The sequence below is a fragment of the Muricoccus vinaceus genome, assembly GCF_042433125.1.
GTDB classification, from domain to species: Bacteria; Pseudomonadota; Alphaproteobacteria; order Acetobacterales; family Acetobacteraceae; genus Roseomonas; species Roseomonas vinacea.
Genome location: NZ_JBHLVZ010000083.1, coordinates 1 through 108,337, shown reverse-complemented (window position 1 = coordinate 108,337; position 108,337 = coordinate 1). Strand labels below are relative to the sequence as shown.

The 108,337-nt window shown below is 72.2% G+C and carries 111 protein-coding genes (1 of these 111 cut by a window edge); 49 read left to right on the top strand and 62 right to left on the bottom strand.

The window, feature by feature from the left end:
* From ACFFIC_RS22680 to ACFFIC_RS22650, 7 genes are all read left to right on the top strand, one after another.
* On the top strand, positions 1-445 hold the 3' portion of the coding sequence (locus tag ACFFIC_RS22680) for a curli assembly protein CsgF (protein WP_377054610.1). 14 nt of this gene lie to the left of the window's left edge; 445 of the gene's 459 nt are visible here — the last part of the coding sequence; the start codon falls outside the window, past its left edge; its stop codon occupies positions 443-445.
* Between the two features lie 3 nt (positions 446-448).
* Complete coding sequence (locus ACFFIC_RS22675) at positions 449-1,366, top strand: CsgG/HfaB family protein (RefSeq protein WP_377054608.1); 918 nt, start codon at positions 449-451, stop codon at positions 1,364-1,366.
* 46 nt (positions 1,367-1,412) lie between these two features.
* Complete coding sequence (locus ACFFIC_RS22670) at positions 1,413-2,525, top strand: hypothetical protein (RefSeq protein WP_377054606.1); 1,113 nt, start codon at positions 1,413-1,415, stop codon at positions 2,523-2,525.
* Positions 2,526-2,587: 62 nt separating this feature from the next.
* Entirely contained in the window at positions 2,588-2,989 is a 402-nt protein-coding gene (locus ACFFIC_RS22665) for a hypothetical protein (RefSeq protein WP_377054604.1), read from the top strand.
* A gap of 121 nt (positions 2,990-3,110) precedes the next feature.
* Positions 3,111-3,545, top strand: a complete 435-nt coding sequence (locus ACFFIC_RS22660) for a hypothetical protein (RefSeq protein WP_377054602.1) — start codon at positions 3,111-3,113, stop codon at positions 3,543-3,545.
* Between the two features lie 100 nt (positions 3,546-3,645).
* On the top strand, positions 3,646-4,869 hold the full coding sequence (locus ACFFIC_RS22655) for a cupin domain-containing protein (protein WP_377054600.1): 1,224 nt from the start codon (positions 3,646-3,648) through the stop codon (positions 4,867-4,869).
* Complete coding sequence (locus ACFFIC_RS22650) at positions 4,866-5,627, top strand: OmpA family protein (RefSeq protein ID WP_377054598.1); 762 nt, start codon at positions 4,866-4,868, stop codon at positions 5,625-5,627. Before ACFFIC_RS22655 ends, ACFFIC_RS22650 begins: the two co-directional genes overlap by 4 nt.
* A gap of 16 nt (positions 5,628-5,643) precedes the next feature.
* On the opposite strand, the gene ACFFIC_RS22645 is transcribed toward ACFFIC_RS22650, so the two are convergent.
* Positions 5,644-7,002, bottom strand: a complete 1,359-nt coding sequence (locus ACFFIC_RS22645; protein ID WP_377054596.1) for a bifunctional folylpolyglutamate synthase/dihydrofolate synthase — start codon at positions 7,000-7,002, stop codon at positions 5,644-5,646.
* Positions 7,003-7,085: 83 nt separating this feature from the next.
* Entirely contained in the window at positions 7,086-8,015 is a 930-nt protein-coding gene (accD, locus tag ACFFIC_RS22640; RefSeq protein ID WP_377054594.1) for an acetyl-CoA carboxylase, carboxyltransferase subunit beta, read from the bottom strand.
* Between the two features lie 194 nt (positions 8,016-8,209).
* Between accD and ACFFIC_RS22635 the strand changes: the two genes are divergently transcribed.
* From ACFFIC_RS22635 to ACFFIC_RS22625, 3 genes are read left to right on the top strand one after another with little or no spacing between them, the layout of a single operon-like run.
* The gene (locus tag ACFFIC_RS22635; RefSeq protein ID WP_377054592.1) at positions 8,210-9,154 is read left to right on the top strand and encodes a DnaJ C-terminal domain-containing protein; all 945 of its coding nucleotides are present in this window, start codon (positions 8,210-8,212) and stop codon (positions 9,152-9,154) included.
* A complete protein-coding gene (locus ACFFIC_RS22630; protein WP_377054590.1) occupies positions 9,151-9,447 on the top strand; it encodes a chaperone modulator CbpM in 297 nt (98 codons plus the stop codon). Before ACFFIC_RS22635 ends, ACFFIC_RS22630 begins: the two co-directional genes overlap by 4 nt.
* Complete coding sequence (locus tag ACFFIC_RS22625) at positions 9,437-10,381, top strand: PAS domain-containing protein (RefSeq protein WP_377054588.1); 945 nt, start codon at positions 9,437-9,439, stop codon at positions 10,379-10,381. The genes ACFFIC_RS22630 and ACFFIC_RS22625 overlap by 11 nt, the downstream gene beginning before the upstream one ends.
* Positions 10,382-10,388: 7 nt before the next feature.
* Here the strand turns inward: ACFFIC_RS22625 and ACFFIC_RS22620 are convergent, their stop codons facing one another.
* The 11 genes from ACFFIC_RS22620 to ACFFIC_RS22570 form a co-directional block, all read right to left on the bottom strand.
* On the bottom strand, positions 10,389-10,715 hold the full coding sequence (locus ACFFIC_RS22620) for a hypothetical protein (RefSeq protein ID WP_377054586.1): 327 nt from the start codon (positions 10,713-10,715) through the stop codon (positions 10,389-10,391).
* A 6-nt stretch (positions 10,716-10,721) separates the two neighbouring features.
* Complete coding sequence (locus tag ACFFIC_RS22615; RefSeq protein ID WP_377054584.1) at positions 10,722-11,579, bottom strand: hypothetical protein; 858 nt, start codon at positions 11,577-11,579, stop codon at positions 10,722-10,724.
* 99 nt (positions 11,580-11,678) lie between these two features.
* A complete protein-coding gene (locus ACFFIC_RS22610; RefSeq protein WP_377054582.1) occupies positions 11,679-12,719 on the bottom strand; it encodes a TAXI family TRAP transporter solute-binding subunit in 1,041 nt (346 codons plus the stop codon).
* Complete coding sequence (locus ACFFIC_RS22605) at positions 12,716-14,548, bottom strand: hypothetical protein (protein ID WP_377054580.1); 1,833 nt, start codon at positions 14,546-14,548, stop codon at positions 12,716-12,718. The genes ACFFIC_RS22610 and ACFFIC_RS22605 overlap by 4 nt, the downstream gene beginning before the upstream one ends.
* Positions 14,549-14,753: 205 nt before the next feature.
* A complete protein-coding gene (trpA, locus tag ACFFIC_RS22600) occupies positions 14,754-15,614 on the bottom strand; it encodes a tryptophan synthase subunit alpha (protein ID WP_377054578.1) in 861 nt (286 codons plus the stop codon).
* Positions 15,611-16,843, bottom strand: coding sequence for a tryptophan synthase subunit beta (trpB, locus tag ACFFIC_RS22595; protein WP_377054576.1), 1,233 nt, complete (start codon positions 16,841-16,843; stop codon positions 15,611-15,613). Before trpB ends, trpA begins: the two co-directional genes overlap by 4 nt.
* A 50-nt stretch (positions 16,844-16,893) precedes the next feature.
* Positions 16,894-17,796: an EamA family transporter gene (locus ACFFIC_RS22590; protein ID WP_377054574.1), complete on the bottom strand. Its 903-nt coding sequence runs from the start codon at positions 17,794-17,796 to the stop codon at positions 16,894-16,896.
* A gap of 10 nt (positions 17,797-17,806) precedes the next feature.
* The gene (locus ACFFIC_RS22585; RefSeq protein ID WP_377054572.1) at positions 17,807-18,457 is read right to left on the bottom strand and encodes a phosphoribosylanthranilate isomerase; all 651 of its coding nucleotides are present in this window, start codon (positions 18,455-18,457) and stop codon (positions 17,807-17,809) included.
* On the bottom strand, positions 18,454-19,161 hold the full coding sequence (pyrF, locus tag ACFFIC_RS22580; RefSeq protein WP_377054570.1) for an orotidine-5'-phosphate decarboxylase: 708 nt from the start codon (positions 19,159-19,161) through the stop codon (positions 18,454-18,456). Before pyrF ends, ACFFIC_RS22585 begins: the two co-directional genes overlap by 4 nt.
* A gap of 100 nt (positions 19,162-19,261) precedes the next feature.
* On the bottom strand, positions 19,262-20,497 hold the full coding sequence (locus ACFFIC_RS22575) for an argininosuccinate synthase (protein ID WP_377054568.1): 1,236 nt from the start codon (positions 20,495-20,497) through the stop codon (positions 19,262-19,264).
* A gap of 357 nt (positions 20,498-20,854) precedes the next feature.
* On the bottom strand, positions 20,855-21,445 hold the full coding sequence (locus tag ACFFIC_RS22570) for a transposase (protein ID WP_377054566.1): 591 nt from the start codon (positions 21,443-21,445) through the stop codon (positions 20,855-20,857).
* Positions 21,446-21,985: 540 nt separating this feature from the next.
* On the opposite strand from ACFFIC_RS22570, the gene ACFFIC_RS22565 reads away from it, so the two are divergent.
* Both ACFFIC_RS22565 and ACFFIC_RS22560 read left to right on the top strand, forming a co-directional pair.
* The gene (locus ACFFIC_RS22565; RefSeq protein WP_377054564.1) at positions 21,986-23,257 is read left to right on the top strand and encodes an AAA family ATPase; all 1,272 of its coding nucleotides are present in this window, start codon (positions 21,986-21,988) and stop codon (positions 23,255-23,257) included.
* On the top strand, positions 23,254-23,922 hold the full coding sequence (locus ACFFIC_RS22560) for an HNH endonuclease (RefSeq protein WP_377054562.1): 669 nt from the start codon (positions 23,254-23,256) through the stop codon (positions 23,920-23,922). The genes ACFFIC_RS22565 and ACFFIC_RS22560 overlap by 4 nt, the downstream gene beginning before the upstream one ends.
* Positions 23,923-24,018: 96 nt before the next feature.
* On the opposite strand, the gene ACFFIC_RS22555 is transcribed toward ACFFIC_RS22560, so the two are convergent.
* The 6 genes from ACFFIC_RS22555 to ACFFIC_RS22530 all read right to left on the bottom strand — a co-directional run bounded on the left by ACFFIC_RS22555 (position 24,019) and on the right by ACFFIC_RS22530 (position 32,090).
* Positions 24,019-25,287, bottom strand: a complete 1,269-nt coding sequence (locus tag ACFFIC_RS22555) for a cation:proton antiporter domain-containing protein (protein ID WP_377054560.1) — start codon at positions 25,285-25,287, stop codon at positions 24,019-24,021.
* Between the two features lie 104 nt (positions 25,288-25,391).
* Positions 25,392-26,687, bottom strand: coding sequence for a PepSY-associated TM helix domain-containing protein (locus ACFFIC_RS22550; RefSeq protein ID WP_377054558.1), 1,296 nt, complete (start codon positions 26,685-26,687; stop codon positions 25,392-25,394).
* Between the two features lie 35 nt (positions 26,688-26,722).
* Complete coding sequence (locus tag ACFFIC_RS22545) at positions 26,723-28,873, bottom strand: TonB-dependent siderophore receptor (RefSeq protein ID WP_377054556.1); 2,151 nt, start codon at positions 28,871-28,873, stop codon at positions 26,723-26,725.
* Between the two features lie 248 nt (positions 28,874-29,121).
* A complete protein-coding gene (rlmN, locus tag ACFFIC_RS22540; protein ID WP_377054554.1) occupies positions 29,122-30,318 on the bottom strand; it encodes a 23S rRNA (adenine(2503)-C(2))-methyltransferase RlmN in 1,197 nt (398 codons plus the stop codon).
* On the bottom strand, positions 30,315-30,881 hold the full coding sequence (locus ACFFIC_RS22535) for an invasion associated locus B family protein (protein ID WP_377054552.1): 567 nt from the start codon (positions 30,879-30,881) through the stop codon (positions 30,315-30,317). Before ACFFIC_RS22535 ends, rlmN begins: the two co-directional genes overlap by 4 nt.
* 93 nt (positions 30,882-30,974) lie before the next feature.
* Complete coding sequence (locus ACFFIC_RS22530; RefSeq protein WP_377054550.1) at positions 30,975-32,090, bottom strand: catalase family protein; 1,116 nt, start codon at positions 32,088-32,090, stop codon at positions 30,975-30,977.
* A 122-nt stretch (positions 32,091-32,212) separates the two neighbouring features.
* Here ACFFIC_RS22530 and ACFFIC_RS22525 point away from each other — a divergent pair, with 122 nt between their 5' ends.
* The 3 genes from ACFFIC_RS22525 (at position 32,213) to ACFFIC_RS22515 (ending at position 34,957) form a co-directional block, all read left to right on the top strand.
* On the top strand, positions 32,213-33,466 hold the full coding sequence (locus ACFFIC_RS22525) for a class I SAM-dependent methyltransferase (RefSeq protein ID WP_377054548.1): 1,254 nt from the start codon (positions 32,213-32,215) through the stop codon (positions 33,464-33,466).
* Between the two features lie 76 nt (positions 33,467-33,542).
* Positions 33,543-34,355 carry an alpha/beta fold hydrolase gene (locus ACFFIC_RS22520; protein ID WP_377054546.1) on the top strand — a complete coding sequence of 271 codons (813 nt, stop codon included), beginning with the start codon at positions 33,543-33,545 and terminating at the stop codon, positions 34,353-34,355.
* Between the two features lie 104 nt (positions 34,356-34,459).
* The gene (locus ACFFIC_RS22515) at positions 34,460-34,957 is read left to right on the top strand and encodes a YdcF family protein (RefSeq protein ID WP_377054544.1); all 498 of its coding nucleotides are present in this window, start codon (positions 34,460-34,462) and stop codon (positions 34,955-34,957) included.
* Between the two features lie 69 nt (positions 34,958-35,026).
* Here ACFFIC_RS22515 and ACFFIC_RS22510 read toward each other — a convergent pair whose 3' ends face one another.
* Entirely contained in the window at positions 35,027-35,347 is a 321-nt protein-coding gene (locus tag ACFFIC_RS22510) for a TIGR02300 family protein (RefSeq protein WP_377054542.1), read from the bottom strand.
* Between the two features lie 199 nt (positions 35,348-35,546).
* Between ACFFIC_RS22510 and aroA the strand changes: the two genes are divergently transcribed.
* From aroA to ACFFIC_RS22495, 3 genes are read left to right on the top strand one after another with little or no spacing between them, the layout of a single operon-like run.
* On the top strand, positions 35,547-36,917 hold the full coding sequence (gene aroA, locus ACFFIC_RS22505; RefSeq protein WP_377054812.1) for a 3-phosphoshikimate 1-carboxyvinyltransferase: 1,371 nt from the start codon (positions 35,547-35,549) through the stop codon (positions 36,915-36,917).
* A gap of 23 nt (positions 36,918-36,940) precedes the next feature.
* On the top strand, positions 36,941-37,576 hold the full coding sequence (gene cmk, locus ACFFIC_RS22500; protein ID WP_377054810.1) for a (d)CMP kinase: 636 nt from the start codon (positions 36,941-36,943) through the stop codon (positions 37,574-37,576).
* A 46-nt stretch (positions 37,577-37,622) separates the two neighbouring features.
* Positions 37,623-37,850 (top strand): hypothetical protein, encoded by a 228-nt coding sequence (locus tag ACFFIC_RS22495; RefSeq protein ID WP_377054540.1) that lies wholly within the window; start codon positions 37,623-37,625, stop codon positions 37,848-37,850.
* 63 nt (positions 37,851-37,913) lie between these two features.
* Here ACFFIC_RS22495 and ACFFIC_RS22490 read toward each other — a convergent pair whose 3' ends face one another.
* From ACFFIC_RS22490 to ACFFIC_RS22480, 3 genes are all read right to left on the bottom strand, one after another.
* Positions 37,914-39,488: an ABC transporter substrate-binding protein gene (locus ACFFIC_RS22490; protein ID WP_377054538.1), complete on the bottom strand. Its 1,575-nt coding sequence runs from the start codon at positions 39,486-39,488 to the stop codon at positions 37,914-37,916.
* A gap of 127 nt (positions 39,489-39,615) precedes the next feature.
* Complete coding sequence (locus ACFFIC_RS22485; RefSeq protein ID WP_377054536.1) at positions 39,616-40,974, bottom strand: ammonium transporter; 1,359 nt, start codon at positions 40,972-40,974, stop codon at positions 39,616-39,618.
* A 41-nt stretch (positions 40,975-41,015) separates the two neighbouring features.
* A complete protein-coding gene (locus ACFFIC_RS22480) occupies positions 41,016-41,354 on the bottom strand; it encodes a P-II family nitrogen regulator (protein ID WP_140883641.1) in 339 nt (112 codons plus the stop codon).
* 143 nt (positions 41,355-41,497) lie between these two features.
* On the opposite strand from ACFFIC_RS22480, the gene ACFFIC_RS22475 reads away from it, so the two are divergent.
* Positions 41,498-42,826, top strand: coding sequence for an FAD-dependent monooxygenase (locus ACFFIC_RS22475; RefSeq protein ID WP_377054533.1), 1,329 nt, complete (start codon positions 41,498-41,500; stop codon positions 42,824-42,826).
* 72 nt (positions 42,827-42,898) lie between these two features.
* On the top strand, positions 42,899-44,230 hold the full coding sequence (locus tag ACFFIC_RS22470; protein ID WP_377054531.1) for an APC family permease: 1,332 nt from the start codon (positions 42,899-42,901) through the stop codon (positions 44,228-44,230).
* Between the two features lie 28 nt (positions 44,231-44,258).
* On the opposite strand, the gene ACFFIC_RS22465 is transcribed toward ACFFIC_RS22470, so the two are convergent.
* Positions 44,259-45,239 (bottom strand): patatin-like phospholipase family protein, encoded by a 981-nt coding sequence (locus tag ACFFIC_RS22465; RefSeq protein ID WP_377054529.1) that lies wholly within the window; start codon positions 45,237-45,239, stop codon positions 44,259-44,261.
* A gap of 98 nt (positions 45,240-45,337) precedes the next feature.
* On the opposite strand from ACFFIC_RS22465, the gene ACFFIC_RS22460 reads away from it, so the two are divergent.
* Positions 45,338-46,618 carry an FAD-dependent oxidoreductase gene (locus tag ACFFIC_RS22460; protein WP_377054527.1) on the top strand — a complete coding sequence of 427 codons (1,281 nt, stop codon included), beginning with the start codon at positions 45,338-45,340 and terminating at the stop codon, positions 46,616-46,618.
* A 145-nt stretch (positions 46,619-46,763) separates the two neighbouring features.
* Here ACFFIC_RS22460 and ACFFIC_RS22455 read toward each other — a convergent pair whose 3' ends face one another.
* The 3 genes from ACFFIC_RS22455 to ACFFIC_RS22445 all read right to left on the bottom strand — a co-directional run bounded on the left by ACFFIC_RS22455 (position 46,764) and on the right by ACFFIC_RS22445 (position 50,579).
* A complete protein-coding gene (locus tag ACFFIC_RS22455; RefSeq protein ID WP_377054525.1) occupies positions 46,764-48,020 on the bottom strand; it encodes a sensor histidine kinase in 1,257 nt (418 codons plus the stop codon).
* Between the two features lie 169 nt (positions 48,021-48,189).
* A complete protein-coding gene (locus tag ACFFIC_RS22450; RefSeq protein ID WP_377054523.1) occupies positions 48,190-49,056 on the bottom strand; it encodes a hypothetical protein in 867 nt (288 codons plus the stop codon).
* Entirely contained in the window at positions 49,053-50,579 is a 1,527-nt protein-coding gene (locus tag ACFFIC_RS22445; protein ID WP_377054521.1) for a hypothetical protein, read from the bottom strand. The genes ACFFIC_RS22450 and ACFFIC_RS22445 overlap by 4 nt, the downstream gene beginning before the upstream one ends.
* 227 nt (positions 50,580-50,806) lie before the next feature.
* Between ACFFIC_RS22445 and ACFFIC_RS22440 the strand changes: the two genes are divergently transcribed.
* The 3 genes from ACFFIC_RS22440 (at position 50,807) to ACFFIC_RS22430 (ending at position 53,920) form a co-directional block, all read left to right on the top strand.
* Positions 50,807-51,793: a Bug family tripartite tricarboxylate transporter substrate binding protein gene (locus tag ACFFIC_RS22440; RefSeq protein ID WP_377054519.1), complete on the top strand. Its 987-nt coding sequence runs from the start codon at positions 50,807-50,809 to the stop codon at positions 51,791-51,793.
* Between the two features lie 130 nt (positions 51,794-51,923).
* Positions 51,924-52,421, top strand: coding sequence for a tripartite tricarboxylate transporter TctB family protein (locus tag ACFFIC_RS22435; protein WP_377054517.1), 498 nt, complete (start codon positions 51,924-51,926; stop codon positions 52,419-52,421).
* The gene (locus ACFFIC_RS22430) at positions 52,421-53,920 is read left to right on the top strand and encodes a tripartite tricarboxylate transporter permease (protein ID WP_377054515.1); all 1,500 of its coding nucleotides are present in this window, start codon (positions 52,421-52,423) and stop codon (positions 53,918-53,920) included. Before ACFFIC_RS22435 ends, ACFFIC_RS22430 begins: the two co-directional genes overlap by 1 nt.
* A 4-nt stretch (positions 53,921-53,924) precedes the next feature.
* Here ACFFIC_RS22430 and ACFFIC_RS22425 read toward each other — a convergent pair whose 3' ends face one another.
* Positions 53,925-54,692 (bottom strand): DUF3891 family protein, encoded by a 768-nt coding sequence (locus tag ACFFIC_RS22425; protein ID WP_377054513.1) that lies wholly within the window; start codon positions 54,690-54,692, stop codon positions 53,925-53,927.
* 123 nt (positions 54,693-54,815) lie between these two features.
* Entirely contained in the window at positions 54,816-55,655 is an 840-nt protein-coding gene (locus tag ACFFIC_RS22420; protein ID WP_377054511.1) for an alpha/beta fold hydrolase, read from the bottom strand.
* Between the two features lie 97 nt (positions 55,656-55,752).
* Between ACFFIC_RS22420 and rfaE1 the strand changes: the two genes are divergently transcribed.
* On the top strand, positions 55,753-57,216 hold the full coding sequence (gene rfaE1 / locus ACFFIC_RS22415; RefSeq protein ID WP_456306964.1) for a D-glycero-beta-D-manno-heptose-7-phosphate kinase: 1,464 nt from the start codon (positions 55,753-55,755) through the stop codon (positions 57,214-57,216).
* A 256-nt stretch (positions 57,217-57,472) separates the two neighbouring features.
* On the opposite strand, the gene purH is transcribed toward rfaE1, so the two are convergent.
* Positions 57,473-59,047 (bottom strand): bifunctional phosphoribosylaminoimidazolecarboxamide formyltransferase/IMP cyclohydrolase, encoded by a 1,575-nt coding sequence (gene purH / locus ACFFIC_RS22410; RefSeq protein WP_377054507.1) that lies wholly within the window; start codon positions 59,045-59,047, stop codon positions 57,473-57,475.
* A 359-nt stretch (positions 59,048-59,406) separates the two neighbouring features.
* Here purH and ACFFIC_RS22405 point away from each other — a divergent pair, with 359 nt between their 5' ends.
* Positions 59,407-60,234 (top strand): SDR family oxidoreductase, encoded by an 828-nt coding sequence (locus ACFFIC_RS22405; protein ID WP_377054505.1) that lies wholly within the window; start codon positions 59,407-59,409, stop codon positions 60,232-60,234.
* Positions 60,234-62,024: a glycoside hydrolase family 15 protein gene (locus tag ACFFIC_RS22400; RefSeq protein ID WP_377054503.1), complete on the top strand. Its 1,791-nt coding sequence runs from the start codon at positions 60,234-60,236 to the stop codon at positions 62,022-62,024. The genes ACFFIC_RS22405 and ACFFIC_RS22400 overlap by 1 nt, the downstream gene beginning before the upstream one ends.
* On the opposite strand, the gene ACFFIC_RS22395 is transcribed toward ACFFIC_RS22400, so the two are convergent.
* Positions 61,979-62,458, bottom strand: coding sequence for a MerR family transcriptional regulator (locus ACFFIC_RS22395; RefSeq protein WP_377054501.1), 480 nt, complete (start codon positions 62,456-62,458; stop codon positions 61,979-61,981). The two genes, ACFFIC_RS22400 and ACFFIC_RS22395, sit on opposite strands and share 46 nt — an antisense overlap.
* 93 nt (positions 62,459-62,551) lie before the next feature.
* Here ACFFIC_RS22395 and ACFFIC_RS22390 point away from each other — a divergent pair, with 93 nt between their 5' ends.
* A complete protein-coding gene (locus tag ACFFIC_RS22390; protein WP_377054499.1) occupies positions 62,552-64,732 on the top strand; it encodes a heavy metal translocating P-type ATPase in 2,181 nt (726 codons plus the stop codon).
* A 13-nt stretch (positions 64,733-64,745) separates the two neighbouring features.
* Here the strand turns inward: ACFFIC_RS22390 and ACFFIC_RS22385 are convergent, their stop codons facing one another.
* Complete coding sequence (locus ACFFIC_RS22385; protein ID WP_377054497.1) at positions 64,746-66,443, bottom strand: UdgX family uracil-DNA binding protein; 1,698 nt, start codon at positions 66,441-66,443, stop codon at positions 64,746-64,748.
* Positions 66,436-67,758 carry a putative DNA modification/repair radical SAM protein gene (locus ACFFIC_RS22380; RefSeq protein WP_377054495.1) on the bottom strand — a complete coding sequence of 441 codons (1,323 nt, stop codon included), beginning with the start codon at positions 67,756-67,758 and terminating at the stop codon, positions 66,436-66,438. The genes ACFFIC_RS22385 and ACFFIC_RS22380 overlap by 8 nt, the downstream gene beginning before the upstream one ends.
* A 203-nt stretch (positions 67,759-67,961) precedes the next feature.
* On the opposite strand from ACFFIC_RS22380, the gene ACFFIC_RS22375 reads away from it, so the two are divergent.
* Entirely contained in the window at positions 67,962-68,195 is a 234-nt protein-coding gene (locus tag ACFFIC_RS22375) for a DUF4170 domain-containing protein (protein ID WP_377054493.1), read from the top strand.
* A gap of 7 nt (positions 68,196-68,202) precedes the next feature.
* Here ACFFIC_RS22375 and ACFFIC_RS22370 read toward each other — a convergent pair whose 3' ends face one another.
* From ACFFIC_RS22370 to trxA, 3 genes are read right to left on the bottom strand one after another with little or no spacing between them, the layout of a single operon-like run.
* A complete protein-coding gene (locus ACFFIC_RS22370) occupies positions 68,203-68,694 on the bottom strand; it encodes a glutathione peroxidase (protein ID WP_377054491.1) in 492 nt (163 codons plus the stop codon).
* Positions 68,691-69,848 carry a PQQ-dependent sugar dehydrogenase gene (locus ACFFIC_RS22365; protein ID WP_377054489.1) on the bottom strand — a complete coding sequence of 386 codons (1,158 nt, stop codon included), beginning with the start codon at positions 69,846-69,848 and terminating at the stop codon, positions 68,691-68,693. Before ACFFIC_RS22365 ends, ACFFIC_RS22370 begins: the two co-directional genes overlap by 4 nt.
* A gap of 17 nt (positions 69,849-69,865) precedes the next feature.
* Complete coding sequence (trxA, locus tag ACFFIC_RS22360; RefSeq protein ID WP_377054487.1) at positions 69,866-70,204, bottom strand: thioredoxin TrxA; 339 nt, start codon at positions 70,202-70,204, stop codon at positions 69,866-69,868.
* A gap of 228 nt (positions 70,205-70,432) precedes the next feature.
* On the opposite strand from trxA, the gene ACFFIC_RS22355 reads away from it, so the two are divergent.
* From ACFFIC_RS22355 to ACFFIC_RS22335, 5 genes are all read left to right on the top strand, one after another.
* A complete protein-coding gene (locus ACFFIC_RS22355; protein WP_377054485.1) occupies positions 70,433-70,849 on the top strand; it encodes a hypothetical protein in 417 nt (138 codons plus the stop codon).
* A gap of 97 nt (positions 70,850-70,946) precedes the next feature.
* A complete protein-coding gene (locus tag ACFFIC_RS22350) occupies positions 70,947-71,141 on the top strand; it encodes a twin transmembrane helix small protein (RefSeq protein ID WP_377054483.1) in 195 nt (64 codons plus the stop codon).
* 219 nt (positions 71,142-71,360) lie between these two features.
* Entirely contained in the window at positions 71,361-72,113 is a 753-nt protein-coding gene (locus ACFFIC_RS22345; protein ID WP_377054481.1) for an electron transfer flavoprotein subunit beta/FixA family protein, read from the top strand.
* A complete protein-coding gene (locus ACFFIC_RS22340; RefSeq protein ID WP_377054479.1) occupies positions 72,110-73,027 on the top strand; it encodes an electron transfer flavoprotein subunit alpha/FixB family protein in 918 nt (305 codons plus the stop codon). Before ACFFIC_RS22345 ends, ACFFIC_RS22340 begins: the two co-directional genes overlap by 4 nt.
* The gene (locus tag ACFFIC_RS22335) at positions 73,024-73,914 is read left to right on the top strand and encodes a 3-hydroxybutyryl-CoA dehydrogenase (RefSeq protein WP_377054477.1); all 891 of its coding nucleotides are present in this window, start codon (positions 73,024-73,026) and stop codon (positions 73,912-73,914) included. Before ACFFIC_RS22340 ends, ACFFIC_RS22335 begins: the two co-directional genes overlap by 4 nt.
* Positions 73,915-74,085: 171 nt before the next feature.
* On the opposite strand, the gene ACFFIC_RS22330 is transcribed toward ACFFIC_RS22335, so the two are convergent.
* Positions 74,086-74,898 (bottom strand): class I SAM-dependent methyltransferase, encoded by an 813-nt coding sequence (locus ACFFIC_RS22330; protein WP_377054475.1) that lies wholly within the window; start codon positions 74,896-74,898, stop codon positions 74,086-74,088.
* A 39-nt stretch (positions 74,899-74,937) separates the two neighbouring features.
* On the opposite strand from ACFFIC_RS22330, the gene gloB reads away from it, so the two are divergent.
* The 5 genes from gloB to ACFFIC_RS22305 all read left to right on the top strand — a co-directional run bounded on the left by gloB (position 74,938) and on the right by ACFFIC_RS22305 (position 77,785).
* Complete coding sequence (gene gloB / locus ACFFIC_RS22325; protein WP_377054473.1) at positions 74,938-75,687, top strand: hydroxyacylglutathione hydrolase; 750 nt, start codon at positions 74,938-74,940, stop codon at positions 75,685-75,687.
* A 7-nt stretch (positions 75,688-75,694) separates the two neighbouring features.
* Positions 75,695-76,318 (top strand): flavin reductase family protein, encoded by a 624-nt coding sequence (locus ACFFIC_RS22320; protein WP_377054471.1) that lies wholly within the window; start codon positions 75,695-75,697, stop codon positions 76,316-76,318.
* Positions 76,319-76,379: 61 nt separating this feature from the next.
* Positions 76,380-76,973 (top strand): glutathione S-transferase N-terminal domain-containing protein, encoded by a 594-nt coding sequence (locus ACFFIC_RS22315; RefSeq protein ID WP_377054469.1) that lies wholly within the window; start codon positions 76,380-76,382, stop codon positions 76,971-76,973.
* Positions 76,970-77,431, top strand: coding sequence for a cupin domain-containing protein (locus tag ACFFIC_RS22310; protein WP_377054467.1), 462 nt, complete (start codon positions 76,970-76,972; stop codon positions 77,429-77,431). Before ACFFIC_RS22315 ends, ACFFIC_RS22310 begins: the two co-directional genes overlap by 4 nt.
* A 24-nt stretch (positions 77,432-77,455) precedes the next feature.
* A complete protein-coding gene (locus ACFFIC_RS22305) occupies positions 77,456-77,785 on the top strand; it encodes a hypothetical protein (RefSeq protein WP_377054465.1) in 330 nt (109 codons plus the stop codon).
* 9 nt (positions 77,786-77,794) lie between these two features.
* Here the strand turns inward: ACFFIC_RS22305 and ACFFIC_RS22300 are convergent, their stop codons facing one another.
* Positions 77,795-78,106, bottom strand: coding sequence for a hypothetical protein (locus tag ACFFIC_RS22300; RefSeq protein ID WP_377054463.1), 312 nt, complete (start codon positions 78,104-78,106; stop codon positions 77,795-77,797).
* Positions 78,106-78,780: an AzlC family ABC transporter permease gene (locus tag ACFFIC_RS22295; RefSeq protein WP_377054461.1), complete on the bottom strand. Its 675-nt coding sequence runs from the start codon at positions 78,778-78,780 to the stop codon at positions 78,106-78,108. Before ACFFIC_RS22295 ends, ACFFIC_RS22300 begins: the two co-directional genes overlap by 1 nt.
* Before the next feature lie 98 nt (positions 78,781-78,878).
* On the opposite strand from ACFFIC_RS22295, the gene ACFFIC_RS22290 reads away from it, so the two are divergent.
* Positions 78,879-80,186, top strand: coding sequence for an NAD(P)/FAD-dependent oxidoreductase (locus ACFFIC_RS22290; protein WP_377054460.1), 1,308 nt, complete (start codon positions 78,879-78,881; stop codon positions 80,184-80,186).
* Positions 80,187-80,193: 7 nt separating this feature from the next.
* Here ACFFIC_RS22290 and ACFFIC_RS22285 read toward each other — a convergent pair whose 3' ends face one another.
* The 6 genes from ACFFIC_RS22285 to ACFFIC_RS22260 all read right to left on the bottom strand — a co-directional run bounded on the left by ACFFIC_RS22285 (position 80,194) and on the right by ACFFIC_RS22260 (position 84,428).
* On the bottom strand, positions 80,194-81,183 hold the full coding sequence (locus tag ACFFIC_RS22285) for a magnesium transporter CorA family protein (RefSeq protein ID WP_377054458.1): 990 nt from the start codon (positions 81,181-81,183) through the stop codon (positions 80,194-80,196).
* A 123-nt stretch (positions 81,184-81,306) separates the two neighbouring features.
* Complete coding sequence (gene mtnC / locus ACFFIC_RS22280; RefSeq protein ID WP_377054456.1) at positions 81,307-82,035, bottom strand: acireductone synthase; 729 nt, start codon at positions 82,033-82,035, stop codon at positions 81,307-81,309.
* On the bottom strand, positions 82,032-82,571 hold the full coding sequence (locus ACFFIC_RS22275) for a 1,2-dihydroxy-3-keto-5-methylthiopentene dioxygenase (protein WP_377054454.1): 540 nt from the start codon (positions 82,569-82,571) through the stop codon (positions 82,032-82,034). Before ACFFIC_RS22275 ends, mtnC begins: the two co-directional genes overlap by 4 nt.
* The gene (locus tag ACFFIC_RS22270) at positions 82,568-83,200 is read right to left on the bottom strand and encodes a methylthioribulose 1-phosphate dehydratase (protein ID WP_377054452.1); all 633 of its coding nucleotides are present in this window, start codon (positions 83,198-83,200) and stop codon (positions 82,568-82,570) included. Before ACFFIC_RS22270 ends, ACFFIC_RS22275 begins: the two co-directional genes overlap by 4 nt.
* A 181-nt stretch (positions 83,201-83,381) precedes the next feature.
* Positions 83,382-83,660, bottom strand: coding sequence for a twin-arginine translocase TatA/TatE family subunit (locus tag ACFFIC_RS22265; protein WP_377054450.1), 279 nt, complete (start codon positions 83,658-83,660; stop codon positions 83,382-83,384).
* 186 nt (positions 83,661-83,846) lie between these two features.
* Positions 83,847-84,428 (bottom strand): CHAP domain-containing protein, encoded by a 582-nt coding sequence (locus tag ACFFIC_RS22260; RefSeq protein WP_377054448.1) that lies wholly within the window; start codon positions 84,426-84,428, stop codon positions 83,847-83,849.
* Positions 84,429-84,672: 244 nt separating this feature from the next.
* Between ACFFIC_RS22260 and ACFFIC_RS22255 the strand changes: the two genes are divergently transcribed.
* The gene (locus tag ACFFIC_RS22255; RefSeq protein ID WP_377054446.1) at positions 84,673-85,542 is read left to right on the top strand and encodes a DMT family transporter; all 870 of its coding nucleotides are present in this window, start codon (positions 84,673-84,675) and stop codon (positions 85,540-85,542) included.
* Positions 85,543-85,651: 109 nt separating this feature from the next.
* Here the strand turns inward: ACFFIC_RS22255 and ACFFIC_RS22250 are convergent, their stop codons facing one another.
* The 4 genes from ACFFIC_RS22250 to metX all read right to left on the bottom strand — a co-directional run bounded on the left by ACFFIC_RS22250 (position 85,652) and on the right by metX (position 88,233).
* Complete coding sequence (locus ACFFIC_RS22250) at positions 85,652-86,044, bottom strand: hypothetical protein (RefSeq protein ID WP_377054444.1); 393 nt, start codon at positions 86,042-86,044, stop codon at positions 85,652-85,654.
* A 41-nt stretch (positions 86,045-86,085) separates the two neighbouring features.
* Complete coding sequence (locus ACFFIC_RS22245) at positions 86,086-86,403, bottom strand: hypothetical protein (RefSeq protein ID WP_377054442.1); 318 nt, start codon at positions 86,401-86,403, stop codon at positions 86,086-86,088.
* Position 86,404: 1 nt separating this feature from the next.
* Positions 86,405-87,007, bottom strand: a complete 603-nt coding sequence (gene metW, locus ACFFIC_RS22240; protein ID WP_377054808.1) for a methionine biosynthesis protein MetW — start codon at positions 87,005-87,007, stop codon at positions 86,405-86,407.
* A gap of 71 nt (positions 87,008-87,078) precedes the next feature.
* Positions 87,079-88,233 (bottom strand): homoserine O-acetyltransferase MetX, encoded by a 1,155-nt coding sequence (gene metX / locus ACFFIC_RS22235; protein ID WP_377054440.1) that lies wholly within the window; start codon positions 88,231-88,233, stop codon positions 87,079-87,081.
* Positions 88,234-88,361: 128 nt separating this feature from the next.
* Between metX and ACFFIC_RS22230 the strand changes: the two genes are divergently transcribed.
* The 3 genes from ACFFIC_RS22230 to ACFFIC_RS22220 are packed head-to-tail and all read left to right on the top strand — an operon-like array spanning position 88,362 to position 91,250.
* Positions 88,362-89,210, top strand: coding sequence for a chorismate mutase (locus tag ACFFIC_RS22230; protein ID WP_377054438.1), 849 nt, complete (start codon positions 88,362-88,364; stop codon positions 89,208-89,210).
* A gap of 50 nt (positions 89,211-89,260) precedes the next feature.
* Positions 89,261-90,367, top strand: a complete 1,107-nt coding sequence (gene hisC, locus ACFFIC_RS22225; protein WP_377054436.1) for a histidinol-phosphate transaminase — start codon at positions 89,261-89,263, stop codon at positions 90,365-90,367.
* On the top strand, positions 90,360-91,250 hold the full coding sequence (locus ACFFIC_RS22220; RefSeq protein ID WP_377054434.1) for a prephenate dehydrogenase/arogenate dehydrogenase family protein: 891 nt from the start codon (positions 90,360-90,362) through the stop codon (positions 91,248-91,250). The genes hisC and ACFFIC_RS22220 overlap by 8 nt, the downstream gene beginning before the upstream one ends.
* On the opposite strand, the gene ACFFIC_RS22215 is transcribed toward ACFFIC_RS22220, so the two are convergent.
* Both ACFFIC_RS22215 and ACFFIC_RS22210 read right to left on the bottom strand, forming a co-directional pair.
* On the bottom strand, positions 91,241-91,534 hold the full coding sequence (locus ACFFIC_RS22215) for a hypothetical protein (protein ID WP_377054432.1): 294 nt from the start codon (positions 91,532-91,534) through the stop codon (positions 91,241-91,243). The genes ACFFIC_RS22220 and ACFFIC_RS22215 overlap by 10 nt on opposite strands.
* A gap of 202 nt (positions 91,535-91,736) precedes the next feature.
* Entirely contained in the window at positions 91,737-92,246 is a 510-nt protein-coding gene (locus tag ACFFIC_RS22210) for a pyridoxamine 5'-phosphate oxidase family protein (RefSeq protein ID WP_377054430.1), read from the bottom strand.
* A gap of 117 nt (positions 92,247-92,363) precedes the next feature.
* On the opposite strand from ACFFIC_RS22210, the gene ACFFIC_RS22205 reads away from it, so the two are divergent.
* Positions 92,364-93,146 carry an enoyl-CoA hydratase/isomerase family protein gene (locus tag ACFFIC_RS22205; RefSeq protein WP_377054428.1) on the top strand — a complete coding sequence of 261 codons (783 nt, stop codon included), beginning with the start codon at positions 92,364-92,366 and terminating at the stop codon, positions 93,144-93,146.
* A gap of 21 nt (positions 93,147-93,167) precedes the next feature.
* On the opposite strand, the gene ACFFIC_RS22200 is transcribed toward ACFFIC_RS22205, so the two are convergent.
* Both ACFFIC_RS22200 and ACFFIC_RS22195 read right to left on the bottom strand, forming a co-directional pair.
* On the bottom strand, positions 93,168-93,776 hold the full coding sequence (locus tag ACFFIC_RS22200; RefSeq protein ID WP_377054426.1) for a DedA family protein: 609 nt from the start codon (positions 93,774-93,776) through the stop codon (positions 93,168-93,170).
* Positions 93,777-93,780: 4 nt separating this feature from the next.
* Positions 93,781-95,460 carry a glycosyltransferase family 39 protein gene (locus ACFFIC_RS22195; protein WP_377054424.1) on the bottom strand — a complete coding sequence of 560 codons (1,680 nt, stop codon included), beginning with the start codon at positions 95,458-95,460 and terminating at the stop codon, positions 93,781-93,783.
* A gap of 124 nt (positions 95,461-95,584) precedes the next feature.
* Between ACFFIC_RS22195 and ACFFIC_RS22190 the strand changes: the two genes are divergently transcribed.
* From ACFFIC_RS22190 to ACFFIC_RS22180, 3 genes are all read left to right on the top strand, one after another.
* Entirely contained in the window at positions 95,585-95,806 is a 222-nt protein-coding gene (locus ACFFIC_RS22190) for a hypothetical protein (protein WP_377054422.1), read from the top strand.
* A 138-nt stretch (positions 95,807-95,944) separates the two neighbouring features.
* Positions 95,945-96,910 (top strand): acetamidase/formamidase family protein, encoded by a 966-nt coding sequence (locus ACFFIC_RS22185; RefSeq protein WP_377054420.1) that lies wholly within the window; start codon positions 95,945-95,947, stop codon positions 96,908-96,910.
* A gap of 166 nt (positions 96,911-97,076) precedes the next feature.
* Complete coding sequence (locus ACFFIC_RS22180) at positions 97,077-97,541, top strand: GcrA family cell cycle regulator (RefSeq protein WP_377054418.1); 465 nt, start codon at positions 97,077-97,079, stop codon at positions 97,539-97,541.
* A gap of 76 nt (positions 97,542-97,617) precedes the next feature.
* Here the strand turns inward: ACFFIC_RS22180 and phnE (ACFFIC_RS22175) are convergent, their stop codons facing one another.
* The 8 genes from phnE (ACFFIC_RS22175) to ACFFIC_RS22140 form a co-directional block, all read right to left on the bottom strand.
* On the bottom strand, positions 97,618-98,538 hold the full coding sequence (phnE, locus tag ACFFIC_RS22175) for a phosphonate ABC transporter, permease protein PhnE (RefSeq protein ID WP_377054416.1): 921 nt from the start codon (positions 98,536-98,538) through the stop codon (positions 97,618-97,620).
* Positions 98,535-99,422 carry a phosphonate ABC transporter, permease protein PhnE gene (gene phnE, locus ACFFIC_RS22170; protein ID WP_377054806.1) on the bottom strand — a complete coding sequence of 296 codons (888 nt, stop codon included), beginning with the start codon at positions 99,420-99,422 and terminating at the stop codon, positions 98,535-98,537. The genes phnE (ACFFIC_RS22175) and phnE (ACFFIC_RS22170) overlap by 4 nt, the downstream gene beginning before the upstream one ends.
* A gap of 22 nt (positions 99,423-99,444) precedes the next feature.
* A complete protein-coding gene (gene phnD / locus ACFFIC_RS22165) occupies positions 99,445-100,419 on the bottom strand; it encodes a phosphate/phosphite/phosphonate ABC transporter substrate-binding protein (RefSeq protein WP_377054414.1) in 975 nt (324 codons plus the stop codon).
* A gap of 1 nt (position 100,420) precedes the next feature.
* Positions 100,421-101,404 carry a phosphate/phosphite/phosphonate ABC transporter substrate-binding protein gene (gene phnD / locus ACFFIC_RS22160; protein WP_377054412.1) on the bottom strand — a complete coding sequence of 328 codons (984 nt, stop codon included), beginning with the start codon at positions 101,402-101,404 and terminating at the stop codon, positions 100,421-100,423.
* A complete protein-coding gene (phnC, locus tag ACFFIC_RS22155; protein ID WP_377054410.1) occupies positions 101,401-102,201 on the bottom strand; it encodes a phosphonate ABC transporter ATP-binding protein in 801 nt (266 codons plus the stop codon). The genes phnD (ACFFIC_RS22160) and phnC overlap by 4 nt, the downstream gene beginning before the upstream one ends.
* A gap of 72 nt (positions 102,202-102,273) precedes the next feature.
* A complete protein-coding gene (locus tag ACFFIC_RS22150; protein WP_377054408.1) occupies positions 102,274-103,431 on the bottom strand; it encodes a DegT/DnrJ/EryC1/StrS family aminotransferase in 1,158 nt (385 codons plus the stop codon).
* Between the two features lie 77 nt (positions 103,432-103,508).
* Positions 103,509-104,714: an MFS transporter gene (locus ACFFIC_RS22145; protein WP_377054406.1), complete on the bottom strand. Its 1,206-nt coding sequence runs from the start codon at positions 104,712-104,714 to the stop codon at positions 103,509-103,511.
* A 67-nt stretch (positions 104,715-104,781) separates the two neighbouring features.
* Positions 104,782-106,641 (bottom strand): putative bifunctional diguanylate cyclase/phosphodiesterase, encoded by a 1,860-nt coding sequence (locus ACFFIC_RS22140; RefSeq protein ID WP_377054404.1) that lies wholly within the window; start codon positions 106,639-106,641, stop codon positions 104,782-104,784.
* Here ACFFIC_RS22140 and ACFFIC_RS22135 point away from each other — a divergent pair.
* Complete coding sequence (locus ACFFIC_RS22135; RefSeq protein WP_377054402.1) at positions 106,640-107,347, top strand: hypothetical protein; 708 nt, start codon at positions 106,640-106,642, stop codon at positions 107,345-107,347. The two genes, ACFFIC_RS22140 and ACFFIC_RS22135, sit on opposite strands and share 2 nt — an antisense overlap.
* Positions 107,348-107,517: 170 nt before the next feature.
* Here ACFFIC_RS22135 and ACFFIC_RS22130 read toward each other — a convergent pair whose 3' ends face one another.
* Complete coding sequence (locus tag ACFFIC_RS22130) at positions 107,518-108,234, bottom strand: isochorismatase family protein (RefSeq protein WP_377054400.1); 717 nt, start codon at positions 108,232-108,234, stop codon at positions 107,518-107,520.
* Between the last annotated feature and the right edge of the window lie 103 nt (positions 108,235-108,337).

The following is a 108,337-nucleotide window of genomic DNA, read 5'->3' as shown; positions in this document are numbered from 1 at the left end:
GGCTTTATCTCGTGCCGCATTCGCTGCGGCGGCGATCTTCCCCTTCTGTGCGTCGGCGCGAGATCTGGTTTATCAGCCGGTGAACCCCGCCTTCGGCGGAAGCCCGCTCAATGGTCCGTTCATCCTGGGCCAGGCTCAGGCAAACAACTTTCGCTATCTGGAAAGCCCCGACGCCAAGCGGCAGCGCCGGCAACAGGATGCGACCAATCTCACGAATGATCCAGCCGCGCAGTTCCAGCGCCAGATCACGTCGAGCCTGCTGAGCCAGATCGCTTCAACGATCGGCCAGCAAATCCTTGGCGAGAACGCGCGCGACAGCGGCCGTTTCTCGGTGGGCGGAACCACGGTCGATTTCCTCCGCGTCGGCGGCCAGATCGTGGTCGACATCAACGAGGGCGCGAGCGGCGGCCGGACGCAGATCACCCTCCCGGTACCGAACTTCTGACCCATGCGAAAGCTCCGATCCACGGTGGCAGCGGGCTGCCTGCTCGCGCTCGCCGCCTGCGGCTCCACGCCGGCCACCATGCTCGCGGAAAGCCCGACGCTCGGTGCCCGCACCGCCGCGGGTGACAGCCTCCGCGACCTGCCGGCGCCCCGGAACAGGCTGGACGTCGCGGTCTTCACCTTTCTCGACCAGACCGGCCAGCACAGGCCGAACAACAACTTCGCCGAATACAGCTTCGCGGTGACGCAGGGCGGCGCCTCGATCCTGATCAACTCGCTGATGGAGGCCGGGCGCAACACCACGCCGTGGTTCCGCGTCGTCGAGCGCAACCGCGTGGCCGACCTTTTCCAGGAACGGCAGATCATCCGCGCCAACCGCTCGGAGAACGTCGGGCCGGACGGCCGCCCGCTGCCGCCCATCGGCCCGCTGCGCAATGCCGGCATTATCGTGACGGGCGGCATCATCGCCTATGACAGCAACGTCCTGACGGGCGGGCTTGGCGCGAACTTCCTCGGTATCGGCGGCAACACCGAATACCGCCGCGACACCGTCTCGGTGTTCCTGCGTGCGGTCAGCGTCCTGACCGGCGAGGTGCTGGTCAGCGTCACCACCGACAAGACCATCTACAGCATGGGCGTGCAGGGCGGCGCCAACCGCTACGTCGGCTTCAACAAGCTGCTGCAGATCGAGGGCGGCATCACGACCAACGAGCCACGCCAGCTTGCCGTGCGCCAGGCGATCGAGAAGGCGGTGCACGCCATGATTGCCGAAGGCGCCGACAAGAACTTCTGGGGCTTCGCCGACGAAACCCAAGGTCGTGCGGTGATCAGGGAATACCTGACGACCCGCGACGGACAGATTCCATCACAGGTGACTGCCGGAAGCTCCCCCGGCGGACAGACCACCCGTGGCGGTGCGTGACAGGGGGTCCAGAAACATCATGTCCATCGTGAAAGACACTCACACCATGAAGAAGCTTCTCCTCGCCACCGTTGCCGTCGTTGGCCTGTCGTTCGGCGCCATGGCAGCCGACAACGTCGCCACCATCGAGCAGGTCGGCAACCAGAACGAGAACTATCAGCAGCAGAACGTGCAGTCGGCCGGCGGCAACAACACCGCTACCGCGCGCCAGTTTACCAACTCCAACGAGAACCGCCAGACGCAGAACGGTTCCTTCGGCTCCGTTTCGGCGCGTCAGCAGGGTGGCAACGGCAACCAGAGCCGCCAGCGCCAGATGGTCAACAGCAGCTACAGCACCGGCACGGTTGAGCAGAACGGCACGAGCAACCAAGCTTACCAAGATCAGAACGCTGGATCCAACAACACCGCGACGATCTCGCAGAACGGCGGTCGTAACCGCGGTACCCAGTCGCAGACCGGTTCCTTCAACCGTGCCACTCTGACGCAGACCGCTACGGGCGTGGTGCAGGGCTCCAGCGTCTACAACGACGCCACCCAGACCCAAGACGGTAACAGCAATACCGCCACCGGCACCCAGTTCGGCACACGCCACACGCTGACGCAGACCCAGACCGGCAACAACAACACCGCCGACTCAACGCAGGGCGACACAGGCCATACCGTGACGATCACGCAGGTCGGCAACAACAACAACGCGACGTCGCAGCAGTTCGGCACCACCAACACGGCGACGCTGAACCAGACCGGCGACCGCAACGAGAGCAGCCAGACTCAGAACGGCACCAGCAACATGGCGTCCGGAAAGCAGACCGGTAGCGACCAGCGCCTCGTCCAGAGCCAGTCTGGCTCACGCAACGACGCTCAGTCCGAGCAGATCAGCAGCACGGGCAGCATCGTTCGGCAGGATCAGCGCGGCATCAGCGGCATTGCGATTGCCTATCAGGGCACCGCGACCAATAGCACCATCGAGCAGACCCAGTTCTACGGCACCGGCAATAAGGCGGAGAGCCGCCAGACCGCCGGCAACCTGCTGCGCGCCTACGTTCAGCAGAGCGGCGACGGCAACTCCGCCGTTACCACCCAGTCCGGCCTCGGTCACATCGCGAACGTGACCCAGACCGGCAACAGCAATATCTCGCAGCAGACCCAGAGCCGGTAATCACTGGCAAGCGGCGAGGGAAGGCTGCAACCTTCCCTCGCCGCTCCCATAAGGAAGCCGTCGTGAAAAAGTTTCTCCTCGCGCTGGCAGCCGTCGTGGCAGGGCCAGCCATTGCCGCGGATACCCAGACCATGACCGATCAAGCCACCCAGCGGGTGATCAGCCGCAGCGGCGGCGGTCAGGTCTCCGACGTCACCCAGTCCGGCAATGGCAACTGGGGTGAAACCAACCAGTCCGGCACCAACAACACCGCCCGCATTCTCCAGCAGGGCACGGGCAACTCCTCCATCGTTACCCAGAACGGCAGCAACCTTTCCGCCGAAAGCCTCCAAACGGGTGGCGCGGGCGTGCGCATTGACCAGTCTGGGCAGACCGGCGGCATCCGCGTGCAGCAGAGCGGGCCAGGAGCTGGCGGCGCGTCGATCTTCTCCTCGGGAGCACCGGCCACTGTCACCGTTCGCTAGGATCGCCCTGGGTTTGACGTTGGCGCTCCTGCCGGCATTGGCGTGCGCTCAGCCTACGCCGCAGGCTGAGGCGGCCGATCGGCCACCTCAAGCCCGCCGCGCTGCGCCTGCCGCCTCTCGCGTGATCGACCTCAATGAGCCGCGCGGCGCCCGGGGCGACATTCCCGCCCAGCGCATCATCCCACCCTCGATCCGCGCCTTCCTGAACGACCGCCGCATCGACCCGGTCACGCGCGCCTTCCTGCTCGGCATCGCCGGCAAGAAGCGGGAGGACTGGACCTTCCTCGACCTCCAGCAGGTCACGGCCGTGGTCCCGAGCCTGACCGAGATCTACATCGGCACGGCGGTGCTCAGCGAGTTTTACGAGTTCATGAACCTCGACCCCGCCTCGCTCTTCGAGCCGCAGCTCGGCGCTTCCTGGCAGGCCACCTCCACGGCCTTCGACCCCCGCAACGCCCGCAACCGGCGCTGCTTCAACCTCCGCAACCAGGCCGTGCAGGACCCGGGTGGCGTCAGGCTGGACGAGTTGCTGAACTGCGGCGGGCAGCTCGACTGAGACCAGCCCCTTCCGCCACCCGGGGGAAGCGGCACCCACCGCGGAACGCCGCTCGCATCCCCTGGCCGCCCCGCCCCAATCCGCCTACCCTGCCCCCGCCATGGCCCTGACCCTCGCCGACCTCCTCTCCCCCATGGAGCCCGCCCGCTTCCTGGCGGAATTCCACGACAAGCAGCCCGCCCATATCCGGGGCGGCGCGGCCAAGTTCGCCAGCGTCCTTTCCTGGCCCACCATCGACCGGCTGCTGAACCAGACCCACATCTGGACCAGCCAGTCCCTCAAGCTGCAGATGGACGCCCAGCCCGTCCCGCCCGAGGCCTACTGCCTCCGCGCCACCAGCCGCGACAACGTCCCGGTGATGCAGCCCGACGCCCGCAAGCTCCGCGAATGGGCGTCCAAGGGCGCCTCCTTCGTGCTCAACGACGTGGACAGCCTCACCCCCGGCCTCGCCTCCGTGAGCGAGGCCCTGGAAGACGCCGGCTTCGGCCGCGCCCAGGCCAACGTCTACGTCTCCTTCCAGGCCCACAAGGCCTTCCCCGCCCATTTCGACACCCACGACGTCTGGGCCGTCCAGGTCGAGGGCGAGAAGACCTGGAACATCTGGTCCGGCCGCGCCGACTACCCCATCCCCCACCCCGCCTTCCGCAACCTCGGCCAGGCGCACCATGACCGCGCCAAGGGCGTGCTGCGCGAGAAGATCCTGCTCAAGGCCGGGGACCTGCTCTACCTGCCCCGCGGCTGGTACCACGACGCCCTGGCGGAAGGCCCGGCCTCCGTCCACATCGCCTACGGCGTCCACGCCCCCATCGGCGTGGACTTTGCCAACCTCCTGGCCGAACGCGCCCTGCAGGACCCCGTCTTCCGCCAGCCCCTGCCCCGGCAGGACGGCACGCCCGCCGCGCAGTTCGCCCTCACCAGCCGCGCCGCCCAGCTCGGCCAGCGCATGGCCGAGCTCGCGCGCGACCCGCAGGTGCTCCAGGTCCTCGCGCGCCACGTCTCCGAAGCCCGCTACCATCGCGGCGGCGTCAACCTCCTCGCCGCCCGCGGCATGGAAGCCCCGGCCGAGGCCGCCGCGGCGGAAAGCGGCGCCCCGGGCTTCCGCGTCCTCGCCCCCGGCGTGAAGCCCGTCCGCCGCGGCACGGACTGGGTGCTGAAAACCCCGGCCGCCACCCTTCCCCTCACCCCGCCCGAGGCCGAGGCCGCGGGCTGGCTCCTGGCCCGGCGCGAGGTGGACGCGCAAAGCCTCCGCGCCGCCCACCCCGCCATCGACGCGGACGCCCTCCTCACCCGCCTCGCAGACGCCGGAGCGCTTGCCGCAGCATGAGCCCCCTCCTCGCCGTCGCGCTGCTTCTCACCTTCGCCCGCCCCATCCTCCCGGGCCCCGCCAACGCCCAGCCCAGCCGCCCCCAGCCCCCCTTCGCCTGCGTCGGCGCCGAGGAGCTGGAGGACGACGTCTTCGAGATTCCCTTCGCCGCCGGGCGCGACGGCCTGACCGACGCCGCCCGCGCCAACCTCGAGGCCGCCACCGCCCTCCTCAAGGCACAGCCCGGCCGCAACGCCTGCATCCTCGGCCATGCCCGTCGCGAGGGCGGCCAGCAGACCAGCGTCCAGCTCGCCGCCAGCCGCGCCCGCGCGGTGCGCGAAGCCCTCCGTGCCGCCGGCATCCCCGAAGCCCGCCTCCGCTCCGAGGCTCGCGTCGCCGGCTTCAGCCGCACCACCGGCAACACGATCGCCCGCAGCGTCTCCATCGTGGTGATGCCCGTCTCCGCCCCCCGGCCCGAGCCGGTGCCGCGCGCGCCCGCACCACCCGAGGCAGCTCCGCCGCGCGAGGTGCCCCGGGCGCCGCCAGCACCGCCCGCCGAAGCCCCGCCGCGCGAAACCACGCCGCCTCCCCCGACGCCCCCGGCCGCCCCGTCCCCGCCCGAGGCCCCGCTGCGCGAGGCGCCGCCCGCACCGCCCGCCGAGGCCCCGGCGCGCGAAACCACGCCCCCGCCGCCGGCACCGCCCGCGGCGCCCCCGGCCCGGGAAACCACGCCCCCGCCGCCCGCGCCCCCGGCCGCCGGCGAACGCCGGCCGGACTGACGCGGCGCCGCCGGCTCTAGTCCGGCAGCGTCCCGTCCGCCTTCAGCACCTCGCCGGCCAGGTAGAGGCTGCCGCAGACCAGAACCCGGGCCGGCCCGCCGGCACCCGGCGCGTCCCGCAGCGCCGCCAGCGCATCCGCCACCAGCGGCCCCACCCGGGCCACCCCGCCCGAGGCCGCGACGATCTCCTCCGGCGCCACCGCCAGGTGCTGCCCCGGCTCCGCCACCGCCCAGGCGGAGGCCGCGTGCGGCAGCAGCGGCGCCAGGAAATCCGCCACCGCCTTCGACTTCTTCATGCCGACCACGAGGTGCAGCGGCCGGTCGCCCCAAGCCCGCGCCTGCTCCGCCAGCGCCACCCCGGCGCCGGCATTGTGCCCCCCGTCGAGCCACAGCTCCCAGCCCTCCGGCAGGGTGGCCGCCAGCCGCCCTTCCAGGCGCTGCAGCCGCGCGGGCCAAGTGGCGGAAGCCACCCCGGCCGCGACCGCGCCGTCGCCCAGCCAAGCCGGGTTCCAGGCCCTGAGCGCCGCCACCGCGATGCCCGCGTTATCCGCCTGATGCGGCCCCGGCAGCCCCGGCGCGGGCAGGCGCAGCCCGCCCGCGCCATCGCGGAAGAACAGCCCGCCCTCCGCCCAGGACACGTCCCAGTCCCGCCCGCGCGTCAGCAGCGGCGCGCCGCGCGACAGGGCCTCCGCCTCCAGCACCGCCAGGGCGGCGGGCTCCTGCCGGCCGGTGGCCACGGGCACGCCGGGCTTGATGATCCCCGCCTTCTCCCCCGCGATCGCCGCCAACGTGTCGCCCAGGAAGTCCGTGTGATCCATCGAGATCGAGGCAATGGCGCAGGCCACCGGCCGGTCCACCACGTTGGTCGCGTCGAAGCGCCCGCCCAGCCCGACCTCCAGCACCAGCAGGTCGGCCGGCACCCGGCTGAACAGCAGCAGCGCGGCGGCCGTGGTGATCTCGAACACGGTGATGGGCTCGCCGCCATTGGCCGTCTCCACCTCCTCCAGCGCGGCGGCCAGCACCTCCTCCTCCACCAGCGCCCCGGCCAGGCGGATCCGCTCGTGGAAGCGCACCAGGTGCGGCGAGGTATAGGCGTGCACCCGCTGTCCCGCGGCCTCCGCGATCGCGCGCAGAAAGGAGCAGGTGCTGCCCTTGCCGTTGGTTCCGGCCACGTGCACCACCGGCGGCAGCCGGCGCTCCGGGTGCCCCAGCGCCGCCAGGCAACGCTCCAGCCGCCCCAGGCTGAGGTCGATCAGCTTCGGGTGCAGCCCGTGCAGCCGGTCGATGATCCGCTCCGACCGCCCCGCGCCCGGCAAGGCCCGCAGGCCGGCGGGCGCGCCCCAGGGCGTCGCGGGAAGAACTGGGTTATCGGCCATGGCCGGGTGCTCCGCTCAGGAGAGAACCGGCCCGGCGCAGCCCCCGGAAGGGCCGCCCCGCCGCCGGGCAGGGCGGGAAACGCCTATTCCGCCGCAGGCGTGGGCGCGGGCGCGGGCAGGGGCCCGGGCACCGGCGGCGCCACCTGCACGGGCTCCGGCAACGGCTCCGGCGGCCGCAGGAAGCCGATCAGCCGGGCCAGCGTGGCCCGCATCTCGCCCCGCGGCACCACCATGTCGAGAATGCCGTGCTCCAGCAGGTATTCGGCCCGCTGGAAGCCCTCGGGCAGCTTCTCGCGCACCGTCTGCTCGATCACCCGCGCGCCCGCGAAGCCGATCAGCGCCCCGGGCTCGGCGATCTGGATGTCGCCCAGCATGGCGAAGCTCGCGGTCACGCCCCCCGTGGTCGGGTCGCAGAGCACCACGATGAAGGGCAGCCCCGCCTCCTTCACCATGCGCGTCGCGATCACCGTGCGCGGCATCTGCATGAGGGAAACCGCCCCCTCCTGCATCCGCGCCCCGCCCGAGGCCGTGAAGACGATCAGCGGCGCGTCCTGCAGCACCGCCAGCCGGGCCGCCGTGACGATGCCCTCGCCCACGCCGGCCCCCATGGAGCCGCCCATGAAGGAGAACTCGAAGGCCGCCGCCACCGCCGGCCGCCCGTCGATCGCCCCGTGCGCCACCGCGATCGCGTCGTCCATCCCGGCCTTCTGCTGGGCTTCCCGCAGCCGGTCGCCGTAGCGCCGCTGGTCGCGGAAGCGCAGCGGGTCCGCCGGCGCCCGCGGCAGCTCGATCCGCGCCCAGCCGGGATCCAGCGTGTAGTCCAGCCGGCGCGCGGCTGCGATGCGCATGTGGTGCCCGCATTTCGGGCACACGTGCAGGCTCCGCTCCAAGTCCTGGTGGAAGATCATCTCCCCGCAATGCGGGCACTTGATCCAGAGGTTCTCCGGCACGTCGCGCTTGGCGCCGAACAGCGTCTGTATCTTGGGCAGCGCCCAGTCGGAGATCCAGTTCATCCCTGCCCCATAACACGGTCCGGGCCATGCCCCGCCCCCCGGTGCCGCGGGGCAAGGGGGCGCCCGGCCGGGCGGGAGGTAGGCGCGTCCGGCCCCCCCGCGCAAGGGGCGGCGGAGCACCATCGAAACCCTTGCATCAAACCCACGGGCCGGGGCCTGGACCGAATGGGGCTTCCGGGCGTTATCTCCCGGATATGGCGTCCAACGATCCCTACCAAATCCTGGGCGTGAGCCGCACGGCCGATGCCGAGGCGATCCGCCGCGCCTTCCGCAAGATCGCCAAGGCGGACCACCCCGACCTCAACCCCGGCGACAAGGCCGCGGAGGAGCGGTTCAAGGCCGCCAACGCCGCCCACGACCTCCTCTCCGATCCCGAGCGCCGCGCCCGCTTCGACCGCGGCGAGATCGACGCCGCCGGCCAGGATGTTCCGCCCCGCGGCTTCTACCGCGACCAGGCCGAGGGCGCGGCGGGCGCCCGCTACCGCCCGCGCGACCCCTTCGCGGGCATGGGCGGCGGCACCGCGGGCGCCGCCAGCTTCGATCCCGACGATCTCGAGGACATCCTCGGCATGTTCCGGAGCCGCGAGAGCGGCCCCCGCCCCGGCCGCGACGCGCGATACCGCTTGGCCGTGGACTTCCTGGACGCCGTGAACGGCGCCACCCGCCGCCTGACCCTGCCCGATGGACGCGACCTCGATGTCCGCATCCCGCCGGGCCTGGAGGACGGACAGGTTCTCCGCCTGCGCGGACGCGGCTCCCCGGGCAGCCAGGGTGCCCCGGACGGCGACGCCCTGATCGAGGTGTCCGTCCGCCCCCACCCCTTCTTCGAGCGCGCCGGACGCGACCTCCGCATGGAGCTTCCGGTCACGCTGCGCGAGGCCGTGCTGGGCGCCCGCATCCCCGTTCCCACCCCGCGCGGCGAGGTGATGCTGACGGTCCTGCCACGCTCGGAGGCCGGCACCCAGATGCGCCTGCGCGGCCGGGGCGTGGCCGAATCGGGTGGCACCCCGGCCGGCGATCTTCTCGTCACGCTCTGCCTCGTCCTCGGCCCGGTGGACAACAAGCTGGAGGAATTCCTGCACGGCTGGTCCCCCGCCGAAGCCGGGGATCCCCGCGCCGCCATGCGGAGGAAGGCGTGACCGGATTCGATGCCGTTCTCAGCCAGCTCCGGGGCCTGCACGAGGCGGAGCTCCAGGCCTGGATCGCGGAGGGTTGGGTCCGCCCCGAGCATCAGGCCGGGCGGCTGGTGTTCCAGGAGATCGACATCGCCCGCTGCCGCCTGATCCTGGAGCTGCGCGAGGAGCTGGAGGTGAACGAGGCCGCCATGCCCGTGGTGCTCCGCCTGCTCGACCAGCTCCACGCCACCCGCCGCCAGCTTCGCCGCCTGGCCGAGGCGCTGGACGCATCGAGGAGCACGCCCGTTGAACGCTGACCCGCCCGGGCCAGCCGGCGCCCCCGACCTGTCCGGCAGCGTCGGCGCCCTCAGCGCCGCCATCCTGGGCGCGGCGCTCGATGTCGCGGGCCTGGCCACCGTCATCACGGATGCCCCGCTCGACCCTCCCGGCCCCCGCATCCGCTACGCCAACGCGCATTTCGAGGCGATCACCGGCTACACCGCCGCCGAGCTGATCGGCCGCTCCCCCCGCCTCCTTCAGGGCCCCGAAACCGACCGCGCGGAACTGGACCGCCTGCGTGATGGGCTGACCACCACCGGCCAGTTCACCGGCGCCACGGTCAACTACCGCAAGGACGGCAGCCCCTACCGCAACGAGTGGATCGTCGGCCCCATCCTCGGCCGAAACGGCGAGGTGACGCACTGGCTCTCCATCCAGCGCGACGCCACCCAGGCCCCCGATCCGCACCCCCAGGCCGCGATGCTGCGGGACCGCACCCGCGCCATGCTGAAAACGGTGCGCGCCATCGCCACCCGCACCCTCGTCTCCCCCGATGACGGCCGCGTCTTCGGCGACCGCCTGGCGGCCCTGGGCCGCGCCCAGGCCGCCGCCGGCCGGACCGGCACCGACCTCGAAACCCTGCTCCGCGGCGAACTCGCCGCCCGCTCCGTCGGTGCCCGGCTGGAGGGGCCCCCCGTCGCCCTCCGCCCGGGCATCGCGGAACCCCTGGCCCTGGCGCTGCACGAACTCGCCGCCGTCGCGAGGGGCGCCGTGTCCGTCACCTGGGCGGTCGAGGACAGCATCGACCGCCGCCTCCACATCGCCTGGACCGAGCGCGGCGGCAGCCCCGCCCCTTCCTCCGGCTGGACCGTCATCGAGGAGGCGCTCCGCTTCGCCCTGGGCGGGGAGGTGCAGCGGCGCCGGGAGGGCAGCGCCCTGTTCTGCACCATCGCCCTGCCGCTGGCAGGCTGAGCGCGCCCTACCGCACGCAGATCCGCGCGTGCGTTTCGTCGCTTTCCCAGCAGGCCGGATCCGCCGCGATCCGCACATAGGTGCCGGGCAGGCTGACGTTGCGCGAACCGAAATTGGCGAAGGCGGAGCCCCGCCCGGGCTCGTCCACGTTCAGGATAAAGGCAGGCTTCCCCGGCGCGGTGACGCGGAAGCTGCCGGCCCGGTCCGTCGCGCGGAAGTCGCAGGCATAGGCGCCGTCATCCGTTGTTTCGCAGCGGGCCGCCCGCGCCTCCGCCCCGCCAGGCAGCGATGCCGCCAGCAGGACGAGGGCGGCGGCCCCGATGCTCCCGCGCACCCGTGCTCAGTTCCCCGCGCGCCGCGTGCCCAGGTAGTCGCGCACCGTCTGCCAGGCCACCGTCTGGAGGAAGCGCGCGGTGTCGGCGTCCAGCCCGGCCGTATAGGGATTGCCCTCGGTTGAACCGCCGAAGATCGCCCCATAGGTGGTCGCCGCCGCCAGATAGGTGCCCGCCAGGCTCGGATGCCGCTTGTCCGCGACATACAGGTTCAGCGAGGGGCGCTCGCGGATGCTGCGGGCGAAGGCCAGCCCCGCCGGGATCACCAGCGCGTCGTTGTCGTTGCCCGCGCGCGTGTAGGCCTCGGCGAGCTGTTCCGTCATCTCGGGCTTGTCGGCATAGGCCCAGGACATGAACAGCACGGGCTTCCCGCCGTGCCGCCGCACCGTGTCGCTGTGGCGCCTGGCAAAGTCGGTGAACACGGCGGACAGCCGCGGATGGATCGGGCACTGGCTGCAATCCATCATCACCGCGATGTCGAACAGCCGGGCGTTGTTGTTGAAGACGATGTTGTTGTTGGCATCGAAGGAATAGGAGCCCACGGCGTTCGGCCGGAAGTACGACTCCACGTCGTGCCAGTCGAAGCCCGAGCCGCTGATGGTGACGGAGGTGCTGCGGAAGGGCCGCGTTTCCCCGGCCCCGCGCAGCAGGTTCGTCACGTGCCCGTGCAGGGAATTGTTGTAGTAGAAGAAGCTGTTGCCGATGAAGATCGCCGAGGCCGGCCGCTCCTCCAGCGCCTGCACCGCCGGCCGTGCCGGGCTTTGCGCCTCGGCCGCCGCGGCAAGCCCGAGCGCGAGCCCCGCCCCCAGCGCGAGGCGCCGGAACAGGGTGAACAGGGTGAATGGGGTGGACCCGAATCCGGACATCAGACAGCTTCCTTCCCGAGAGCCCGGCCGTTCACCCGGCCGTGGCGCCCGATGATGCGCCACGCCCCCGCACCCCGCCAACCCCGGCGCGGTGCCCCGTCAGTATCGCCGCCGCGGCGGCGGAGCCTCCTGCGCCGGGTTGAAGCGCACCCAGCCCGGCACCTGCGCCTCCAGGTTCACCTCGCGCCACTTGGGGTGGCGCGGCGCCACCAGGAAGCGCTCGAACTTGCCGGTGAAGGCCTGCACGAAGGCGGCGACCTTGCGGTGCCGCTCCGTTCCCGCCGACCAGCCGTACACCGCCATCACCGCGCCCACCGCCAGCGTGTCCACGGGCGCCTCCGCCGGCACCAGGCCCGGATACTGCTCGTGCCCGAGCCGTGCCGGCAGGTAGGTTTCGATCAGCGACGGCGTCATCGGCAGCGCCAGGAAGTGCAGCCCGGAATCCGCCCCGAGCCCCGTGAACAGCCGCGCCGGCTTGCCCGTGACATAGACCAGCGCCGCGATCTCGCCCCGCCGCAGCTTGCCCAGCGCCACGTCCTGCGGGTCGTTCGCCAGCGTCGCGTCGATCTCCATCGCCTCGAAGATCAGGGAGGCCGTCATCGCCGTGCCGCTGCCCGCCACGTCCACGTTCACCCGCTGCCCCGCCAGGTCCTGCACCCGCGTGATCTCGGGCCGCGCCAGAACGTGCACCTCCTCGTCATAGAGCTTGGCGATGTACTGGATGGTCTGCCCCATGCCCGGGAACAGCCGCCGGCTGCGGACAAAGGCCAGCGCGTCGGACTGCACGATCCCGACATCCACGCCCCGGACGAACATGATGTCGGAGATGTTCTGCACCGAGCCGCGCCCGATGATCGGCAGCACCCGCAGCCGGTCCCCGTCGTCCAGCACCGCCGCCAGGTCGGCCGCGATGCGCACATAGGTGCCGTCCACCCCGCCCGAGATCACCCCGATCGTGCCCGCGTTCGCCCGCGCGCCAAGGGTCGCCAGCGTGTCGCGCGGGGAGGCCTCCCGGAAGCCCGGTGCTTCCCTCTGGGCCTGCGCGCTCCGCAGGGCCGGCAGCGCCAGCGCGCCCGCCAGCAGAAGCCCGCGGCGGGAGGCGACGCCTCCCCTCCGGGGCGGCATCGGGTCGGAGCTCACGGCGTGCGCCCTCCTTCATGGGACGCGGCAGCCAGGCGCCCCGCCAGGGAACGGGCGTCCGCATCGCCCATGGCGGCGCCGCGCCGGTACCAGGCCGCCGCCGCCTCGGGATCGCCGCGCAGGCCGCGCGCGCCCAGCGTCGCCAGCACCTGCGGATCGAAACTCCGCCCCATGGCCGTCGCCGCCGCCGCGCTGCCGGCCGCCGCCGCCCGCTCGTAGAGCAGCCGCGCCGCCGACACGTCGCCGATCGCCAGCATGGCATCCCCACGCCGCACCAGCGCCGTGAGCAGCGCCGGGGCCAGGGCGGGCGCCTGCGGGCGCGGCGCGGCCACCGCCGAAGCCAGGACCGGCGCCGCCGGCGGCGGCACCGCCACCGGCTCGGGCGGCAAGGCCACTCCCTGCGCGACCGGCAGCGCCCAGCCACCGGTGCGGTCCGCCATGCCCTCCACGGACACGGGCGGCCTCGGCCCGCGCGGCACCGCCCCGGTGGGCGGTGCGGGCAGCGCGCCCGCCGGCGGCGGAACCGGATCGGCCTGAACCGGGAAGGGCACCGGCATCGCCTCCGCCAGCACCGGCAGCGACAACGCCGCGGCCCGGATGGAAGGCGCCGGCACGCCGTTCACGGCGGGCAACGGCCCCGGCGCCGGGCCATCTGCTGCGGGCACGCCACCGGGCGAAGCCGGCCCGGCCGGAAGCGCCGGCGGGGCCTCGGCCGCGGCCAGGCGCAGGCCCGAGGGCGGCGCGGCCGGCACGGGAACCGCATCCGGGGCCTCGGCCGGCCGGGCCTCCTCCCGCAGGGTCGCCGCAACGGCATCGGCGACGGCTGGAAGCGCCGCCGCGGCCGGCGCATCCTCCGCCACCCCGGCCGGGGCCTTGGCCGCCCGCGGAACGGGCTCGGCCTCCACCGCCGGAACCGGCGCGGCATCCGCCACGGGGATCGGCACGACCTCCGAGGCACGGGCCAGCACGGTATCCTCGGCCAGCACCGGCGCGGAGCGTGCGGACGGCCCGGCCACGGGTTCCCCGGCCGCAACCTTGTCCAGGCCGCGCGACGGCCCCGGCGAGGCAAGGCCCTCCATGCCCCCGGACTCCGTTCCCCCGCGGGAAAGCCAGCCTTCCGGGAGCGGCAGATAGCCCGTCCAGGCCCCGGCTCCCGCCACGGCCAGCAGCAGCACGGCCAGCGGCAAGGCCTGCCGCGCCATGCCCGGCCGCGCCATGGCCGCCGGCGCCACCACCCGCATTGCGCCCGGCGGCCGCTCGGGCAGGTTGATCGGTGCCGCCTCCGCATCGGCCGTGGGCAAGGCCGCGGAAACGGCCGGCGCCACGGGCGCGGAGGGAAGCCGGATCTCCTGCGCCATCGCGCGGGCGGGCGGCGGCACGGGCTTCGCCTCCACCTCGGGCGCCCGCACCGGCTCCGCCAGCGTCACCCGCCCCGCCACCGGTGCCCGCACCAGCAGGGCCCTCGCCCGCCCGGTCCAGCCCTCGTCGGCCGGATCCGGCGCGGGCTCGGCCGCGAAGGCGTTGTCCAGCAGAACCGTCAGCCGCCAGAGATCCGCCTTGGAAAAGGACCGGTACACCACCGGCGGCACCCGCTGCCCCGGGTACCGCGCGCGATGGGCCTGCAGGAAGCGCGGCACCGCCTCCGGCACGCTCTCCGGCGCCAGGTCGATCAGCGCGACGCCATGGGCCCGGTGCAGCAGCGCGAAGCGGATGGCGGCCGCGGGCCAGCGCGCGTCGCCCGGCAGCCAGGCACCAGGCAGCACCTCCCCGCCCCAGGCCCCCAGGAGGGTGTCCGGCCCATCGTCCGGCAGGGGAGCAGCCGCTCTCATGGCGTCAGGCATGAGCAACGCGGGGGGTAACCCGCCCGCGGCGGACCCGGGCGGCAAGCCGTTGATCTGAAAACGAAACATCCGGGCAAGCCGGGCCGTGGCGAAAAGCGCACTTCATGCCTCAACGAAGCACGCGGGCGCGGTGGAAGCCATACCTTAGGTTTATCGGCCCGGCCGCGCGTCCTCAAATCGCCGGGTGCGCTCCTCAGCTGCGGGCGCCGCGCACCCCTTCCGCCAGCGCCCGCACACCGTCCAGCACCGCCCGCACGGTGCCCGAGGTCGCGCGCCCCTTCTCGTCCAGCGTCCCCGCCAGGATTTCGATCAGCGAGGAAGCGACCACCGCCCCATCGGCCACCCGCACCGCATCCGCCGCCTGCCCGGGCGTGCGCACCCCGAAGCCGATGGCGATGGGCAGGTCGGTCGCGGCCCGCACGATCGGGATCGCCGCCTGAAGGTCCTGCACCTCGGCCGAGCGCGTGCCGGTGATGCCGGTGATGGCCACGTAGTAGATGAACCCCCCGGCGCCATCGAGCACGATCGGCAACCGCCCCTGCAAGGAGGTCGGCGCCACCAGCCGGATCATGTCCAGCCCGTGCGCGAAGGGCCGGAGCTCCTCCGCCTCCTCGGGCGGCATGTCCACCACGATCAGCCCGTCCACGCCGCTTTCCCTGGCATCGCAGCAGAAGCGCTCGGCGCCATAGGCCAGGATGGGGTTGAGGTAGCCCATCAGCACCAGCGGCGTTTCGTCGTCGTCGCGCCGGAAGTCGCGCACCATGGCGAGCGCGCCCGCCAGCGAGCCCCCCGCCTTCAGCGCGCGCTGCCCCGCCTTCTGCACCGTCGGCCCGTCGGCCGCCGGATCGGTGAAGGGCACGCCGATCTCGATCAGGTCCGCCCCCGCGCCGGGCATCCCCCGCAGGATCGCCATGCTGGTCGCGGGATCGGGGTCATAGGCCTCGAGGAAGGGCATCAAGGCCCCGCGCCCCTCCGCCCGCAGCTGCGCGAAGCGCGCCGCGATCCGCCCCGTCCTGATCCGCGCCGGGGCTGCCTCGGCGGCCGGCGCGCTCACAGCTTCTCCCCCAGGTGATGCGCCACCGTGAAGATATCCTTGTCGCCGCGCCCGGACAGGTTGAGCACGATGATCTCGTCCTTCCGCATCGTGGGCGCCCGCTTGATGATCTCGGCGATCCCGTGCGCGCATTCCAGCGCGGGGATGATCCCCTCCAGCTTGGAGCACAGCATGAAGGCCGAGAGCGCCTCGTCGTCCGTCGCCGCCACGTATTCCGCCCGCCCGATCTCGTGCAGCCAGGAATGCTCCGGCCCGATGCCAGGGTAGTCCAGCCCGGCGGAGATCGAGTGCGCCTCCGTGATCTGGCCGTGCCGGTCCTGCAGCAGGTAGGTCTTGTTTCCGTGCAGGACGCCGGGCGAACCGCCGTTGATGGCGGCGGCATGCGCGCCGCTCTCCAGGCCCCGCCCCGCCGCCTCCACGCCCACCAGCCTCACCTCGGCGTCGTCCAGGAAGGGGTGGAACATCCCCATCGCGGAGGACCCGCCGCCCACCGCGCAGACCACCACGTCCGGCAGCCGCCCCTCGGCCGCCAGGCACTGCTCGCGCGTCTCGTCGCCGATCACGCACTGGAAGTCGCGCACCATCTGCGGGTAGGGAGCGGGCCCGGCCACCGTGCCGATGCAGTAGTAGGTGTCGTGAACGTTCGCGACCCAGTAGCGCAGCGCCTCGTTCATCGCGTCCTTCAGCGTCGCGGCGCCGGAGGTCACCGCGTTCACCTCGGCGCCCAGCAGCTTCATGCGGAACACGTTGGGCTTCTGCCGCTCCACGTCGGTCGCGCCCATGAACACCAGGCAGGGCAGGTCGAACAGCGCGCAGGCGGTGGCCGTCGCGACCCCGTGCTGCCCCGCGCCGGTCTCGGCGATGATGCGCGTCTTGCCCATGCGCCTGGCGAGCATGATCTGCGCGATCACCGCGTTGATCTTGTGCGCGCCGGTGTGGTTCAGCTCCTCGCGCTTGAAGTAGATCTTGGCGCCGCCGAGATGGTTCGTCAGCCGCTCCGCGAACCAGAGCGGCGAGGGCCGGCCCACATAGTCCTTCAGCAGCCGCCGCCATTCCTTGTCGAACTCGGGATCCTTGCGCGCGGCGTCATAGGCCTCCTGCACCTCCACCACGTTGGGCATCAGCGTCTCGGCCACGAAGCGGCCGCCGAAGTCGCCGAAGCGGCCGCGGGGGTCGGGCCCGTTGCGCAGGCTGTTGGGCCGGTCAGGCGTGGGAAGCGGCTTGTTCACGGCGGGTTCTTTCCCGGTGCGGGTTGGCCCGAAGAATGGGGCGAAGGCTCTTAGCGCGAGGTGGGGGCGCGGTCACGCCCGCGCCAGCGGGCGGGCAGGGTTAAAGCGCCCACCCCCAGCCCCGCCACCACCAGCGCCATGCCGGCCAGCCGCGCCGCCCCGAAGCTCTCTCCCGTCACCAACGCCGCGGAAGCCGCCCCCGAGATCGGCACCAGCAGCGCGAAGGGGGCCACGGTGGTCGCCGGGTAGCGCGCCATCAGGAAGCCCCAGATGCCGTAGCCCACCAGGGTCGAGGGCACGGCGAGGTACAGCACCGCGGCGACGCCGGAGAGGTTGATCCCCGCCAGCGCCGCGCCCACGGCCGCCGGCCCCTCGATCGCCAGCGAGAGCCCGAGCAGCGGCAGGATCGGCACCAGCCCCAGCCAGGCCATCAGCGCGACGGGCCCCCCCGGCGAGGAGCCGGCGCCTCGCAGCAGCACGTTCCCCCCCGCCCAGCTCGCCGCCCCCAGGAGGCACAGCCCGAGCCCGAGCGCGGTCATCCCCCCCGATCCCGCCGTGGTGCCGATCAGCGCCAGGCCCGAGAAGGCCACCGCCATTCCGGCCACCGCCCGCGCGGAGGGCCTCTCTCGCAGCACCGCCGCCGCGATCAGCGCGGTGAGGAAGGCCTGGGACTGCTGCACCACCGAGGCCAGGCCGGGCGGCATCCCGGCCGCCATGCCCGTGAACAGCAGCGCGAACTGCCCCAGGAAGAGAAACAGGCCGATCGCCACCAGCCGCCGCCAGGGGATCTTTGGCCGGGGCAGCCACAGCACCGGGATGGCCGCCACCATGAAGCGCAGCGCCGCCATCAGCAGCGGCGGCAGCCCGCTCTGGAGGCCCACCTGAATCATCACGAAGTTGAAGCCCCAGAGCACCGTGGTCAGCACCGCCAGCGCCAGGTGGGCAGGCGTCACGCGCCGCCCCTCATGCCCGGCGCGCCGCGTCGATGAAGGCGCGCACCCGCGCCGGGTCCTTCACACCGCGCGCTTTCTCGACCCCCGAGGAAACATCCACCCCCGGCGCAGCCGTGGCGCGCACCGCCTCCGCCACGTTGTCCGGCGTCAGGCCGCCCGCCAGAAGCCAGGGCCGCGGCACCGCCCGCCCCGCCAGCAGCGACCAGTCGAAGGACGCCGCGTTCCCGCCGGGCAGGGCGGCGCCCGGCGCGGGCTTGGCGTCCAGCAGGAAGCGGTCCACGGCGGGGGCATAATCCTCCAGCAGGGCGAGATCGGCCGCCGTGGCGATCCCGAGCGCCTTCATCACGGGCCGCCCGAAGCGCGCCCGCACCGCCGCGCAGCGCGCGGGGTCCTCCTCCCCGTGCAGCTGAAGGATGTCGAGGGGCAGGGCCCCGAGCACGGCCGCGATCGCCTCGTCCGCCGCATCCACGAACAGCCCGACCCGCAGCGGCCCGCCTTCCGCCGGGGTGGGCGCATGGGCGGAGAGCGCCGCCGCCTCGTCCGCCGTGACCGCGCGCGGGGAGGGCGGGAAGAAGACCAGGCCGATCATGTCGGCCCCGCCCGCCACCGCGGCGTCCAGCCCGGCGCGGTCGTTCAGGCCGCAGATCTTGACCAGCGTCACCGCGCGAGCGCGGCGGCGATGGACGCCGCCGCCGCCGCCGGATCGTCCGCGCCCGTGATGGGGCGCCCGATCACCAGCCAGTCCGCGCCGGCCGCCGCCGCTTCTTCCGGGGTCGCGATGCGGGACTGGTCGCCGGCCGCGCTGCCGGCGGGGCGGATGCCCGGCACCACCAGGAGCGGCCCGGCCCCGTGCGCCTCGCGGATCGGCGCGACCTCCTGCGGGGAGCAGACCAGGCCGTCCGCTCCGTTCTCCAGCGCCATCCGTGCCAGGCGCAGCACCTGCTGCGCCGTGCCGCCGGACACGCCGGTGGCGGAGAGCGCCGCCGTGTCCATGCTGGTCAGCACCGTCACCGCGAGGATGGCGGGGCGTGCCGTTCCGAATTCCTCCGCCGCTTTCCGGGCCGCCGCCACCATGGCCGGGCCGCCCGCCGCGTGGATGGTCAGCATGGCCGGGGAGAGGCGGCAGGCGGAGCGCACCGCGCCCGCGACGGTGTTGGGGATGTCGTGGAACTTGAGGTCCAGGAAGACGGGGCGGTGCCGGGCGATGCGCGAGACCGCGGCCGGCCCGTTGGCGACGAAGAATTCCAGGCCGAGCTTGAGGCAGCCCAGATGGGGGGCGAGGGCCGCCGCCCAGGCTTCCGCCCGCGCGGGGTCCTGCGTGTCCAGCGCCGCGATGATGCCGGCGCGGTGGGGGCGCGGGATCACGGGCGGACCATGGCCGCGGCCCGGCCCCGCGCAGGCCCGCCGGCGGCGAGGCCTTGTTCCGCCGCGGGCGGTGCGGGGATGCGCGGGGCGGGCGGCACGGTCAGAGGGCGCCGCCGCGGCGGCCGGCCATGGCGCCGAGGCGGAGGCGCAGCGCGTTGAGCTTGATGAAGCCCTGGGCATCGAACTGGTCGTAGGCGCCCTGGTCGTCCTCGAAGGTGACGTGCTTCATGCTGTAGAGGCTGTTGGGGCTGCGGCGGCCGGTGACGATGGTGTTGCCCTTGTAGAGCTTGAGGCGGACCTCACCCGTGACGCTGGCCTGGGAGGCATCGGCCATGGCCTGGAGCATGCGGCGTTCGGGGGAGAACCAGAAGCCGTTGTAGATCAGCTCCGCGTAGCGGGGCATGAGGCTGTCCTTGAGGTGGGCGGCCTCGCGGTCCAGCGTGATGCTCTCGATCGCGCGGTGGGCGGTGTGGAGGATGGTGCCGCCGGGGGTTTCGTAGGCGCCGCGGGACTTCATGCCGACGAAGCGGTTCTCGACGAGGTCGAGGCGGCCGATGCCGTTCTCCTTGCCGAGGGCGTTGAGGCGGGTGAGGAGGGTGGCGGGGGACATGCGCTCGCCGTTGATGGCGACGGCGTCGCCGCGCTCGAACTCCACCGTGATTTCGGTGACGCGGTCGGGGGCGTCCATGGGGGAGGTGGTGCGCTGCCAGACGATCTCGGGGGGCTCGTCCCAGGGCTCCTCGAGGATTTTGCCCTCGGAGCTTGAGTGCAGGAGGTTGGCGTCGACGCTGAAGGGGGCCTCGCCGCGCTTGTCCTTGGCGATGGGGATCTGGTGGGCCTCGGCGAATTCGAGGAGGCGGGTGCGGGAGGTGAGGTCCCATTCGCGCCAGGGGGCGATGACCTTCACGTCGGGCTTGAGGGCGTAGTAGGCGATCTCGAAGCGGACCTGGTCGTTGCCCTTGCCGGTGGCGCCGTGGGAGACGGCATCCGCGCCCACCTGCTCGGCGATCTCGATCTGGCGCTTGGAGATGAGGGGGCGGGCGATGGAGGTGCCGAGGAGGTAGCAGCCCTCGTACTGGGCGTTCATGCGGAACATGGGGAAGACGAAGTCGCGGGTGAATTCCTCGCGCAGGTCCTCCATGAAGATGTTCTCTTCCTTGATGCCGAGGAGCTTGGCCTTCTCGCGGGCGGGGCCGAGTTCCTCGCCCTGGCCGAGGTCGGCGGTGAAGGTGACGACCTCCGCCGCGTAGGTGGTTTGCAGCCATTTGAGGATGACGGAGGTGTCGAGGCCGCCGGAATAGGCGAGGACGACCTTCTTCACGTCTTTCACGCTCATTGGACCTGGGACCTTCCGGGTTCGGGCGGGCGGGGTGGCCGCGCCGCGGGCTTGGACGCGGGCGGCGGGTGCGCGGGTGCGCGCCGTGGCCGCGGGCGTTCGTTGGTGGGCCGGATGTGCCGCAGGGCGAGGGCGGGGGCAAGGTGGGGGGAAGCGCGGGCGGCGCGGGAGGATGCTTCGCATCCCCCTGGGGTTGGCGGCAGCCGTGAGGGAGCGACGATGCTTCGCATCGCGCTGGGGCGACGGCGCCTTGCGCCGCGCTGGCGACAATGCTGCGCATTGCGCTGGGGCGACGGCGCTTTGCGCCGCGCTGGCGACAATGCTGCGCATTGCGCCGGAGAAGATGCTCCGCATCGCTCAGGGCCATGCGAGGCGCACGCTGCGGGGGATGTGGCGGCGGCCGAGGGCGGTTCGGGTGAGGGCTTTGAGCGTTTTCAGGTGTCGCCGGAGGGTGGCGAGGCCGGCGCGGGTGGCGACGAGGGGCGGGTGAGGGGCCCTGGCGAGCATTTCGGACAAAAGGGGATCGGGGAGGAGCCAGGGGGGGCCGTTGAGGGCGGAGCGGAGGCCGAGCTTACGGATGAGGAGGAGGAGCGGCATGCCGCCGATGCGGGCGGCGCGGCGGGTGGCGCGGCAGATGAGGTGCTCGATGCCGCGGAGGGGGTGGTTGAGGGCGGATTGGGCGAGGACGGCCAGGAGGCGGTGCCAGAGGCCGTTGTGGGTGAGGCGGCGGAAGAAGCGGGCGACGGTTTCGGGGCGGCCGTATTGGGGTGGGAGGTTCTTCCAGGGATCGCCGTGGGTGGAGGCGAGATGGAAGATGGCGTTCATGCGGTGGCGGAGATCGGCGATGCGGCGGCCCTGGGGGGCGCGGGGGAGGACGTAGGGGGCGAGGGCGAGCCAGGCGTCGTCGGAGAGGGGGGACCAGGGGCGGGGTGGGGTGAGGCGGGACATGGGGGGTGCCTCTCTGCAGATGAATGCTGTTCTTGGAAGAATATATTCCTTTTGTCAAGCTCTAACCCAGGCAAGTTCCTCTCCTGTGTGCGGTGTGCCCGCACCTTGTGACTCGCGCAATTCTGATGATTGTAAGTAGTACTATGGAGCCTTCTTAAATGTCGCCCCAGTCCCAATGGGTTGCCGAAGAGCTTCCAGTTACTTAAGGTTCAACTGAAATGGTAGTTGATTTTCTCAGCCGGTTAACTCGAAATTACCTAGCTGTTGAATGCGGAGTGCAATCTAGTGAGTGGTTTCAAACTCATCCATGCCGAGACTGTCGGCACGGTATCAAAGCCTCGCTGGCAGCCAGATCGACAAATGGAACCAATCCGGTCAGTGGGTGTGTCATTTCCAACGAGCGATTCACCTTCCTCCAAAAGCGAAGCGTTCAATGGCCAAATATCTGTCGTTCTCGGGAAAAACGGTCAGGGAAAAAGCCGGCTACTTTCGTCCATAGCAACATCGTTTCAGCTTGTGCAACGCTACGGACGAAGGCCGATGACGCGCTTCCCGTTAGGAAGCTTGATTTATTCAGTAAACGGGCAACATCATGAAATTACCGCACGTCATAGCGAAGCTCCAAAACTAAAGGTAAATGGGGTTGATTGGCCGCTTTCCGACGCGATGCTGCCATCAAAGGTAATAGCTTTGTCTATGACCCCGTTTGACAAATTCCCGGTCCGAAGTCTTGAACGTAGATTTCCTTATCTGGAGGAAGATGATTTAGAGTTTGAGCCTGACGACGTCTATTCATACGTCGGGATGCGCGACCGGATGGGACGGGCGTCAGTTTCATCGCTGCTACTCAGAACAGTGGCAAGACTGTTTTCTCGTCAAGGGCTTAGAAGTCGTGGCCGCATTGCAAAAGTTTTCGACTTAGTCGGGTACCTCCCAACCTTGAACGTTGTGTTTCGTCTAGACTCTTCAACCGCTCTGAAAGATTTGGCTGAGCATCAAGGCGAGGCTTTCCTGAAACGTGTTAACGAACCGGGAACTTATCCTCGGCGCGGGCTGGAAAATGCCGCGCGCCAAAACAAAGAGATAGTCAAAGATTTTAGCCAAGCCGCCAAAACGGCGTTAGCGAATAGCAACCGCGGCTTTGTTGTTGTTCCATTAAATGTATATGACCCGCTGCCTGCAGCAACCGCAGCCTTTGATGGGATGGAGTTGTTAAGACGGCTTGGCTTGGCACGCCTCTTCGGTGTTGGAGCCCAAAAACTAGACGGCAAATTCGTTGATTTTAAGGAAGCCAGCTCTGGAGAGCTAAGTATAGCGATTACTTTTATGTCGCTCGCCTCTCACCTTCAAGATAACTCACTCGTCTTGATTGACGAGCCGGAAACGAATCTACATCCAGAATGGCAATCCAAATATGTGGATCTTCTTACATCAACCTTCGCAGAATATGATGATTGTCACTATATTTTGGCTACTCACTCTCCACTTGTCCTGTCGGATGCTCCACCTTCAGCAACACTGTATTCATTAAGTGACGATATCCCTCAGAATGGGCACGAAGTGTCTGGGCGTCCAATCGATTATTTGCTTGTGAAAGCGTTCAAAGTTGCAAGCGGAAATAATTATTATGTACAAGAAGAATTAGTGAAAGCATTACGCTTGGCTGCAGATGGATTGATCGCAGGATCTGAATTCCACACTACAGTTAGGGGACTAGTTGAAATAAGACCACTCATAACAGATAATCCAGGAGTGATCGAATTAATCTCTAACTTGGAAAAGATCATGGTGCGAGGGAGTGTTAAAGGGTGATAGAGCAAGCTATCATTTACTCCATGTCAGAAAAAGACCAGATCAACGAAATTCTGAAATCCAGCGATTTTTCGTCGAAAACTTGGGAAAAAGACGATGTAGCTCCAATTCGACAAACGATAAAGCAGCATTATATTGCAAAACAAGAGTACCGTTGCTGCTACTGCCAGCAGCAAATTCTCTCCGCGCATGGAAAGGTATGGGATGTTGAACATGTAATTCCGCGCAGTGAGACAGCACGCTTTATGTTCGAACCTCAGAATCTTGCTGTTGCGTGCCTAGAATGTAATGGCCAAAAAGGCTCAACCCGAGTAACTAAGCGAGCCTATCTGCGCTTGCCTAAGTCTTCGCAGGCGTACGAGATTGTTCATCCGCATTTCGATAATTATGATGACCACATTCAGGTTGAAGGCAGAAGTACCTACCGCGGGTTAACAGCAAAAGGGGCATTTACAATTTACCACTGCGACCTTTTCCGTTTTTGGGTTAAAGAAGCGCAAATTCGCAAGCCGATCCGAGACAAGAGATTTGAGCAGGATGTAACAGATCTTCGCTTTTCTCACACTGTCGACGAGGCAAAACCAATCTTAGCATCGATTCTCGCGCGACTCGAAATCGAGGAGATGCGCTCGCGGGCCGCCTCGGCTAGCCATAACGACGAATAAAACGCAAAATTTTTAGCCAGATTTATACGCGCATTCCAAACTCGCTAATCCTGAAGATCAACATTGTTTGTTATGAGAAATAGCCCGAGAGACGTGTCAAGGTTGGTTATGGGGAACAGGCCGCACCCAGCGCACCAGCCCCGGCACTCCCACCCATTGCAGCCCCGCCGAGGCCACGACCATCAGCGCGACCACCGCCACCACTGCGTCCCGCGGGAGGTAGGGCTCGCCGCCCGGGAGGGTGGCGGGGAGGGCGAGGGCGACCGCGAGGGCGACGACGTTGCGGCCGGCGCCGCCGGCCATGAGGGCGGCGCCTTGCCAGGGGGGGACGCGGCCGCCGTCCTCCCGCGGGATGGGGGGTGAGTTGGGGTGGGCGAGGGCGGCCCAGGAAAGGGTGAACTGGACGGCCCAGCAGAGGGCCATGAGGCTGATCGCGGCGGTGGCGAGGGTGGTCCAGGGGAGGGCGCGGGTGCCGGCGAGGGCTTCGGGGAGGGCGCGGCCCATGAGGAAGAAGAGGGCGCCGGTGAGGATGGCGCCGAGGGCCTGCCAGAGGTCTTCGGTGAGTTGGTGGGATTCGGGGGAGGCGATGCTTTCGCCCGTGGTTTTGTTGGTGTGGATGTAGGCCATGGTGACGCCGGCGCCGATGAGGGGGGCGACGGGGGAGGCGGCGATGGCTTCGCCGAGGGCGCCGGCGGCGAAGGGGGTGGCGAGGGAGAGGGCGGTTTCGGTGCGGGGGTTGTCCAGGCGGCGGCGGAGGGCGGCCATGGCGAAGCCGAGGGCGATGCCGGCGGCGCCGCCGATGATTGCGTCGTAGGCGAGGGTTTGGGCGATGGCGGTGAAGCCCGGGAAGGGGCCGCCGACCTGCTTGGCCGTGAAGATGGAGAGGGAGACGCCGAGGAGGGGGGCGGAGACGAGCTGGGCGGACATGGCCTCGCTGATGGCGGGGGGCATGCGCTTGTTGAGGCCGGTTTCGAGGAGGACGCGGGGTTCGGCGATGGCGGCGGCGACGCCGATGGCCATGCAGGCGACGGGGTCGAGGCCGGGGAGGAGGAGGGTGGCCGCGAAGCCGCAGGCGGTGGTGAGGCCGAGGGTCCAGAGGGCGCCGCCGAGGACGCCGCGCCAGGCGGCGCGGTGGAGGAGTTCGGCGGGGATGTTGGTGATGCCGGCGTAGAGGAGCGGGGGGAGGATGAGGCCGAGGACGATGAGGGGGTCCACGCGGAGGGCGGGGAGGGGGCCGGGGAGGAGGATGGAGGCGAGGCCGCCCGTGAAGAGGGCGATGGAGGGGGGGATTTTCGTCAGGCGGGAGAGGGCGAGGAGGAGGGCGACCGCGACGATGGTGAGGGCGACGAAGCGGGTTTCGGCCATTGGGGCTCCGGGGGTGCGCGGGGCCTGAACGGGGGAGGGCGGGCGCGGGTTGGCCGGTGGTTGGTGCGGCCGGGGGCGCCGGGGGTTTGTGGGGCGTGGTTTTCCTAGGTGGTGGCGTGGCGGGCGGGCTTGGGGGCGGGGGTGGTGGCGCGCTTGTGGCGGGTGGAGAGGCGGGCGGCGCGCTTTCGCCACCAGATGACGACGCCGGTGACGGAGAGGGCGGCGACGACGAGGCCCATGGCGGAGATGAGGATGCGGCCGGGGAGGCCGAGGATGCGGCCGGAGTGGAGGGGGAACTGGGCCTGGACGAAGATGTCCGCCACGGTGCCTTTCCAGGGCTGGCGGTGGCCGAGGAGGCGGCCGTCGTTGCCGTCGAGGTAGAGTTCGGCGGGGCCGACGCCGGCGGCGCCGTGGTCGTCGCCGGGCTGGAAGAAGCGGATGTTGTAGATGCCGTAGCGGGCTGCGTAGAAGATCGCGCCCGCGGGTTCGGCCCAGCCGCGGCGGGCGGCTTCGGCCTGCCCGAGGGCGAGGGCCTGGGCCATGGGGATGCCCGGGGCGATGGGGGCGTCCAGTGGGGCGAGGGGGCGTTCGTCGAAGGGGGTGGGGGTGACGCGGGAGACCGTGGACATCACGGGGTAGAAGATCTCGCGGTAGAGGTTGAGCGAGACGGCGGTGAAGGCGAGGACCAGGAGCAGGGCCCAGGTCCAGAGGCCGAAGGCGCGGTGGATGTCAAAGTTGATGCGCCAGGCGCTGCCGGTGGTTTTGATTTTCCAAGCGGGGGCCCAGCGGGTGGCGAAGCCGCGGGCGAGCTGGCGCTGGACGGCGGGCGGCTGGTCCGCGCGGGGGGCGCGGCGCGGGGGGAGGGTCAGGTAGAGGCCGACGAAGCAGTCGATCGTCCAGAGGAGGGCGACGGCGCCCATGAGCCAGTAGCCCAGGCGGTCCGTGCCCCAGAGGGTGGGGATGTGGAGGGAGTAGTGCAGTTTGTAGAGGAAGGAGACGGCGGTTTCGGCCGTGATGGGCCAGGCCTGGCCCCATTCGCGGCGGCCGAGTTCGGTGCCGGTGGCGGGGTCGAGGAAGACCTGGTTGTAGCCGAGGTCGTGGAGGCGGCCGGTGGCGGGGTTGAGGCGGGGTTCGACGAAGAGGGTGAGGGCTTCGCCGGGTTCGGGGGAGAGGGGGACGTAGGTGACGGCGGCGCGGGGGTCGCGGGCCTCGGCCTCGGCGGCGAGTTCGAGGGAGGGGCGGGCGGGGCCGGGGGTGGTGGCGTGGGTGAGGTGGGGGTTGAGCCAGTCGTCCAGCTCGTGGTCCCAGGAGATGACCGCGCCGGTGGCGCCCGCGATGAAGAGGAAGGCGGCGGTGGCCAGCCCGATCCAGCGGTGCAGGAGCGTGAGGATCGGGCGCATGCGGGTTCTCCCGGGGGTTGGCGCGGGGGCGGCTTTCACCAGCGGTAGGAGATGCTGCCGAGGACGTTCAGGCGGTTGCCGTAGAAGCAGGCGGTGTCGCTGGTGCAGCGGCTGACGTAGCGGGTGTCGGCGAGGTTGCTGGCGTTCACGGCGAGGGTGAGGCCCTTCAGCTGCTCGGACATGGCGGTGAGGTCGTAGCGCATGGTTGCGTCGAAGAGGACGGTGGAGGGGACCACGTTGTAGCTGGCGTTGGCGGTGGTGGTGTTGCCGAGGTAGCGGGTGCCGAAGCCGAGGGTGAGGCCGGAGAGGGGCTTGGAGGCGGCCACGAAGGTGTATTCGCCGTAGAGGCCGGCGGTGTTGCGGGGCACGCCGGCGGGGCGGTTGCCGATCTCGGCGGTGGTGGTGCTGCGGGTGATCTCGGGGTCGAGGTAGGTGTAGGAGCCGACCAGGGTGACGCCGGCGCCGAGCTCGGCCACCGCTTCCAGTTCGAGGCCGCGGACGCGGATCTGGCCGGTGGCGATGTTGTTGATGCTGCTGGTGGGGTCGGGCGTGAGGCTGTTGCGCTGGGTGAGGTGGAAGGCGCTGGCCTGGACGAAGCTGCGCATGCCCGTGGGCTGGTACTTCAGCCCGGCCTCGTACTGCTCGCCGCGCAGCGGGTCGAAGGTGTTGCCGCGGATGTTGGTGCCGATCTGCGGCTGGAAGGAGCGGGCGTAGGAGGCGTAGGGGGCGAGGCCGTTGTCGAAGAGGTAGACGGCGCCGGCGCGCCAGGTGAAGGCGTCGTCGTCCTGGTAGGTGTTGCCGCCGGTCAGGCGGTTGCGCGTGTCGGCGCGTGCGAAATCCTGGCGGATGCCGGCGAGGAGGATCAGGCGGTCGAGGCGGATCTGGTCCTGCAGGTAGAGGCCGTACTGGGTGGTGTTCTGGCGCGTGAAGTTGAAGGGCAGAAGAGCGGGGATGGCGGCGCCGTAGGAGGGCGAGAAGACGTCGAGGCCGGAGGCTTCGACGAAGGACGAGTTGTTGCGGTAGGCGATCTGGCTGTAGTCGAAGCCGGCCAGCACGGTGTGCGAGACGGGGCCGGTGGTGAAGTCGGCGCGGAGCTGGTTGTCCACCTGGAAGGTGTTGACGTCGATGTCGGCGGCGTAGGCGAAGCGCTTCAGCGTGCGGCGGTCGATATCCAGGCCGCCGCCATAGACCTGCTGCCAGTCGATGCCGGTGTGGGCGTAGCGCAGGTTCTGCTGGAACGAGAAGACGTTGTTGAAGCGGTGGCTGAACTCGTAGCCGAGGCCGTATTGCGTGCGGTCGAACTGGTTGAGGTCGGGCTCGCCGGTGAAGCGGTTGCGGCTGATGCGTCCGAAGGGCGTGGGGCGCACCGTGCCGTCATAGGGAAGGAACTGGTTTCCCGAGGTTTCGTCGTGCTGGTAGTAGCCGAGCACGGTGAGCGAGGTGTTGGGGTCGGGCCGCCAGGTGAGGGCGGGGGCGACGAAGACGCGGTCGTCGCGCACCTGGTCCACCGCCGTGTGGCTGGCGCGGCCGAGGGCGGTGAGGCTGTAGGACCAGGTGCCGTCCGCGGTGAGGGGGCCGCTGGTGGTGCCCTGGGCCTGGGTGCGGCCGTAGCTGCCGGCGGTCAGGCGCACCTCGCCCTGCGGGGTGTCGGTGGGGCGGCGGCTGACCTGGTTCACCAGGCCGCCCGGCGCGATCTGGCCGTAGAGGACGGAGGTGGGGCCGCGCAGGATCTCGTAGCGCTCCAGGCCATAGGTCTCGTAGGCGCTGCCGGCATAGCCGGCGTTGTAGCGGAGGCCGTTGAGGAAGATGCCGACGTCCTGGGCGTTGAAGCCGCGGAGCTGGAACCAGTCGGTGCGGCTGTCGGTGCCGAAGTTCTCCACGCGCACGCCGGCGGAGTAACGCAGCGCCTCCCCCAGCGTCTGGGCCTGGCGGGCGTCGATCTGGTCGCGCGGGACGACGGAGATGGATTGCGGGCTCTCGATCAGGGGCGTGTCGGTCTTGGTGCCGGTGATCTCCTGGCGCGCGACGAAGCCGCGGACGGGGTCGAGCGCGCGCTCGGCATTGCCGGTGACGCCGACTTCCGGCACGGCGAGGGCACCTTCCTGGGCATGGGGTGCGCCGGGCAGGGCCGCGCCCGCGAGGCAGGCCAGCAGGCCGATGGCGCGCGGGGGAGGAAGGCGGCGCATGTGGTGTCTCCAGGGGTGGCGGCCGGCAGGGCCGGCGCTTCGCTGGGGCTGCTTATAGTGAGAGTGATTCTCATTTGCCAAGAGGCCGGGCTGGTGGGATCTGCGGAGCTGGCGGCTTCCGGGGAGGGCCCGCCGTTCCGGGAGACGCAGGGGATGCCCGGGTGTCTTCGGCGGACGGAAGAAGACCATGGAGAAAGGGAGGGGAGGAATTCCTTCCTCCCCTCACCAGAGCCGCGAGCGGCGGCCGTTCAGGCCGCGGCGGGGCTCCGGCGGGCACGCTCGCTCTCGGTCTTGAGCTGGCCGCAGGCGGCGGCGATGTCGCGGCCGCGGGGGCGGCGGACGGGGGAGGCGTAGCCGGCCTCGTTCAGGATGTTGGCGAAGCGCTCGATCTGGGCGCGCCTGGACGTGGCGTAGGGGGAGTTGGGCCAGGGGTTGAAGGGAATGAGGTTGACCTTGGCGGGCAGGCCTTCGAGGAGGCGGACGAGCTCGCGGGCCTCGGCCTCGCTGTCGTTGATGCCGTCGAGCATGACGTATTCGAAGGTGATGCGGCGGGCGTTGGAGGCGCCGGGGTAGCGGTGGCAGGCGGCCATCAATTCCTTGATGGGGTATTTGCGGTTGAGGGGGACGATCTCGTCGCGGAGTTCGTCGGTGACCGCGTGGAGGGAAACGGCGAGGTTGACGCCGAGCTCGGCGCCGGCGCGGTCCATCATGGGGACGACGCCGGAGGTGCTCAGGGTGATGCGGCGGCGGGAGAGGGCGATGCCCTCGTTGTCCATGGCGATCTTCAGCGCCTTGGCCGTGGCCTCGTAGTTGTAGAGGGGTTCGCCCATGCCCATGACGACGATGTTGGAGAGCAGGCGCGGGGCTTCGGACTGGGGGGTGGGCCATTCCCCGTAGCTGTCGCGGGCGGCCATGAACTGGCCGATGATCTCGCCGGCGGAGAGGTTGCGGACGAGCTTCTGGGTGCCGGTGTGGCAGAAGCGGCAGGAGAGGGTGCAGCCCACTTGCGTCGAGATGCAGACGGCGCCGCGGTCCTCGTCGGGGATGTAGACGGTTTCCACCTGCTGGTTGTCGCGCATGCGGAAGAGCCACTTGCGCGTGCTGTCCGTGCTGGTCTGCTCGGTGGTGATCTCGGGGCGGCCGACGGTGAAGCGCTCGGCGAGCTTCGCCTGCATGGGCCTGGCGATGGAGGACATCTGCGCGAAGTCGCGGGTGCCCTGGTGGTAGATCCAGTGCCAGAGCTGCTTGGCGCGGAAGGGCTTCTCGCCGATCGCGAGCATCTCGGCCGCGAGTTCGTCCCGCGTCAGGCCGAGGAGGTCGCGGCGGCCCTGGGCGTCGGTCTGCGCGGGGGGCGCGAAGATCGCGGACTTGGCGAGGATGCGGGCGCGCTCGGCCTCGGTCAGGTCATCGGGGCCGGGGCGCGCGACGGGGGCGAGGGTGTTCAACGGCGGCGCCTTGCGGGGGCCTCGCCGGGCGGGCACTCGCGCGAGATGGCGTCGTAGGCGGCGGAGAAGCCCTGGAGGGAGAAGGTTTCGGTGGTGCTGCGGTTGTTGGCGGCGGGGCTCTTGGCCTCGGCCTCGCGGCCGCTGCGGAAGGCGGCGACGGTTGCGCCGCCGTTGCGGGCGAAGGCGTTGTCGCCGGCGGTGTAGAAGTTCAGGTCCTTGCCGCCGACATCCACCGTCACCTCGGCGTTGCGCGGGAAGGCGCGGCCGATGCGGAGCGCGACCTGGTCGCGGCCCTGGGCGCGGTGGGTGACGGTGAGGAGGGCGTTCGCGTTGCCCTCCGGCCGGGTGAAGGCGTAGCAGACCTTGCCGCCGTTCTCCGTGTGGGTGGCGGCGGTCCATTCCCCGAAGGTGCCGAGGCGCTGGGGGCCGGTGGCGGGCTGGGCGGGGGCCGCCGCGCGGGATTCGCCGCGTGGTTCGTTGCGGGCCTGGGCCAGGGCCGGGGCGGCCAGGAAGGCCGGCGCTGCGAGGATCAGGGCCGCGAGAGCGAGGAAGGGACGGATCATGGCCCCGGAGATAGTCCTCCCGAGGGCTGCTGTTCAACCGTCGCCGTTGCATGTTTGGCCATCATCTTCGCGGGGAGGCCATCGGTGTGGCCGTCAGCCCGGCACTTCCGCGACCGAGCGCGGCTCCGCCAGGGGACGGCCGTTCGCTTCCCGCCGCAGGCGCGACATGGCGGGATAAGCGCGCAGGCGGGCGCGCATGATGGAGCCGAGGGGGCGGTGGGCCACCAGGCTGTGCGACACGCAGAAGGACAGGTCCTCGTCCACGTAGCGGCGGCGGGCCTCGGTGAAGGCGTCCTGGCGGGGGAAGGCGAGGCGGGCGACGGTGCGGTAGGGGCTTTCCTGCTCGGGCCATTCCTTGCTCGCATCCTCCACCGGCATGGTTTCGAGGCTGGTGCAGAGCTGGACGCGGATGTCGAAGGCGGCCTCCTGTTCGCGGAGGAAGCCCACGGTGGCGGTGCGCAGCGCGTTCTCCTCCGCGCCCGTGCCGGGGCCCGCGCCGGGTGCGGCACCGGCCAGGGCCTGTTGCCCGGGCGTGGCGGGCACCGCGGCCAGCTTGGCGACGTAATCGCCGTAGCGGATGGGGGCCTGGGTGAAATAGGCCTCGGCCAGGGGGTGGATGCGGGGGTGGCCCAGGAAGTCCAGGGTGGCGCTGTCCCCGCCCAGCCTGTGCAGGAGGCTGTTGGTGGCGCGCGAGGCCCTGGAGGCGAGCTGCTTGGCGGCCTCCGGCACCCGGGGGGCGTGCTCGAGCGCGCGGTGGGTCAGGAGGAAGGCGGCGGCGTCGGCGGCGGCGAAGCGGCTGCCGGTGTCCAGCACGAAGTCCTGCGTGACCTGGCCGGCATGGCCGGGCAGCATCTCCCCCCGGACGCCCAGCACCTTGAAGGAAAGGCCGGTCTGGGTGGAAACGGCGTCGCCCATGATCTCGCCCGGGACGTTGGCGAGGCGGGCGATGACGGGGTAGCGGCCGGGGGACGAGAACAATCCCTGGGCCAGGGGTTCGGGGAGGCCTTCCGGCACCACCAGCTCGCCGACCGCCGCGCCGTGCATCTTCGCGTGGGAGACGCGCACGGCCCGCCCGTGCTGCGCCTGGGTGCGCCCGGCCAGGCGGTGCATGGATTCCAGGATCTTCGCGATCGTCTCGCCCTCTCCGGGCTGCACGACCTCCAGGTCGCGGGCGTAGCGGACCAGGGAGGCGGGCAGGGGCTGGGACATGCTGGGGTTCCGCGCGGTTCCTGTGAGAGGAACCTCCGGGGCGCGGCGGGGTTTGCCGGGCGCGCCGGGGAAGGGCGGGGCGCCATTTGGCAGGCGCGGCGGGGCGCCTTATTGCCTTGCCCATGCCCGACGCGACCGATGCCCAGCTCGCCGCCCAGTACGAGGCGCTTCCCTATCCCGCGCGCGACCCGCGGGACGAGGCGCGCCGGCTGGTGGTGGGGAGCCCTTCCAACCTGGCGGAGGTGGACCACTGGGTGTTCGGGGCGCGGCGGCCGGCGGGGCTGCCGATGCGGGCGCTGGTGGCCGGCGGCGGGACCGGGGACGGGGCGATCATGCTGGCGCAGCAGATGGCCTGGGCGGGGCGGCCGGGGGAGGTGGTGTGGCTGGACCGGTCCGGCGCGGCCCGGCGCGTGGCGGAGGCGCGGGCGGCGGTGCGCGGGCTGGCCAACCTGCGCTTCGTGGAGGGGTCGATCCTGGACCTGCCCCCGGGGCTGGGGGTGTTCGACTACGTCGATTGCTGCGGGGTGCTGCACCACCTGCCGGACCCGGCGGCGGGGCTGCGGGCGCTGGCGGGGGTGCTGGCGCCGGGGGGCGGCATGGGGATCATGGTTTACGCGCCGCACGGGCGGACCGGGGTCTACATGCTGCAGGAGGCGCTGCGGCTGATCGCCCCCGTGGAGGAGGCGCCGGCGGCGCGGGTGGAGGTGGCCCGGCGGGTGATGCGGCACCTGCCGGAAACGGCCTGGCTGAGGAAGAACCCCTGGATCACGGACCACCTGCCGCTGCCCCAGGGGGGCGGGGATCCCGGCCTGTACGACCTGCTGCTGAATCCCAGGGACGTGGCCTTCACGGTGCCGCAGCTGGCGGCGCTGGTGGAGGGCGCGGGGCTCCGACTTTCCACCCTGGTGGAGCCGGTGCGCTACGACCCGGACCACCTGCTGCCGGACCCGAGGCTCAGGGCGCGGATGGCGGGGATGGGGATGGTGGAGCGGGCGGCGCTGGCGGAGGCGCTGGCGGGGAACATGGGGATCCACATCGCCTATCTGGCGCGGGCCGGGGACGCGGTGGCGCGGGCGGACTGGGAGGACCCTTCCGCCGTGCCGGTGCTGCGCGGGGGGGATGGGGCAGGCTGGGCGAAGGCCGCGCGCGGGGGGAGCTTGGCGATCACCTTCGACGGGTTGCGGGTGGTGCTTCCGGTGCCGCCCCTGGCCCCGGCGATCCTGTCGCGGGTGGATGGCCGGGCGAGCCTCGCGGAGATCGCGCGGGCGGTGGAGGCCGGCGGTGCGCCGGCGGCGCAGGTGGCGCGGGACATGGCGGCGCTGTGGCGGGCGATGGAGCCGACGAACCGCGTGACGCTGGCGGCGCCGGCGGGGTGAGGGCGCCGCTGCCGCGACCGGGGCTCGCGGCGGCGCCGCCGTGCGGGCCCGGGGCGGCCCGGGTGGGAGGGCCGGCGTGGTGACGCCGGCCGACCACTGGATCGCCACCCCGCGGGGGAGGCTCTTCGCGCGGTCGTGGAGCCCTTCCGGCGGCTTGCCCGGGAATGGGCCGGCCGTCGTGCTGCTGCATGATTCGCTCGGCAGCGTGGCGCTGTGGCGCGACTTTCCGGAGCGGCTCGCGCGCGCCCTCGGGCTTTCCGTGGTGGCCTATGACCGCCTGGGCTTCGGGCGGTCGGACCCTTATCCGGGGCGCCTGCAACCGGGTTTCATGCGGGACGAGACGGCCTCGGGCATCCTGCCGCTGTGCGGGCAGCTGGGGCTCGGGAGCCTGGTTCCCTTCGGCCACAGCGTCGGCGGGGCCATGGCGGTGGGAGTGGCCGCCCAGCTTCCGGAGCGGTGCGTGGCGGTGGTGACCGAGGCGGCGCAGGCCTTTGTCGAGGAGCGGACGCTGGATGGCATCCGCGAGGCGGAGGCGGGCTTCGCGGGGCCGGGGCAGATGGAGCGCCTGGCGAGGTACCACGGGGACAAGGCGCGGTGGGTCCTGGATGCCTGGACCGGAACCTGGCTCGCGCCGGCCTTCGCGGGCTGGAGCCTGGATGAGGACCTGGCGGGGGTGGCGTGCCCCGTCCTCGCGCTGCATGGCGAGCGGGACGAGTACGGCACGGCCCGGCATCCGCAGCGGATCGCGGCCCTTGCCCGGGGGCCGTCGCGGACGGTTCTTCTGGAGGGTTGCGGGCATGTGCCCCATCGGGAGCGGCCCGGCGATGTGCTGCGGGCGGTGGCCGGGTTCCTGCTGCCCTTTCCCGCGGCGGCCGCGGGACGGCCGTGAGGGCGCCTCCCCCCGGCATCGCCGGCCCGGGTGCTTCCGGGAAGGGGCGGCGAAAAATAATGGGGGGCGGGACACTTCCCCGGGGCTTTCCTGTTGAGCAGGGCATGACCGACCAGCCCGCCATCGTGATCTTCGGTGCCGCCGTTCGCCCGGATTCACGCCCCAGCCAGACGATGCAGCGGCGCGTGGCGGCCGCGGTGGCGCTGGGGGAGGAGCTGGGCGGGGAGCCGGTCTTCGTGCCGACGGGCGGCCAGGGGCGGCACGGGCCGGCGGAGTCCCAGGTGATGGCGAAGCTGCTGCGGGACTGGGGGATCGACCCCGCGCGCATCCTGGAGGAGCCGACGGGGACGGACACGCTGTCCTCGGCGCGGGCGGTGGCGGCGATGCTCAAGGACTTCGGGGGGGCGGTGCACCCGGTTTCGTCCGGGTATCACCTGCGCCGCTGCGCGCTGCTGCTGCGGCTGCTCGGGCTGCGCGTGGCGCAGGGGCGGGGGGCGGTGCCGGGGCCTGGGTTCAGCGACTGGTCCTGGCGGCTGCGGGAGGTGCCGGCGCTGCCCTATGACGCCGCGCTGGCGGCCTGGCACCGGCTGCGCGGGGGATAGGGACCGGCCGGGGGGCAGAAGGCCCCCGCGGGCATCGGCCGGGGGGCCGGGAGGCCCCCCGGGGCCAGGTCAGGTTTCCTCGTCGTTGTCGCTCTCGACGCCGATCTCCTCGGCGATGTCCTCGTCCTCGTCGATGTCCTCGGCATCGGCCACGTCATCGGCGTCGGTGTCCTCCACCTCCACGTCATCGGTGTCGGCGCCCTCCACGGCCGCGGCGCGCTTGCGGGGCTTCTCCTCGGGCAGGGGGGCGGCGACGCGCTTGGCGCGGGGCTGCTCGGCCGGCTGTTCGGTGCCGCATTTGGGGCAAACGGCGGGGCTGCGGCCCAGGTCGTAGAAGCGGGCACCGCAGGCGACGCAGGTTCGCTTGAGGCCGAGTTCGGCATTGGCCATCAGGGAAGCCTCGGATGGGCCCGCCACGGGGGGCGGACGGGGGGGTTCGTAAAGGGCGGCGCGCATTGCCACGCGGCCCCTGGCGTGTCAAACGCGGCGGCCCTTCCCCAGCCGCAAGTGTTGTTTCATGCCCGATCACCTGCCCTCCTCCGCGGCCGGTCATGCCGGCGTTCATGCCATTGCTGCGGGGCCCCTTCCGATGCGGGCCTCGGCCGCCGGGGCGGGGTCTCCGGGGCGAGGACTTTCCGGGCGGATCGGGGTGCCCGGCGACAAGTCCATCTCCCACCGCGCGCTGATGTTCGGGGCGCTGGCGGTGGGCACCACCGAGATCACGGGGCTGCTGGAGGGGGAGGACGTGCTGCGCACGGCCGCCGCCATGCGGGCGCTGGGCGCCGAGGTGGAGCGGGTGGCGCCCGGGCACTGGCGGGTGGCGGGGCGCGGGGTCGGCGGGCTGGTGGAGCCGGCGGACGTGCTGGACATGGGCAATTCGGGCACGGCGGCGCGGCTGATCTGCGGGCTGCTGGCGGGGCATCCGGTGTTCGCGGTGCTGACCGGCGATGCCTCGCTGCGCGGGCGGCCGATGCGGCGGGTGACGGAGCCGCTTTCCGCCTGCGGGGCGCGGTTCACGGGGCGCGCGGGGGGGCGCCTGCCGCTGGCGGTGGAGGGGGCGGCGGACCCGCTGCCGCTGGACTACGTGCTGCCCGTGCCCTCGGCCCAGGTGAAGTCGGCGGTGCTGCTGGCGGGGCTCTGCGCGCGGGGGATCACCCGCGTGGAGGAGCCGGAGGCGACGCGGGACCACACCGAGAACATGCTGCGCCACTTCGGGGCGGTGCTTCGCGTGGAGGCGGAGGGGCACCGGCGGGTGATCGAGCTGGAGGGGCAGCCGGAGTTGCGGGCGGCGCCGGTGGTGGTGCCGGCGGACCCGTCCTCGGCGGCGTTTCCGCTGGTGGCCGCGCTGCTGGTGCCGGGTTCCCGCGTGACGGTGGCGGGGGTGGGGCTCAACCCGCTGCGGACGGGGCTTTTCGCGACGCTGCGCGAGATGGGGGCCGATCTGGTTGTTTCCGGCGCGCGGGTCGAGGGCGGGGAGAGCGTGGGGGATGTGACCGCCTCCTTCTCGGAGCTGCGGGGGGTGGACGTGCCGGGGAGCCGGGCGCCCTCCATGATCGACGAATATCCCGTGCTGGCGGTGGCGGCGGCCTTTGCGCGGGGGACGACGCGGCTGCGGGGGCTGGGGGAGCTTCGGGTGAAGGAGAGCGACCGGCTGGCGGCCACGGTGGCGCTGCTGGCGGCCTGCGGCGTCGCGGCCTCGGTGGAGGGGGACGACCTGGTGATCGCGCGGGACGGGGCGCGGGCGCCGGGGGGCGGGACGGTGGTGACGCATATGGACCACCGGATCGCGATGTCGGCGCTGGTGATGGGGCTGGCCTCCGAGCGGCCGGTGGCGGTGGACGACACGGGGTTCATCGACACCTCCTTTCCCGGCTTCGTCGGCATGATGAACGGGCTGGCGGGCGGGGCTGTGATCGCGCCGGTGGATGGAGCGGCTTCGCCGCCCGGGGGCGTGCCTTGAGCGAGGCGGCGGCGCCGGAGGGGTTGGTGGACCCCGTGGTGGTGGCGGTGGACGGGCCGGCGGCCGCGGGCAAGGGGACGCTGGCGCGGCGCCTGGCGCGCGAGCTGGGGCTGCCCTACCTCGACACGGGGCTGCTCTACCGGGCGGTGGCGCGGCGGGTGCTGCTGGCGGGCGGGTTGCCGACCGACCCGGCGGCGGCGGAGGCGGCGGCGCGGGGGCTGGACGCGGCGGACCTGGAGCGCGGCGACCTGCGCGGGCCGGAGGTGGACCAGGGGGCGAGCCAGGTGGCGGCGCAGCCGGAGGTGCGGGCGGCGCTGCTGGACTTCCAGCGGGATTTCGCGGCGCGCCAGGGCGGCGTGATGGATGGGCGGGACATCGGAACGGTGGTCTGCCCCGACGCGCGGGTGAAGCTCTTCGTCACGGCCTCGCCCGAGGCGCGGGCGCGGCGGCGCTGGCTGGAGCGCGCCGGGCGGGGCGAGATGGTGGTGCTGGAGGAGGTGGCGGCGGAGATGGCGCTGCGGGACGCGCGCGACGCCGCCCGCGACGTGGCGCCGATGCGGCCGGCCGGGGATGCGCTGCTGCTGGACACCACGGAACTCGACGCGGAGGCGGCGTTCCGGGAGGCCTGGACGCTGGTGCAGGCGCGGCTTTCGGTTTGAGGGGCCATGGCGTGCGGCGGTTGCGCCGGGATGATCCGGGCGAGCCGTGAGGGCCCGCGCGGCGGGGCGGGCCACGACGCCGCGGCGGGCGCTGGCCTGGGCTGGATGGGTGCTTCTTGAGGTGGTGGAGGGGGCGGCGATCACCGTGGCGCTCGCCGGGGGCTATACGCTGAAGCGGAGGCTCGGCATCGACGTGTTTCCCGGCCGGGACATGCTGCCGGACGGGACCATCGAGGCGGTGATCGGGGCTGTCTGGCGGTGGATGGCGGGCTAGCGCGCACCGCGGCGCCTGCCGCGGTGCCGTGATGGAGCGCCCCGGGGGAGGCGGCCTCCGGTGCTAGTTCTTGGTCACGCCCCAGAACACCGGCACCGTGGTGGGGCGGATGCCCGCGACGTTGCTGCGCCAGGCGGCGTTGGCGCGGAACTGGCCGGCGTTGATGTAGGGCAGCACCTCGTAGGCGCGGGCATGGACCTGGTCGAGGAGGGCGCGGCGCTTCGCGGGGTCGCTTTCCCCGGACCAGGCGAGGCGCAGGCGCTCCAGCTCCTCGTCGCAGGGCCAGCCGGCGGGGGCGGCGTCGCAGGTGCTGGCGAGGTAGAGGTTGGAGAGCGGGTTCTCCGCGTCCAGCACGTTGGCGATGGTGACGAAGAGGTTCCAGCCGCCCTGGGCCTGCGGCTCGCGCCGGTTGCGGCGGGCGGTCAGCGTGCCCCAGTCCATCGACTGCACGTCCATGTTGAGGCCGGCGCGCCTGAAGGCTTCCGTCATCACGAGGGTGGAGGCGTTGTTGAGGCCGTTGTCGGTGGCGTTGAGGAAGACCACGGGGCGGCCGTCATAGCCGGCCTCGCGCAGGAGTTCGCGGGCGCGGGCGTAATCGGGCTCGCGCAGGCCGCGGGCGCCGGCGGCGGTTTCCAGCGGGGTGCCGCACATGAAGTAGGCGGGGCAGTAGGGAGCCTGTTCGGCCGCGCGGATGCCCATGCCCTCCAGCACGTCGCGCTGGTTGACGAGATACAGCAGGGCCTGGCGGGCGCGGGGGTCGTTGAAGGGCGGCTGGGTGTGGTTGATGCGCAGCCAGGCCATGGAGCCGACGGGGTTGACGGGGGAGACGCGGACGGCGCGGTTGCGCTCCAGCGTCGGGACCAGGTCGGGCGGGGGTTGTTCGAGGAAGTCGATCTCGCCGTTGTTCAGCGCGTTCACGGCGACCGCGGCGTCGGGCATGGCGAGCCATTCGACGCGCTCCACCCGCACGACCTTGCCGCCCGCGAGCCCGTCGGGCGCTTCCTCGCGCGGGCGGTAGGCGGGGTTGCGGGCATAGACGGCGCGGTCGCCCGCGCGCCATTCGGCGGCGCGGAAGACGAAGGGGCCGGAGCCGGTGGTGTCGGTGATGGCGGTGGAGGCGGGGGTGCTGGCCACGCGCTCGGGCATGATGAACAGCGCGCTGCCGGTGGGGCGGGCCAGGGCTTCGGGCACCAGGGCGAAGGGCTTGGAGAGGCGGATCTCGAAGGTCTTGTCGTCCACCACCTCCATCGCGCCGGTGGCGGCGGCCAGCGCACGGCCGACCACGTCGCGCTGGGCCCAGCGGCGGATGGAGGCGACGGCGTCGGCGGCGCGCACGGGGGCGCCGTCGTGGAAGGCGAGGCCGTCGCGCAGCGTGAAGCGCCAGGTCATGCGGTCGTCGGAGACGGTGTGGGCGCCCACCATCTGCGGGCGCGGCACGCCCTGGCTGTCGAGGGCGAAGAGCTGGTCGTAGATGAAGAAGCCGTGGTTGCGGACGGTGGCGGCGGTGGACTGCACGGGGTCGAGGGTGGCGACGGGCAGGGAGAGGGCGATGCGCAGCGTGGCCGGGGCCTGGGCGGCGGCTGGGGCGGCGGCGAGGGCGAGGAGCGCGGAAAGGAGGACCGGGAGGCGCGTCGGCATGGCGGTGTTCCTGCGGGGGGACGGGCGGCAGCCTTGCACGGCGCGTGCCCGGGGCGTGACGTGAAAAGAAAAGGCCCCGGCGGAGCGATCCGCCGGGGCCTTTCCGTTCACGCCGGCCGGGGAGGGATCAGCCCAGGCGCTCGCCGTGGAGGGAGACGTCGAGGCCCTCGCGCTCCTCTTCCTCGGAAACGCGGAGGCCGACGATGACGTCCACGATCTTGAGCAGGATCCAGGTGGCGACGGCCGTGTAGATGAACACGGCGGCCACCGCGTAGGCCTGGATCAGCAGCTGGTCGATGCTGCCCGAGGTGCCTTCGGGCAGGGCGGTGGTGGCCGAGAGCGGGCCGTAGGCGAAGATGCCCGTCAGCAGCGCGCCGACGATGCCGCAGAGGCCGTGCACGCCGAAGGCGTCCAGGCTGTCGTCGTAGCCGCACCAGTGCTTGAGGGCGGTGGCGCCCCAGAAGCCCGTGAGGCCCGCGATCACGCCGATGATCAGCGCCGGCACCGGCAGCACGAAGCCGGCGGCGGGGGTGATGGCGACGAGGCCGGCGACGGCGCCCGAGATGGCGCCGAGCACGGATGGCTTGCCCTTGACCGCCCACTCCGCGAAGACCCAGGCGAGCGCCGCGACGGCGGCGGCGAGCTGCGTGACCAGCATGGCCATGCCCGCGCGGCCGCCGGCGGCGCCGGCCGAGCCCGCGTTGAAGCCGAACCAGCCCACCCAGAGCAGCGCGGCGCCGATGACGGCGAGCGCCAGGGAGAAGGGCGCCATGTTGTCGTGGCCGTAGCCGACGCGCTTGCCGAGCACCACCGCGGCGACGAGGCCCGCGACGCCCGCGTTGATGTGCACCACCGTGCCGCCCGCGAAGTCGAGCGCGCCGAGGGCGAAGATCCAGCCGTTCGGGTGCCACACCCAGTGGGCGATGGGCGAATAGACCACGAGCAGCCAGAGGATGGTGAAGAGCACCATGGCCGAGAACTTCATCCGGTCCGCGTAGGCGCCGGTGATGAGGGCCGGGGTGATGATGGCGAAGGTCATCTGGAACATCAGGAAGACCGTCTCGGGGATGGTGAAGGCCACCGCCGCGTCGCCCGAGCCCAGGGTGAAGGGCTGGTCCCAGTTCTCCGCGAGGCCGCGGAGCAGGAGCTTGGAGAGATCGCCGACATAGGCGCCGCCCTCGCCGAAGGCGAGGCTGTAGCCGGCCACCATCCACACCACCGTCGCGATGGCGGTGATGGCGAAGGACTGCATCATCGTGCTGAGCACGTTCTTCTTGCGGACCATGCCCGCGTAGAAGAGCGCGAGGCCGGGGATGGTCATCATCAGGACCAGGGCCGTGGAGGTGAGCATCCAGGCGGTGTCGCCGGAGTTCACCGTTGCGGTCACGGCCTCCGTGGCGCCGGGCGTGTCCTGCGCGAGGGCGGCGCCGGACAGCAGCGTGGCGGTGGCGGCGGCGAGTGCCCAGCCGCGCGATTGGGGTCGCATCGTCGTTTCCTTGGGTTGCATCGTGTTCGCCTGCATCGCGCTCACAGGGCGCCTTCGTCGGTCTCGCCCGTGCGGATGCGCAGCGCCCGCTCCAGGTCCATGACGAAGACCTTGCCGTCGCCGATCTTGCCGGTGCGCGCGGTGGTGGCGATCGCCTCCACCACGGCGTCGGCCAGCTCGGCCGGCACGGCCACCTCGATCTTGAGCTTGGGAAGGAAGGAGACCTGGTATTCCGCGCCGCGGTAGATCTCGGTCTGGCCCTTCTGCCGGCCGAAGCCCTTCACCTCGGTCACGGTCAGCCCCTGCACGCCGAGCGGGGTGAGCGCCTCGCGCACCTCGTCCAGCTTGAACGGCTTGATGATCGCCATCACCAACTTCATCGTATCGCGGCCCCCTTCCTCCGCTAGAACAGGGGGGGCGATGCGAGTTGCGTGCCACGCCGGCGGGCCCCCGGGGGGGTGCCGCCGCGCCCAACCATGCCTAAATGTTGGGCATGACACCGGTTCGTGAAGCAGGAATACCCATGACAAGCTTTGCTCCTCCCGCTTCCCCGGTTCTGCCCGACCTCGAGGTGGACGTGCTGGTGATCGGGGCCGGGCCGGTCGGGGGCACGCTGGCCACCGCGCTGGCGACCGCCGGGGTGGCGGTGGCGGTGGTGGATGCCCAGGCGCTGGCGCCGATGGAGCTGCCGGCCTTCGACGGGCGCGCCTATGCGGTGGCGGCCAGCAGCCGCAACCTGCTGGATGCCGCGGGGCTGTGGGACCTGCTGCCGGCGCCTTCCTGCGCGATCACGGGCATCCGGGTGAGCGACGGGCGGCCGGGGGAGCGGGCCTCGGCCCTGCACCTGCACTTCGACGCCGGGGAGATGGGGGAGGAGGCCTTCGGCTGGATGGTGGAGGCGCGCTCGCTGCGCGTTGCGCTGAACGCCCGGCTGGCGGCGCTGCCGAACCTGCACCTGCTGGCGCCCATGACGGCGCGGGTGGAGCGGGAGGCCTCGGGCGTGGTGGCGCATCTGGAGGGCGGGCGCCTGGTGCGGGCGCGGCTGGCGGTTTCCGCGGAGGGGCGGCGCAGCGCGCTGCGGGCGGCGGCGGGCATCGGGGCGGCGCGGCTGGACTACCGGCAGTCCGGCATCGTGTGCGCCATCGCGCATGAGCGGCCGCACCGCGGCACGGCGCTGGAGGCCTTCCTGCCCAACGGGCCCTTCGCGCAGCTTCCGCTGCCCGACGCGCCCCTGGAGGGCGAGGGGGAGCGGTCGGTGGCGGCGCGGGAGGGGTTTGCCCATGCCTCGGCCATCGTGTGGTCGGAGCGGAGCAGCCTCGTGCCGCACTTCATGGCGATGGGGCCGGAGGCCTTCGCGCGCGAGGTGACCCGGCGGATGGGCGACCATCTCGGGCGCGTCAGGCTGGTGGGCGGGCGCTGGGCCTATCCGCTCTCGGCCCTGCAGGCGATGCGCTTCACGGACACGCGGCTGGCGCTGGTGGGGGATGCGGCGCACGGCATCCACCCGATCGCCGGGCAGGGGCTGAACGTGGGGCTGCGCGACGTGGCGGCGCTGGCCGAGCGGATCATCCTGGCGAAGGCGGCCGGGGAGGATGTGGGGTCGCCGGCGCTGCTGGCCGATTACCAGGCGGCGCGGCGGCCGGACGCGATCCTGATGCTGGGCGCCACCCACGCGCTGGAGCGGCTGTTCGGCAACGACATCGCGCCCGTGCGGATCGCGCGGCGGCTGGGGATCGCGGCGGTGGACCGGATCCCGGCGCTGAAGGGTTTCTTCGCGCGGCGGGCCATGGGCTTCTCGGGCGGCGTGGCCTCGGGGCTGCTGGGCGGGCGGGGGATCATGCCGGTGGCGTGACGAGGGCGGCCGCGCTGGACAAGCCGGCGCGGCGCGGGAAGGCTGCGCCATCGCTTGGAAAGGTCCGGCACCATGGCGGCAACCCAGGACGCGGCGGCGGCGCGCCAGCCGGAGCTGCACCGGAGCATCGGGCGGTTCCAGCTTTTCGCCTACACGCTCGGCGGCATGCTGGGCGCCGGCATCTACGGGCTGGTGGGGCGGGCCGCGGGGGATCTCGGCAACGCGGTGTGGCTCGGCTTCGCGGTGGCCATGGTGGCGGCGCTGCTGACGGGGCTGAGCTATGCCTCGATCGGCTCCCGCTATCCCCGGGCGGGCGGGGCCGCCTATGTGACGCAGCGCGCCTACGGCATGCGGCTGCTGAGCTGGATGGTGGGGCTGGCGGTCATGGCCTCGGGGCTGACCTCGGTGGCCACGCAGTCCCGGGTGGTGGCGGCGAACCTCCTGTCGCTGTTCCCGCTGGGGGCGCCGCCGGTGGTGGTGGCGCTGGGCTTCCTGCTGCTGGTGGCGGGGGTGGTGTTCCGCGGCATCCGGGAAAGCATGGCCGTGAACGTGCTGTGCACGCTGGTGGAGTTCTGCGGCCTCGTGTTCATCATCGTGGTGGGCATCCCCTACTGGGGCGGGGTGGACCTGCTGGTCACGCCCTCGCCGGAGGGGATCAGCGCCTCGCTGCTGCTGTCCGGCGCGATCCTGACCTTTTTCGCCTTTATCGGCTTCGAGGACAGCCTGAACGTGGCCGAGGAGTGCAAGGACGCCGCGCGCACCGTGCCCTTCGGCATCGTCGGCGCCATGCTGGCCGCGACCGTGCTCTACATGGCCGTCGCGGTGACGGCGGTTTCGGTGGTGCCCTTCGGGGAGCTGGCGACGGCGCCCTCGCCGCTGGCGGCGGTGACGGCGGTGGCGGCGCCCTGGTTCCCGGGCTGGGGCTATGTGGCGATCACCGTGTTCGCGGTGGCGAACACCGCGCTGCTGAACTACGTCACGGCCTCGCGCCTGGCCTTCGGCATGGCGCGGGACGGGCTGCTGCCGGAGGCGCTGGGGCGGGTTCATCCGGGCACGCGCACGCCGCACGTGGCGATCGGCGTGCTGTTCGTGGTGCTGGTGGCGCTGGTGCTGGCGGGCGACATTGGGCAGCTCGCCTCGGCCACGGTTCTGCTGCTGCTGGCGGTGTTCACGGTGGTGAACGGCGCGCTCCTGGTGCTGCAGCGCCGGGCGGGGGAGCCGCGCGGCGGCTTCGAGGTGCCCTCCTTCGTGCCGGCGGCCGGGGCGGTGGTGTGCCTGGTGCTGCTGGGGAACCGCGTCGCCACCGGGGACTGGCGGGCGCCGGCCTTGGCGGGGGTGATCCTGCTGGTGATCCTCGGGTTGTTTTTCCTGCTGCGGCCGCGCGCCCTGGCCCGTGGGGCCTGAGGCCGCCTGGCGCGGGGGGAAGTGGCTTTCAGGCCGTGGAGCCGCCCGCCGGCCGCAGAGCGGGGGTGTCCGCCAGCGTCCGGGCGGCGGTGCGGTAGCCGATTTCGATGATTTCCTCGGCGCGGTCGAAGTCGAGGAAGCGGATGTGGCCGAGGGGCGGCTGGATCACGATGTCCGGCCGGTCCAGCGCGAGGCGGACGGCGGCGATGCGGCTTTCCATGATGTTGATGGAGGAAAGCAGCACCTCGAAGATGTTGGGCACGGGCTCCTCCGGCTCGGACCAGGTGGCGACCTGGGCCGCGGCGGGCAGGTCCTCGGCCCGCAGGCGGGCGGTGAGGTCCTGCAGGGCCTGGCGGAAGCCCTGCCCCCAGGGCGTGCGGTGCGGCGCCTCCGCCGGGCGCTCCCGGGCCAGAAGGGGCTTGAGGTTCTTGCCGGCGACGATGTCGTGGTTGAGGTCCACCGCGATGACGAAGCCGGCGCCGAGGGCGCGCGCGGCGGTCACGGGGATGGGGTTCACCAGCCCGCCATCCACCAGGACGCGGCCGTTGCGGCGGACCGGCGTGAAGATGCCGGGCACGGAGATGCTGGCGCGCACCGCCTCGATCACGTCCCCGTCGCGGATCACCACCTCCTCGCCGCTGGCGATGTCCGTCGCGACCGCGGCGAAGGGGCGGGGAAGCCCGGCGATGCTGGCGGAGGCCACGTGGTCGCGCACGAGGGCGCTGATCCTGGCGCCGTCGAGCAGGCCGGACTTGGGCAGGACGATGTCGAGAAAGGAGGCGGTGCGGCGCCAGTCGAAGGACTGGAAGGTGGTGGCGAGGCCGTCCAGCTTGCCGGCGGCGTGAACCGCGCCGATCAGGGCGCCCATGCTGGTGCCGGCGACCACCTCGGCGGCGATGCCGCGCTCCTCCAGCGCCCGGAGGACGCCGATATGGGCGAGGCCGCGCGCCGAGCCGCTGCCGAGCGCGAGGCCGATCCTTCCCGTGGCGCCCGGCGCCGCTTGCGACATCTTCGCCCCTCCGGCGCGCATCCCGCCTCCATCGGGGGCGGCGCCGTGTTTGTCCACCGGCGCTGGCGTCCGGCGGGCGGGCGGCCGAGACTGGGCGGATGAACCGGACCCTTTCCTGTGACGTGCTGGTGGCCGGCGGCGGGGCGGCGGGGGTGGCGGCCGCGCTCGGCGCCGCGCGGATGGGGGCGCGGGTGGTGCTGGCGGAGCGCTACGGCTTCCTGGGCGGCGCCGCGACCAACGCCAACGTGCTGTCCTATTGCGGGCTGTTCCAGCAGGGGGAGGTGGCGCGCGCGGCGGTGGGCGGCGTGGGGGCGGAGGTGCTGGCCGGGCTGGCGGCGCTGGGCTTCGACCCTTCGCCGCGGCGGTCGAAAAGCGGGAACTGGATCGTCACCTTCGAGCCGGAGGCGCTGAAGCGGGCGCTGGATGCCATGGTTTCGGGCGTGCCGGGGCTGGTGCTGGCGCTGCACGCGCGGGTGACGGGGGTGGAGGCTGGGGGCGGCGCGATCGGGGGCGCGGTGCTGACGGACCATGCGGGGGCGACGGCGGTGCGGGCCGCGGCCTTCGTGGATGCGAGCGGGGAGGCGGTGCTGGGGGCGCTGGCCGGGGCGGCGATGGCCGTGGACACCGCGCGGGACGGGCCGGGCAACGCGGCTTCCCTGCCGATGCGGCTGGCCGGGGTGCCGCGCGAGGCCCTGCCGGGGCCGGCGGCGCTGGCGGCGATCGCCGCGCGGGCGAATGCCATGCTGTCGGGCGGGCGGAACGATGCCCCGCGGGTGCGGGAGGATGGCGGGGTGTTCATGGCGATGGAGGCGCCGGGCGAGGCCTGGTGGATGTGCATCGACCTGCCGACCGACGGGCTGGGCCATGCCTCGCTGACGGCTGCGGAGGTGGAGGGGCGGCGCATGGCCTGGGTGTGCCTCGCGGCGCTGCGGGAGGCGCCGGGCTGCGAGGGGGCGCGGATCCTTTCCACCGGGCCGCAGTTCGGGGTGCGCGAGACGCGGCGCTTCGCGGTGCGGCGGGCGGTGACGGAGGCGGATGCGCTGGCCGGGCGGCGGGACGGCGCGGGCATCGCGCGGGCGGCCTGGCCGATGGAGGTGCATGCGGAGGCGGGGCGGCCGAGCTTCACGCCCATCGGGGGGGAGGGGTTCTTCGACGTGCCGCTGGATGCGCTGCGGCCGGTGGGGGTGGGGAATCTCTGGGCCGGGGGGCGGGTGATCGGGGCGGATGCCGCGGCCTATGGATCGGTGCGGGTGATGGGCACGGGCTTCGCCACGGGGCAGGCGGCGGGGGTGGCGGCGGCCTTGCAGGCTTCGGGTGACGCCGCGCCCGCGGCGGGGGCGGTGCGGGCGGCGCTGCTGGCGCAGGGGGCCATTCTCTAGGGCGTGCGACGGACCTGACCCGTGGCTGTGCCCCAGCAGGGAGCAAGGGCCCAACCGCCTGGAAGCCGGACTTCGACGGCTGGACAGGTCGCGCCGACGATCAACGGCGGGACAGCCCGGATGGAAGCGCGCCACGCCTGTTGCCTCAGTGAGGCACGAATTCCAAGCAGAGCGCCGTGCCACCCGTGGAGGACCACACCGGCTCGGCGCCGAGCTGACGGCCCAGGCCTTCGATGAGCTTCATGCCCGTGCCGGAGCCGGGTGCCGCGGGGCGGGGATCGGTGGGCAGTCCCTTGCCGTTGTCGGAAAGGCGCACCCGGATGCGGCTCTCCGCCTGCGGTTCGATGCCGATGGCGATCACCCCCCCTTGTCCGTCGAAGGCGTGTTTGAGGCTGTTGGTGACGAACTCGTTCAGGATGAGCCCGAGCGGCACCGCGGCGTCCGGCGTGATCTCGACGTCCGCGATGGAGATGTCCAGCCGCACGGGGCCGGACTGTTCCCCGTGCATGTGGCACAGGCCCTCGGCAAGGCGGGTCATGTAAGGCTCGACCCGGAGGTGGTCGGCCGTTTCCGCGGCATAAAGCTGCTCGTGCACCAGGCGCAGGGTCTCGATCCGCTCGCCGATGGCCATCAGCTCATCGCGTGCCTCCTCCGATCTCACCGCCCGGCGCCGTATTCCCACGAGGCTGTGGATGGTGCCGATGTGGTTCTTGATGCGGTGCTGAAGCTCCTTCAGCAGGTGGCGGTTCGCGTCGAGCGCGGCCTGCAGGTCGTGGACCTTGTGCAGGCGGTCGATCACCGGCCCGAGGATGGTCGCGTAGGTCCTGAGGAATTCCTGGTCCTCCTCCCCGAAATCGCGGGGCTCGCGGCTGTCCACCTGCAGCAGGCCATAAGCCTTCTTCTCCTTGCCGGGCAGGAAGATCGGCACGTTCACAATGGCAATGGCGCCATGTTCCTTCAGGAAGTCCGGGAATTCGAAGCAATCCTCCTTGCTGATGTCCCGCGTGACGACGGGCTTGCCCTTCGCGATCGAGTAGGTTTCAGACGACAGCTCGCTCATCGGCAGGCGCTTCCGGCCGACGATGCCCGGGGACCAGCCGATTCCGGCTCTCACGAGCAACTCCTGCCTTTCGGAATCGACTTCCAGGATCTTGGCGAGATCCGTTCCCAGTGCCTCGCCGATGAGCTCGCAGGCCCGCTGCAGGATTTCCTCGAGATCTCCGCTTTGGAGGGCGAAGTCGCCAAAATCCGCCAGCACTTTCTGACGTTTCACCATCTGGTCGTGTTCTGGCATGCGTGCCCGTTCAGCTATCCAACGGAAGCATGCATCGAATGCGTTTTGTTGTTGAGTCGGCCCGGCCTGTCCGGCCCGGGCTGTCCCCCCGCTAAGCGGTGCGGGCATGGCGCCTGCCCATCTCCAGGGGCGTCTCACCGAGCTCGTGCCGCCGGATTGCGCCAGGCACGGGTGGCGTTCGCCGAGGGCCGAACCCGGCGGCCTGGACCGGGACCCTGTTCTCTCCCGTCCACAATGGAGGGCCGAGTTCGTCACATGCCCCGGGGCGGGTGGTGCCTCACTCCGTGCCGAGCAGGCCTTCCACCACGCCGCGCATCAGGGCGAGGCCTTCCGAGAGGCGTTCCAGCGCCAGGGGGCGGCCCCTGGCGTCGCCGCCGGTGGCCAGCACCGCGCGGTCCTGGGCGAGCTCGCGGGCGGAAAGGCGGTTGTCGCCGTCGTAGTCCAGGCTTTCCAGCGTGAGGCGCGCGGCGGCGAGGCCGCCCAGGGCGCCGGCGCCGCCAACCAGGCCCGACAGCTCCGGCCCGGCCTCGGATTGCAGGGACAGCAGCCAGGCGGCGCCGCGGAACAGGCGGGCGAGCTCGGCGGTGCCGAGGAGGTTGTCGCCCGAGACGTCGCCCGCGCGGATGATGGCGGCGGCGCAGTCGGGCACGCTGCCGATGCCCGGGCCGCAGGCGGCTTCCAGCACCTCCACCGCGCCGAGGAAGGCGAGGCCCTCGCCCTGCGAGGCGAAGGCGAGCGGGGTGGCGGGGCAGCGGCGCCAGGTGGTGACGGGGGCATCGCCCGGCAGGCGGTCGTCGCGGGTCTTGTTGGCGGGCTCGGCGGTTTCCAGGGCATCGCCCGCCGGACGGAACAGCAGGCGGGGCGCCTCGGCCCCGCGGGCGGTGGCCAGGGTCCAGCCGGCCGCTTCCCGCGCTTCGACGAAGCGCAGCAGGCGGCCGGCGGCGTCGGCGGGCACGCGGGCGGCGGCGCGGGCGGACAGGGCGAGCATGGCGCTGGGGTCGGCGCATTCGCCGGAGAACCAGGCGCCGCGCAGCCGCTCGGGCACGGGGGCCATCTGCGATGCCGGTGCCGTGGCGGGCGCCTGGGCCCGGGCGGCCGGCGGCAGGAGGAGGGCCAGGGCGAGGAGGGTGGGGAGGCGGGTCATGGCAGGGGCACCTCGATGCCGGCGCAAAGGTCGATCGGGTCGCGCACCGCGTCCTGGCCGTCGCGGAAGATGGCGGAAAGGCGGGCGGTGCAGCCGGCGCCGTCCGGCGGGGTGACGTCCAGCGTCTCGTTGCGGCCGAGCACGGTGGCGCCCAGGCGGTCCGGGCCGCGGGGGGCGCCGGGGGGGTCGATGTAGAGCTCGACGATGGGCAGGGTGGCGGTGTTGCGCAGGCGGATGCTGCCGGGGCGGGGGCCGTCCTCGTCGTCCTCGCCGGCGTCCAGGCGCCCGGCGATGGTCCAGCCGGGGCGGACGGCGACCAGGGGCACCTGGCAGATGTTCACCTCCCGCCGCTCCTCGGCGCCGCCGCCGGGAAAGACCACGCGCAGGTCGGCGGTGCAGTCCACGGGAAGGGACAGGGTCTGGCGCTCGCCGCGGCCGAGGCCGCCCGGCAGGCGCTCGGGGCCCCAGTCTCCCTCCGAGGAGGAGGAGACGTAGATTTCGTCGATGCGCGCGCCGTGGCGGTTGACGAAGGTGACGCTGCGCTCCGGCGGGCGGGGGATGCCGCTGCCGTCGAAGGCGACGGCGGGAGAGCGGCAGAGGTCGATGCTGCGCTTCGCTTCCGCCGCGCCGTCCTCGTAGGTGGCGCGCAGGTCCACCTCGCAGCCGGGAAGGCGGATGCGCAGGCGGAAGGCGCTGCCGTCGGGGGCGGATTCGCTGCCCATGCGGTTCACGCCCCAGCCGTCCTCCGCGCCGAGGCCGGGGGAGGTGCCGCCGGGCACGGCGTGCAGCGCCTGCAGCGCGCGGCCGGAGCGGTTGGCGACCGTCATCTCCCGCCAGGGAAGGCTGGGATCGGCCAGGGTGACGCGGCTGTTGCGGCAGATGTCGGTGCGCGGGCGCGCGACCTCCGTGCCGTCGGCCAGGACGGCCGTGATGTCGAAGACGCAGTCCCGCCGGCGGCCGAGGCGGATGCGCTGGACGCGGCCGGCGGGCACCGCCTCCGTCAGGCGGTCGGGGCCGCGGGGGGAGCCGGGCAGGCCGACATAGACCTCCCGCAGGTCGAGATCGGTGTCGTTGTTCAGCAGCACCTCGCGCAGCGGGGCGGAGGGGTCGCCGACGGGGATGCGGGTGGTGCGGCAGAGGTCGATGCGCCGTTCCTCCTGCCTGTCGTCGCCGAGCACGGCACGGAGCGTCCAGGCGCAGCCGGCGGTGCGGGGCAGGCGGAGGCGGAGGTTGCCGCCGGGGGGGAGGGGGTCGCTGGCCAGCCGGTCGGGGCCGGGATCCGTCGCGGCGGAGGGGAAGAGGTAGAGTTCGCGAACCGGGACGCCGGTCTCGTTCAGGAGCAGCGCCTCGCGCTCCGCCGCCCGGCTCGCGCCCTGGGCCAGGGCGGGAGCCTCTGCCGCCAGCAGGGCCGATGCGGCCAGCACCAGGGCGCCCAGCCGGGCGCGAAGCCCGCCGCGCGGCGGTGTCGGGGCAACGATACCCGCACGGAACCCCGGCCGGCGACCGGGGAGGATTCCACGCATTCAGAGTTTCCGATCCGTCCCGCACCGGTCCGCCCGGCATGGTGCGACGCAGGATCGTCGCCTGAAAGCCACGGCGCAATTGCGCAAAAGACACAGTTGAGGGCTGTCTGCCGGTGGGAACCCGGGGTCGGTTCAAGCCGCCGCGATCTTTGATGGGGGGTGCGAATTCATCTTCCCGCGCGGCGGGCCTAGGATGGGCGCGCACTACCCCCGGGAGGACCGAGCGCATGAACAGCCACCTGATCAGCCGCCGCCACGCGCTGGCCGCGATGGGCGCGGGCGTGGCCCTGCCGCTTCTCGGCTCCGCCGCCGGGGCGCAGGGCACGCAGCGCTATTCCGCCCTGAACCTGTTCATTCCGGCGGCGCCGGGCGGCGGCTGGGACGGGCTGGGGCGGGCGATCGAGCAGGTGGCGCGCCCGGCCGGGCTGGTCGGCTCCATGCAGTTCGAGAACGTGGGCGGCGCGGGCGGCGCGGTGGGGCTGCCGCGCTTCGTGGCGCAGCGCCGCGGCCGGCCGGACGCGCTGATGGTGGCGGGCGCGGTGATGGTGGGCGCGACGCTGACCAACAAGAGCCCGGTGACCATCAGGGACGTGACGCCGATCGCCCGGCTGACGGACGAGACCTCGGCCATCGTGGTGCCGGCGAGTTCCGAGATCCGCGACATCAAGGGGCTGATGGACGCGCTGAAGGCGGCGCCGGGCGCGGTGGCCGTGGGTGGCGGATCGGCGGGGGGGATCGACCACATCCTGCTGGGGATGCTGATCAAGTCGGTGGGGCGCAACGCGCGGGAGGCGTCCTATGTCGCCTTCGCGGGCGGCGGGCCGGCCCAGGCGGCGATCCTGGGCGGGCAGGTGAAGGCCGGCATTTCCGGTTATTCGGAGTTCGCCGAGCAGATCAAGGCCGGGCGGATGCGGGCGCTGGCCACCAGCGGCGAGACGCGGATCGATCCCAACGTGCCGACGCTGAAGGAAAGCGGGATCGACATCGTCGTGGGCAACTGGCGCGGGGTTTTCGCGCCCCCGGGCGTGAGCGCGGAGGCGCGGGCCAATCACGGGCGCTTCATGGCCGACCTGCGCGCGCTGCCCGCCTGGAAGCAGCTTCTGGAAACGCGCGGCTGGGAGGACGCCTTCCTGGATGGCGCGGCCTTCGAGGAGTTCCTCAAGCGCGACATCGAATCCACGGCCGCGGTGCTGAAGGATATCGGGCTGCTCTGACCGCGCGGGGCTGGTCCGACCGCCGGGGCGTGTGGAGAAGGCTTCACGCCCCCGGCGCTTCCGCTCCCCTGGCCGCCATGCCATGACGCCGGCGGTTCCCGCCCGGGCGGGACCAGGGAACGGGACGTCCATGAACCAGCCACCCATTCATGAGGGCACGCCGCGCGCCGATCTCGGCGTCGGGCTTTTCGTCGTGCTGCTCGGCCTCGCCACGCTTTATGCCGCCTGGGCCATACCGGAATCGCCGCTCTACGCGCAGGTGGGGGCCAAGGCGATCCCCTATCTGGTGGGCGTGATCCTGGTGGGGCTGGGCATCGGGCTCTCGGTTTCGGCCGCGCGCGGCGGATGGAGCCACGGGCTGGAGGAGGCGATGGCCGCGCCGCCGACGAACTGGCGGGCCATCGGGCTGCTGGGCGCGGGGCTGATCGTGCAGCTCGCGCTGATCGACTGGCTGGGCTTCGTGATCGCGGCGACGATCCAGTACGTGCTGGTCTGCGCGGCCTTCGGGTCGCGCCGGCCGCTGCGGGACCTTTTCATCGGGATCGTGGTGACGCTGGGGGCCTATCTGGCCTTTTCGCGCCTGCTGGGCGTGAACATCGGCGCGGGCGTGCTGGAGGGGATCATCTGATGGACTCCGTCGCCGGCCTCGCCATGGGCTTCGCCAATGCGCTGACGCCCATCAACCTGGGCTGGGCGCTGCTCGGCTGTTTCCTCGGCACGGCGATCGGGGTGCTGCCGGGCATCGGGCCGGCGCTGACCATCGCGCTGCTGCTGCCCGTGACCTTCAAGGTGGAGGCGACGGGGGCCTTCATCCTGTTCTGCGGCGTGTTCTATGGCGCGATGTATGGGGGATCGACCACCTCGATCCTGCTGAACACGCCGGGGGAATCGGGTTCCATCATCACCGCGCTGGAGGGCGCGAAGATGGCGCGGAACGGGCGCGCGGGGCCGGCGCTGGTGACCGCCGCCGTGGGTTCCTTCGTGGCGGGAACGGTGGGGACGCTCGGCATCTCCTTTATCGGCCCGATCGTGGTGGATCTGGCGCTGAAGCTGGGGCCGGCGGAGTATTTCTCGCTGATGCTGCTGTGCTTCGTGACCGTTTCGGCCGTGCTGGGCGGCTCGGCGCTGCGCGGGCTCACCTCGCTGGGCTTCGGGCTGATGCTGGGGCTGGTGGGCATCGACCTGCAGACCGGGCAGCCGCGCCTGACCTTCGGCATCCCCGAGCTTCTGGACGGGGTGAACGTGGTGCTGGTGGCGGTGGCCTTGTTCGCGGTGGGCGAGACGCTGCACCTGGCCTGGCGGCACGTGGAGGGCGGGCAGGAGGTGCGCGAGGTCGGCCGGCTGTGGATGAGCCGCTCCGACTGGCGGCGTTCCATCGGGCCCTGGCTGCGCGGGTCCCTTCTCGGCTTTCCCTTTGGCGTGCTGCCGGCGGGCGGCACGGAGATGCCGACCATGCTGAGCTATTACGCCGAGCAGAAGATGGTGAAGCCGGAGTTCCGGCACGAATTCGGGACCACCGGCGCGATCGAGGGCGTGGCGGGGCCGGAGGCGGCGAACAACGCGGCGGCGGCCGGCATCCTCGTGCCGATGCTGACGCTGGGGCTGCCGACCTCGGCCACGGCGGCGATCATGCTCTCGGCCTTTCAGTCCTATGGCATCCAGCCGGGGCCGATGCTGTTCACGCAGCAGCCGGTGCTGGTGTGGACGCTGATCGCCTCCCTCTACATCGCCAACGTCATGCTGGTGGTGCTGAACCTGCCGCTGGTGGGGCTCTGGGCGCGCATCCTGAAGATCCCAACGCCGCAGCTCTACGCGGGCATCCTGGTGTTCGCGACGATCGGCACCTACGGGATCAGCAATTCGGTGACGGACCTCGTGCTGCTCTACGGCATCGGGATCGTCGCCATGTTCATGCGGCGCTTCGACTTCCCGACGGCGCCGGTGGTGATCGGCATGATCCTGGGGCCCATGGCGGAGCAGGCGCTGCGGCAGGCGCTGACCATCAGCCAGGGCGACTGGACGACCTTTCTGACGCGGCCGATCTCGGCCTCCATCCTGGCGCTGGCGGCGGTGGCCCTGGTGGGGCCGCGGTTGTGGGGGGCGTTCCGGCGGCCGGCGGTGGCCTGATCCGTCAGGCCGGGACCAGGGTTTCGGCCAGGGTGCTCCAGGTGGCGTCGCGCAGGTCGCGGCGCATTGCCTCCTCGTCGGTCCAGCGGGTTCCCGCGGGAAGGCGGATGGCCTCGCAGCGCAGCGCCAGCGTGCTGTCGCGAAAGGGCCACGGGTCCAGCGACCAGCGGGACGTGCCCTGCCGGACCAGGGTCATCTTGCGGGTGCTGCCATCCTCCATCGGGGCCTCCCCGGCCTTGGACGGGTCGGCGAAGCAGAGGGCGAGGGAGAGGGCGTCGGTCACGGCGACGAGGGCGGAGTTCCGCTCCACCTGATCGGGTGCCGCGCCGAGCCTGGCGATCCAGTCCGCCTGGAGCGCGTCCTCCTTGGCGGTGTTGCGGTCGATCGCCGCGTGGTCGGCCGGCGGCTCGCTCTCCGGGTCCATGTATTCCGTGTAGACCCGCGTGCCGTGCAGGGAGATGAGCAGGGCGGGCCAGAGGCCGTAGGCGGCGCGGGCCAGCTCCACGCCCCGCGCCCACATGGGGGCATGGACCGCCGCGCCGAGATCGGTGAAGCCGTGGGGCAGGCCCGTCTCCGGATTCAGTGTCGGTGCGGTTTCCCAGGACAGCCAGGCGATGTCGTGCTGCCCTGCGGCGAGGATCACCTCGGGCGCCGGGTCCGGCCGCGCGAAGCCGGGGGCGCCCCATGCGGCCATCATCTGGCCCGACAGGAAGGCGTGGGAGGGCTGGGGGATGAGGAGGCGGGTGCCGTCCTCCGGGCTGCGCAGGATCATGCGGCGTCAACGCGCGGGAAGGGTGCGGGACACGGCGGATCCGGATTCGCGGGGTTCGGGCGCCCGGCGGCGGGGCCAGGCAGGCGGGGCGGCATGCGCCGCCCGGCGCCTTCCCGGCTGGGGCTAGTTCCCCTCGCCGAGAAGCGCCGCGTTCACCGGGTCGGGCGCCTCGAAGGCCACCCAGTGGCCGGCGCCGGGCACCACCAGGGTTTCGGCTCCCCTGGCCTGGAAGAAGGCGATGCGGGAGGCGAGGTCGGGCAGGGTGATGGCGTCGCGCTCCCCGTAGATGACGGAAAGGGGGGGGCGGACCTCCCCCAGGGCGTCGCGCAGGCTGGTGGGGGTGGTGACGCGGCGGCTGGGGAAGCGGGCGTGGTCGCTGTTCCAGGCCTGGATGGCCAGGGCCTCGGCGTCGATCCGGGCGGGGTCGGCGATCATCAGGCGGGCCAGGTTCTCGCGGTGGGCGGCGGTGCGGTCCTCGCCCAGGCGGTCGCGCACGGAGAGCAGGGGGGTGGGCTGGCGGGGCAGGCCGAGGCCGCCCGCGCCGAGCAGGGTGAGCTGCGTCACGGCTTCCCCGTGCCGGGCGGCGACGTGGCCGGCGATGATGGCGCCGAAGGAGAAGCCGGCCAGGCGGTGGGGGGTGCCCGGCCCCAGCCGGGCGGCGATGCCGGCCGCGACCAGGGCGGCGATGCCCCAGAGGTCGGCCTCGGGCGGGGGGAGGTCGGATTCGCCGAGGCCCGGCAGGTCGGGGGCGAGGACGCGGTGGCGGGCGGCGAGCGGGCCGATGTTGCGCGCCCAGTGGCGCCAGGAGCCGGCGCCGCCGTGCAGCAGCACGAGCGGCGGGCCGGCGCCCCATTCGTGCCAGGCCATGCGGCCGGCGCCGAGGGGCGTTTCGGCGCGGGTGGCGGTGGCGGCGAGGTGGGCCAGGCGGCCTTCGGGCGGGCCCTTGGGGGTGAAGCTGTCCATGGGCGGGTTCTCCGCGCAATGGCGGGGAAAGGGAACCTCCTGCCGCGCGGGCGCGATCTCGGCTAGAGGGGCGGGGCGCCGGAGGAGGGGACTGATGATCGACTTTCGCGGGCAGCGGATCCTGTGCCTGGGCGACGTGATGCTGGACCGGTTCCAGTACGGGCGGATCGACCGCATCTCGCCCGAGGCGCCGGTGCCGGTGGTGCGGATGGTGGACAGCCGGGCCATGCTGGGGGGCGCCGGGAACGTGGCCCGCAACATCGTCTCGCTCGGCGGGGAGGCGGTGCTGGTGGGCGTGGTGGGGGAGGATGCGGCGGGGCGGGAGGTGGCGGCGCTGATCGCGGCCAGCCCGGGGCTGGTGGACGCCAATGTGCGCTCCGCCACGCGCCCGACCATCGCCAAGACGCGCATCATCGCCGGGCACCAGCACGTGGTGCGGCTGGACGAGGAGGTGACGGCGCCGGTTTCGGAGGCCGACGCGGCGGCGGCGCGGGCGCGGGTTTCGGCCATGCTGCCGGGCTGCCGGGCCTTGGTGGTTTCCGATTACGCCAAGGGGCTGCTTTCGGCCGATGTGGTGGCGCACGCCATCGCGGAGGCGCGGCGGCTGGGGCTGCCCGTGCTGGTGGACCCCAAGCGGGAGGATTTCGGATTCTACCGCGGGGCCACGGTGCTGACGCCCAACCTGCGGGAGTTCCGCGCGGCGGCGCGCGCGCGGCTGGGCGAGGCGCCGCTGGAGACGGATGCCGAGATGGCGGCGGCCGCGCATGCCCTGATCGGCGAGGCCGGGGCGGAGGCGATCCTGGTCACGCGCTCGGAGAAGGGGATGCTGCTGGTGGAGGCCGGGGGCGGGGTGCATTCGGTGCCCGCCCATGCGCGGGAGGTGTTCGACGTCTCGGGCGCGGGGGACACGGTGATCGCGGTGGTGGCGCTGGCGGTGGCGTCCGGGCAGGCGCTGCCGCGCGCGATGCGGATCGCGAACGCGGCGGCGGGGGTGGTGGTCGGCAAGCTCGGCACGGCGACGCTGGACGAGGCGGAGCTGGCGGCGGCGGTGGAGGCCGATGCGGGCGAGGACGCGGAGGTGGCGGGCAAGGTCGCGGCCTCGGCCGGGCAGGCGATGGCGGTGGTGGAGGGCTGGCGCCGGCGCGGGCTGGAGGTGGGCTTCACCAATGGCTGCTTCGACATCCTGCACCGCGGCCACGTGACGATGCTGCAGGCGGCGCGGGCCAAGTGCGACCGGCTGGTGGTGGCGCTGAACACGGATGACAGCGTGAGCCGCCTGAAGGGGCCGGGGCGGCCGGTGAACGCGCTGGAGGACCGGCAGGCGGTGATCGCGGCGCTTCGTTCCGTGGACCTCGTGCTGAGCTTCGCCGAGGACACGCCGCTGGACCTCATCACCCGGCTGGGGCCGGACGTGCTGTTCAAGGGCGCGGACTACACCGAGGACCAGGTGGTGGGGGGCGAGGTGGTGCGGGCGCGCGGCGGGCGGGTGGCGCTGATCGAGCTGGTGCCGGGGCGGTCCACGACGAACATCATCGCGCGCAGCCGGGCCATGGCGGGGTAGGGGGAGCTTGTGACTCCGGGGAGAGGAAGAAGGAATTCTTCCTCTCCCCGGACCCCTCTCCATCATCTTTTTCTTCGGATTGGGAATGCTCGGCGGGTGGTGCGCCTCGGGTCTTGGACCCGAGGCGACTGCCAAGGCAGGACGGGCGGCTGGGGCCGGCGATCGCTCCATCTGCGCGAGCCAGATGGGGGTCCAGGGGCATCAGGCCCTTGGCGGGTGAGGTCTGGGGAGGGGGGCGCCCTCTCCAGGGGCCGTCTCAGTGCCGGAAGTGGCGCATGCCCGTCATGACCATGGCGAGCCCGGCTTCGTCGGCCGCCGCGATCACCTCGTTGTCGCGCATGGAGCCGCCGGGCTGGATGACGGCGGTGGCGCCGGCGGCGGCCGCGGCCTGGAGGCCGTCGGCGAAGGGGAAGAAGGCGTCGGAGGCGACCACCGAGCCCTGGGCGAGGGGGGTGTCGAGGCCCGCGGCCTTCGCGGCCTCGGCGCTTTTCCAGGCGGCGATGCGGGCGGAATCGACGCGGCTCATCTGCCCCGCGCCGATGCCGACGGTGGCGCCGCCCTTGGCGTAGACGATGGCGTTCGACTTCACGTGCTTGCAGACGCGGAAGGCGAAGACGAGGTCCAGCATCTCCTGGGCGGTGGGCTGGCGCTTCGTGACCACGCGGAGGTCGGCCATGGCGACGCGGCCGGCGTCGCGGGACTGGGCGAGGAAGCCGCCGCCGACGCTGCGGAAGGTGGTGCCGGGGGCGGCGGGGTCGGGCAGGCCGCGGGTGAGGAGGAGGCGGAGGTTCTTCTTGGTGGCGAAGACCGCGCGCGCCTCGTCGTCGGCGTCGGGGGCGATGACGACCTCGGTGAAGATCGAGGTGATGCGGCGCGCGGCCTCGGCGTCGAGCGGGCGGTTGGCGGCGATGATGCCGCCGAAGGCGGAGACGGGGTCGCAGCGGAGTGCCGCGTCCCAGGCGGCGTTGAGGTCTGCGGCGGTGGCCACGCCGCAGGGGTTGGCGTGCTTGACGATGACGATGGCCGGTTCATCGAACTCGGCGACGGCCTCGAAGGCGGCGTCGGTGTCGTTGAGGTTGTTGAAGGAGAGTTCCTTGCCCTGCACCTGGTCGGCCGTCGCGATGCCCGGGCGGTGGGTGCCGTCCAGGTAGAAGGCGGCCTGCTGGTGCGGGTTCTCGCCGTAGCGGAGCGTCTGCTTCAGCATCCCGGGCACGGAAAGGCGCTGGGGGAAGTCCTGCTCCAGTTCGGCGGCGAACCAGCGGGCGATGGCGGCGTCGTAGGCGGCGGTGCGGGCATAGGCCGCGGCCGCGAGGCGCTTGCGGGTGGCGAGGGAGGTGCCGCCGGTCTCGGCAATCTCGCGCGCGACCTCGATGAGCTGTTCGGGCTCGGTCAGGACGGCGACGTGGGCGTGGTTCTTGGCGGCGCTGCGGATCATGGCGGGGCCGCCGATGTCGATGTTCTCGACGCAGTCCTCGTAGCTCGCGCCGCGGGCGACGGTGGCCTCGAAGGGATAAAGGTTCACGCAGACCAGGTCGATCGGGGCGATGCCGTGCTTCTCCACCTGGGCGACGTGCTCGGGCAGGTCGCGGCGGAACAGCAGGCCGCCATGGACGCCGGGGACCAGGGTTTTCACCCGGCCATCCAGGATCTCGGGGAAGCCGGTGTGGTCGGACAGCTCCACCACGGGGATGCCGGCCTCGCGCAGCGCCTTGGCGGTGCCGCCGGTGGAGAGGATTTCCGCCCCTCCGGCCGCGAGGGTGCGGGCGAATTCCACCAGTCCGGTCTTGTCGGAAACCGAAAGGAGGGCACGGCGGATCGGGAGGGTGGACATGGCAGGCCGGATAGCGCGGGGCGGGGCGGGGCGCCAGGGCGCGTGCGCGGGGCAGGTCTGCTTGGGATTGCGGCGTTTCGATTTGCAATGAGGAACGATGGGGGAACGCGCTTGTGTCCGGCGGAGATGGCTTGCCCCCAGGGCTTGTGGTTCGGCGCCATGGAACACCCGTCAGCGATTCGTTCGCGCGACTCGGGTGAATGACCTGATTCGGCGGGTTTTCCCCTTCGGTGCGTTCGGCATCTGTTCGGTGGCCGACTCGAAAGCGTGTGGAACATCCAGTTGCATCGCCGGATCCAACCAGCGTGGCGGCGCCGCGTTCCCGGCACGGTCATCCCGGCCAGCAAGGCGAAATCCCCATGGCGACAGGCACCCCCGAGGCACCCCCGGTGCGTTCCCTCCTGGCCGGGCGCCGCGCCCTGGTGACGGGCGCCTCATCCGGTATCGGCTTCGCGGTGGCGCGCGGCCTGGCCGCGGCGGGGGCGGCGGTGGCGGTGAACTACCATTCCAGCCGGGAGCCGGCGGAGGCGCTGGTGGAGGAGATCCGGGCGGTCGGGGGGCGGGCGGTGGCGCTCGGCGCCGACGTGTCGAAGGAGGAGGAGGTCGCCGGGCTGATCGACCGCACGGTGGCCGAGTTCGGCGGGATGGACGTGCTGGTGGCGAATTCCGGCATCCAGAAGGACGCGCCGGTGGGGGAGATGACGCTCGCGGACTGGAACGCGGTGATCTCGCTGAACCTGACCGGGCAGTTCCTGTGCTGCCGGGAGGCGATCCGGGCCTTCCGGGCGGCGCCCGAGCCGGAAGGGCGGGCGCGGGGGGCGATCGTGTGCATGAGTTCGGTGCACGAGCTGATTCCCTGGGCCGGGCACGTGAACTACGCGGCGGCCAAGGGCGGCGTGCGGATGATGATGCAGACCCTGGCGCAGGAGGTGGCGCCCGAGCGCATCCGGGTGAACGCGATCGCGCCCGGGGCGATCCGCACCCCCATCAACAAGGAGGCCTGGGGGACGCCGGAGGCGCTGGAGAGGCTGCTGAGGCTGATCCCCTATGGCCGCATCGGGGAGCCGGAGGACGTGGCGCGGGCGGCCACCTGGCTGGCCTCGGACGAGGCGGACTACGTCACGGGCACCACGATGTTCGTGGACGGGGGCATGGCGCTTTATCCCGGCTTCGTCGGCAACGGTTGATGGGAGAGCCCATCGAGAACCACGGCATCGTCGGCGATCTTCGCACGGCGGCCCTGGTGGGGCTGGACGGGGCGGTGGATTTCCTGTGCTGGCCGCGCTTCGATAGCCCCAGCGTTTTCGCCTCCATCCTGGATGACGAGAGGGGCGGGCGCTTCGAGCTGATGCCCCTGCTGGACGGGGCCCGGCACCGCCAGCTCTACCTGCCCGACACCAACGTGCTGCTGACCCGCTTCCTGTCCCATGACGGCGTGGCCGAGATTTCCGACTTCATGCGGGTCGGCGGCACGCAGCGGCTGGTGCGGCGGGCCAAGGCGGTGCGGCAGGCCATGCGCTTCCGCATGCGCTGCGCCCCGCGCTTCGACTATGCGCGGGCCATGCCCACCCTGCGCGAGGAAGGGGGCAGCCTGGTCTTCGAGGGGCCGGACGGGATGGCGCTGCGGCTGCGGGCCACGGTGGCGCTGCGCGTGGAGGGCGCGGACGGCGTGGCGGAGTTCGAGCTGCAGGCCGGGCAGGCCGCCGCCTTCGTGCTGGAGGACGCGGCGCTGGGCAATGCCCGCCCCGCCGATCCGCGCGAGGTGGCGGATTGCTTCAAGGTGACGTCGGACTATTGGCGGCGCTGGAGCGCGCGCTCGACCTATCGCGGGCGGTGGCGCGACATGGTGAACCGCTCGGCCCTGGTGCTGAAGCTGATGACCTCGGCCAAGTACGGCTCCATCATCGCGGCCCCCACCTTCGGCCTGCCCGAGACGATCGGCGGCGTGCGGAACTGGGACTACCGCTACACCTGGATCCGGGACGCGGCCTTCACGGTCTATGCCTTCCTGCGGCTCGGCCACACGGCGGAGGCCAATGCCTTCATGCGCTGGCTGGCCGCGCGGGGGGCGGAATCCGGCCATGACGGGCACCTGGACCTGATGTACGGGCTGGATGGGCACCGGCAGCTGACCGAGACGGAGCTGCCGCATCTTTCCGGCTACGAGAACTCGCGCCCCGTGCGCATCGGCAACGGGGCGGCCGGGCAGCTTCAGCTCGACATCTACGGGGAGCTGATGGACGCGGCCTATCTGTCCGACAAGTACGGGGAGCAGATCTCGCACGACGCCTGGCTCGGCATCACCCGTTCCATGGACTGGCTGGCGGAGAACTGGGAGCAGCCGGATGAGGGCATCTGGGAGGTGCGCGGCGGGCGCCAGCACTTTCTGCATTCGCGGCTGATGTGCTGGGTGGCGCTGGAGCGGGCGATCCGGCTGGCGCGCAAGCGATCCCTGCCCGCGCCGCTGCTGCGCTGGGCGGAGGCGCGGGACGCGATTCACCGCGACATCCACGAGAACTTCTGGAACCCGGAGCTGCAGGCCTTCACCCAGGTGCGCGGCGGGGCGGCTATGGACGCCGCCTGCCTTCTGATGCCGCTGATGCGCTTCATCAGCCCGACCGACCCGCGCTGGATCTCCACCCTGCGCGTGGTGGGGGAGCGGCTCGTGGTGGACAGCCTGGTGCGCCGCTACGAGGACGAGAGCGTGGACGGGCTCGACGGCATCGAGGGGAGCTTCAACATGTGCTCCTTCTGGTACGTGGAGTGCCTGGCGCGGGCGGGGGACGTGAAGAGCGCGCGCTTCCTGTTCGAGAAGATGCTGGGCTACGCCAACCATCTCGGCCTTTACGCGGAGGAGCTGGGTCCGGCCGGGGAGCACCTGGGCAACTTCCCCCAGGCCTTCACGCACCTGGCCCTGATCAGCGCCGCCTACTACCTGGACCGCGCCCTTTCGGCGTCCGAGGCGGGGCCGGTGTGAGGGGGCGGGGGCCCGGCCCCCGGCGGGATGGGCGGGGCCAGGGCCTCGATGATGCCGCATTCCGACACCTTGCCGTGGCGGCACTGCCCGACCAGGGCGTCCAGCTCCCGGCGCAGGGCCTGGAGGTCGGCGATCTTGCGGTCCACCTCATCCAGGTGCTCGCGGGCGATGCCGTCCACGGCCTCGCAGGAGCGGTCGCGGTCCTCGGCGAGGTCGAGCAGGGTGCGGATCTGGTCCAGGGAGAAGCCGAGGTCCCGGGCGCGGCGGATGAAGCTCAGGCGGTTGAGGTGCGGCTGGCCATAGGTGCGGTAGTTGCCGGCGCTGCGGGCGGGGGCGGCGAGCAGGCCGACCCGCTCGTACCAGCGGACCGTCTCCACCTTCGTGCCGGTCGCCCTCGCGAGGGCCCCGATGTTCAGCGAATTCTCCGCGACCATTCCCTTGACCCTGTAGCGGCTACAGGGTCCATCTAGGGAGCCACGATGCCCGGTCCAAGTGAGCCGGGCAGGTCCCGGATGGGGGTGGCTGCGATGGCTGATGCCGTGACGGATGCGGGCGCGGGGACTTCCTCGGCCCTGCGCTACCGGGTCGAGGGAATGGACTGCCCGTCCTGTGCCGCGACGATCGAGACGGCGGTGGGCCGCCTCGAGGGCACCGGGGACATCCGGGTGAACTACCAGGCCCAGGTCCTGGCCCTGCGGCTGGACGAGGCGGCCACGCCCCGCTCGGCCGTGGAGGAGCAGATCCGCCGGCTGGGCTACGGCGTCGTCCCGGTGGAGGCGCCGCGGGTGGAGGCCGGGGAGGCCGGGCCGGCCGCGGAGGAAGGGCCAGGCCGGGCGCGCCCGGCCTGGTGGAGCGGCGCCAAGGCCCGGCTGGCGCTTCTCATCGGCGCCCTGGGGGCGGGCGGGTTCGGCCTGTCGCTCGCGGTGCCCTCGCTGGACCACTGGGCCTATCTGCCCGCGGCCCTGCTCGGCCTCGGCTTCTTTGGCCGCAAGGCGGCGGCGGCGGCGCGGGCGGGCTCGCCCTTTTCCATCGAGATGCTGATGTCGATCGCGACGGTGGGCGCGATCCTGATCGGCGCGACCTCCGAGGCCGCGACCGTGGTGTTCCTGTTCACGGTCGGCGAGCTGCTGGAGGGTGTCGCGGCCGGGCGGGCACGGTCGGGGATCGAGGCGCTCGGGGCGCTGGTGCCGAAAACGGCGCTTCGCATCGAGGATGGCACGGCGCAGGAGGTGCCCGCGGCGGGCCTCGCGGTCGGGGACCTCGTCCTCGTGCGGCCCGGGGACCGCGTTCCGGCGGACGGCGCGGTGGCCGAGGGGGAGTCCGAGGTGGACGAGAGCCCGGTGACCGGCGAGTCCGTGCCGGTGGCCAAGGGCGAGGGCGCCCCGGTTTTCGCGGGCAGCATCAACGCCTCCGGCGCGCTGCAGGTCCGGGTGACGAAGCCCGCCCACGACAACACCATCGCCCGCATCATCCGCCTGGTGGAGGAGGCCCAGGAGGCGAAGGCGCCGACCGCCCGCTTCATCGAGCGCTTCTCCGCCATCTACACGCCGATCGCGGTGGCCGTGGCGGCCCTGGTGGCGGTGGCGCCGCCGCTTTTCCTGGGCGAGGAATGGGGCACCTGGATCTATCGCGGACTGGCGCTGCTGCTGGTGGCCTGCCCTTGCGCGCTGGTTCTCTCGACGCCCGCGGCGATCGCCTCGGGCCTGGCGGTCGGCACCCGGCGCGGCCTGCTGGTGAAGGGCGGCGGCGCGCTGGAGGCGATCGGGCGGATCCGCACGGTGGCCTTCGACAAGACCGGCACGCTGACGGAGGGGCGCCCGCGGGTGACGGACGTGCTGGCTCTCTCGGGTTCGGGGCGCGCCATGCTCGGGCTGGCCGCCGCGGCGGAGAGCGGGTCCAGCCATCCCCTCGGCCGGGCGATCCTGGAGCGGGCGGAGGCGGACGGCATTCCGCTGCGCCCCGCCCGGGACGTGCGGGCCATCCCGGGCAAGGCCGTGGAGGCGGTGGTGACCGGCCGGCGCGTGACGGTTGGCTCGCCCTCCTTCGCCGCCGGGGAAGCGCCGCTTCCGGGCGAGGCGGAGCGGGCGGTGGCGGCCTGGGAGGAGCAGGGGAAGACGGTGGTTGTCGTGTCCGTGGACGGGGTGCCGTCCGGGCTGATCGCGGTGCGGGACGAGCCGCGGGCGGATGCGAGGGATGGTATCCGGATGCTGGGCGCCATGGGCGTCCGGTCCGTCATGCTGACGGGCGACAACGCGCGCACGGGGGCGGCCATCGCCGGGGCGCTCGGCCTGTCGGTGAAGGCGGGGCTGCTGCCAGGGGACAAGCTGCGCGAGATCGGCGCGCTCCGGGCGGAGGGGGCCGTGGCCATGGTGGGCGACGGCATCAACGACGCGCCCGCGCTCGCCGCCGCCTCGGTGGGCATCGCCATGGGCGGGGGGACCGACGTTGCCCTGGAGACCGCCGATGCGGCGCTGCTGAACAGCCGGGTCGGGGATGTCGCGGCGCTGGTGGGGCTTTCGCGCGCCACCCTGGCCAATATCCACCAGAACGTGGCGATCGCGCTCGGCCTGAAGGTGGTTTTCCTGGTGACCACCGTGGCGGGCATCACCGGCCTTTGGCCGGCCGTGCTGGCCGATACCGGGGCCACGGTGCTGGTGACGCTGAACGCGCTGCGGCTGCTGCGGTACCGCTTCGGGGCGGCCGCCTGACGTCAGGCGGTGGTCAGGACAGCCCCCGCGCGGTGGCCGCCGCCTGGCCGAGGTCCTCCACGAAGCGGTCGTATTCGCGGGCCTTGGCGGCGGGGTCGGGCAGGCGCAGCAGGTAGGAGGGGTGGACGGTGGGGTAGAAGGGCCGGCCCTCGGGGTCGCGCAGCAGGGAGCCGCGCAGCTTGGTCACGGGCATGGCGCGGCCCGAGACGGCGCGGAGCGCGGTGGCGCCGAGGGTGACGATCAGGCGGGGCTGCACGAAGCCGATCTCGCGCAGGAGGAAGGGGCGGTAGAAGGTGATGTCGCCGGCATCGGGCGACTGGTGCAGGCGGCGCTTGCCGGTGGGCGTGAACTTGAAGTGCTTCACGGCATTGGTGACATAGGCCTCGTCCCGCGCGACGCCCGCCTCCTCCAGCGCCTTGTTCCAGAGGCGGCCGGCGGGGCCGACGAAGGGCTGGCCCTTCAGGTCCTCCTCGTCGCCGGGCTGCTCGCCGATGAACATCAGCAGGGGGTTCTGCGGGCCTTCGCCCATCACGGGCTGGGTGGCGTTGGCCACCCAGGGCGGCAGGTCGTTGCGCGCCAGCAGGTCGCGGCGGAGGGCGGCCTGGGCCTCGGGGAAGGGGAGCGTTTCGGAGAGCAGATCGGCGGGCATGTGGGCTTCAACGCCGGGGGCGCTGCCGGGCTGCGCCTCGCGGAGATGGGCGGGCAGGTGGACGTTGCGCTGGCGGCGTTCCGCGGGCGGGGTGGCGCCGCGCGCGACCATCTCGGCGACGCGCTTCGGGGCCTCGGCCATCAGGCGGGGGATGTCCTGCGCTTCCGGCAGGTTGCGCCAGTACTTCCTGGGCATCTCGGCGCGCATGGCGTCGGGCTTGAGGCGGGCGGGGTTGAAGATCGAGGCGAAGTAGGTGCGCCAGAGGCCCTCGGCGGCGTCCTCGGAGGGGGCGTCGGCGCGGCGGGCGCCGGGGCCGAAGGCGACCTCCTCCCCGTCCCAGTGGGCGGACAGCCCGGGCGTGAGGATGGACCAGCGCAGGGCGGCGAAGCGGCGGGCGAAGAAGCCGGCCTCGGCGCGCAGGATGTGGTGCTCGGGCTCGAACCAGGCGACGAAGCGGCTGTCCGGGGCGGGGGCGATGGCCGGTGATTCGGTCTGTGGTTCGGCGGGGGCTGGATCGGGGGTGGCTTCCGCGGGTTCCTCCAGGCGGCCGAGGTCGCGCAGCGCCAGCGCCACCGTGCGGGCGTCGCGGGCGCGCGCGGGATCGTGCGGGACCGCCGGGGCGGGCGGGGGCGGAAGGGGGGCGGCGGGCGCGCCGTTCTCCACCTTCACCTCCCGGAAGCGGACAAAGGCGTGCATCTTGTGGGCGTCGCGCCGGACGGAGCGGGCCATGGCGTTGGCACGGGCCACGGCGGGGTCGGCGGCGTCCTCCAGCAGGCCGCGCTCGCGCTGGAGGCGGTGCAGCAGGCCGTGCAGCAGCGCGAAGCGGGCGGGGTCGCGGTGGCGGGACACCAGGCGCGCGAGGTCCGGGAAGTCGCGGGGGACGCGGGGCGGCGGGGCATCGGGCGGGGGCGCGGGCGGGGCGCCGCCGCCGAAGAGGGGGACGGGGTCTCCCTCCACCAGCCAGTCCACCTCCTCGGGCGCGATGTTGGCCATGACCAGGGCGCGGGAGGCTTCCCGCCAGCCGTCGAAGTCGTCGGGGGTGGCGAGGCGGACGCTAAACATGGCCGAAGAGGGGGAGCTGCACCGGGCGGGCGATGAGGCCGGCGGGGAGGATGGCGTTGCGCTCCGCCAGCCCGTTCTGCGGGAGGACGAGGGCGCGGAGGTCGGCGCGGTCGAGCAGGCCGGCGCGGGGGTGGTGGTCCAGCGCCGTGACGAAGGGCGCGACCTTGCGCAGGCTGACGCGGAGGCGGGCGAGGTCGGCCATGCGGAAGGCGCGGACGCGGCGGGCGGCGATGATGCGGTCCACCGTCTTGGCGCCGAGGCCGGGCACGCGGAGCAGCATCTCGCGGTCGGCGCGGTTGATGTCCACGGGAAACACCGCGCGGTGCTTGAGGGCCCAGGCGAGCTTGGGGTCCACCTCCAGGTCCAGCATGCCGCCCTCGCCGCCGGCCATCACCTCGGGCGCGGTGAAGCCGTAGAAGCGGAGCAGCCAGTCGGCCTGGTAGAGGCGGTGCTCCCGCACCAGGGGCGGGGCCGAGGGGGGGAGGGCCGCGGCGGCGTCGGGGATGGGGGAATAGGCGGAGAAGTAGACGCGCTTGAGGCGGTAGGAGCCGTAAAGGTTGGCGCTGAGGTCGAGGATGGTGGCGTCCGTGGAGGCGTCGGCGCCGACGATCATCTGGGTGGACTGGCCGGCGGGGGCGAAGCGCGGGGCCTCGGCGCGGCGGCCGCCGGCCATGGCGATGCGGGTGGTGGCGGCCTCCCGGCGGGCCTCCTTGGCCTCGTCGATGCGGGTGCGGAGGCCGGCCATGGCGCGGCGGATCTGGCCGGCGTCCTTTTCCGGGGCGAGCGCCTTCAGGCTGGTGGGCTCGGGCAGCTCCACGTTGATGGAAAGGCGGTCGGCGTAGAGGCCGGCCTCGGCCAGCAGGGCGGGGTCGGCGTCGGGGATGGTCTTGAGGTGGATGTAGCCCTTGAAGCCGTGGGTGGTGCGGAGCTCGCGGGCGACGCGGACGAGCTGCTCCATCGTGTAGTCGGGGGAGCGGATGATGCCGGAGGAGAGGAACAGGCCCTCGATGTAGTTGCGGCGGTAGAAGTCGAGCGTCAGCTCCACGATCTCGCGCACGGAGAAGCGGGCGCGGCGGACGTTGGAGGAGGCGCGGTTGATGCAGTAGACGCAGTCGAACACGCAGGCGTTGGTCAGCAGCACCTTGAGCAGCGAGATGCAGCGCCCGTCCGGCGCATAGGCGTGGCAGATGCCCATGCCCTCGGTGGAGCCGAGGCCGCCGTCGCGGCTGTCGCGCTTCTCGGTGCCGGAGGAGGCGCAGGAGGCGTCGTATTTCGCGGCGTCGGCGAGGATCTCGAGCTTCTCGCGCAGCTCCATCGTGGGTGTCTTCCGGCTGGCATGGGCATATGGCCCCGCATCCCGCCGCCGCAAGAACGGACATGGAACGGAAGGCTTGGCGGCGGGTCTCTCCCGGCGGCTCCGCCGTGGCAGGGGCGCCGGATTCACATCGCGCCCGCGCTTGGGAAATGGTGGCCATGGGATTATGTGCTGCGGCGCATCATCCGCCGAACCGAGGTTTCATGTCCGATTCGCCCGCCAACCCCGCGCAGCTTCACTTCATCTGGGGCGGCGTCTTCACGGACGCGAGCTTCTCGACGCTGGAGCCCGGAACGGAGGAGGCCTACGGCCCCTATCACGACGGCCGCACCGCCGACCGGATCTGGAACGAGAAGGCGCGCCGCAACATCGACATCGCCAATCACCGGCTCTTCGTGATCACCGTGCCGCGGCCGGGTGGCGTGAAGGCGGGCTGAGGCCGGCTCAGGCGTCCAGCAGGCGCTCGATCTCGGCCGAAAGCTTCTCGGGCGCGGTGGCCGGGGCGAAGCGCGCGGCCACGCGGCCGTCGCGGCCGACCAGGAACTTGGTGAAGTTCCACTTGATGGCCTCGGTGCCGAGCGCTCCGGGGGCGGCGTGCTTGAGGTGGCGGAAGATGGGATCGGCGCCGCCCCCGTTCACCTCGACCTTGGCGAAGACCGGGAAGGTCACGTCGTACTTCGTGGTGCAGAAGGTCGCGATCTCCGCCGCGTCGCCCGGTTCCTGCCGCCCGAACTGGTTGCAGGGGAAGGCCAGCACCGAGAAGCCGCGCGGGCCGTGGCGGCGCTGCAAGGCCTCCAGCCCCGCGTACTGAGGCGTGAAGCCGCACTGGCTGGCGGTGTTGACGATCAGCAGGACCTTTCCGCGGTGATCGGCGAGCGGTGCCGCGCCGCCGCCGGGGAGGTGGGCGGAAAGGGCGAGGAGGTCGGGGTCGCTCAAGGGGCTGGCTCCAGCCGCAGGATGCGCCCGCGGGTTTCGTCGGTCAGGATGTAGAGCAGGCCGTCGGGGCCGGGCAGCACCTGGCGGAAGCGGGTGCGGCCCCAGAGCATCCGCTCCTCCGCCACCACGCGGTCCCCGTCCATGGTGAGCCGCATCAGGCCGGGCGGGTTGAGGGCGGCCAGGAACAGGTTGCCCTGCCAGGCCGGGAAGGCGCCGCCGGCGTAGAAATTGCCGCCGGAGGGGCTGATGGCGGGCGTCCAGTGGCGGAGCGGTTCCTCGATGCCTGGCGCGCTGGCGCGGCCGGTGCCGATGGGGCTGCCGTCGTAGTCGGTGCCGTGGGAGACCAGGGGCCAGCCGTAGTTCGCGCCGGCGCGGAGGAGGTTCACCTCGTCGCCGCCCTTTGCGCCGAACTCGATCTCGATGAGGGAGCGGGTGGCGGGGTTCACCGCGAGGCCCTGCGGGTTGCGATGGCCGTAGGTGAAGATTTCCGGCCGGGCGCCGGGACGGTTGAGGAAGGGATTGCCCCCGGCGGGGCGGCCGTCGCGCTCCAGCCGCAGCACCTTGCCGCCGAGGTCTGCGAGGTCCTGGGCGCGGGGCTTGTTGGTGAAGCGCTCCCCGGTGGAGAGAAAGAGCTTGCCGTCGCGGCCGAAGGCGATGCGGCAGCCGTAGTGGTTGCGGCCGGAGGACTGGGCGGGCGCCGCGTCCAGCAGGGTGCGGGTGCCCTCCAGGCGCGACATGTCCGGGGAAAGGGTGGCGGTGGCGAGGCGGGTGAGGACGCCGCCCTCCGCCGCGCCGGCGAGGCAGACGTAAATCTGGCGGGTGGTGGCGAAGTCGGGGGCGAGCGCCACGTCGAGCAGCCCGCCCTGGCCGGCGGCGACCACCTCCGGCACGCCGGGGATGGCGGGCGAGAGCTTGCCGTCCCGGGCGACGAGGCGCAGGCGGCCGGGGCGCTCCGTCACCAGCATCCGGCCGTCCGGCAGGAAGGCGGCGCCCCAGGGGCGGTCGAGCCCGGTGGCGAATTCGCTGACGCGGAAGGCGCCGCGCTCGCTCCGCACGGTTTCCTGGGCGGAAACCGGGGCGGACGCGCAGGCGGCCAGGCCCAGCCCGGCCCCCAGCGCCGCCAGGCAGGCGAGGCGCCGCGTGGCGCGGAGCACCACCGGTTCCGCCGGCGTCAGGCCTTGGCGCCGATCGCCTGGTCCACCCAGTCGCGCAGCTGGCCGCGCGGCATGGCACCGACCTTCATGTCCACGGGCTTGCCGTCCTTGAACAGGATCATGGTGGGGATGCCGCGCACCGCGTACTCGTTGGGCGTCATCGGGTTCTCGTCGATGTTGACCTTGGCGACCGTCAGCTTGCCCGCGTAGTCGCGGCCGATCTCGTCGAGGAGGGGGCCGACGGTGCGGCAGGGGCCGCACCACTCGGCCCAGAAATCGACCAGCACCGGGCCCTCGGCCTGCAGCACGTCGGTTTTGAAGCTGTCGTCGCTGACGGCCTTGGTGTTCTCGCTCATCGCTTGTTTTCCCGAATGGGCCCCGTTGGGGATCACCCCCGAAGGTCGGGGCGCGGGAGGGCGCGGTCAAGAAGCCGGAGGGCGGGACCCCCGCTCGTATTTTCGTGGGATCGTTTTCTGGGTTCGTTTTCTGGGTTCGTTTTCCGGGATCGTTTTCCGGGATCGTTTTCTGGGTTCGTCCGGCCCGGCGCTTTGCCGACCGGCGCCGCGCACCGGCGTTTCCCGGTCATGGACCAAGAACCCCCGCCCATGGTCGAACTGATCGAGTCCCGGCTGGAGCGCCTGGACCTTTCCCCGGAGGAGGCCTTTCGCCGGGCCGGGCTCCCGCCGGACCTGCTGCCCCGGCTGCGGGAAGGCACGGCGCCGGTGCCGCGGGGGGCGCGGCTGGTGCGGCTGGCGGAGGTGCTCGGCACCTCCGTGTCCTGGCTGGTGGGGCTGGACCCGGACGTGATGCCGCCGCAGGAGGTGCTGGAGGAGGAGCAGGGCAGCCTGGGGCTGCTGGCGGGGGACGAGGAGGCCCTGCTGCGCGCCTACCGTTCCCTGGATTTCCCGACCAAGGCGGCGCTGCTGACGGTGGTGCGGAAGATGGCGGGGCCGGACCCGGTGCCGGAGGTGCCGGCCAAGGGGAGGCGGCGTGGGGGTTGAAGGGGGATGCCCACGCGCCGCGGCGGGGCCCGGCATGCCCCGCGCGCGGGGGCGTGAACGTTGCCGCGGGGGCGGGCATGACCACATTCATCGGGTCATGATCACATTCCTCACCATTCTCGTCGGCCTCGGGATGCTCGGCACCCTCGGCACCCTCTTCTACGGCATGGTCGGCATGACCCGGGGAAGCGAGGACGGCCACAAAGCCAACGCGCTGATGCGCTGGCGCGTGACGCTGCAGGGGATCACCCTCGCGCTCTTCGCCCTGCTGCTCTACCTGATGCGGGGCTGAGGCGGGCGGCCTCTCCGGCCTGCCGGCGCCCCGCTCGCGGGGGTCCGGCTTGTGGCGGGTGGGGCCGGGCCGTATAGACCGCGCGGACTCCGGGCACCCGAGGCCCGCTTGCGCCTTTCTGTGCGCATCCGCTTCGTGTGTCCGCCTTTCCGGGGCCGCCCGTGGTCCCCTAAAACGCATCGGCCAGAGCCGCTGCCCAGCAGAGGACCGCCCTTCCGCATGAAGATCCTCGTCCCCGTCAAGCGCGTGGTGGACTACAACGTGAAGGTCCGGGTTCGCCCGGACGGCACGGGCGTCGAGACCGCCAACGTGAAGATGTCCATGAACCCCTTCGACGAGATCGCCGTCGAGGAGGCCGTGCGGCTGAAGGAGAAGGGGGTGGCGACCGAGATCGTCGCCGTCTCCATCGGCGTGCCCCAGGCGCAGGAGCAGATCCGCACCGCCCTGGCCATGGGTGCCGACCGCGGCATCCTGGTGGAAACCGCCGATGCGGTGGAGCCGATCGCGGTGGCCAAGATCCTCAAGGCGATCGTGGACAAGGAGGCGCCGCAGATCGTCATCCTCGGCAAGCAGGCCATCGACGACGACATGAACGCCACCGGCCAGATGCTGGCGGCGCTGCTGGGATGGGGCCAGGGCACCTTCGCCAACAAGGTCGAGGTCGCCGATGGCAGCGCGAGCGTGACGCGCGAGGTGGATGGCGGGCAGGAGACGGTGAAGCTGACGCTGCCGGCCATCGTCACGACGGACCTGCGGCTGAACGAGCCGCGCTATGCCAGCCTTCCCAACATCATGAAGGCCCGCAAGAAGCCGATCGAGACGATCAAGCCGGGCGACCTCGGCGTGGACACGGCGCCGCGCCTGAAGGTGCTCAAGGTCGAGGAGCCGCCCAAGCGCCAGGCCGGCGTGAAGGTGGCCTCGGCCGCCGAACTCGTCTCCAAGCTCCGCAACGAAGCGAAGGTGATCCCATGAGCGTCCTCGTCCTCGCCGATCACGACAACGCCGCGATCAACCAGCCCACGCGCTCGGCCATCGCCGCCGCCGGCCAGCTCGGCGACGTGCACCTGCTGGTGATCGGGCCCGAGGCCGTGGCCCAGGCCGGCGCGAAGATCGCGGGCGTCGCCAAGGTCGTGCATTCCCCCGCCGAGCACATCATGGCCGAGCCCGCGGCCGCGCTGATCGCGGGGCTGGCCGACGGCTACACGCACCTGCTCGCGCCCGGCTCCGCGCTGGGCAAGAACATCATGCCGCGCGTCGCCGCGCTGCTGGACGTGCAGCCGATCAGCGACATCTCGGGCATCGTGGACGCCGACACCTTCGTGCGGCCGATCTACGCGGGCAACGCGCTGGCCACCGTGCAGTCCTCCGACCCGAAGAAGGTGCTGACGGTGCGCGCCGCCTCCTTCGACCCGGCGGCGCCCGAGGGCGGCAGCGCCGCCGTCGAGCCCGCGCAGGCGGCGGCCGATCCCGGCGTCTCCACCTTCGTGAACGCGGAGCTGGTGAAGAGCGAGCGGCCGGAGCTGACGGCGGCCCGCATCGTCGTTTCCGGCGGCCGCGCCATGGGCTCGGCCGAGAACTTCCACATCCTGGACGGCATCGCGGACAAGCTGGGTGCCGCCGTGGGTGCCTCGCGCGCGGCGGTGGATGCGGGCTATGCGCCGAACGACCAGCAGGTGGGGCAGACCGGCAAGATCGTGGCGCCGGAGCTCTACATCGCCTTCGGCATCTCGGGCGCGATCCAGCACCTCGCGGGCATGAAGGACAGCAAGGTCATCGTCGCCGTGAACAAGGACGAGGAGGCGCCGATCTTCCAGGTGGCCGACTACGGCCTGGTGGGCGACGTGTTCAAGCTCATCCCGGAGATCGAGGCGGAGCTCGGCAAGTGAGCGAGGCGGCGCCGGCACTTCGCTCCGTCGGCGTCATCGGCGCCGGGCAGATGGGCAACGGCATCGCGCATGTCGCGGCCCAGGCCGGGCTCGCCGCCATCATGATCGACGTGAACCCGGAGGCGCTGGACAAGGCCCGCGCCACCATCGCGAAGAACATGGAGCGCCAGGTTTCCAAGGGCACGCTGGAGGCCGCGGCGCGCGACGCGGCGCTGGCCCGCATCACCACCGGCACCGACATGGCGGCGCTCGGCGGCTGCGACATCGTCATCGAGGCGGCGACGGAGCGGGAGGAGGTCAAGAAGTCGATCTTCCGCTCGCTCTGTCCGCACCTGAAGGCGGAGGCGATCCTCGCGACCAACACCTCCTCCATTCCGATCACGCGGCTGGCGGCGGTGACGGACCGGCCCGCGCGCTTCATCGGCATGCACTTCATGAACCCGGTGCCGGTGATGAAGCTGGTGGAGATCATCCGCGGCATCGCGACCGACGACGCCACCTACCAGGCGGTGGACGCGCTGGCGCGGGCGATGGGCAAGACCACCGCGACGAGCGAGGACTTCCCCGGCTTCATCGTGAACCGCATCCTGATGCCGATGATCAACGAGGCCGTCTACACCCTCCATGAGGGCGTGGGCGACGTGGCCTCGATCGACACGGGCATGAAGCTCGGCACCAACCAGCCGATGGGGCCGCTGGAGCTGGCGGATTTCATCGGGCTGGATACCTGCCTCGCGATCATGCAGGTGCTGCACGAGGGCATGGGCGACAGCAAGTACCGGCCCTGCCCGCTGCTGGTGAAGCATGTCGAGGCCGGCTGGCTCGGCCGCAAGACCGGGCGCGGGTTCTACGACTACTCGGGCGAGAAGCCGCGCCCGACGCGCTAGCGGCGGCGGAACCAGATGGTGATCATCATCACCGCGACCATGATGATCACCCCCGTGCGGTTCTCGGCGATCCAGGCCAGGGCGGGGTCCAGCAGCACGATGCGTTCCTTGCGGCAGGAGGCCGCGGGAGGGCTTTAGGGCCGGGCGCCCGCCGCGGCAAACGCGCGGCGGTCAGTCGCCGCCCCTCGCCCGCGCCGCCGGGGCCTGCCCGGGCGCCTGGTCGGCCACCGCCCAGCCCTGGCGCACCGCCTGCGCCCGCACGGGGCGCCGCATGGGGCGCGCCGGAAGCCCGGCGGCCGGGATCAGGCCCTGCACGGTCTTGCGCGCCTCGATCACCGTCACGCCGCCGAGCTGGGGCAGCAGGGCCTGTCCGGCGGCCTCCCACAGCTTGGCGCCGCGCAGCAGCGGGCGCAGGCCGAAGGGGGGGATGAACAGCGCGGCCTCGCGCCGCTCCACCTCGAACATGGAGCGTTCCAGCAGGCGCGCGAGCTGCCCGGGGGAATAGGGCTGGCCGTGGCCGAAGGGGGTGCGCTCCAGGTGGGCCCAGACCGAGCGGCGGTTGGGCACCACCGCCAGCAGCCGCCCTTCGGGCCGCAGCACGCGCCAGGCCTCGCGCAGGAGGCGGCGGGCGTTCTCCGCGGCCTCCAGGCCGTGGACGAGCAGGATGTTGTCGAAGGAGACGTCGGCGAAGGGGAGGCGGTCCTCCTCGGTCAGCGTCGTGGCGCCCGGGCCGTCCGGTGGCCAGGGAATGGTGCTTCGGCCCACCGCCAGGCAGACCGGGGTGGCGGCCACCAGCCGCGCCGCGCCGCGCCGCCAGAGCCGCAGGTAGGGGCCGGCATGGCCGATGCCCAGCACCTCGTGCCCGGTCAGCTCCGGCCAGACCTGGCGGAGGCGGGCGCGGAGGATCCGGCGCGTGACGGCACCAAGGGGGGCCTCGTAGAAGCCCTGCAATCCCCGGGCGGTGAAGTGGACCTCGGCGGCCATGAGGGGGATATAGGGGTTCCCGACCCCAGGAGACAGCGCATGAGCGAGACAACCGGCTGGACCATCCGCGCCGTGCCCAATCTGTCGGACAACTACGCCTGGCTGCTGCGCGACGGGGCCACGGGGCTGGTGGCGCTTTGCGACCCCGGCGAGGCCGGCGCCAACCTGGCGGCCCTTGCGGAGATGCCCGAGCCCGGGCGGCTGGACTGGATCCTGCTGACCCACCACCACGCCGACCACATCGACGGCGTGCCCGAGATGGTGCGGGCCACGGGGGCGAAGGTCCTGGGTGCCGCGGCCGATGCCCACCGGCTGCCGAAGCTGGACAGGGCGGTGAAGCCCGGGGACCGCGTGCCGCTGGGCAGCGGCGAGATCGAGGTGCTGGACAGCCCCGGGCACACGATCGGCCATGTCGCGTTCCACATCGCCGCCGCCCATGCGGTTCTGGCGGGGGACACGCTGTTCTCGCTAGGTTGCGGGCGGCTGCTGGAGGGCAAGCCCGCCGACATGTTCCGGGCGCTGCGCCTGCTGGACGCGCTGCCCGGCGACACGCTGGTGCTCTGCGGGCACGAGTACACCGAAAGCAACGCCCGCTTCGCGCTGACGGTGGAGCCGGAGAACGCCGCGCTGCGGGACCGGGCGGAGGAGGTGCGGACGCTGCGCAAGGCGGGGCTCGCCACCGTGCCGACCACCCTGGACCAGGAGCGGGCGACCAATCCCTTCCTGAGGGCGCGCAGCGTGGAGGAGCTGGCGGCGCGGCGGGCGGGAAAGGACGTGTTCAAGGGGTAGGGGGCGCGTGTTCTACGAGCCCCGGAACGGGCACGGGCTGCCCTGGGACCCCTTCAAGGCCATCGTCGCCCCGCGGCCGATCGGGTGGATCTCCACGGTGGATGCCCTGGGGCGGGTGAACCTCGCGCCCTACAGCTACTTCGCCATCGTCCACAACGCGCCGCCCATGATCGCCTTCGGCAGCGAGGGGATGAAGCATTCCGCCGCCAATGCGCGGGCGACCGGGGAGTTCGTGTTCAGCCTGGCCACGCGCGATCTGTTCGAGGCGATGAATGCGTCGTCCGGCAACCAGGCGGAAGGGGTGAGCGAGTTCGAGTCGGCGGGGATCGCGGCGGCGCCGAGCCGCCTGGTGCGGCCGCCGCGCGTGGCCGGGAGCCCGGCGGCGCTGGAATGCCGGGTGGTGCACGCGATGGAGCTGCACGACCAGGAAGGGCGCCCGAGCAACGGCTTCCTCACGGTGGGGCAGGTGGTGGGGGTGCATATCGACCAGCGCTGCCTGCGGGACGGGCGCTTCGACATGGTGGCGGCCGGCACCATCGCGCGCTGCGGATACCGCGACTACGTGGAGGTGACGGCGTTGTTCGAGGCGCTGCGGCCGACGGATGGGGGCGCGTTTCCGCCGGTGGGGTGAGCCTCTCGCCGGGGCCGCTGCCCTGGCCTAGCCTGCCGTGTGTATCGACCGGGAACGCCCCATGCGCCTGTTTTCCTCCTCCGCCAGCCCCTTCGCCCGCAAGGTGATCGCCTGCGCCATCGCGCGCGGGCTCGATGGGGGAATCGAGATCGTGCCGACCAATGCCCATGTCAGTCCGCCGGAGCTTCTGGCGGGCAACCCGCTCTCCAAGGTGCCGCTGCTGCTGCTGGAGGACGGCACGCCCGTTTTCGACAGCCCGGTGATCTGCGATTACCTGGACACGCTGGGCGACGCGCCGCCGCTGATGCCGCCCTCCGGCCCGGCGCGGCTGCGGGTGGCGATCATGCAGGCGCTGGCGGACGGGATCATGGACGCCGCCGTCGCGCGCCGCATGCAGGTGGCGCTGCCGCAGGACGAGGGGCGGCAGGCCTTCGACGCCCGGCAGAAGGCCGCCGTCACACGCGGGTTGGACCGGCTGGAGGCCGCGCCGCCCGCGGGGCTGGAGGATGTCGGCGCCATCGCGGTGGCCTGCGCGCTCGGCTACCTCGACTTCCGCTTCGCGCATGAGCCCTGGCGGGAGGGCTGGCCGGGCCTGGCCGCCTGGCTGGCCTCGGTGGCCGACCGGCCGGCGCTGGCGCGCTCCGTGCCGACGTGAGGCCGGGCCCCGACCTGCGCGACGCCTCCCTGCCGGCGGGGGCGGTGATCGCGGCGCTGGGCCTCGCGCCGCATCCGGAGGGCGGGCATTACCGCGAAACATGGCGCGACGCCCCGGCCGGTGGCGGGCGGGGCGCCGGAACCGCGATCCTGTTCCTTCTGGCGGCCGGGGAGCGCAGCCACTGGCACCGGGTGGATGCGGCGGAGGGCTGGCACTGGCAGCGCGGGGCGCCGCTCCTGCTGCGGGTTTCGGAGGGTGGCGCGCCGGCTTCGTGCCGGCTGGGGCCGGATCTCGGCGCGGAGGAGGAATTGTTCTCCCTGGTGCCGGCGGGGTTCTGGCAGGCGGCGGAAAGCCTTGGCGCGTGGTCGCTGGTGGCCTGCACCGTCAGCCCCGCGTTCCGCTTCGAGGGCTTCGCCATGGCGCCGCCGGGCTGGAAACCCGGCGCGGGCGGCGCCTGAGCGGCCCGGGAACGGGGGTGCGGGATGCAGGCAGGCGATGCGGCGAAGCTGGCGCGGGTTCTGGCGCTGCTGGGGTCGGACTTCGCGGGGGAACGGGCCTCGGCGGCGCTGGCGGCGAGCCGGCTGATGAAGCGGCTCGGCCTGACCTGGGCCGACGTGCTGATGCCCCGCCCCGAGGGCGCCGATCCCCGCCGGACCGCCCCGCCCCCGCCGGATGTGCTGAGTGCCGTCGAGTCGCGGCTGCGGCAGTGCCAGCGGGAGAACGAGGAGCTGCGCCGGGGCATGGCGCAGCTCCGGCGGCGGCTGGAGGCGCGGATCCAGCGACCGCCGGCGCGGGAGGAGGACGAGGAATAAGGGCGCCGCTCAGCCCAGCAGCCAGTTCACGCCCCAGATCGCCGCCAGCCCGGCCGCCATGCCCGGCAGGAGGCGCCGGCCCGCCAGGAAGAAGGCGGCCAGCGCCACCGCGGCCCCGGCCAGCCGTGCGGAAAGCGGCCAGGAGCCCGGGGAGATCAGGGCCAGCACCACCCAGGCGGAGAGCGCGGCCTCGCTGACGGCGGCGGCCCAGGCGATGGCGGGGTGGGTGGCGGGCAGGCGCCAGGCGAGCGCGATGCCGGTGGCGCGCAGCAGCAGCGTGGCGGCGGCTGCCGCCAGCAGCGGGCCCCAGCCTTCCCCCATCACCGCCGCCGCAGCAGGAAGGCGGCCGTGCCGCCCGCGAGGGCGGCGCCGAGCAGCCCCCAGGCCGGGGGGAGGCCGGGCGGCAGCAGCAGGGCGAAGGGTGCCGCCACCGCCCCCGCCAGGGAGGCGCGCCAGGGCCCGCCGCGGGCCAGGCCCGCCGCGATCAGCAGGGCGAAGTAGAGCACGTTCACCATCAGCAGCAGGCGCAGCACGGGGGGCGACAGGTAGCCGGCGATGGCGTGGCCCAGCGCGGTGGTGAGCAGCCCCACCGTCCAGACCGTGAGGCCGAAGCCGAGGAACCAGCGGGCGCGGTCGGGCTCCGGCAGGCCGGGCAGGCGGCGCATGGCGGCGGCCCAGGGGGTGATGGCCACGAAGGGGACGCAGAAGGGGGCGAGGGGGCCGCGCACCAGGGGGGCGAGGGAGGCGGCCATCGGCAGGAACCGGGCGTTCGCCATCAGGGAGCCCGCCACCGCCGCCGTTTCCGCGCCGGGATGGGCCCCCAGCAGCACCATCTGCCCGGCCATGCCATAGACCCCCGCCGAGGACACGAGCCCCCAGCCCAGCCCGAAGCCGGCCGCGTGGACCGCGGCCCCGAAGGCGATGAAGGTGCAGGCCATGGCGACGGCCTGGGCGCCCAGCGCCTCGCGGGCGCCCAGGCGGTAAGCGGGGTGCATGAACCCAGCCTGGCACGGCCGGGCGGGCGCGGCGATGCGCGCCGGGGCATGGCCGCAATACTTGACCGGCGGGGGCGGGAGACGGAATTCTTCGGGTCATGGAACAGAGCGCGACACCCGATGTGCTGATCGTCGGCGGCGGGCCCGCCGGCTCCACCGCCGCCGCCCTGCTGGCCAAGGCCGGGCGCGACGTGGTGCTGGTGGAGAAGGAGGCGCATCCGCGCTTCCATATCGGCGAGAGCCTGCTGCCGCGGAACCTCGACATCCTCGAACGGCTCGGGATGATGGAGACGGTGCGCGGGATGGGCGTGCACAAGCCGGGCGCCGAGTTCGTCTCGGACCGCACGGGGCGCTCCTGCGCCTTTCCTTTCGCCAGCGCGCTGAACAAGGCGCGCACCCATTCCTGGCAGGTGCGGCGCTCGGACTTCGACGCGGCGCTCTTCTCCAATGCCCGCCGCCTGGGCGCGAACACGCTGGAGGAAACGCGCGTCACCGACATCGCCTTCGCGGCCCCGGGGGAGCGCGCCGCGGTGACGGCGCGCACGAAGGAGGGCGTGGACCTTTCCTTCCGGCCGCGCTTCGTGCTGGACGCGTCCGGGCGCGACACCTTCCTGGCCGGGAAGATGCGGCTGAAGGAAGCCAACAAGCAGAACAACACCGCCGCCATGTACGCGCACTTCACGGGCGTGGAGCGGCGGGAGGGCGAGCTGGACGGCTACATCTCCATTCATCTGGCCGAGGATGGCTGGTTCTGGCTGATCCCCCTGCCGGGCGACGTGATGAGCATCGGCTTCGTGGGCAACCAGGCGGCCTGGAAGGGGCGGAAGGGAAGCGCGAAGGAGCTGTTCCTGGAGCGCATCGCGAGCAGCCCGACGGTGTCCGCCCGCACGCGCGGCGCCGAGATCACCTCGGAGATCCATTCCACCGCCAATTATTCCTATCGCGCCACTTCCGGCTCGGGGGAGGGCTTTCTGATGATCGGGGACGCCTTCGGCTTCGTGGACCCGATGTTCTCCACGGGCGTGCTGATGGCGATGACGGCGGGCGAGCTGGGCGCGAAGGCGGCGGACACCTGGCTGGACGACCCCGTTCGCGGGGCGGCGGCCTGCCGGGCCACGAATGCGGAGCTGGCGCGCGCGATGGACCGGATCGGCTGGCTGATCTACCGCATCAACGACCCGGTCATGCGCAGCCTGTTCATGGCGCCGCGCAACACGCTGTGGATGCGGGACGGCATCATCAACATGCTGGCCGGGAACCTGGCCGGCGGGCGCTTCGGCGACCCGCGCGCCATCCTGCCGATCCTGTCCTTCAAGGCGGTGTACCACACGCTGTCCTGGCTGCACCGGCACGGCATGGGGCCGGAGATGCCGGAGAAGCCGCCCGCGATGGTGGCGGCCGAATGAGCGGCCGCTACAGCCAGCCCTTGCGCTTGAAGTAGACGATCGGCAGCAGGGCGCTGGCCACCATCAGCAGCAGCGCCCAGGGATAGCCGAGTTCCCAGCCGAGCTCGGGCATGTGCTGGAAGTTCATGCCGTAGATGCTGGCCACCAGCGTGGGCGGCATCAGGGCCACGGACGCGACCGTGAAGGTCTTGATGATGCCGTTCTGGTCCATGCTGATGATGCCGAGCACGGCGTCCAGCAGGAACTGGGCCTTGGCCGCCATGGTGTTCGCGTATTCGACGAGGGAGCGCACGTCGCGGACCAGGGTCTTGATCATGATCTGGTTCTCCTTGCGCACGGCGTTCGACTTCTCGGCGCCGACGAAGGTCAGGATGCGGGTCAGCCCCAGCAGCGTGTCGCTGGCCCGCGTCGTGACCTCGCCGACCTGGCCGAGGGTGAGCAGCGCCTGGCGCAGGTCCACGTCCCGCTTGTTCGCCTTCACGCCCTGGTTGCGGGCGTTGCGGAAGGTGGTCTGGCTGGCGCGGTCCATCTCGCTCGCGGTGCGCTCGAGGATGTCGGCGAGGCGGTCCACGATCTGCTCGAACAGGTGGAGCATCACGCCGTCGGGCGTGCGCAGGATGGGCAGGGCCTGGCGCTGGGCGCGCACGGCGAAGACCGAGAAGGCCTTGGGCGTCGCGTAGCGCACCGTGATCAGCGCGGTGGGGGCGAGCACGAAGGTGATGGGGGTGGAGCCGAACTCCCCCTCGTCGGCGCCGTAGAGGAAGGAGGCGGTGAGGAAGAGCACCTCGCCTTCCTTGTAGAGGCGGGAGGAGCTTTCGATCTCCTGCATCTCCTCGCGGGTCGGCACCTCGATCTGCAGCGCCTCCTGGACGGCGCGCTCTTCCTCCGGCGTGGGGTTGAGGAGGTCGATCCAGGTGGAGGCGGCGATGGCCTCCGGCGTGTCGAGGCCCCCGTGCACGGCGCAGGCGCCGCCGCGGAGGGAATAGGTGGTCAACATCGGTGTTGTCTCCCGGAGTCCGGGCAAGGGGAAAAGGGCGAATCGGGCCTGGGGCCGAACCCCTCTGGACCCGCGCGCGGCACCTCGCAAGCGCGGTCGGATGACAAGGCGGGATGCCCGGCCTCAGCCGGGTGGCGGCTCGTCGGGGGCGGGCAGGCCGAAGCGGGCGGCGACTTCGGGGAAGGTGCCGCAGGCGGGGTGCCGGCCGCTGGCGATCGTGCCATCGGCCGGGCGGACGAGCTGGCAGACCCGCATCCTGGCCGTGGCCGCCGCGTCCAGCTCTTCCGCGACGTCGGAGAGGAACAGCACCGCGCCCGGCGGCTGCCCCGCCGAGGCGGCGATGGCGGCATAGGAGGCGGCCTCGCGTTTGGGTCCGGTGCGGGTGTCGTCGAAGCCCTGGAGCAGAGGGGTGAGGTCGCCCGCCTCGGTATGGGCGAAGAGCAGGCGCTGCGCCTCCACCGAGCCCGAGGAGTAGATGCGGAGCGCGATGCCGCCCCGCGCCCAGGCGCGCAGGCAGGGCGCCACGTCCGGCCACAGGTGGCCGCGGATCTGGCCGGATTCAAAGCCCTGCCGCCAGATCATGCCCTGCAGCGCCTTGAGCGGCGTGACCTTCTCGTCGCGCGCCATCCAGCCGCGCAGCGCCTCGGCGGGCTCATGGCCGGGCGCGAGGGCGCGCACCTCGTCCAGAACCGGCGCGACCGCCGGGTCGGCGCCGCGGTCGCGCAGGAAGCCGTCCAGCGCCCGCTCCGCGAAGGGGAAGAGCGTGTCCTTCACGAAGGCGATGGCGCTGGTCGTCCCCTCGATGTCGAGGAGGACGGTCCGGACCGGCGTGCCGCTGCCGGGCGTGCTCAAGCGGTGGTGGCCGGGAAGCGCTCCGACATGTCGGTGCCCGTGTAGTGCGGCGTCCAGCCCGTGGTGTCCGTGAAGATCCGCAGCGCCGTCACCCTGGGCACCGGGCCGGCATCGAACCAGTGGTGGGTGTCGGCGGGCACGGAGATCAGGTCGCCCCGGGTGCAGTGGGCGTCGTAGACGCGGCCCCCCACGTTCAGGATGAAGTTGCCCGCGCCCTCGTGGAAGAAGCGGACCTCGTCCTCGGTGTGGCGGTGCTCGGCCAGGAACTTGGCGCGGATGGCATCGGCCTGGGGGTGGTCGGCGGTCAGGCGGATCACGTCGGCGGTGCCGGCCTGCGTCTCGCCCATCAGGGCGTCCAGGCGGGGCTTGTAGGCGGCCAGCACGGCCTCGGCCTCGGCGCCCTCGGGCAGGTCGGCGACCTCCCAGCGCTCGAATCGCACGCCGATGGCGCCGAGGGTGGCGGCGATCTCGGCGGGGTCCTGCGTGTCCTGCAGGACGGCCTTGGTGGTGGCGTCGTGAACGACGAGGCGGCTCATGGGTCGGAACCTCCCAGGCTGATGGCGGCCATCTTGCAGGCCAGCATGAATTCCAGCCCCTCCAGGCGCGCCAGGGCGGCGTCCATGTCGGGGCCCCATACATAGATACCGTGGCCGCGGATCAAATAGGCGGGAAGGGCGGGGGCGGCCATGCGGGCCCAGCGCGCCTCCACCGCCGCCTGGAGGCGCGGGATGTCCTGGTCGTTGTCCAGCACGGGCAGGGCGACGGCGGCGGCATGGGTGTCGAGGCCGGGGAGCACCTTGAGCAGCTCGTAGCCTTCCAGCCGGATCGTGTCCCCGGCGCGGCGGGACAGCACGGTGTTGGCGATGGAATGCCCGTGCACCACCGCCCGCGTGTCGGGGAAGGCGCGGTAGATGCCGCAGTGCAGCCCGGTTTCGGCGGAGGGGCGCAGCGCCGGGTCCTCGGGCGCGCCGTGCAGGTCCACGGCCATCACGGCGTCGGCGCTCAGATGCGCCTTGTGGAAGCCGGAGCGGGTGATCGCCACGCGGTCCCCGGGCAGGCGGACCGAAATGTTGCCGGCGGTGGCGGGCACCCAGTTCCGCTCGGCCATGCGGCGGCCGGCCTCGATGATGGCGTGGATCGCCGCCTCGGGAATTCGGTTGGGCATCGCCCCTCCGGGATGCAGGAAAAACCAAACGCAGCGCGCCGGCCCCCTGCGGGACCGGCGCGCCGATTCGGGCCGCGAGGGAGGCCCGCGAGAGCCGCGCCCCGGGGGCCCCGACGGGGCACCCGGTGTCGCACCCGGGCCCGGGGTCCGGGCTTGGGTGCCGATGTTCAGGCGCGGGTGTTCAGACGCCCGGGGGCTGGCGGACGGTGGTGCGGGCGGCATCCGTGCTGGCGGCGTGGACGCCGGCGCCGGGAACATGGGGGGACGGCAGGTTGCCGGCCGGAGGCACCACGGTGGTGTCTGTCATGGAGGCGTCGGGCTCATCCTCCTTGATGTTCTTCTTGAAGGACTTGATGCCCGTGGCCAGGTCGCCCATCAGCCCGCTGATCTTGCCGCTGCCGAAGAGCAGCAGCACGACCAGCAGCACGACGAGCCAGTGCCAGATGCTGAACGAACCCATTTTAAGCCCCGATATCCTTGCCTGGTTTGGTGAGCCAGCGACCTGAGGCCCCTACTCCGGAGGGGAGACTAGGTCGGCGCCCCCCCGGGGTAAACCTACCGGCTGACCCGGCAGGGCTGCCCCTGGAATTGCGGAAGGGACATGGGCCATGCGCCGCGCCGGCGCAATGGGGAGATGACAGGCGCGTCATCCGCCGCCTTCGGCGCCCAGGCCGGCCCAGCGCCGTTCCGGCAGGATGAAGCCGTAGGCGGGAAACACGGTGTTTCCCACCACCGCGGCCGGGGGATACCAGACCCGGACCTCCGACCAGTCGTTGCGCGGCGAGACGTCGATCACCGGCTGGTCGCGCGCCACCCGCCCGCGCAGCCCGCCCGAGGCCCAGTTGGCGTGGTCCACCCGGATCTCGCGCGCGCCCAGCACGCGCGACACCACGGCCACGTGCCCGTCCCGCAGGCGGGCGGTGCGCTGGAACACCAGCACCGCGCCGGCGCGCGGCTGGGGGCCGCGCGCGTAGCGGCCGGCGGCGGCCTCCCACCACTGCCAGCCATCCCCGCGCAGGTCGAGGCCGGAGCGGGCGCGGGCATAGGGCACGCAGGAGAGGTAGCCATCCCCGGCCTCGTAGCCCTGGCCCGCCGCGTGCGGCCCGCCCCGCGTGGAGCCGCAAGCCGAGAGAGCGCCGCCCGCCAGCGCGAGAAGCGCCAGGCGCAGGATCATGCCCGCCACGATTCGTTCAATCCCCAGGGCCTCCCCCGAGGCCGCGCCGGCCATCCTAGAGCCCGGCCACGGACCTGTCAGCGTGGTGCGGCGTCGCCCGCTGCCCGGAGCGTGCCGCGGTGTTGAGCGGCGGCTGGGGGCGGAAAGAAAGGCGGTTCGGATGCCTGCCGGCGGCATCCCCTTCAGGCCTGCCCGGGGCTACGATGCGGCCTGACGGCGCAGCACCGAGCCGATCCCGAGGGGTGGAGTGAATGGCTTGGACGCGTTGAAGACGGGACCGACCCCTCCCCGGGGCTCGATGACGTCGGTTGCCATCGGGCTCACGGTTCTTTCGGGGCTCCTCTACGTCCTGGGCTACGCGCTCTCCAGGGGCCTGGTCACCAATCACGGGCTGACCCCCTTGCAGGTCACCTTTCTCCGCTGCGTCGTGATCCTTCTGGTCGGCCTGGCCGCAACCTCCTGGCCAGGGAACGGGATGACGTGGCATCGCCTGTTTCGGCCGGAGAGGGCGTGGCAGCAGAGGGCCGCGGCGGCGGCGCTCGTCGTCTCGAATGCGCTCGCGGTGCTTGCCTACACGCTCCTGTCGGTCACCGCCGCTTCGGCCCTCGGCTTCACCGCACCGCTCCTGCTCGCCCTGCTCGGCGGCCTTTTCCTGCGCGAGCGGGTCTCGCTCGGCCGCTGGCTCGGGACCTTGGTGGGCTTCGCCGGCATGCTGCTGATCGTGAAGCCGGGCGGGGAGGCAAGCCTGGCCGGCATCGCGGCGGCCTTCGCGGGCGCGCTCACCTATGCCGTTTATCAGATCTTCATCCGGCGCCTCCGCGAGGTCGCCACCACGCTCGACACGATCATGCAGGTTGCCCTGGTCGGGGTCGTGCTGCTGGCCGTGCCGGTTGCTGCCGACTGGCACCCCGTCAGCCCTGTGTCCGCCGGGCTGATCGTGGTGGTGACCGTTGTTCAGACCGCCGCGCTGGCGAGCATCGCGGCGGCCCTGCACCGGGGCGAGGCGTCGCGCCTGGCGCCGTGGCAGTTTTCCGGGCTGCTGTGGGCCATGGCGCTCGATGCCCTCGTGCTGCATGCCACGCCGACATCCGGGAGCCTGTTCGGTGCCCTCCTCGTCATCGGTGGCGGCGTGCTGGCACAGGTGCTGAAGTCACCCGGACGGGCCTAGTCCGGGCCCGGCCTCCATGATCGGGAGGCCCGTGTCCGCTTCCCGCCGATCGGCCTTATGCCTGCCACGGGCGGAACCGCGGGCGAGGTGCGCGGCGCGCCTCAGGTGCTCAGGCGGCCAGCGCCTCGGCGCGCGGCGGCACCTCGGCCACCGGTGCGTCGATCCCCGCGGTCCAGGCCGGGCCGCCGCGGGGGCGGGGGGCGAAGTGCGCGCGCAGCGCCCGCGTGGCCTCGATGCGGGCGACGTCGAACATGCGCCAGCCCTCGCCGGGGTCTGCGGGGCCGCGCGCCAGCCCGGCGGTCTGCCAGGTCAGCAGGCCCGTGCGCCCGGTGCCCATGCGGCCGATGGCGTGCGGGTGCACCACGCGCCAGGCGCCGCCATAGAGCAGCTCCAGCGCGCGGCGTTCCCGCACCGCCCGGGCCAGGCGGGCGACGCGGCGGCGAAGGGTTCGGGAGGGGGGCGGGGACGCTTCGGCGCGGGGCCCCGCAGGGGTGTTGCGCATGGGCCCGATATGGGGTCCATGCGCCTGTTTTTAAAGCGTCTTCAGAGGCCTAGCGAGGCGTACCAGTCGGCGTAGGGCGTGTTCTTCACCTTTTTGCGGTTCATGTCGGGGGCGTCGTCCTCCCACCAGACCGGGCCGCGCTCGCCCAAGGCGCGCTTGGCCTCGTCCACCGCCGCGCGGGCGGTCTTGAGCGCGGCCTCGTCCTCCGCGCGCAGGGCGGCGCCGACCGCGCGGCGGGCGTTCATCAGCGCGCCGGTCAGGGTTTCGCGCTCCTCGGGCGGCAGGGCGGGATTGGCCATGCGCCAGAGCCGTCCGCGCACCGCGAAATAGCGGCCGTCCGGCGTCACCGGGTACTTCATCTCAGGTTTTCCGGCTCAGCAGGAAGAGCGCCTGCTCCCCGAACAGGTTGGCCAGCCGCAGCCCGCGGCGCCAGGGGGCGCGCAGGCCGCGCTCGTCCACCGCCAGCCATCCGTCCACCGCGTAGCCGTCCGTCTCGCAGAGCGCCACGAAGTCCAGGATCGTGCAGGGATGGATGTTGGGCGTCTCGTACCAGGGGCGGTTCCAGGTGTCGGTGTCCGGCATCCGGCCCGTGGAAAGCAGGCGCCAGCGCATCTGCCAATGGCCGAAGTTCGGGAAGGAGACGATGGCGTGGCTGCCGATGCGCAGCATCTGGCGCAGCACCTCGCGCGGGCGCTCCACGGCCTGGAGGGTGCGGCTCAGCACGACGTAGTCGAAGGCGCCGTCGGGGTAGTGGGCGAGGTCGGCATCGGCATCCCCGTGGATCACGGCCAGGCCCGCGGCGACGGCCCGCGTGGCCTCGTCCATGTCGATCTCGATGCCCCGCGCGTCCGCGTGCTTCTCGCGCGTCAGGTGCTCGATCAGGGCGCCGTCGCCGCAGCCGATGTCGAGCACCTTGGCGCCGGCCGGGATCATTTCCGCGATCAGGCGGAGGTCGAGGCGCATGTTCTTGGCGACATAGCGGATCGGCTCCGCCTTGGGGCGGATCGGCTCCGACTTGGGCCGGATTCCCACGCTCAGGCCCCCGCCGCGTCGGCCGCGCCGCGCAGGAAGCCGGCCAATGCCGCGTGGAACTCGGGCTCGTCCAGCAGGAAGGCGTCGTGGCCCTTGTCGGAGGCGATCTCGATGAAGGAGGTGCGGGCGGCGGCGCGGTTGAGCGCGCGGGTGATGGCGCGGCTCTCGGCGGTGGGAAAGAGCCAGTCCGAGGAGAAGGAGGCGACGAAGAAGCGGGTGGGCGTGTTGCGGAAGGCGAGCGACAGGTCGCCGCCGCAGTCCTCGGCCAGGTCGAAATAGTCCATGGCGCGGGTGATGGTGAGGTAGGAGTTGGCGTCGAAGCGGCGGATGAAGGTGCTGCCCTGGTGGCGCAGGTAGCTTTCCACCGCGAAGACGTCCTCCAGGAAGGTGACGGCCTTGGCGCCCTGGAGGCGGCGGCCGAACTTCCGCGTCAGCGCGCTTTCCGAGAGATAGGTGATGTGGGCGACCATGCGCGCGACGGACAGGCCCTGCGCGGGCAGGCGGCCCTCGCGCCAGTAGGCGCCGCCGCACCAGTCGGGGTCGGCGTGGATGGCGGCGCGGCCGACCTCGTGGAAGGCGATGTTCTGGGCGGAGTGGTGGGCGGCCGTCGCGATGGGGGCGCAGGCGAAGACCGATTCCGGGAAGGTCGCGGCCCATTGCAGGGCCTGCATGCCCCCCATGGAGCCGCCGACGACGGCCAGCAGGCGGGTGATGCCCAGGCGCTCCACCAGGCGCTTCTGGGCGCGCACCATGTCGCGGATCGTCACGCTCGGGAAGTCGGTGCCCCAGGGGCGGCCGATGCCGTTGCCCTCGTTGTCCGTCATCTCCTCCCGCGGGCCGGAGCTGCCCATGCAGCCGCCGAGCACGTTGGCGCAGATGACGAAGAAGCGGTCGGTGTCGATGGGCAGGCCGGGGCCGACGATGTTCTCCCACCAGCCCGGGCGGCCGGTGACGGGGTGCCGGCCGGCCAGGTACTGGTCCCCGGTCAGGGCATGGCAGACGAGCACGGCGTTGCCGCGGTTCGCGTCCAGCGTGCCGTAGGTCTCGTAGGCCACCACCAGCGGCGCGAGCATGGCGCCGCTGTCCAGCAGCAGCCCGTCCGCGAAAACGGCCCGCTGGTGCGCCACGTCCGGCAGAAACGGCACGACCTCATCCATGGGCGGGAGGATTAGGAGCCCGCTGCCGGGGGGGCAAGGTGCGGACTGCCCGGGGCGGCCCTCACCGCCCCGCCTTGGCGCCCCGGCAAGGGGGCGCTAGACCCGGCGGGCCCACGATGCCCGGTCACATGCCCGATCCCGCCCTCACCGACCCGTCCGTTGTCCACCCCGCGGCCCTCCTGGCGGCCCGGGCCGAGTTCGACGCGATCGACGATGCCGTGCACGACCTGCTGATGCGGCGGGCGGCGCTCTCGGCCGCGCTGGCCGCCCAGGGGATGAAGGCGGGCGGCGCCTCCTTCCGCCCGGGGCGGGAGGCGATGATCCTGCGGCGGCTGTTCGCGCGCCATGCGGGCCCCATGCCGCGCGCCGACGTCGCCCGGCTGTGGCGGGAGGTGATCGGCGCCTCGCTGCGCCAGCAATCCGACTTCTCCGTCGCGGCGATGGCGGGGACGGAGGGGCTGGCGCGCGGGCATTTCGGGCTGGACACGCCGCTTCGCGCCCATGCCACGCCCGCCGCGGTGCTGGCCGCCCTGGCGGCGGGGGAGTGCTCGGTCGCCGTGCTGCCTTCCCCGGCCGATGGCGAGCCGCCCGAGGCCGCCTGGTGGGCCGGGCTGGACGTGCCGCGGGTGCAGGTGGTGGCGGCGCTGCCCTTTCTGATGCGGGACGGGCAGTTGCTGCCCAGCGCGCTGGTTGTGGCCCGCTTCGGTGCCGACGCCACCCCGCGCGACCGCGGGCTGCTGCGGCTGGAGCGCGCGCCCGGCACCGCGCGCGAGGCGATGGTGACGGCGATGGCCGCGGCGGGGCTGGCGCCCCTCCGCCTGGTTTTCTCGGCGGGCGGCTTGCGCGTCCTGGCGGAGGTGAAGGGGCTGGTGGCCGCGGGCGACCCGCGCCTGGGCTCCCTGGCCGCGCTGCGCGCGGTGCCGGTCGGCGGCTATGCCGAACCCGAGGCCGACCTGCCCCAGGCGGCGGGCCGCTGAACCCCCATATCTCGGGGCCCTCGCCCCATTCCGTCGGAGAGACGACGACCATGCCCGTGATGCCCCGCCCCTCCATCCTCTCGGTCGAGCCCTATGTGGGCGGCGAATCCAAGGTCCCGGGCGTGAACCGGATCGTGAAGCTTTCCTCCAACGAGGGGCCCTTCGGCCCGCCGCCGGCGGCCATCGCCGCGATCGCCGAGGCCGGGCGGGAGGCGCACCGCTATCCCGATGGCGGGGCGACGGCGCTGCGCGAGGCGATCGGTCGGCACCACGGGCTGGACCCGGCGCGGATCGTGACGGGCAACGGATCGGACGAGCTGCTGGCGCTGATCATCCTGGCCTATGGCGGGGAGGGGACGGAGCTGGTGATGTCCGCCCACGGCTTCCTCATGTACGAGCTGACCGGCCGCTGGGCGGGCTGCCAGATCATCAAGGTGCCCGAGAAGGACCTGGTGGCCGACGTGGACGGGCTGATCGCCGCCTGCGGGCCGCGCACGCGCCTCGTGATCCTGGCGAACCCGAACAACCCGACGGGGGCGCTGCTGCCGCAGCCGGAGGTGAACCGGCTGCGCGCCGGGCTGCGCGAGGACATCCTGCTGGTGCTCGACAGCGCCTATGCCGAGTACGTGGAGGACCCCGGCTACGATCCCGGCCAGGCGCTGGTGGATGCGGGGTCGAACACGGTGATGACGCGCACCTTCAGCAAGGTCTGGGGCCTGGGCGGCATCCGGCTGGGCTGGGCCTATGGGCCGGCTGCGATCATCGACGTGATGAACCGGGTGCGCGGGCCCTTCAACGTCTCGGCCCCCGCCATGGCGGCGGGCATCGCGGCGCTGTCCGAGCCCGACTGGGTGGCCAAGAGCGTGGCGCACAACAGCGCCTGGCGCGCGCGGCTGACGGAGGGGCTGGAGGCGCTGGGCCTGCGCGTCCACCCGAGCCACGGCAACTTCCTGCTGGTGGATTTCGGCGGCGCGGATGCCGCGAAGGCGGCGGACGCGCATCTGCGCTCGCGCGGGCTGATCGTGCGGGGCGTGGCCGTTTACGGCCTGCCCACCTGCCTCCGGATCACCGTGGGCACCGCCGAGGAATGCCAGATGGTGCTGGACGCGCTGGCCGACGCGCAGAGCCCGGTTGTGCGAAGCGCGGCCCATGCCTGAGCAGCCGCTCTTCGAGCGCCTCTGCATCATCGGGCCGGGGCTTGTCGGTTCCTCCATCCTGCGGCTGGCGCGGGAGCGGGGCGACATCGCCCGCACGCTGGTGGCGAACGCCCGGAGCGGGCACACGCTGGAGCGCGTGCGGGCGCTGGGCATCGCCGACGTGGTGGAGGCCGATCCCGCGAAGGCCGTGCTGGGCTGCGACGCGGTGATCCTCTGCGTGCCGGTCGGCGCCTATGCGGGGGTGATGGCCATCATCGCGCCGCACCTGGCGCGCGGCTGCATCCTCAGCGACGTCGGCTCCACCAAGGGCAGCGTGCTGCGCGACCTGCTGCCCCTGCTGCCGGAGGGCGTGCACCTCGTGCCCGCGCACCCCATGGCCGGCACGGAGCATTCCGGGCCGGATGCGGGCTTCGCGACGCTGTTCAAGGGGCGCTGGTGCATCATCACGCCGCCGCCGGGCACGGACCCCGAGGCCGTCGCGCGGCTGCGCGGCCTGTGGGAGCGCGCGGAGTCGATGATCGAGACCATGGATGCGGCCACGCACGACAAGGTCGTGGCCGTGGTCTCGCACCTGCCGCACCTGATCGCCTTCACCATCTGCGGCACGGCGGACGACCTGGCGCAGGAGACGCGGGAGGCGGTGCTGCGCTTCGCGGCCTCGGGCTTCCGCGACTTCACGCGGATCGCGGCCAGCGACGTGGACATGTGGCGCGACATCTTCCTGAACAACCGCGAGGCGGTGCTGGAGATGCTGGCCCGGCTGACGGAGGACGCCCAGGCCTTCGGCCGCGCCATCCGTTGGGGCGAGGCCGGCTTCATCGAGGACCGGATCCGCCGCGGGCGGAAGATCCGGCGTTCCCTGATCGAGTTGAATCAGGCCTGAAGGGGCAGCAGGCAGAGCCTCTCGCCCTTGGTGTCCGCCGGCACGGGGATCGTGCGCATGGCCTGGCGAAAGCTGGCCTGAAGCGCGGAGACGAGGCTGTTCTGCTCGCGCGCGCCGCCGAGGTCGACGGTGCATGTCTCGGGGCGGAGGGCGAGGGGGGCGGCCAGGCGGTCGCGCGCGTCCAGCAGGGCGCACATGGCCTCCTCCCAGTCCATGCCCGGACGGACGGCATCCATGAGGGCGAGCTGGAAGGCGGAGTGAAGGGCGGAGCAGGCGACAGACATCGAAAGCAGGTTCCTGATCAGTCCGGCGAATCGGTCATGGCCGGACGCGACGGGGCGTTCCGGCCATGTCCCAGGACCATAGAATCAAGATGGTGCGATTGGAAGGTTTTCGTAACGAAAAGCTTGTTGATCCGTGCGGTGGCCGCCAACCGGGATGGCAGCCCTCCTTCCGCCCGAGGGGGAAGGGGGCGACCGATCGTGGTCAGGCCGGGAACTTCACCCGCTCGTTCTCACCACCCTTCGGCGGCTCGCCCGTCAGGGTCGCCTTCACGTAGCCGAAGGCGTGCAGCAGCGTGGAGGAGGGGCTGTCCCAGTATTCGGCGCCGGTCATCTCCACGGCGATCAGCGCGATGCGCGCGTCCTCGGGGCCATCGGGGAACCAGGTCTTCATGGTTTCCTGCCAGAGCTCCTTCTGCTTCGCCACGTCGCGAATGACCTTGGCGGTGCCGGAGATGGAGACGTAGTTCTGGCTCGAAGGGTCGGAATAGGAGAGCAGCACGCGGTTGTTGCGGTTGATCTCCTCGGTCTTCTCGGTGCTGTTGCCCGAATAGAACCACAGGGTCTTGCCGTCCGGATCCAGGGCGGCGGCCACCATCGGGCGGCCGCGCAGCTTGTCGCCGTCGCCGTGGGTGACCAGCACGGCCGTCTTCACGTCCTTGATCATCGCGCGGACCTTTTCGCGCTGCTCGTGGTCGGTCTTCGCCTCGGCCATGGGGCTCTCCTCGTGCTCTCGGAACAGGCGATGGAACGGCGCCGGCCCGGTGCGGTTGCCCCGTGCCGGACCGAGGGGGTTGCCTGCCGCGGGCGCCCCCCGCACCCTGGGCGGACGATGAGCCATCCCGACCTCCACCTCGCGCAGGGCGCGGGGATCGCGACGCTGACGATCAGCCGCCCCGCGCGGCGCAATGCCTTGACCCTGCCGATGTGGCAGGCGCTGCCAGGCCTGTTCGAGACGCTGTCGGCCGATGCCTCGCTGCGCTGCGTGGTGCTGCGGGGCGCGGGCGAGCAGGCCTTCTCCGCCGGTGCCGACATCGCCGCCTTCGCCACCGAGCGCGGCACCGAAGAGCGCGAGCGCGCCTATCACGACGCCCTGGTTTCGGCCTTCCTGGCGATCGAGCGCTGCGCGCACCCGGTGGTCGCGGCGCTGTCCGGCCATGCCCTGGGCGGCGGCTGCGGCCTGGCGCTGATGTGCGACTTCCGGGTGGGCGGGCCCGGCACGCGCATGGGCATCCCCGCCCGCAACCTCGGCCTGTTCTATCCGCACGAGGGGCTGGACGCCCTGCTGCGCATCGCCGGGGAGGCCGTGGCGATGGAGATGCTGGTGGAGGGCCGCACCTATTCCGGCGCGGAGGCCCTGGAGCGGCGGCTGCTCACCCGGCTGGTACCGGACGAGGCCGTGCAGGCGGAGGCCCTGGCGCTGGCCCGGCGCATCGCCGAGGGGGCGCCGCTGGCCAACCGCTTCCACAAGCGGGCGCTGCGGGCGCTGCGCGGGCCCCTGCCGATCACGGCGGCGGACCGGGCGGAGCTGGAGGAATTTCCCCGCAGCGCCGATTTCCGGGAAGCCGTGGCGGCCTTCAACGAGAAGCGGAAGCCCGTGTTCCAGGGGCGCTGAGCGGCCTCTCGGCCAGGGGCCTCAGCGCCGCCGCCAGCGCCCGCGCGTGCGCCAGAGATGCCAGGCGTAGGCCAGGGCGGCGGCGGCCAGCACGGCGATTCCCAGCGGCTCCATCCAATGCCCGATCCGCTCCCACTGGCCCTGCAGCAGCCAGCCCGCGGTCATCAGGAAGCCGGTCCAGAGGCAGGTTCCGATGGCGGTCGCGCCGTAGAAGATGGCGCGGTTCATGTGCACGAGGCCGGCGGGCACGGAGATCAGCGTGCGCGGGCCGGGCAGGCAGCGGCAGGCCAGCACGGCCCAGGCGCCCCAGCGCACCAGAAGCGCGCTGGCCGCGCGCACGTCCTCGCCGATGATGCCGAGCCAGCGGCCCCAGCGGTCCGCCGCGCGCTCGATCCGCGTCTGGCCCACGGCGCGCGCGGCCTCGTACCAGCAGGCATTGCCCAGCATGGCGCCGGACACGCCGGCCAGAAACACGGAAACGGGGTCCATCTTGCCCTGGGCGGCCGCGAAGCCGGCCACGGGCATGATCGCCTCCGAGGGGATGGGCGGGAAGATGTTCTCGGCCAGCATCAGCAGGAAGATGCCGAAGAGGCCGGTGGCGGCCATGATGTCGGCGACGAATTCCAGCATGGCCTCAGGGGGTCCGGAACAGGACGATGGCGACGTGCCGGCCGCGCACGTAGTTGAAGCCTTCCACCCGCGCCACGGCGTGGTGGGGCAGGCCCAGCGCATTGGCCTCGGCCTCGAAGCGCGGCACCTCGCGCGCCTCCACCGCCGCCACGCGGCCGGGTTCCGCCCGGAGGAAGCGCGCGGCCGCGGCGCCGTCGCCCAGCAGGCGGGTCGCGGTGCCGGCCTCGAAGACCACCGACGGCTCGTGGAAGCCGGTGATGCCGAAGCGCTCCGCCGGCACGCCCTCCGCCGCCACCAGGGCCGCGACGCGCGACGACACCCAGGGCGCGGCGAGGCGGGGGAGGACGCCCTCCAGCAGCACCCAGTAGAGCGGCACCGCCAGCAGCGCGGCCGATAGCCCAGCCCGTGCCCATTCCCCCGTCCGCGCGACGTGCGGCACGGCCCAGAGCAGCGCGGCGGCGAAGGGGATCGCCAGCAGGGAAGCCAGGCCGACGCGGCCATCCGCCAGGAGCGGGAGCGCGACCGCGAGCCCCGCCAGCCCCAGGGCCGTGCCGAAGAGCGCGGCCCAGCCCAGCCATGCCAGCCAGCGCGGGGCGGGGCGGCGTAGCGGGTCGCAGGCCCAGGCGGCGCCCAGCAGCAGCAGGGCGGGATAGGCGGGCAGGACATAGTGCGGCAGCTTGGTCGCCACCGCCTCGAACAGCAGCCAGGTGGGGGCGGCCCAGGCCAGCAGGAAGCGCGTGCCCGGCCGCATCCGCGCCCCCCAGGCATGGGGCAGGCCGCGCAGCACCAGGAAGGCGCCGGGGAAGGCCGCGATGCCGAAGGTGAGGAGGTAGTAGCCGGGCGGGCCCCAATGGGCCTCCTCGCCGGACCCGACCTTGTTCAGCAGGTCGTCGCCGAGCGCCTGGGTGAAGAAGCGGCCCTCGGTCGCGATGCCGATGGCGACCAGCCAGGGGAGGGCGCAGGCGATCATCAGGGGGATGCCCCAGCCCGGCCGCAGCGCCCGCAGCCAGGGCATGCCGGCCCGCCAGCCGCGGTCGGCGGCGCAGAGGGTGAGCCCTGCGAGCAGCGGCACCATGGGCGCGATCGGGCCCTTGAGCAGCACGCCCGCGCCGAGGGCCAGCCAGAAGCCCAGCGCGGCGCGCGGGGAAAAGCCGGCGGGGGAGAGATAGGCCCGGCCCATCAGGCCCATGGCGGCGACGATGGCCGCCAGCAGGGCCGCGTCGGTCTTGGCGATGTGGGTTTCGGCCACCAGCAGCAGCGAGGCCGCCAGCAGCGCCGAGGCGAGAAAGGCCGCCCGCCGCCCCACCAGCCCGCGTCCGAGCGAGAAGGTGGCGATCACCGCCAGCCAGGCGCCGATCGCCGCGGCCAGGCGGTAGCTGCCGATCCAGCGGCGGGCGGGGAGCCCCGTGGCCTCCATCACATGGACGATGCCGGCCTGGGCCCAGTGGATGCCGACCGGCTTCTTGTTGCGCTCCACCTCGCCGTTGCGGATCCGCACGTGGTCGCCGCTTTCCACCATCTGGCGGCTGGCCTGGGCGAAGCGGGACTCGTCGCGGTCCCCGGCGGGCAGGGAGAACAGGCCGGGCACCCAGAGCAGCAGGCAGAGGAGGGAAAGCCACAGCCGCGGCCGCCGTGTTTCCGGCAGGCGGTCCAGCATGCCGGACAACGAGGGGGCAAGGGCCATGGCCCGGCGCCTTAGCGGCGGCACCCGATCAAGTCGAGGGGGCAAACCGGCCCCGCCGGATCGCGGTGCCGCCAACATCCGCGCCGCTGCCGCGTTGTTCGGCGGAGAAAAAGGAGATCGCACCGTGTCCGACAATCCCGAGATCGTGCCCCCCGACCCCTCGCCCGCGCCCGGCCCGGCGCCGGGGCCCGAGAACCCCGTGCCGGAGCCGATCTCCCCGCCGCCGGCACCCGGGCCCGAATATTCGCCCATCACCGACCCCATCGGGCCGGATTCCGACCCGGTCGGGCCGGACATCCCGCCGATCGGCCCCGGCCCCGGCGGAATGCCGCCGACCGTGATGTGAGAGCGGCCTCCCCGCGGCGGGAGGAGCATTGGCGAGGCTGTTCGCGCCCGGGGCCCGTTTCGCCCCGGGCGCGCGCGTGTCGGGCCCTCGCCAAGCGCGGGGCGAAGGGCGAAACTGGGTGCTCGTCAGGAGTGCCCGATGCCCGATCCCCTTTTCGTTCCCGCGAGCCCCGAGACCACGCGCATCGGCGTGTTCGACGCGACCTTCCCGCCGGTGGCGAGCGTTGGTTCCGCGGAGCGGGTGACGCTGGAATGCGTGTCGGGCCTGGGCGACGCCGTGCCGGAGGAAGGGCGCGGCATGACGGTGCCCGCTGCGTTGCGCGCGATCGGCACGGCCAATGTCGCGGGCGTCTCGGGTCACATCATCACGGGGCCGGTTGAGGTGCGCGGCGCGGAGCCGGGCGACGCGCTGCGCGTGGAGATCGAGCGCATCGACCTGGGTTCGGACTGGGGCTTCTGCGGCTTCCGCCCGCTGGCCGGCACGCTGCCCGAGGATTTCCCCTTCCGGCGGATGCTCCATATTCCCGTGGACCGCGAGGCGAAGACCTGCACGCTGCCGATGGGTGGCGGCATCAGGCTGCCGCTCGCGCCCTTCTTCGGGGTGATGGGCGTGGCGCCGCCGGAGGATTGGGGGCGCATCTCCACCAAGGAGCCGCGCGCCCATGGCGGCAACCTCGACAACAAGGAGCTGGTGCAGGGCACGGTGCTGTGGCTGCCGGTGCATGTGGCGGGCGCGATGTTCTCGGCCGGTGACGGGCACGGCGTGCAGGGCGACGGCGAGGTCTGCATCAATGCGCTGGAGACCTGCCTGACCGGCACCTTCGGCCTGCACGTGGAGAAGGGCGGCGGCGCGCGCGATCCGATCCTGCGCTTTCCACGTGCGGAAACGCCGACGCATTTCATCACCATGGGCATGAACGAGGACCTGGACCTCGCGATGAAGCAGGCGCTGCGCGAGATGATCGCCTTCATTGCCGCGCGCACGAACCTGTCCGCGGCCGATGCCTATCAGTTCTGCTCGCTCGCGGTGGATTTCCGCGTGACGCAAACCGTGAACGGCGAGAAGGGCGTGCACGGCATGTTGAGGAAGGGATTGCTCTTCTGATTTCGTGTGAAGTGGTCATACCAAGAGGCTGATCCGATTCACGTCGCGAATCCTGTCCACAGGTTCGCCCACAGTTCCATACACAAGTTTTCGTGCGCCGCATCTTGTGGGCAGGCAACCGCCTGACCTACCGTATCTTGTATCGGCGTTGACGGGGATGGGCGCGATGGATTGGTCAGCGGAAGCGATCGAGCAATTGCGGGCTCTCTGGGCGGAAGGACACTCCACCGCCGAGATCGGACGCCGCATGGGCATCTCGAAGAACGCGGTGGTGGGCAAGGCGCATCGCCTGCATCTGCCGGCGCGGCCGAGTCCCATTCAGCGCGAGCAATCGGCGGCCGGCGCCGCATCGGATGCGCCGCGCCCCATTGCCGCGGTACCCGCGCCGCGCCCCGTTCCGGTGCCCGCGCCGCGGCCGGCGCCCGTGCCGGTGGTGCGCGCGGCGCCGCCTGCCGTGGTGCGCCCCTTCCAGCGCAGCAGCGCGCGAAGCTGCTGCTGGCCGATCGGCGAGCCCGGCACGCCCGAGTTCCGCTTCTGCACGAGCGAGGCGATGGGCGCGAAGCCCTACTGCCTGGAGCATGCCTCCATCGCCTATGTGAAGGCGCGCGACCGGCGCGAGGACGCGGCCTGATCGCACGGTTCCACCGGAGGTGATTGCGGGAAGGCCGGGGGAAGCGCCCCGGCCTTTTTCTTGCGCGCGCGGCCGTTCAGTTCTGCGGGCGGCCGCCGATCAGCCGCCGCCGCAGGCGTCCGCCCAGCCAGTCGATGACGGCGACGGTGATCACCATCAGGATGATGATGAAGGCCACCTCGTTCCAGTGGCGCACCTTGATGCGCTCGGCGATCTGCAGCCCGATGCCGCCCGCGCCGACGACGCCGAGGATGGAGGCGGAGCGCGTGTTGCTCTCGAAGAAGTACAGCGCCTGCGCCAGCATCACCGGCATCACCTGCGGAAGGACGCCGAAGCGAATGGCCATGAGGCGCGATCCGCCGGCCGCGAGCACGCCTTCGGACTGGCGGCGCTCCGCGTTCTCGATCGCCTCCGCATAGAGCTTGGAGAGGGTGGCGAGGTCCGACACGAAGAGCGCCAGCACGCCGGCCAGCGGCCCGAGGCCCACGGCGCGCACGAAGGCCAGCGCCCAGATGAGCTGGTCCACGCCGCGGAACCCGTCGAAGACGCGGCGCAAGGAAAAGCGGAACAGCGTGGCGGTGACGATGTTGCGCGCGCCGAGGAAGCCGAGCGGCACCGCGAAGCTGGCGGCCAGCACCGTGCCGAGAAAGGCCATGGCGATGCTTTCGGCGATGCCGCGCAGGATGTCGCCCCACAGCTCGCCCGGGGAGGGCGGGATCATCAGGCGGATGATGGTGAACAGGCCCGACATCCCGTTCCAGAGCCGCGCGGGGGTGATGTCGAAGAGCCAGAGCGCCCAGGCGAGCCAGCAGAGGAAAAGGGTGCCGCCCAGGATGCGGAACCTGCGTTGCCGGGGCGAGGGGCCGAAGGCGGCGGGAAGGGCGGCCTGCCAGCGCGCGACAGCGGCGTCGCTCATGCCGGGTGGGACATTCGCTTCGCTCATGCCGGGCGGGACATTCGCTTCGCTCATGCCGGGCGGGACATTCGCTTCGCTCATGCCCGGGAGTCTCCGCCCAGCCCGCGGCGGATGGAGTCCGACAGGAGGTCGATGGTCGCCACCACCAGCACGATCAGCAGGATGATGGCGGAGATTTCCTCGTAGTAGTTCTGGCTGATCACCAGATAAAGCTCCTGCCCGATCCCGCCCGCGCCCACGAAGCCGATCACGCTCGCGCCCCGCACGTTGATCTCGAAACGCAGCAGCAGGTACGAGACCATGTTGGGTGCCACCTGCGGCAGCATGGCGAAGCGGCAGGCCTGGGCCCAGGTGCCGCCCGTGGCGCGCACGCCGTCCCAGGGGCCCATCTCCGCGTTCTCGATCGCCTCCGCGAAGAGCTTGCCCAGCGCGCCCGTGGTGTGGGCGGCGATGGCGATGATGCCGGCCAGCGGCCCGACGCCGAAGGCCCAGACCAGGATCAGCGCGTAGACGATCTCCGGCACCGTCCGCATCGCCTCCAGCCCGCGCCGCGCGAGGCGGTAGGACCAGGTGGAGGGCGCGGTGTTGCGGGCCGCGGGAAAGGCCAGCAGCAGCGCCACCAGCCCGCCCGCCAGCGTTGCCAGCGCCGCCATGTTCGCGGTTTCCAGGAGAAGCAGCGCCCATTTGTCCAGGCGGTAGAACCAGAAGGCGATGCTGCCCTCGTTTTCCCATCCGCCGAACAGCGTGGCCCAGCGCAGGTCCGGCAGGAGGCGCGCGAAGTAGTCGCCCGCGCGCGGCAGGCCGGCGGCGACGGCGGCGGGGTGGAACTCGCTGACCCAGGCGGCCGCGAGGAGGGCTGCGAGAAACAGCGCGAGGCCCAGCAGCGTGCGCGACCGCTTCGCCCGGCGCGCGGCCTGGAAGGCGGCCTCGCCGCGCGCGACGGCGGGGGAGAGGGTTGTGCTCAGGTGAGTCGCGCCCCGGGCGTGCTCAATTCCGCCTCCGGCGCTCGGCCGCCTCCTCGCGCCGCATGTCGATCAGCAACTGGAACTGCTCGTGCGTCACCTCGCGGTAGCCGGTGCCGGCGCCGCGCTCGATGGCGCGGTAGACCTCCGGATGCGCGGTGGGCAGCGCCAGGTGGAACAGGCGCAGGTCCTCCTTGAAGGTGGCGGGCAGGGCCTTCCTCACGGTCAGGGGGCCGTAGATCACCGGCTCCGTCTGCCAGATGATCCGCAGGTCGCGCATGTTCAGCATGCCCTTCTCGACCATCGCGTGCAGGTTTCCGCGCGAGAAGCCGGCGGCGGGATCGCCCTGGCCGGAGGCCCAGGTGAAGGCGGCGTCGTACTGGCGTTGCAGCACCGCGATCACCGCCTGCTCGTGCCCGCCCGCGAAGCCCGTGCGGGCGAAGTGGGTGTTGGGATCGATGCCCGCGCGCCGCAGAGCGAAGCGCGGGATGAGGTAGCCCGAGGCCGAGTTCGGGTCCGGCCAGGCGAGCGACTTGCCGCGCATGCCCCCGAGGTCCGCGATGCCGGAATCCGCCCGCGTGACCATCACGCCGATGTAGCTCGCCGAACCGTCCTCCTGCTCCGCCACCAGCAGCGGCTCCACGCCCCCGTTGGTGTCCAGCCAGGCGGCGGCGTAGACGGCGGGGCCGACGGAGGCGAGGTCGATCTGCCCCGCGCCCAGGGCCTGCACCACGCCCGCGAAATCGGCGGCCAGGAAGAGGCGCGCGGGCACGCCGAAGGTCTCCTCCATCAGGCGGCGATAGGGGTCGTAGCGGCCCAGCCGGTCGCCCTCGTTCTCGCCGCCCAGGATGCCGATGCGGATCTGCGGCACTTGCGCCGCCCAGGCACGGCGCCCCGGCGCGGGGAAGGCGGTGCCGGGATCGGTGCTGCGCCGCTGCGCGAGGGCGGGGGAGGCGGCGAGTGCCACGGGCAGGGAAAGGAGGCGGCGGCGCGTCAGCATCTCAGCGTCTCCGGCGGCGCTCCAGCGCCTCCTCCTCGCGCAGGCGCACCACCAGCGCGTAGTCGGCGTGGGTGACGGTGCGGAAGCCGGTGCCGCCGCCGCGCTCGATGCCCTCGTAGATGGCGGGATGGGCCTTGGGCAGGGCCAGGAAGAAGCGGCGCATGTCCTCCTTGAAGGCTTCCGGCAGATCCGCGCGGCAGGCGATGGGGCCCGCGGGGATGGGGTCGCTCTGCCAGATCACGCGGAGGTCGCGCATGTCGAGCATGCCCTTGTCCACCATCACCTTCAGCGCGCCGCGCGAATAGCCGGTGGCGAAATCGCCTTGGCCGGAGGCCCAGGTGCAGCCGGCATCATACTGGCGGTGCAGCACCGCCACCACCGCCTGCTCGTGCCCGCCCGCGAAGCCCGTGCGGGAGAAGAAGGTGGCGGGCTCGATCCCCTGGGCGCGCAGCGCGGCGCGGGGGGCGAAGAAGCCGGAGGTGGAGGCGGGGTCGGCCCAGGCGAGGGACTTGCCGCGCATGTCCTGGAGGTTGGTGATGCCGGAATCGGCGCGCGTGACCATGACGGCGACGTAGCCGATGGTGCCGTCATCGGCTTCCGCGGCCACCAGGGCCTCGATCGCGCCGCGCGTGTCGATCCAGGTGCCGGCGTAGTTGGCGGCGCCCATCTGCGCCATCTCGATCCGCCCGGCGGCGAAAGCCTGGCCGACGCCGGCGAAATCGGGGGCGGGGTAGAGGCGGACGGGGAGCCGGAAGGTTTCCTCCAGCAGGCGGCCATAGGGCTCGTTGCGGGCGAGGCGGTCGGTCTCGTTCTCGCCGCCGGAGATGCCGATGCGGAGCGTGGGGATGGCGTCGGCCCAGGGGCGGCGGCCGGGCTCGGGGAAGGTGACGCCGGGATCGGTGGTGCGGCGGGGTGCGGGCTGCGCCAGGGCCGTGGCCGGCGCGGCGGCGAGGGTGGCGAGAAGGGCGCGGCGGGTGGGGGTCATGCGATGGCTCCGGCCGCTGCGGCGCGCGGCGCCTCGCTCTCGAGCGCTTCCTCCGGCACGCCGTAGATGGCCTCGACCTCCGCCGCCGTCAGGGTGGCGGGGGTGCCGTCGAACACCACGCGTCCGGCCTGCATGGCCACGATGCGGTCGCAGTAGCGCCGGGCGGTTTCCAGGTGGTGGAGGTTCACGAGCACCGTCAGCCCGTCCCGCCGGTTCACGTCGCGCAGCGCGTCCATCACCACCCGGGCGTTGCGGGGGTCGAGCGAGGCGATGGGTTCGTCGGCCAGGATCAGGCGGGGCTCCTGCAGCAGGGCGCGGGCGATGGCCACGCGCTGCTGCTGGCCGCCCGAGAGCGTTTCGGCGCGCTGCAGGGCCTGCTCCGCCAGGTCGAAGCGCGCCAGGGCCTCGAGCGCCATGGCGCGCTCGGCCGGGGAGAAGCGGAGGAACAGGGAGTTCAGGGTGGCCAGCGCGCCCGGCCGGTGGTTCAGGCGGCCGACGAGGACGTTGGTCAGCACGTCCAGCCGCTGGATGAGGTTGAACTGCTGGAAGATCATGGCGGCGCGCGTGCGCCAGTCCCTGAGCGCGCGGCCGCTGAGCGCGGTCACGTCCACGCCGTCGTGCAGGATGCGGCCCGCGCTCGGCTCGGTCAGACGGTTGACCATGCGCAGCAGGGTGGACTTGCCCGCGCCGGAGCGGCCGATGATGCCCACCATCTGGCCCTGGGGCACGGAAAGAGAAACGCTATCCACCGCCGCGCGCTCGCCGAAGCGGCGGGAAAGGTCACGCAGTTCAAGCATGGGGATCGTCGCGCATCGGGGCTCCCCGGGGTTCGGCCCAGCTTAGCCGAGCCGGGGCGCCCCGACAGTGGGCTAAAGCCCCGCGAGCACCGCTTCGCTGACCCGCGCCGCCTGCGCCTCGTCCAGGTAGGGGTGCATGGGCAGGGCGAGGATGCGCTTGCACAGCGCCTCGCTGACCGGCAGGGGCGGCGCCTGGCCGATGGCGGCGGCATGGGCCGCGCGATAGGCGGGCTGGTGGTGCAGCGACAGCGGGTAATAGATCGCCGTCGGCACGCCGCGCGCCTTGCAGGCCTCCTGCACGCGGGCGCGCTGGTTCTCGTCGTCCAGCAGGATGGAGTAGAGGCCGAAGGCGCTCTCGGCGCCCTCGGGCCGGGCCGGCGTCTGCACCCGGCCGGCCAGGCGCGCGTCGTACCAGCCGGCCACGCGGGCGCGGGCGGCCAGTTCCCCCTCCATCAGCGGCAGCTTGCAGAGCAGGATGGCGGCCTGGATCGTGTCCAGCCGGCCGTTCATGCCGGTGCGCATCACCTCGTAGCGGGTCTTGCCCTCGCCGTGGGTGCGGAGCGAGCGGTAGAGTTCCGCCTTCCCGGCATCGTCCGTCAGCAGCGCGCCGCCGTCGCCGTAACAGCCGAGCGTCTTGGTGGGATAGAAGGACAGGGCCGCCGCGCCGCCCCAGGCGCCGAGGCGCTTGCCGCGCAGCGCGCCCCCGAAGGCCTGGGCGGCGTCGTCCAGGGCGAACATGCCCTCCTCGGCGCAGATCGCCTCGATGGCCTCCCAGTCGGCGGGCAGGCCGAAGAGGTCCACGCCCACCACCGCGCGGGGGCGGAGCCTGCCCTCGGCCTTCACCAGGGCGACGCGGCGGCGGAGGTCGGCGATGTCGATGTTGAAGGTGTGGGGATCCACGTCCACGAAGACGGGGGTGGCGCCCAGCACCAGCGGCACCTCGGCGGTCGCGGTGTAGGTGAAGGCGGGCAGGAACACCGCGTCGCCGCGGCCGATGTTCTCGGCCATCATGGCGATCTGGAGGGCATCCGTGCCCGAGGAGACGCCGACGCAGTGGCCGACCCCGGCGAAGGCGGCCAGGCCGCGCTCCAGCTCCTCCACCTCCGGGCCCATGACGAAGCGGCCGGAGTCGAGCACGGCGGCGATGCGCCGGTCGATCTCCGGACGGATCAGCGCCTGCTGGGCGCGGACGTCGAAGAGGTTGATGGGGGCTTGTGTGTCGTGCGGCATGGGGCGGGGCCTTAGCGCAAACCCGCGCCGGCGTCGAAATCAAGGATCGTGTCGGGGGGTTACGTGGCGGGCGGGGGCTACAGGGCGCGGGAGAGGACCAGCCCCAGCAGCAGCATGCCCAGCCCGACCAGCAGCAGCGCGGCCACCGGCCCGAGCCAGACCAGCGCGGAGCCGAACAGCAGCGGGCCCAGAGACTGGCCGACGAAGAAGGAGAAGGCGAGCAGCGCCACCGCCGAGCCGCGCGCCCGCGGGGCGACCTCCGTGGCGCGGGCCTGGAGGGTGTTGTGCATGGTGAAATAGCCGACGCCCACGATGAACATGCCCGCCACCACCGGGGCCACCCCGAGCGACGGCGCGCCGGCTCCGGCCTGCCAGCCCGCCCAGGCCATGGCGGAGAAGCCGAAGCAGATCAGCCCGCCCGCCAGGCGCTGCATGGCCGGCAGGCCCAGCCGGGCCAGCATCGGCCCGGCCAGCACGGTGTTGAGCACCCCCGCCGCGCCGAAGGCGCCGATCACCAGCCCGGCCTGCAGCGGGCCGCCCATGTTCCAGCCGGCGACCAGGGCGGCGAGATAGGGGAAGACCCCGAAGACGAGCAGCCCTTCGATCGAGACGATGGCGTAGAGGCGGCGCGCCATGGGGATGCGGACGATCTCGGCATAGCGCCGCGCGGCGGCGGCGGCGTCCAGCCGGCCGGGCGGCGGGTCGGGCTCGCGCCGGATGTCGCGCCAGAGCACCAGCCCCATGGCGAACACCGCCACAGCGCCGCCCCCCAGGATGCCCCGCCAGTCGACCAGCCCGTGCACCAGGCCGGAGAACACCCCGCCCGCGATCTGGCCGGCCGTGGAGAAGGCGAGCAGGCGGCTCAGCGCGACCTGCCGCTGGGCCTGGGGCACGCGGTCCCCGAAGGTGGCGATGACCAGCGGGTAGATGCCGCCCGCCGCCGCCCCCGCGATGGCGCGCACCACGAAGAGCACGCCGAGGGAGGGCGCCAGCGCGCAGGCGACGAGGGCAAGGCCCGTGAGCAGGGTGGCAACCGCGATGACCCGCCGCTTGCCCAGGGCATCGCCGACCGGGCCGAGGAAGGGCTGGATCAGCGCGTAGGGCAGGGCGAAGGCCGAGGCCAGCAGCGCCACCGTGTCGGTCGCCGCCGCGAAGTCGCGGGCGATCTCGGGCAGGATCGGGTCCAGGCTGCGGGCGGAAAGCGAGGTGGTGAAGGCGGTCAGGCCGTAGAGGGTGATCAGCCAGCGGGTGCGGGCGGTTTCGTCGGCGGGTGGGGCTGGCATGCGGCGCCCATTTGAGACCCTTCGGGCGCGCGCGCCAGCCCTGCCGCGACAAGGGCCGGGCGAGGGCTCAGGCCATCGCGGCGCCCACCTTCTTGCGCAGCGACCGGCAAAGCTGCTCCGCCGGCACGGGACGGCCGAGCAGGAAGCCCTGCACCTCGTCACAATCGTGGCGCAGGAGGAAGGCCAGTTGCTCCTCCGTTTCCACGCCCTCCGCGGTGACGCGAAGGTTCAGGCTGTGGCCCATGGCCAGGATCGCATCCACGATGGCGCGCGCCCCGGCGTCCAGCTCGATCGCCTGGATGAAGGACTTGTCGATCTTGAGCTTGTCGAAGGGAAAGCGCCGGAGATAGCTGAGGCTGGAGTAGCCGGTGCCGAAGTCGTCGAGCGCCAGCCGCACGCCCAGCGCCTTCAGGGCCCGCATCGTCGCCAGCGCACCCTCCGAATCCTCGATCAGCAGCCCCTCCGTGACCTCCAGCTCCAGCTGGTTCGCGGGAAGGCCGGTCTGCGCCAGCACCTCGGCGACCTGCGCCGGGAGGTTGCCCCGCTGGAACTGCACCGGGGAAAGATTCACCGCGACCGTGTAGGGATGCGGCCAGGAAGCCGCCACCGTGCAGGCCTGTTCCAGCATCCAGCGTCCCAGCGGCAGGATGAGGCCGCATTCCTCGGCCACCGGTATGAAATCGGCGGGGGAGACCTTGCCCCGCTCGGGGTTCTCCCAGCGCAACAGCGCCTCGAAGGAGGTGACGTCGCGCGTGCCGCAGTTGTGCAGCGGCTGGAAGCTGACGGAGAACTCGCCTTTGGCCAGCGCGGCGCGGAGGTCTTGCTCCAGCAGGCCGCGCTCCAGCAGGCGCTCCTCCATCTCCGCCTCGAAGAAGCAGGTGACGCCGCGTCCCGCTTCCTTGGCGCGGTAGAGGGCGGTGTCGGCGTTCTTCAGCAGCGCTTCCACCGTGTGGCCGTCATGGGGAAAGAGCGCGATGCCGATGCTGGTGTCGATGGTGACCGCGTGTCCGTTCAGGTCAAAGGGAAGGGAGATCTCCACCATGATCCGTTCCGCCAGCGCGGCCGCGTCGCCGGGCTGGGAAAGGGTGGTCTGGACCAGCACGAACTCGTCCCCGCCCACCCGCGCCACGGTATCGGATGCGCGCGCCAGCCCGTGCAGGCGCCGGGCGGTCTGCCGCAGCAGTTCGTCGCCCGCGGCGTGGCCGAGCGTGTCGTTCACCGGCTTGAAGCGGTTCAGGTCGAGGCAGAGCACGGCGAGCTGCCCGCCACTCCGCTCCGCGGCGGCCATGGCCTGGGTCAGCCGCTCCTCCAGCAGGGTGCGGTTGGCCAGGTCCGTCAGCCCATCGTGGTGGGCGAGGTGGTGGATCTCCTCCTGCGCGCGGCGGCGGTCGGTCACGTCGGTGTAGGTGCCGATCAGCCCGCCGCCCGAGAGCATGCGCATCCGGATCTCGAGCGCCGTTCCGTTCGGGCGGATCCGTTCGGCGAAGCGAACGCCGCCTTCCTCGGCCGAGGAGGCGAGATGGCTTTTCCCGGCGCCGGACTGATCGAATTCCCCGCGTGCGGCCAGCCACCGGACGAGCTGGGCGTAGTCCGCACCGGGGGCGGACAGGTCCGGCGGCAGGTCCAGCAGCGCCACGTAGCGGCTGTTGCGGAGCGAGATCCGGCCGTTCCGGTCCACCATGACCAATCCCTGGTCCAGGTTCTCCACGGCATGGCGCAGCACTTCGCGCGAGGCGAGGACGCGGCGCTTGTGCCGGATCAGCAGGAAGCCCACGGCGAGCACCAGCAGGCTGACGCCCGAGCCGATCGCGACGGCGGAAAACCGGAGGGTCCGGTAGGCGGCGTGCAGCGGCGCCATGTCCATGCCCACGGCCACCGTGATGGGGTAGTTGCGCAGGCGGCGGAAGCTGATGAGCCGGCCGGCCATGCCGGATGCCGCCGGGGGGGGCGACGCTGCCGTGTTCCGAGTTCGCGGCCGCCAGGCCGAGCGGGGTGTCCGACAGGTCATGGCTGAGCAGGGATCCGTCGGGTGCCGCGGCACGCACCACGCCGTCCCGGCCCAGCAGGAGCATGTTGCCGCTGAAGTCCAGCAGCTCGTGGAGCTGCGTCATCCAGTAGGGATCGAGCGAGCAGACCACGACGCCCGCGAAGCTGCCATCCGGCGCGAAGAGCTTGCGCGTGAACTGCACCGTCCAGCGCTGGGAAACCCGGCCCAGCACGGGACGGCTGATGTAGAGGATGTCGGCGGGATCATCGACATGGACCCGGAAGTGCAGGCGGTCCGAAAGATCGAGCGTGCCGTCCGTCGGGCCCAGGTTCGTTTGACGCAGCTTGCCCGAGGCGTCGATCAGGGCGAGCTGCGCCATCATGCCGTCGTTGTAGCCGTTGCCGCTGGCGACGAAGTCCAGGGTGAAGCCCTCGGGGTCCCGGCGGAAGGCCTCCCGCGCGAAGCGCAGGCGCTGGTCGATGGCCTCGATGGTGCGGGCGACGCCCTGCTCGGCGGCGCCGGCGATGTTGGAGGCCGACACCCGCGCGCCGTTCTCGATCGTGCGGCATTCCTCCACCAGCCAGACGCCGATGGCGCCCCACAGGACCGCCAGGATCGTCAGAACGAGCGCGGCCTCGAAGCGTAATTCGGCGCAGGAGCGGAAGGCGGAGGAGCAGGCTGCGGCGAGGGACCTCGGGCGTGGCGATGCCGCATCCGGCAGGGGGTATTGCACGCCCGGCTCTCCATCCGGCCAGCCAACCCAGCCCGCCCGGAAATTAGGAGCCGATTCGAAAACAGGCCGTTAAGGCGCCTGGATCAGTTCGCCGAGGCGAGCTCCGTCAGCGCTGCGGTGGTGGTCACCCAGCCGAAGAAGGTCCGCACGTTGAACACCGTGGCGTCGTGCACGAAACGCGGCCCGCCCTGCCAGCAGGCGTCCTCGACCAGCACGGGCCAGAACTCGTGGTGAAAGGCCTCGCGCAGCGTGCTTTCCACGCAGACATTGGTGGCGACGCCGCAGAACAGGATGTCGCGGATGCCGCGGGCGCGCAGCAGCATCTCGAGCTGCGTGCCGCTGAAGCCGCCGTAGCGCGGCTTCTGGATCAGGATGTCACCGGGGGCGCGCTGCATCTGGGGCACCAGCGCGTAGTCCCAGCCGCCCTTGGACAGAAGGCTGCCCTCCAGATCCGGACGCTCGCGCATCAGGCGCAGCGCGTTGGACTTCCAGTGGTTGGGAGAACCGGGGCCACCGGCCTCGATCCCCTCCGGGTCCCAGCCGTTCTGGAACCACACGATCTGGATGCCCAGCATCCGCGCGGCGGCCACCACCTGCACCACCTTGCCGATCACGGATTGCGCGCCCGACAGGTCGAAGCCCGCCTTGTCCAGGTAGCCTTCCCGGGAGGCATAGGCGTTCTGCATGTCCACCACGATCAGCGCCGTGCGGGCGGGCAGGATCGGGAAGGCTTCCGGTTCCGCCGCGAGGAGGCGGTCGCCGGGCGTGCGGGGGAGGTCCTGGGGGGTGCGGTCGGTCATCGGTTCCTGTTCATGCAAGGCCGGTGCCGGCCGCCTTTCTTCACCCCACGCGGTTTCCGATGAGGTCGCTGACGACGGTGGGGTCGGCGAGTGTGGAGGTGTC

Bases quoted from the DNA above. Each gene is read 5' to 3' on its own strand.
- ACFFIC_RS22675 (WP_377054608.1), top strand. From the start codon at position 449: ATGCGAAAGCTCCGATCCACGGTGGCAGCGGGCTGCCTGCTCGCGCTC.
- ACFFIC_RS22670 (WP_377054606.1), top strand. From the start codon at position 1,413: ATGAAGAAGCTTCTCCTCGCCACCGTTGCCGTCGTTGGCCTGTCGTTC.
- ACFFIC_RS22655 (WP_377054600.1), top strand. From the start codon at position 3,646: ATGGCCCTGACCCTCGCCGACCTCCTCTCCCCCATGGAGCCCGCCCGC.
- ACFFIC_RS22650 (WP_377054598.1), top strand. From the start codon at position 4,866: ATGAGCCCCCTCCTCGCCGTCGCGCTGCTTCTCACCTTCGCCCGCCCC.
- ACFFIC_RS22645 (WP_377054596.1), bottom strand. From the start codon at position 7,002: ATGGCCGATAACCCAGTTCTTCCCGCGACGCCCTGGGGCGCGCCCGCC.
- accD (WP_377054594.1), bottom strand. From the start codon at position 8,015: ATGAACTGGATCTCCGACTGGGCGCTGCCCAAGATACAGACGCTGTTC.
- ACFFIC_RS22635 (WP_377054592.1), top strand. From the start codon at position 8,210: ATGGCGTCCAACGATCCCTACCAAATCCTGGGCGTGAGCCGCACGGCC.
- ACFFIC_RS22615 (WP_377054584.1), bottom strand. From the start codon at position 11,579: ATGTCCGGATTCGGGTCCACCCCATTCACCCTGTTCACCCTGTTCCGG.
- ACFFIC_RS22605 (WP_377054580.1), bottom strand. From the start codon at position 14,548: ATGAGAGCGGCTGCTCCCCTGCCGGACGATGGGCCGGACACCCTCCTG.
- ACFFIC_RS22575 (WP_377054568.1), bottom strand. From the start codon at position 20,497: ATGAGCGTGAAAGACGTGAAGAAGGTCGTCCTCGCCTATTCCGGCGGC.
- ACFFIC_RS22570 (WP_377054566.1), bottom strand. From the start codon at position 21,445: ATGTCCCGCCTCACCCCACCCCGCCCCTGGTCCCCCCTCTCCGACGAC.
- ACFFIC_RS22565 (WP_377054564.1), top strand. From the start codon at position 21,986: ATGACGCGCTTCCCGTTAGGAAGCTTGATTTATTCAGTAAACGGGCAA.
- ACFFIC_RS22555 (WP_377054560.1), bottom strand. From the start codon at position 25,287: ATGGCCGAAACCCGCTTCGTCGCCCTCACCATCGTCGCGGTCGCCCTC.
- ACFFIC_RS22550 (WP_377054558.1), bottom strand. From the start codon at position 26,687: ATGCGCCCGATCCTCACGCTCCTGCACCGCTGGATCGGGCTGGCCACC.
- ACFFIC_RS22545 (WP_377054556.1), bottom strand. From the start codon at position 28,873: ATGCGCCGCCTTCCTCCCCCGCGCGCCATCGGCCTGCTGGCCTGCCTC.
- ACFFIC_RS22535 (WP_377054552.1), bottom strand. From the start codon at position 30,881: ATGATCCGTCCCTTCCTCGCTCTCGCGGCCCTGATCCTCGCAGCGCCG.
- ACFFIC_RS22530 (WP_377054550.1), bottom strand. From the start codon at position 32,090: ATGTCCCAGCCCCTGCCCGCCTCCCTGGTCCGCTACGCCCGCGACCTG.
- ACFFIC_RS22525 (WP_377054548.1), top strand. From the start codon at position 32,213: ATGCCCGACGCGACCGATGCCCAGCTCGCCGCCCAGTACGAGGCGCTT.
- ACFFIC_RS22515 (WP_377054544.1), top strand. From the start codon at position 34,460: ATGACCGACCAGCCCGCCATCGTGATCTTCGGTGCCGCCGTTCGCCCG.
- ACFFIC_RS22510 (WP_377054542.1), bottom strand. From the start codon at position 35,347: ATGGCCAATGCCGAACTCGGCCTCAAGCGAACCTGCGTCGCCTGCGGT.
- aroA (WP_377054812.1), top strand. From the start codon at position 35,547: ATGCGGGCCTCGGCCGCCGGGGCGGGGTCTCCGGGGCGAGGACTTTCC.
- ACFFIC_RS22490 (WP_377054538.1), bottom strand. From the start codon at position 39,488: ATGCCGACGCGCCTCCCGGTCCTCCTTTCCGCGCTCCTCGCCCTCGCC.
- ACFFIC_RS22485 (WP_377054536.1), bottom strand. From the start codon at position 40,974: ATGCGACCCCAATCGCGCGGCTGGGCACTCGCCGCCGCCACCGCCACG.
- ACFFIC_RS22480 (WP_140883641.1), bottom strand. From the start codon at position 41,354: ATGAAGTTGGTGATGGCGATCATCAAGCCGTTCAAGCTGGACGAGGTG.
- ACFFIC_RS22475 (WP_377054533.1), top strand. From the start codon at position 41,498: ATGACAAGCTTTGCTCCTCCCGCTTCCCCGGTTCTGCCCGACCTCGAG.
- ACFFIC_RS22470 (WP_377054531.1), top strand. From the start codon at position 42,899: ATGGCGGCAACCCAGGACGCGGCGGCGGCGCGCCAGCCGGAGCTGCAC.
- ACFFIC_RS22465 (WP_377054529.1), bottom strand. From the start codon at position 45,239: ATGTCGCAAGCGGCGCCGGGCGCCACGGGAAGGATCGGCCTCGCGCTC.
- ACFFIC_RS22460 (WP_377054527.1), top strand. From the start codon at position 45,338: ATGAACCGGACCCTTTCCTGTGACGTGCTGGTGGCCGGCGGCGGGGCG.
- ACFFIC_RS22455 (WP_377054525.1), bottom strand. From the start codon at position 48,020: ATGCCCGCACCGCTTAGCGGGGGGACAGCCCGGGCCGGACAGGCCGGG.
- ACFFIC_RS22450 (WP_377054523.1), bottom strand. From the start codon at position 49,056: ATGACCCGCCTCCCCACCCTCCTCGCCCTGGCCCTCCTCCTGCCGCCG.
- ACFFIC_RS22445 (WP_377054521.1), bottom strand. From the start codon at position 50,579: ATGCGTGGAATCCTCCCCGGTCGCCGGCCGGGGTTCCGTGCGGGTATC.
- ACFFIC_RS22440 (WP_377054519.1), top strand. From the start codon at position 50,807: ATGAACAGCCACCTGATCAGCCGCCGCCACGCGCTGGCCGCGATGGGC.
- ACFFIC_RS22435 (WP_377054517.1), top strand. From the start codon at position 51,924: ATGAACCAGCCACCCATTCATGAGGGCACGCCGCGCGCCGATCTCGGC.
- ACFFIC_RS22430 (WP_377054515.1), top strand. From the start codon at position 52,421: ATGGACTCCGTCGCCGGCCTCGCCATGGGCTTCGCCAATGCGCTGACG.
- ACFFIC_RS22425 (WP_377054513.1), bottom strand. From the start codon at position 54,692: ATGATCCTGCGCAGCCCGGAGGACGGCACCCGCCTCCTCATCCCCCAG.
- ACFFIC_RS22420 (WP_377054511.1), bottom strand. From the start codon at position 55,655: ATGGACAGCTTCACCCCCAAGGGCCCGCCCGAAGGCCGCCTGGCCCAC.
- purH (WP_377054507.1), bottom strand. From the start codon at position 59,047: ATGTCCACCCTCCCGATCCGCCGTGCCCTCCTTTCGGTTTCCGACAAG.
- ACFFIC_RS22405 (WP_377054505.1), top strand. From the start codon at position 59,407: ATGGCGACAGGCACCCCCGAGGCACCCCCGGTGCGTTCCCTCCTGGCC.
- ACFFIC_RS22400 (WP_377054503.1), top strand. From the start codon at position 60,234: ATGGGAGAGCCCATCGAGAACCACGGCATCGTCGGCGATCTTCGCACG.
- ACFFIC_RS22395 (WP_377054501.1), bottom strand. From the start codon at position 62,458: ATGGTCGCGGAGAATTCGCTGAACATCGGGGCCCTCGCGAGGGCGACC.
- ACFFIC_RS22390 (WP_377054499.1), top strand. From the start codon at position 62,552: ATGGCTGATGCCGTGACGGATGCGGGCGCGGGGACTTCCTCGGCCCTG.
- ACFFIC_RS22385 (WP_377054497.1), bottom strand. From the start codon at position 66,443: ATGTTTAGCGTCCGCCTCGCCACCCCCGACGACTTCGACGGCTGGCGG.
- ACFFIC_RS22380 (WP_377054495.1), bottom strand. From the start codon at position 67,758: ATGGAGCTGCGCGAGAAGCTCGAGATCCTCGCCGACGCCGCGAAATAC.
- ACFFIC_RS22375 (WP_377054493.1), top strand. From the start codon at position 67,962: ATGTCCGATTCGCCCGCCAACCCCGCGCAGCTTCACTTCATCTGGGGC.
- trxA (WP_377054487.1), bottom strand. From the start codon at position 70,204: ATGAGCGAGAACACCAAGGCCGTCAGCGACGACAGCTTCAAAACCGAC.
- ACFFIC_RS22355 (WP_377054485.1), top strand. From the start codon at position 70,433: ATGGACCAAGAACCCCCGCCCATGGTCGAACTGATCGAGTCCCGGCTG.
- ACFFIC_RS22350 (WP_377054483.1), top strand. From the start codon at position 70,947: ATGATCACATTCCTCACCATTCTCGTCGGCCTCGGGATGCTCGGCACC.
- ACFFIC_RS22345 (WP_377054481.1), top strand. From the start codon at position 71,361: ATGAAGATCCTCGTCCCCGTCAAGCGCGTGGTGGACTACAACGTGAAG.
- ACFFIC_RS22340 (WP_377054479.1), top strand. From the start codon at position 72,110: ATGAGCGTCCTCGTCCTCGCCGATCACGACAACGCCGCGATCAACCAG.
- ACFFIC_RS22330 (WP_377054475.1), bottom strand. From the start codon at position 74,898: ATGGCCGCCGAGGTCCACTTCACCGCCCGGGGATTGCAGGGCTTCTAC.
- gloB (WP_377054473.1), top strand. From the start codon at position 74,938: ATGAGCGAGACAACCGGCTGGACCATCCGCGCCGTGCCCAATCTGTCG.
- ACFFIC_RS22315 (WP_377054469.1), top strand. From the start codon at position 76,380: ATGCGCCTGTTTTCCTCCTCCGCCAGCCCCTTCGCCCGCAAGGTGATC.
- ACFFIC_RS22305 (WP_377054465.1), top strand. From the start codon at position 77,456: ATGCAGGCAGGCGATGCGGCGAAGCTGGCGCGGGTTCTGGCGCTGCTG.
- ACFFIC_RS22300 (WP_377054463.1), bottom strand. From the start codon at position 78,106: ATGGGGGAAGGCTGGGGCCCGCTGCTGGCGGCAGCCGCCGCCACGCTG.
- ACFFIC_RS22295 (WP_377054461.1), bottom strand. From the start codon at position 78,780: ATGCACCCCGCTTACCGCCTGGGCGCCCGCGAGGCGCTGGGCGCCCAG.
- ACFFIC_RS22290 (WP_377054460.1), top strand. From the start codon at position 78,879: ATGGAACAGAGCGCGACACCCGATGTGCTGATCGTCGGCGGCGGGCCC.
- ACFFIC_RS22285 (WP_377054458.1), bottom strand. From the start codon at position 81,183: ATGTTGACCACCTATTCCCTCCGCGGCGGCGCCTGCGCCGTGCACGGG.
- ACFFIC_RS22275 (WP_377054454.1), bottom strand. From the start codon at position 82,571: ATGAGCCGCCTCGTCGTTCACGACGCCACCACCAAGGCCGTCCTGCAG.
- ACFFIC_RS22270 (WP_377054452.1), bottom strand. From the start codon at position 83,200: ATGCCCAACCGAATTCCCGAGGCGGCGATCCACGCCATCATCGAGGCC.
- ACFFIC_RS22265 (WP_377054450.1), bottom strand. From the start codon at position 83,660: ATGGGTTCGTTCAGCATCTGGCACTGGCTCGTCGTGCTGCTGGTCGTG.
- ACFFIC_RS22260 (WP_377054448.1), bottom strand. From the start codon at position 84,428: ATGGCCGGCGCGGCCTCGGGGGAGGCCCTGGGGATTGAACGAATCGTG.
- ACFFIC_RS22255 (WP_377054446.1), top strand. From the start codon at position 84,673: ATGACGTCGGTTGCCATCGGGCTCACGGTTCTTTCGGGGCTCCTCTAC.
- ACFFIC_RS22250 (WP_377054444.1), bottom strand. From the start codon at position 86,044: ATGCGCAACACCCCTGCGGGGCCCCGCGCCGAAGCGTCCCCGCCCCCC.
- ACFFIC_RS22245 (WP_377054442.1), bottom strand. From the start codon at position 86,403: ATGAAGTACCCGGTGACGCCGGACGGCCGCTATTTCGCGGTGCGCGGA.
- metW (WP_377054808.1), bottom strand. From the start codon at position 87,007: ATGCGCCTCGACCTCCGCCTGATCGCGGAAATGATCCCGGCCGGCGCC.
- metX (WP_377054440.1), bottom strand. From the start codon at position 88,233: ATGGATGAGGTCGTGCCGTTTCTGCCGGACGTGGCGCACCAGCGGGCC.
- ACFFIC_RS22230 (WP_377054438.1), top strand. From the start codon at position 88,362: ATGCCCGATCCCGCCCTCACCGACCCGTCCGTTGTCCACCCCGCGGCC.
- hisC (WP_377054436.1), top strand. From the start codon at position 89,261: ATGCCCGTGATGCCCCGCCCCTCCATCCTCTCGGTCGAGCCCTATGTG.
- ACFFIC_RS22220 (WP_377054434.1), top strand. From the start codon at position 90,360: ATGCCTGAGCAGCCGCTCTTCGAGCGCCTCTGCATCATCGGGCCGGGG.
- ACFFIC_RS22215 (WP_377054432.1), bottom strand. From the start codon at position 91,534: ATGTCTGTCGCCTGCTCCGCCCTTCACTCCGCCTTCCAGCTCGCCCTC.
- ACFFIC_RS22210 (WP_377054430.1), bottom strand. From the start codon at position 92,246: ATGGCCGAGGCGAAGACCGACCACGAGCAGCGCGAAAAGGTCCGCGCG.
- ACFFIC_RS22205 (WP_377054428.1), top strand. From the start codon at position 92,364: ATGAGCCATCCCGACCTCCACCTCGCGCAGGGCGCGGGGATCGCGACG.
- ACFFIC_RS22200 (WP_377054426.1), bottom strand. From the start codon at position 93,776: ATGCTGGAATTCGTCGCCGACATCATGGCCGCCACCGGCCTCTTCGGC.
- ACFFIC_RS22195 (WP_377054424.1), bottom strand. From the start codon at position 95,460: ATGGCCCTTGCCCCCTCGTTGTCCGGCATGCTGGACCGCCTGCCGGAA.
- ACFFIC_RS22185 (WP_377054420.1), top strand. From the start codon at position 95,945: ATGCCCGATCCCCTTTTCGTTCCCGCGAGCCCCGAGACCACGCGCATC.
- ACFFIC_RS22180 (WP_377054418.1), top strand. From the start codon at position 97,077: ATGGATTGGTCAGCGGAAGCGATCGAGCAATTGCGGGCTCTCTGGGCG.
- phnE (WP_377054416.1), bottom strand. From the start codon at position 98,538: ATGAGCGAAGCGAATGTCCCGCCCGGCATGAGCGAAGCGAATGTCCCG.
- phnD (WP_377054414.1), bottom strand. From the start codon at position 100,419: ATGCTGACGCGCCGCCGCCTCCTTTCCCTGCCCGTGGCACTCGCCGCC.
- phnD (WP_377054412.1), bottom strand. From the start codon at position 101,404: ATGACCCCCACCCGCCGCGCCCTTCTCGCCACCCTCGCCGCCGCGCCG.
- phnC (WP_377054410.1), bottom strand. From the start codon at position 102,201: ATGCTTGAACTGCGTGACCTTTCCCGCCGCTTCGGCGAGCGCGCGGCG.
- ACFFIC_RS22150 (WP_377054408.1), bottom strand. From the start codon at position 103,431: ATGCCGCACGACACACAAGCCCCCATCAACCTCTTCGACGTCCGCGCC.
- ACFFIC_RS22145 (WP_377054406.1), bottom strand. From the start codon at position 104,714: ATGCCAGCCCCACCCGCCGACGAAACCGCCCGCACCCGCTGGCTGATC.
- ACFFIC_RS22135 (WP_377054402.1), top strand. From the start codon at position 106,640: ATGCCGGATGCCGCCGGGGGGGGCGACGCTGCCGTGTTCCGAGTTCGC.
- ACFFIC_RS22140 (WP_377054404.1), bottom strand. From the start codon at position 106,641: ATGGCCGGCCGGCTCATCAGCTTCCGCCGCCTGCGCAACTACCCCATC.
- ACFFIC_RS22130 (WP_377054400.1), bottom strand. From the start codon at position 108,234: ATGACCGACCGCACCCCCCAGGACCTCCCCCGCACGCCCGGCGACCGC.